This is a genomic window from Micromonospora sp. NPDC050980, assembly GCF_040653835.1.
GTDB lineage: Bacteria > Actinomycetota > Actinomycetes > Mycobacteriales > Micromonosporaceae > Micromonospora.
Genome location: NZ_JBFAGS010000001.1, coordinates 653,220 through 766,153, shown reverse-complemented (window position 1 = coordinate 766,153; position 112,934 = coordinate 653,220). Strand labels below are relative to the sequence as shown.

Annotated in this window: 105 protein-coding genes and 1 pseudogene (2 of these 106 cut by a window edge); 59 read left to right on the top strand and 47 right to left on the bottom strand. The window is 74.2% G+C overall.

What is annotated here, in order from left to right; all coding sequences use genetic code 11:
* A protein-coding gene (locus tag AB0H28_RS03740) for a metallophosphoesterase (RefSeq protein WP_358033637.1) crosses the window boundary here: on the bottom strand, positions 1–484 show its 5' portion. 410 nt of this gene lie to the left of the window's left edge; only the first 484 of its 894 coding nucleotides appear in the window; the start codon lies at positions 482–484; its stop codon lies off the left edge, out of view.
* A 25-nt stretch (positions 485–509) separates the two neighbouring features.
* On the opposite strand from AB0H28_RS03740, the gene AB0H28_RS03735 reads away from it, so the two are divergent.
* Positions 510–965 carry a GatB/YqeY domain-containing protein gene (locus AB0H28_RS03735; RefSeq protein WP_358033635.1) on the top strand — a complete coding sequence of 152 codons (456 nt, stop codon included), beginning with the start codon at positions 510–512 and terminating at the stop codon, positions 963–965.
* 67 nt (positions 966–1,032) lie between these two features.
* On the opposite strand, the gene AB0H28_RS03730 is transcribed toward AB0H28_RS03735, so the two are convergent.
* Positions 1,033–3,462, bottom strand: a complete 2,430-nt coding sequence (locus AB0H28_RS03730) for a transglycosylase domain-containing protein (protein WP_358033632.1) — start codon at positions 3,460–3,462, stop codon at positions 1,033–1,035.
* A 390-nt stretch (positions 3,463–3,852) separates the two neighbouring features.
* Here AB0H28_RS03730 and AB0H28_RS03725 point away from each other — a divergent pair, with 390 nt between their 5' ends.
* A complete protein-coding gene (locus AB0H28_RS03725) occupies positions 3,853–4,173 on the top strand; it encodes a WhiB family transcriptional regulator (RefSeq protein ID WP_043327856.1) in 321 nt (106 codons plus the stop codon).
* Between the two features lie 3 nt (positions 4,174–4,176).
* Here AB0H28_RS03725 and AB0H28_RS03720 read toward each other — a convergent pair whose 3' ends face one another.
* Genes AB0H28_RS03720 through AB0H28_RS03710 form a run of 3 tightly spaced genes read right to left on the bottom strand, consistent with a single transcriptional unit; the run spans position 4,177 to position 7,050 of the window.
* Positions 4,177–5,328, bottom strand: a complete 1,152-nt coding sequence (locus AB0H28_RS03720) for an ArsA-related P-loop ATPase (RefSeq protein WP_358033629.1) — start codon at positions 5,326–5,328, stop codon at positions 4,177–4,179.
* A gap of 53 nt (positions 5,329–5,381) precedes the next feature.
* Complete coding sequence (locus AB0H28_RS03715; RefSeq protein WP_358033626.1) at positions 5,382–6,356, bottom strand: ArsA-related P-loop ATPase; 975 nt, start codon at positions 6,354–6,356, stop codon at positions 5,382–5,384.
* Positions 6,357–6,405: 49 nt separating this feature from the next.
* Entirely contained in the window at positions 6,406–7,050 is a 645-nt protein-coding gene (locus AB0H28_RS03710) for a hypothetical protein (protein ID WP_358033623.1), read from the bottom strand.
* Positions 7,051–7,384: 334 nt separating this feature from the next.
* Here AB0H28_RS03710 and AB0H28_RS03705 point away from each other — a divergent pair, with 334 nt between their 5' ends.
* The 7 genes from AB0H28_RS03705 (at position 7,385) to AB0H28_RS03675 (ending at position 15,088) form a co-directional block, all read left to right on the top strand.
* A complete protein-coding gene (locus AB0H28_RS03705) occupies positions 7,385–7,831 on the top strand; it encodes a hypothetical protein (protein WP_358033621.1) in 447 nt (148 codons plus the stop codon).
* A gap of 61 nt (positions 7,832–7,892) precedes the next feature.
* Complete coding sequence (locus tag AB0H28_RS03700) at positions 7,893–8,048, top strand: DUF4177 domain-containing protein (protein ID WP_013289021.1); 156 nt, start codon at positions 7,893–7,895, stop codon at positions 8,046–8,048.
* Positions 8,049–8,052: 4 nt separating this feature from the next.
* Complete coding sequence (locus AB0H28_RS03695) at positions 8,053–8,514, top strand: RidA family protein (RefSeq protein WP_358033618.1); 462 nt, start codon at positions 8,053–8,055, stop codon at positions 8,512–8,514.
* A 120-nt stretch (positions 8,515–8,634) separates the two neighbouring features.
* Positions 8,635–9,429: an MBL fold metallo-hydrolase gene (locus tag AB0H28_RS03690; RefSeq protein ID WP_358033614.1), complete on the top strand. Its 795-nt coding sequence runs from the start codon at positions 8,635–8,637 to the stop codon at positions 9,427–9,429.
* Entirely contained in the window at positions 9,426–13,004 is a 3,579-nt protein-coding gene (locus AB0H28_RS03685) for an adenylate/guanylate cyclase domain-containing protein (RefSeq protein WP_358033612.1), read from the top strand. Before AB0H28_RS03690 ends, AB0H28_RS03685 begins: the two co-directional genes overlap by 4 nt.
* 110 nt (positions 13,005–13,114) lie before the next feature.
* Complete coding sequence (locus tag AB0H28_RS03680; protein WP_358033610.1) at positions 13,115–13,585, top strand: hypothetical protein; 471 nt, start codon at positions 13,115–13,117, stop codon at positions 13,583–13,585.
* Between the two features lie 30 nt (positions 13,586–13,615).
* Complete coding sequence (locus AB0H28_RS03675) at positions 13,616–15,088, top strand: serine/threonine-protein kinase (RefSeq protein ID WP_358033608.1); 1,473 nt, start codon at positions 13,616–13,618, stop codon at positions 15,086–15,088.
* Here AB0H28_RS03675 and AB0H28_RS03670 read toward each other — a convergent pair.
* The 9 genes and pseudogenes from AB0H28_RS03670 to AB0H28_RS03630 form a co-directional block, all read right to left on the bottom strand.
* Positions 15,075–15,473 (bottom strand): hypothetical protein, encoded by a 399-nt coding sequence (locus tag AB0H28_RS03670; protein WP_358033605.1) that lies wholly within the window; start codon positions 15,471–15,473, stop codon positions 15,075–15,077. The genes AB0H28_RS03675 and AB0H28_RS03670 overlap by 14 nt on opposite strands.
* A 61-nt stretch (positions 15,474–15,534) precedes the next feature.
* Positions 15,535–16,119 (bottom strand): hypothetical protein, encoded by a 585-nt coding sequence (locus AB0H28_RS03665; RefSeq protein ID WP_358033603.1) that lies wholly within the window; start codon positions 16,117–16,119, stop codon positions 15,535–15,537.
* Between the two features lie 32 nt (positions 16,120–16,151).
* Positions 16,152–17,315, bottom strand: coding sequence for an acyl-CoA dehydrogenase (locus AB0H28_RS03660; protein ID WP_358033601.1), 1,164 nt, complete (start codon positions 17,313–17,315; stop codon positions 16,152–16,154).
* Entirely contained in the window at positions 17,312–19,312 is a 2,001-nt protein-coding gene (locus tag AB0H28_RS03655; RefSeq protein WP_358033598.1) for a biotin carboxylase N-terminal domain-containing protein, read from the bottom strand. Before AB0H28_RS03655 ends, AB0H28_RS03660 begins: the two co-directional genes overlap by 4 nt.
* A gap of 68 nt (positions 19,313–19,380) precedes the next feature.
* Entirely contained in the window at positions 19,381–20,985 is a 1,605-nt protein-coding gene (locus AB0H28_RS03650; RefSeq protein WP_358033596.1) for a carboxyl transferase domain-containing protein, read from the bottom strand.
* Positions 20,982–22,151, bottom strand: a complete 1,170-nt coding sequence (locus tag AB0H28_RS03645; RefSeq protein WP_358033593.1) for an acyl-CoA dehydrogenase family protein — start codon at positions 22,149–22,151, stop codon at positions 20,982–20,984. The genes AB0H28_RS03650 and AB0H28_RS03645 overlap by 4 nt, the downstream gene beginning before the upstream one ends.
* The gene (locus AB0H28_RS03640; protein ID WP_358033590.1) at positions 22,148–23,827 is read right to left on the bottom strand and encodes an acyclic terpene utilization AtuA family protein; all 1,680 of its coding nucleotides are present in this window, start codon (positions 23,825–23,827) and stop codon (positions 22,148–22,150) included. Before AB0H28_RS03640 ends, AB0H28_RS03645 begins: the two co-directional genes overlap by 4 nt.
* Positions 23,824–24,618 (bottom strand): TIGR03084 family metal-binding protein, encoded by a 795-nt coding sequence (locus tag AB0H28_RS03635; RefSeq protein WP_358033587.1) that lies wholly within the window; start codon positions 24,616–24,618, stop codon positions 23,824–23,826. Before AB0H28_RS03635 ends, AB0H28_RS03640 begins: the two co-directional genes overlap by 4 nt.
* A 166-nt stretch (positions 24,619–24,784) precedes the next feature.
* Positions 24,785–25,348: pseudogene (locus tag AB0H28_RS03630) on the bottom strand (TetR/AcrR family transcriptional regulator); the annotation flags it as partial.
* Positions 25,349–25,467: 119 nt separating this feature from the next.
* Here AB0H28_RS03630 and AB0H28_RS03625 point away from each other — a divergent pair.
* A complete protein-coding gene (locus tag AB0H28_RS03625) occupies positions 25,468–27,507 on the top strand; it encodes a DegT/DnrJ/EryC1/StrS family aminotransferase (RefSeq protein WP_358033584.1) in 2,040 nt (679 codons plus the stop codon).
* Between the two features lie 13 nt (positions 27,508–27,520).
* Here AB0H28_RS03625 and AB0H28_RS03620 read toward each other — a convergent pair whose 3' ends face one another.
* The 7 genes from AB0H28_RS03620 to AB0H28_RS03590 form a co-directional block, all read right to left on the bottom strand.
* Positions 27,521–28,291 carry a class I SAM-dependent methyltransferase gene (locus tag AB0H28_RS03620; protein WP_358033581.1) on the bottom strand — a complete coding sequence of 257 codons (771 nt, stop codon included), beginning with the start codon at positions 28,289–28,291 and terminating at the stop codon, positions 27,521–27,523.
* Between the two features lie 4 nt (positions 28,292–28,295).
* Positions 28,296–29,363, bottom strand: a complete 1,068-nt coding sequence (locus AB0H28_RS03615) for a radical SAM protein (protein ID WP_358033866.1) — start codon at positions 29,361–29,363, stop codon at positions 28,296–28,298.
* 2 nt (positions 29,364–29,365) lie between these two features.
* Positions 29,366–30,151, bottom strand: a complete 786-nt coding sequence (locus AB0H28_RS03610) for a methyltransferase domain-containing protein (protein ID WP_358033579.1) — start codon at positions 30,149–30,151, stop codon at positions 29,366–29,368.
* Positions 30,148–30,642 carry a hypothetical protein gene (locus AB0H28_RS03605; RefSeq protein WP_358033577.1) on the bottom strand — a complete coding sequence of 165 codons (495 nt, stop codon included), beginning with the start codon at positions 30,640–30,642 and terminating at the stop codon, positions 30,148–30,150. The genes AB0H28_RS03610 and AB0H28_RS03605 overlap by 4 nt, the downstream gene beginning before the upstream one ends.
* Positions 30,643–30,644: 2 nt before the next feature.
* The gene (locus AB0H28_RS03600) at positions 30,645–31,106 is read right to left on the bottom strand and encodes a hypothetical protein (RefSeq protein ID WP_358033575.1); all 462 of its coding nucleotides are present in this window, start codon (positions 31,104–31,106) and stop codon (positions 30,645–30,647) included.
* Between the two features lie 70 nt (positions 31,107–31,176).
* A complete protein-coding gene (locus AB0H28_RS03595) occupies positions 31,177–31,917 on the bottom strand; it encodes a metallophosphoesterase family protein (protein WP_358033572.1) in 741 nt (246 codons plus the stop codon).
* Positions 31,918–32,184: 267 nt separating this feature from the next.
* Positions 32,185–32,862, bottom strand: coding sequence for a Crp/Fnr family transcriptional regulator (locus AB0H28_RS03590; protein ID WP_088976469.1), 678 nt, complete (start codon positions 32,860–32,862; stop codon positions 32,185–32,187).
* Between the two features lie 175 nt (positions 32,863–33,037).
* Here AB0H28_RS03590 and AB0H28_RS03585 point away from each other — a divergent pair, with 175 nt between their 5' ends.
* The 6 genes from AB0H28_RS03585 to AB0H28_RS03560 all read left to right on the top strand — a co-directional run bounded on the left by AB0H28_RS03585 (position 33,038) and on the right by AB0H28_RS03560 (position 38,416).
* Positions 33,038–33,700 carry an adenosylcobinamide amidohydrolase gene (locus AB0H28_RS03585; protein ID WP_358033569.1) on the top strand — a complete coding sequence of 221 codons (663 nt, stop codon included), beginning with the start codon at positions 33,038–33,040 and terminating at the stop codon, positions 33,698–33,700.
* 107 nt (positions 33,701–33,807) lie between these two features.
* Positions 33,808–35,034 (top strand): CapA family protein, encoded by a 1,227-nt coding sequence (locus AB0H28_RS03580; RefSeq protein WP_358033567.1) that lies wholly within the window; start codon positions 33,808–33,810, stop codon positions 35,032–35,034.
* A gap of 59 nt (positions 35,035–35,093) precedes the next feature.
* The gene (gene nth / locus AB0H28_RS03575) at positions 35,094–35,873 is read left to right on the top strand and encodes an endonuclease III (protein WP_358033564.1); all 780 of its coding nucleotides are present in this window, start codon (positions 35,094–35,096) and stop codon (positions 35,871–35,873) included.
* A complete protein-coding gene (locus tag AB0H28_RS03570; RefSeq protein WP_358033562.1) occupies positions 35,870–36,475 on the top strand; it encodes a TlpA disulfide reductase family protein in 606 nt (201 codons plus the stop codon). The genes nth and AB0H28_RS03570 overlap by 4 nt, the downstream gene beginning before the upstream one ends.
* Complete coding sequence (locus AB0H28_RS03565; RefSeq protein WP_358033560.1) at positions 36,472–37,161, top strand: CoA pyrophosphatase; 690 nt, start codon at positions 36,472–36,474, stop codon at positions 37,159–37,161. Before AB0H28_RS03570 ends, AB0H28_RS03565 begins: the two co-directional genes overlap by 4 nt.
* 76 nt (positions 37,162–37,237) lie before the next feature.
* Positions 37,238–38,416, top strand: coding sequence for a MarP family serine protease (locus AB0H28_RS03560; RefSeq protein ID WP_358033557.1), 1,179 nt, complete (start codon positions 37,238–37,240; stop codon positions 38,414–38,416).
* Positions 38,417–38,447: 31 nt separating this feature from the next.
* Here the strand turns inward: AB0H28_RS03560 and AB0H28_RS03555 are convergent, their stop codons facing one another.
* From AB0H28_RS03555 to eccCa, 4 genes are all read right to left on the bottom strand, one after another.
* The gene (locus AB0H28_RS03555) at positions 38,448–39,173 is read right to left on the bottom strand and encodes a phosphatase PAP2 family protein (RefSeq protein WP_358033554.1); all 726 of its coding nucleotides are present in this window, start codon (positions 39,171–39,173) and stop codon (positions 38,448–38,450) included.
* Positions 39,174–39,203: 30 nt separating this feature from the next.
* Positions 39,204–39,998, bottom strand: coding sequence for a phosphatase PAP2 family protein (locus AB0H28_RS03550; RefSeq protein WP_358033551.1), 795 nt, complete (start codon positions 39,996–39,998; stop codon positions 39,204–39,206).
* Between the two features lie 39 nt (positions 39,999–40,037).
* Complete coding sequence (gene mycP, locus AB0H28_RS03545) at positions 40,038–41,330, bottom strand: type VII secretion-associated serine protease mycosin (RefSeq protein WP_358033548.1); 1,293 nt, start codon at positions 41,328–41,330, stop codon at positions 40,038–40,040.
* A 118-nt stretch (positions 41,331–41,448) separates the two neighbouring features.
* Positions 41,449–45,405: a type VII secretion protein EccCa gene (eccCa, locus tag AB0H28_RS03540; protein ID WP_358033545.1), complete on the bottom strand. Its 3,957-nt coding sequence runs from the start codon at positions 45,403–45,405 to the stop codon at positions 41,449–41,451.
* Positions 45,406–45,505: 100 nt separating this feature from the next.
* Here eccCa and eccD point away from each other — a divergent pair, with 100 nt between their 5' ends.
* Complete coding sequence (eccD, locus tag AB0H28_RS03535; protein WP_358033543.1) at positions 45,506–46,888, top strand: type VII secretion integral membrane protein EccD; 1,383 nt, start codon at positions 45,506–45,508, stop codon at positions 46,886–46,888.
* A 51-nt stretch (positions 46,889–46,939) separates the two neighbouring features.
* On the opposite strand, the gene AB0H28_RS03530 is transcribed toward eccD, so the two are convergent.
* The gene (locus AB0H28_RS03530; protein ID WP_089157601.1) at positions 46,940–47,446 is read right to left on the bottom strand and encodes an inorganic diphosphatase; all 507 of its coding nucleotides are present in this window, start codon (positions 47,444–47,446) and stop codon (positions 46,940–46,942) included.
* 443 nt (positions 47,447–47,889) lie between these two features.
* Between AB0H28_RS03530 and dacB the strand changes: the two genes are divergently transcribed.
* From dacB to tilS, 3 genes are all read left to right on the top strand, one after another.
* The gene (gene dacB, locus AB0H28_RS03525) at positions 47,890–49,293 is read left to right on the top strand and encodes a D-alanyl-D-alanine carboxypeptidase/D-alanyl-D-alanine-endopeptidase (protein WP_358033863.1); all 1,404 of its coding nucleotides are present in this window, start codon (positions 47,890–47,892) and stop codon (positions 49,291–49,293) included.
* 66 nt (positions 49,294–49,359) lie between these two features.
* Positions 49,360–50,427, top strand: a complete 1,068-nt coding sequence (locus AB0H28_RS03520; RefSeq protein WP_358033540.1) for a zinc-dependent metalloprotease — start codon at positions 49,360–49,362, stop codon at positions 50,425–50,427.
* The gene (tilS, locus tag AB0H28_RS03515) at positions 50,405–51,439 is read left to right on the top strand and encodes a tRNA lysidine(34) synthetase TilS (RefSeq protein ID WP_358033538.1); all 1,035 of its coding nucleotides are present in this window, start codon (positions 50,405–50,407) and stop codon (positions 51,437–51,439) included. The genes AB0H28_RS03520 and tilS overlap by 23 nt, the downstream gene beginning before the upstream one ends.
* A gap of 50 nt (positions 51,440–51,489) precedes the next feature.
* On the opposite strand, the gene AB0H28_RS03510 is transcribed toward tilS, so the two are convergent.
* Positions 51,490–52,449 (bottom strand): helix-turn-helix domain-containing protein, encoded by a 960-nt coding sequence (locus tag AB0H28_RS03510; RefSeq protein ID WP_358033535.1) that lies wholly within the window; start codon positions 52,447–52,449, stop codon positions 51,490–51,492.
* A gap of 132 nt (positions 52,450–52,581) precedes the next feature.
* On the opposite strand from AB0H28_RS03510, the gene AB0H28_RS03505 reads away from it, so the two are divergent.
* From AB0H28_RS03505 to folE, 4 genes are all read left to right on the top strand, one after another.
* Positions 52,582–52,737 (top strand): hypothetical protein, encoded by a 156-nt coding sequence (locus tag AB0H28_RS03505; RefSeq protein ID WP_358033894.1) that lies wholly within the window; start codon positions 52,582–52,584, stop codon positions 52,735–52,737.
* A 99-nt stretch (positions 52,738–52,836) separates the two neighbouring features.
* The gene (gene hpt, locus AB0H28_RS03500; protein ID WP_358033532.1) at positions 52,837–53,412 is read left to right on the top strand and encodes a hypoxanthine phosphoribosyltransferase; all 576 of its coding nucleotides are present in this window, start codon (positions 52,837–52,839) and stop codon (positions 53,410–53,412) included.
* 433 nt (positions 53,413–53,845) lie between these two features.
* Positions 53,846–55,855: an ATP-dependent zinc metalloprotease FtsH gene (ftsH, locus tag AB0H28_RS03495; RefSeq protein ID WP_358033529.1), complete on the top strand. Its 2,010-nt coding sequence runs from the start codon at positions 53,846–53,848 to the stop codon at positions 55,853–55,855.
* Between the two features lie 83 nt (positions 55,856–55,938).
* A complete protein-coding gene (gene folE / locus AB0H28_RS03490) occupies positions 55,939–56,556 on the top strand; it encodes a GTP cyclohydrolase I FolE (protein WP_358033527.1) in 618 nt (205 codons plus the stop codon).
* Between the two features lie 89 nt (positions 56,557–56,645).
* Here the strand turns inward: folE and AB0H28_RS03485 are convergent, their stop codons facing one another.
* A complete protein-coding gene (locus tag AB0H28_RS03485; protein ID WP_358033525.1) occupies positions 56,646–57,347 on the bottom strand; it encodes a hypothetical protein in 702 nt (233 codons plus the stop codon).
* Entirely contained in the window at positions 57,347–59,872 is a 2,526-nt protein-coding gene (locus AB0H28_RS03480) for an FtsK/SpoIIIE domain-containing protein (protein ID WP_358033522.1), read from the bottom strand. The genes AB0H28_RS03485 and AB0H28_RS03480 overlap by 1 nt, the downstream gene beginning before the upstream one ends.
* A gap of 214 nt (positions 59,873–60,086) precedes the next feature.
* Between AB0H28_RS03480 and AB0H28_RS03475 the strand changes: the two genes are divergently transcribed.
* The gene (locus tag AB0H28_RS03475) at positions 60,087–60,644 is read left to right on the top strand and encodes a hypothetical protein (protein ID WP_358033861.1); all 558 of its coding nucleotides are present in this window, start codon (positions 60,087–60,089) and stop codon (positions 60,642–60,644) included.
* A 7-nt stretch (positions 60,645–60,651) separates the two neighbouring features.
* On the opposite strand, the gene AB0H28_RS03470 is transcribed toward AB0H28_RS03475, so the two are convergent.
* Genes AB0H28_RS03470 through AB0H28_RS03440 form a run of 7 tightly spaced genes read right to left on the bottom strand, consistent with a single transcriptional unit; the run spans position 60,652 to position 69,033 of the window.
* A complete protein-coding gene (locus AB0H28_RS03470; protein ID WP_358033519.1) occupies positions 60,652–61,251 on the bottom strand; it encodes a hypothetical protein in 600 nt (199 codons plus the stop codon).
* 10 nt (positions 61,252–61,261) lie between these two features.
* Positions 61,262–62,437 carry a M23 family metallopeptidase gene (locus AB0H28_RS03465; RefSeq protein ID WP_358033516.1) on the bottom strand — a complete coding sequence of 392 codons (1,176 nt, stop codon included), beginning with the start codon at positions 62,435–62,437 and terminating at the stop codon, positions 61,262–61,264.
* Positions 62,434–62,994, bottom strand: coding sequence for a hypothetical protein (locus AB0H28_RS03460; protein WP_358033513.1), 561 nt, complete (start codon positions 62,992–62,994; stop codon positions 62,434–62,436). The genes AB0H28_RS03465 and AB0H28_RS03460 overlap by 4 nt, the downstream gene beginning before the upstream one ends.
* Complete coding sequence (locus tag AB0H28_RS03455; RefSeq protein ID WP_358033510.1) at positions 62,991–64,931, bottom strand: MFS transporter; 1,941 nt, start codon at positions 64,929–64,931, stop codon at positions 62,991–62,993. Before AB0H28_RS03455 ends, AB0H28_RS03460 begins: the two co-directional genes overlap by 4 nt.
* Position 64,932: 1 nt before the next feature.
* Positions 64,933–68,292, bottom strand: a complete 3,360-nt coding sequence (locus AB0H28_RS03450; protein WP_358033508.1) for an ATP-binding protein — start codon at positions 68,290–68,292, stop codon at positions 64,933–64,935.
* A gap of 49 nt (positions 68,293–68,341) precedes the next feature.
* Positions 68,342–68,704 carry a hypothetical protein gene (locus AB0H28_RS03445; RefSeq protein WP_089157613.1) on the bottom strand — a complete coding sequence of 121 codons (363 nt, stop codon included), beginning with the start codon at positions 68,702–68,704 and terminating at the stop codon, positions 68,342–68,344.
* Between the two features lie 14 nt (positions 68,705–68,718).
* Positions 68,719–69,033 (bottom strand): hypothetical protein, encoded by a 315-nt coding sequence (locus AB0H28_RS03440; protein WP_181570737.1) that lies wholly within the window; start codon positions 69,031–69,033, stop codon positions 68,719–68,721.
* Positions 69,034–69,392: 359 nt separating this feature from the next.
* On the opposite strand from AB0H28_RS03440, the gene folP reads away from it, so the two are divergent.
* The 7 genes from folP (at position 69,393) to AB0H28_RS03405 (ending at position 73,984) form a co-directional block, all read left to right on the top strand.
* Positions 69,393–70,283, top strand: coding sequence for a dihydropteroate synthase (folP, locus tag AB0H28_RS03435; RefSeq protein WP_358033503.1), 891 nt, complete (start codon positions 69,393–69,395; stop codon positions 70,281–70,283).
* On the top strand, positions 70,280–70,639 hold the full coding sequence (gene folB, locus AB0H28_RS03430; RefSeq protein ID WP_358033500.1) for a dihydroneopterin aldolase: 360 nt from the start codon (positions 70,280–70,282) through the stop codon (positions 70,637–70,639). Before folP ends, folB begins: the two co-directional genes overlap by 4 nt.
* Positions 70,636–71,163: a 2-amino-4-hydroxy-6-hydroxymethyldihydropteridine diphosphokinase gene (gene folK, locus AB0H28_RS03425; RefSeq protein WP_358033498.1), complete on the top strand. Its 528-nt coding sequence runs from the start codon at positions 70,636–70,638 to the stop codon at positions 71,161–71,163. Before folB ends, folK begins: the two co-directional genes overlap by 4 nt.
* Positions 71,164–71,201: 38 nt before the next feature.
* The gene (locus AB0H28_RS03420) at positions 71,202–71,690 is read left to right on the top strand and encodes a DUF3180 domain-containing protein (protein WP_358033858.1); all 489 of its coding nucleotides are present in this window, start codon (positions 71,202–71,204) and stop codon (positions 71,688–71,690) included.
* A gap of 118 nt (positions 71,691–71,808) precedes the next feature.
* Positions 71,809–73,044, top strand: a complete 1,236-nt coding sequence (locus AB0H28_RS03415; RefSeq protein ID WP_358033496.1) for an ABC transporter permease — start codon at positions 71,809–71,811, stop codon at positions 73,042–73,044.
* A gap of 63 nt (positions 73,045–73,107) precedes the next feature.
* Complete coding sequence (locus AB0H28_RS03410; protein ID WP_358033493.1) at positions 73,108–73,410, top strand: hypothetical protein; 303 nt, start codon at positions 73,108–73,110, stop codon at positions 73,408–73,410.
* Between the two features lie 82 nt (positions 73,411–73,492).
* Positions 73,493–73,984, top strand: a complete 492-nt coding sequence (locus tag AB0H28_RS03405) for a hypothetical protein (protein WP_358033491.1) — start codon at positions 73,493–73,495, stop codon at positions 73,982–73,984.
* A gap of 30 nt (positions 73,985–74,014) precedes the next feature.
* Here the strand turns inward: AB0H28_RS03405 and AB0H28_RS03400 are convergent, their stop codons facing one another.
* Positions 74,015–75,007 (bottom strand): ABC transporter ATP-binding protein, encoded by a 993-nt coding sequence (locus AB0H28_RS03400; RefSeq protein ID WP_358033488.1) that lies wholly within the window; start codon positions 75,005–75,007, stop codon positions 74,015–74,017.
* Between the two features lie 2 nt (positions 75,008–75,009).
* On the opposite strand from AB0H28_RS03400, the gene AB0H28_RS03395 reads away from it, so the two are divergent.
* From AB0H28_RS03395 to AB0H28_RS03380, 4 genes are all read left to right on the top strand, one after another.
* Complete coding sequence (locus AB0H28_RS03395; RefSeq protein ID WP_358033485.1) at positions 75,010–75,696, top strand: ABC transporter permease; 687 nt, start codon at positions 75,010–75,012, stop codon at positions 75,694–75,696.
* Positions 75,693–76,415, top strand: a complete 723-nt coding sequence (locus tag AB0H28_RS03390) for an ABC transporter permease subunit (protein ID WP_358033482.1) — start codon at positions 75,693–75,695, stop codon at positions 76,413–76,415. Before AB0H28_RS03395 ends, AB0H28_RS03390 begins: the two co-directional genes overlap by 4 nt.
* A gap of 200 nt (positions 76,416–76,615) precedes the next feature.
* Complete coding sequence (locus AB0H28_RS03385) at positions 76,616–77,620, top strand: glycine betaine ABC transporter substrate-binding protein (protein WP_358033479.1); 1,005 nt, start codon at positions 76,616–76,618, stop codon at positions 77,618–77,620.
* A gap of 129 nt (positions 77,621–77,749) precedes the next feature.
* Positions 77,750–79,660 carry a hypothetical protein gene (locus AB0H28_RS03380; RefSeq protein ID WP_358033477.1) on the top strand — a complete coding sequence of 637 codons (1,911 nt, stop codon included), beginning with the start codon at positions 77,750–77,752 and terminating at the stop codon, positions 79,658–79,660.
* A 54-nt stretch (positions 79,661–79,714) separates the two neighbouring features.
* Here the strand turns inward: AB0H28_RS03380 and AB0H28_RS03375 are convergent, their stop codons facing one another.
* Both AB0H28_RS03375 and AB0H28_RS03370 read right to left on the bottom strand, forming a co-directional pair.
* Positions 79,715–80,884, bottom strand: coding sequence for an NADH-quinone oxidoreductase subunit D (locus AB0H28_RS03375; protein ID WP_358033474.1), 1,170 nt, complete (start codon positions 80,882–80,884; stop codon positions 79,715–79,717).
* Positions 80,881–81,939 (bottom strand): SAM-dependent methyltransferase, encoded by a 1,059-nt coding sequence (locus AB0H28_RS03370; RefSeq protein ID WP_358033855.1) that lies wholly within the window; start codon positions 81,937–81,939, stop codon positions 80,881–80,883. The genes AB0H28_RS03375 and AB0H28_RS03370 overlap by 4 nt, the downstream gene beginning before the upstream one ends.
* Before the next feature lie 188 nt (positions 81,940–82,127).
* Here AB0H28_RS03370 and AB0H28_RS03365 point away from each other — a divergent pair, with 188 nt between their 5' ends.
* The 7 genes from AB0H28_RS03365 (at position 82,128) to AB0H28_RS03335 (ending at position 88,793) form a co-directional block, all read left to right on the top strand.
* The gene (locus AB0H28_RS03365) at positions 82,128–83,063 is read left to right on the top strand and encodes a DUF2520 domain-containing protein (protein WP_358033472.1); all 936 of its coding nucleotides are present in this window, start codon (positions 82,128–82,130) and stop codon (positions 83,061–83,063) included.
* Complete coding sequence (gene panC, locus AB0H28_RS03360) at positions 83,057–83,899, top strand: pantoate--beta-alanine ligase (protein WP_358033470.1); 843 nt, start codon at positions 83,057–83,059, stop codon at positions 83,897–83,899. Before AB0H28_RS03365 ends, panC begins: the two co-directional genes overlap by 7 nt.
* Before the next feature lie 29 nt (positions 83,900–83,928).
* Complete coding sequence (gene panD, locus AB0H28_RS03355) at positions 83,929–84,357, top strand: aspartate 1-decarboxylase (protein ID WP_358033468.1); 429 nt, start codon at positions 83,929–83,931, stop codon at positions 84,355–84,357.
* Positions 84,358–84,480: 123 nt separating this feature from the next.
* Positions 84,481–85,374, top strand: coding sequence for a septum formation family protein (locus AB0H28_RS03350; protein ID WP_358033466.1), 894 nt, complete (start codon positions 84,481–84,483; stop codon positions 85,372–85,374).
* 61 nt (positions 85,375–85,435) lie between these two features.
* Positions 85,436–87,124, top strand: coding sequence for an L-aspartate oxidase (locus AB0H28_RS03345; RefSeq protein ID WP_358033463.1), 1,689 nt, complete (start codon positions 85,436–85,438; stop codon positions 87,122–87,124).
* Positions 87,121–88,017, top strand: coding sequence for a carboxylating nicotinate-nucleotide diphosphorylase (nadC, locus tag AB0H28_RS03340; protein ID WP_358033460.1), 897 nt, complete (start codon positions 87,121–87,123; stop codon positions 88,015–88,017). Before AB0H28_RS03345 ends, nadC begins: the two co-directional genes overlap by 4 nt.
* Positions 88,018–88,034: 17 nt before the next feature.
* Positions 88,035–88,793 (top strand): type III pantothenate kinase, encoded by a 759-nt coding sequence (locus AB0H28_RS03335; RefSeq protein ID WP_358033457.1) that lies wholly within the window; start codon positions 88,035–88,037, stop codon positions 88,791–88,793.
* A 65-nt stretch (positions 88,794–88,858) separates the two neighbouring features.
* On the opposite strand, the gene AB0H28_RS03330 is transcribed toward AB0H28_RS03335, so the two are convergent.
* On the bottom strand, positions 88,859–89,599 hold the full coding sequence (locus AB0H28_RS03330; protein ID WP_358033455.1) for a class I SAM-dependent methyltransferase: 741 nt from the start codon (positions 89,597–89,599) through the stop codon (positions 88,859–88,861).
* 93 nt (positions 89,600–89,692) lie between these two features.
* Between AB0H28_RS03330 and lysS the strand changes: the two genes are divergently transcribed.
* From lysS to AB0H28_RS03315, 3 genes are all read left to right on the top strand, one after another.
* Positions 89,693–91,201, top strand: coding sequence for a lysine--tRNA ligase (lysS, locus tag AB0H28_RS03325; protein WP_358033452.1), 1,509 nt, complete (start codon positions 89,693–89,695; stop codon positions 91,199–91,201).
* 116 nt (positions 91,202–91,317) lie between these two features.
* Positions 91,318–91,668 (top strand): Lsr2 family protein, encoded by a 351-nt coding sequence (locus AB0H28_RS03320; protein ID WP_358033450.1) that lies wholly within the window; start codon positions 91,318–91,320, stop codon positions 91,666–91,668.
* Between the two features lie 485 nt (positions 91,669–92,153).
* Entirely contained in the window at positions 92,154–94,688 is a 2,535-nt protein-coding gene (locus AB0H28_RS03315) for an ATP-dependent Clp protease ATP-binding subunit (protein ID WP_358033447.1), read from the top strand.
* A 121-nt stretch (positions 94,689–94,809) separates the two neighbouring features.
* Here the strand turns inward: AB0H28_RS03315 and AB0H28_RS03310 are convergent, their stop codons facing one another.
* Complete coding sequence (locus AB0H28_RS03310) at positions 94,810–95,709, bottom strand: A/G-specific adenine glycosylase (RefSeq protein WP_358033445.1); 900 nt, start codon at positions 95,707–95,709, stop codon at positions 94,810–94,812.
* A 96-nt stretch (positions 95,710–95,805) separates the two neighbouring features.
* On the opposite strand from AB0H28_RS03310, the gene AB0H28_RS03305 reads away from it, so the two are divergent.
* The 3 genes from AB0H28_RS03305 (at position 95,806) to AB0H28_RS03295 (ending at position 97,739) form a co-directional block, all read left to right on the top strand.
* The gene (locus tag AB0H28_RS03305) at positions 95,806–96,318 is read left to right on the top strand and encodes an ACT domain-containing protein (protein ID WP_358033443.1); all 513 of its coding nucleotides are present in this window, start codon (positions 95,806–95,808) and stop codon (positions 96,316–96,318) included.
* The gene (locus tag AB0H28_RS03300; RefSeq protein ID WP_358033441.1) at positions 96,315–96,878 is read left to right on the top strand and encodes a peptide deformylase; all 564 of its coding nucleotides are present in this window, start codon (positions 96,315–96,317) and stop codon (positions 96,876–96,878) included. The genes AB0H28_RS03305 and AB0H28_RS03300 overlap by 4 nt, the downstream gene beginning before the upstream one ends.
* 105 nt (positions 96,879–96,983) lie before the next feature.
* Positions 96,984–97,739 (top strand): hypothetical protein, encoded by a 756-nt coding sequence (locus tag AB0H28_RS03295; RefSeq protein WP_358033439.1) that lies wholly within the window; start codon positions 96,984–96,986, stop codon positions 97,737–97,739.
* Positions 97,740–97,746: 7 nt separating this feature from the next.
* Here the strand turns inward: AB0H28_RS03295 and disA are convergent, their stop codons facing one another.
* The 4 genes from disA to AB0H28_RS03275 all read right to left on the bottom strand — a co-directional run bounded on the left by disA (position 97,747) and on the right by AB0H28_RS03275 (position 102,375).
* Positions 97,747–98,934, bottom strand: a complete 1,188-nt coding sequence (gene disA / locus AB0H28_RS03290) for a DNA integrity scanning diadenylate cyclase DisA (protein WP_358033436.1) — start codon at positions 98,932–98,934, stop codon at positions 97,747–97,749.
* Positions 98,935–99,075: 141 nt separating this feature from the next.
* Positions 99,076–100,518 carry a DNA repair protein RadA gene (gene radA / locus AB0H28_RS03285; protein WP_358033433.1) on the bottom strand — a complete coding sequence of 481 codons (1,443 nt, stop codon included), beginning with the start codon at positions 100,516–100,518 and terminating at the stop codon, positions 99,076–99,078.
* Between the two features lie 105 nt (positions 100,519–100,623).
* Positions 100,624–101,394 carry a hypothetical protein gene (locus AB0H28_RS03280; protein ID WP_358033431.1) on the bottom strand — a complete coding sequence of 257 codons (771 nt, stop codon included), beginning with the start codon at positions 101,392–101,394 and terminating at the stop codon, positions 100,624–100,626.
* A 141-nt stretch (positions 101,395–101,535) separates the two neighbouring features.
* Positions 101,536–102,375: a UbiA family prenyltransferase gene (locus AB0H28_RS03275; RefSeq protein WP_358033428.1), complete on the bottom strand. Its 840-nt coding sequence runs from the start codon at positions 102,373–102,375 to the stop codon at positions 101,536–101,538.
* A 45-nt stretch (positions 102,376–102,420) separates the two neighbouring features.
* Here AB0H28_RS03275 and AB0H28_RS03270 point away from each other — a divergent pair, with 45 nt between their 5' ends.
* From AB0H28_RS03270 to AB0H28_RS03255, 4 genes are all read left to right on the top strand, one after another.
* Positions 102,421–103,176: a methyltransferase domain-containing protein gene (locus tag AB0H28_RS03270; RefSeq protein WP_358033425.1), complete on the top strand. Its 756-nt coding sequence runs from the start codon at positions 102,421–102,423 to the stop codon at positions 103,174–103,176.
* Positions 103,177–103,217: 41 nt separating this feature from the next.
* Positions 103,218–104,384, top strand: a complete 1,167-nt coding sequence (locus AB0H28_RS03265; RefSeq protein ID WP_358033422.1) for an acyl-CoA dehydrogenase family protein — start codon at positions 103,218–103,220, stop codon at positions 104,382–104,384.
* 82 nt (positions 104,385–104,466) lie between these two features.
* Entirely contained in the window at positions 104,467–105,486 is a 1,020-nt protein-coding gene (locus AB0H28_RS03260; protein WP_358033853.1) for a type III polyketide synthase, read from the top strand.
* Between the two features lie 25 nt (positions 105,487–105,511).
* Positions 105,512–106,102: a hypothetical protein gene (locus AB0H28_RS03255; RefSeq protein WP_358033419.1), complete on the top strand. Its 591-nt coding sequence runs from the start codon at positions 105,512–105,514 to the stop codon at positions 106,100–106,102.
* 7 nt (positions 106,103–106,109) lie between these two features.
* Here the strand turns inward: AB0H28_RS03255 and AB0H28_RS03250 are convergent, their stop codons facing one another.
* Positions 106,110–106,805, bottom strand: coding sequence for a hypothetical protein (locus AB0H28_RS03250; protein WP_358033417.1), 696 nt, complete (start codon positions 106,803–106,805; stop codon positions 106,110–106,112).
* A 327-nt stretch (positions 106,806–107,132) separates the two neighbouring features.
* Here AB0H28_RS03250 and AB0H28_RS03245 point away from each other — a divergent pair, with 327 nt between their 5' ends.
* The 5 genes from AB0H28_RS03245 to AB0H28_RS03225 all read left to right on the top strand — a co-directional run bounded on the left by AB0H28_RS03245 (position 107,133) and on the right by AB0H28_RS03225 (position 111,004).
* Positions 107,133–107,618, top strand: coding sequence for a CarD family transcriptional regulator (locus tag AB0H28_RS03245; RefSeq protein WP_013288937.1), 486 nt, complete (start codon positions 107,133–107,135; stop codon positions 107,616–107,618).
* 54 nt (positions 107,619–107,672) lie between these two features.
* Positions 107,673–108,368, top strand: coding sequence for a 2-C-methyl-D-erythritol 4-phosphate cytidylyltransferase (ispD, locus tag AB0H28_RS03240; RefSeq protein WP_358033415.1), 696 nt, complete (start codon positions 107,673–107,675; stop codon positions 108,366–108,368).
* A 26-nt stretch (positions 108,369–108,394) separates the two neighbouring features.
* A complete protein-coding gene (gene ispF, locus AB0H28_RS03235; protein ID WP_358033412.1) occupies positions 108,395–108,877 on the top strand; it encodes a 2-C-methyl-D-erythritol 2,4-cyclodiphosphate synthase in 483 nt (160 codons plus the stop codon).
* 78 nt (positions 108,878–108,955) lie between these two features.
* A complete protein-coding gene (locus tag AB0H28_RS03230; protein WP_358033409.1) occupies positions 108,956–109,954 on the top strand; it encodes a tetratricopeptide repeat protein in 999 nt (332 codons plus the stop codon).
* 9 nt (positions 109,955–109,963) lie between these two features.
* Positions 109,964–111,004 (top strand): NAD(P)-dependent alcohol dehydrogenase, encoded by a 1,041-nt coding sequence (locus AB0H28_RS03225; RefSeq protein WP_358033406.1) that lies wholly within the window; start codon positions 109,964–109,966, stop codon positions 111,002–111,004.
* 52 nt (positions 111,005–111,056) lie between these two features.
* Here AB0H28_RS03225 and AB0H28_RS03220 read toward each other — a convergent pair whose 3' ends face one another.
* A complete protein-coding gene (locus AB0H28_RS03220; protein ID WP_358033403.1) occupies positions 111,057–112,223 on the bottom strand; it encodes a homogentisate 1,2-dioxygenase domain-containing protein in 1,167 nt (388 codons plus the stop codon).
* Positions 112,224–112,316: 93 nt separating this feature from the next.
* Between AB0H28_RS03220 and AB0H28_RS03215 the strand changes: the two genes are divergently transcribed.
* On the top strand, positions 112,317–112,934 hold the 5' portion of the coding sequence (locus AB0H28_RS03215) for a hypothetical protein (protein ID WP_358033401.1). The gene runs 243 nt beyond the window's last position; 618 of the gene's 861 nt are visible here — the first part of the coding sequence; its start codon is at positions 112,317–112,319; its stop codon lies beyond the right edge, outside the window.

The following is a 112,934-nucleotide window of genomic DNA, read 5'->3' as shown; positions in this document are numbered from 1 at the left end:
CGTTGTTCAGGTCCGCCCAGCCCGCGCCGATGAGGATGCCGCGCAGCTCCTCGTACGGCAGCGGCACGCCCTCGGCGTACTCCCGCTTGGGCAGGAAGTAGGTGAACGGGTTCTTGATGACCGGGCCGGTGTAGTCGTTGGAGCCGAACACGAACGCGCCGGGCAGGTCGAGCAGCGGCTGGAGGGCCCGCAGCACGCCGGGCACCGCCTCCGGGTCGGCCATGTTGTCGCCGGTGACCACCACCAGGTCCGGGTCGAGCGCGGCCAGCGAGGCCACCCAGTCCTGCTTGCGGCGCTGGTTGGGCATCATGTGCAGGTCCGACAGGTGCAGCACCCGCAGCGGCTCGGCGTCGGTGGGGAGCACCGGAACGTCGTAGCGGCGGAGGGTGAACAGGTTGCGCTCGACGAGCGACGCGTAGGCCAGGGTCGCCGCGCCGGCGACGACGGTGCCGGCCGCGAGCCGGAATAGTGTGCGCTTTCGCATGGTGTTCAGGGTAGTTTCACCGTTCATGAGCACGCTGAAGGACCGTCTCACCACCGACATGCGCGCCGCCCTCAAGGCCCGCGACGAGTTGACCACCTCCACGCTGCGGATGGCCCTCGCGGCCGTCGGCAACGCGGAGGTCGCCGGTCGCGAGAAGCGCGAGCTGAGCGACGACGAGGTGCTCGCGGTGCTGACCAAGGAGGCGAAGAAGCGGCGCGAGGCGGCCACCGCGTTCGCCGACGCCGGGCGCGCCGAGCAGGCCGGCAAGGAGACCGCCGAGGGTGAGGTGCTGGAGCGCTACCTGCCTAAGCAGCTCCCCGACGACGAGCTGGCCGAGCTGGTCTCGGGGGCGCTCGCCGCGGGCGGCTTCACCGGCAAGGCGCAGATGGGCCTGGCCATGAAGGCGGCCCAGGCCGCGGTGGCCGGCCGGGCCGAGGGGGGCCGGGTCGCCGCCGAGGTACGCCGCCAGCTCGGCCTCTGATCGCCGGACGGGAACGGAACGGGCGGGCACCCGCTGGGGGTGCCCGCCCGTCGTCGTCGCTCTCCGGTCAGCCGCGGCGTCCCGGCCGGCCGTTGCCCGGGTTGGGCGGGTTGGCGGGTCCGGTGGCGTCGCCGGGTTTCGGCCCGCCCTGGCCGGAGCTGACCTCGATCAGGACCACGCCGCCCTTGATGGTGCGCCCGTCCGGGCTGGTGCCGGCCGCGGTGCCCGCCGGGCACTCCGACGGCACCTTGTTGCTGGACACCACCGGCTCGAAGCCGGCGCCCTTGATCCGCGACTTGGCGGTGTCCACGGACTGGCACTTCACGCCGGGGATCGAGCGCTGGTCGCCCATAACGATCTTGCCGGAGGGCGGGGTGAAGTCCTCCCGTTTCTTGCCCTTCATGGCGTCCCGCAGCGTCTCGTAGACCGCCGGGTTGATGCCGTTCTTGACGTCGTGGCCCATCTTCTGGTTGGTCTGGGCCCAGTCCGGGTCGGCCATGATGCCGGCCACCGCGTACTGCTTGGTCATGGCGACCAGGGCGGACGTCTTGTCGCTGTCGGTGGTGCCGGACTTGCCGGCGACGGGTGCCTTGACGATGCCGCGGACGTTGCCTGCGGTGGCGGAGGGGCCGCACTTCGACGTGTCGGAGTGGTCGCCGACCGGGCAGCGGGCCGCGTCCACTGCGGCGCGCGCCACCTCGGTGCTGACCCGCTGCTCGCAGTGCGGGTTGGCGATGTCGAGCTTGTTGCCGTCCGGTCCGCGGATCTCCTGCACCGGGATCGGCTCGCAGTATTTCCCGTCGGCGGCCAGCGTGGCGTACGCGTTGGCCAGCTCGAGCGGGGTGGTCTGCGAGACGCCGAGGCTGAACGCGCCCCACTGGTGCGGGTTGGCGGCGAGCTTGGCATCCTCCGACGAGCGGAAGTTGATGCCCAGCTTCTGCGCCGCCTTTACCGCGTTCTCCGCGCCGACCCGCTGCTGGAGGTCGATGAAGAACGTGTTTACCGAGAAGCTGAAGCCGCTCCACATGGTGTGCGTGCCGGCCATCGACTTGCTGGCGTTGGTCGGGCAGTACTTGTTGGTGCCCTTGCAGGCGGCCGGGGAGTTGAACTCGACCGGGTAGTCGGACTTGAACTGCTGCGGCGCGTTGATGGTGTAGCTGAGCGGGTAGCCCTTCTCCAGCGCGGCCACCAACGTGAAGATCTTGAAGGTCGAGCCGGCCTGGTAGCCGGAGATGCCGGGGCCGCCGGTGACCAGCGGGTTCACCGTGTTCGGGTAGTTGCCCCGGATCTTCTTCTTGGCCTTCTTCGGATCGCTGGAGATCTTGTTCTGCGGATTCTTCGGGTCGTCGATCTTGAACTTGCGGTTCACCGCGACGGCTCGGACCCGGCCGCTGCCGGGCTCGATCACGGCCACCATCCGGGCCGCCTTGCTGCTCTCGCTCAGATGGTTGCGGACGGCCTTGTCGGCGGCCTTCTGCGCCTGCACGTCCATGCTGGTGACGATGGTGTAGCCGCCGCTCTTCAGCCGCCGCTCCCGGTCGTACGAGGTGCCGCCGAACGTCTCCTGCTGGAGCCACCAGCGGTAGAAGTAGTCGCAGAAGAAGCCCCAGGAGTTGGTGTTGGCCTGGGTGCAGCCGTTCGGCGTGCGCTTGTCCTCGACCTCAAGCTTGATCTTCTTGGCGGCGTCCGCCTCGGCCTGGGTGATCGCGCCGATCTGCACCATGTTCTGGATGACGTAGTCGCGCCGCCCGACCGCCTCCGGGTAGCCGGCCTTGGTGGTCGGGTCGAACGCGGTAGGCGCCTTCACCATGCCGGCGAGCATCGCCGACTCCTGGATGTCGAGCTTGCTCGGCAGCTTGCCGAAGTAGACCTTGCTGGCGGCGAAGATGCCGTAGGCGCCGTTGCCGAACGCGGCGATGTTCAGGTAGCGCTCCAGGATCTCGTCCTTGGAGAGTTCCTTGTCGACCTGGAGCGCCAGGCTCATCTCGCGCAGCTTGCGGGCGCTGGTGTCCTCGGTGGCGGCGACCACGTCGGCCGGGTGGGTGGCCGAGTAGGAGATGGCCAGCCGGACGTACTGCATGGTGAGCGTCGACGCGCCCTGCCGCGACGAGCCGGCGGACTGGTTGTTGACGAACGCCCGGGCGATGCCGTTGAGGTCGACGCCGTTGTGCTTGTAGAAGTCGTGGTCCTCGGCCGCGATGATGGCCTTGCGCATGTACGGCGAGATGTCCTTGAACTTGACGTCCTTGCGGTTCTCGTCATACATGGTGGCCAGCGGCGTCTTGCCGTCGGAGGCGAGCACGTAGGTGATCTGCGGGGCCCGGGCCACCGTCAGTTCCTTGGGCAGCGCGCCGAATGTCTCGGCGCCCGCCTTGGCGGCAAGTCCGGACATCGCCACCGCGGGGAAGGCCGCCGCGGCGACCACCACGCCGGCCAACAGGCCACAGATCAGCAGCGATGCGGCGTTGGTCAAGACGTTGTGATCACGTTTCCGCATCCAGGTCACCTCGACAGGGTACGCGAGCAGGGAACGGCGGGCGCACGGGGAACTTTCCCCATTTCCATCACGCGCCGGCCTCGTTGTGCTAAACGCACGAGCCCGGGTGGCGGGTTGCGTGAGATCCACGGAAGTTCCTGCAAACGACCGCGTTTCTCCGTACCGGAGCGGGGTAGACGGCGGCGATGGCCCGGGAAGCCGGGAATGTCCGGAACGATGGATTTCGCCGACAACGTTGCGTAATCGGGTGACTACACAGCATGATGGGTGACGGCGATCGCAGTCACACGTCGTCCATGCCGCCCTGGGGAGGCCGGCCGGACGACCGGGGGGAAGTTCGGGGGCTGCTCGCGCGAAGTCGGTAGGTACTGCAAGGGGGGACGTGTACAGATGGGCATGATCACTGACTGGCCGTCGCTGGCGGCGTGTCAGAACGGGGACCCGGACGCGTTGTTCGTCCAAGGCGCCGAACAGAACGTGGCGAAGAGGATCTGCCGGAGCTGCCCAGTTCGGTACGAGTGCCTGGCCGACGCGCTCGACAACCGGATCGAGTTCGGCGTGTGGGGAGGCATGACCGAACGCGAACGCCGGGCGCTGCTGCGTCGCCACCCGCAGGTGACCAGCTGGCGCAAGATGTTTGAGGCGGCCATGAAGAAGAACGCCAAGGAGAAGGCCGGCAAGGACAAGGTGCTGGTCACCACCGCGACCTGACCGTCACCGCCGGCTGATCGCCTCGCCGATCGTCCGCAGCCCGTCGACGTCGTGCACGTCGGCGGGCTGCGCCGTCACCGACACGGCCGGCACCGCCGGGAACGCCTCGGTGAACCGGGCCGCCACCCGCTGCTCGCGGTCCGCCTGCTGGGCCAGCGCGGCATGCGCGCGCAGCACCTCGACGGTGCCCTCGTGCCCGCCGGACTCCGCCAGCCGCTCCGCCGCGGCCAGGCTCCGCTGCGCGGACAGCCCCGGCGCGCCCGGCCGGTGGACCCGGTTGAGCACCAGCCCGGCCAGCGGCATCCGCTCGTCACGCAGCCGGCCGGCGAAGTAGGCCGCCTCCCGGACCGCATCCGGCTCCGGCGCCGCGACCAGCAGGAACGCCGTCTCCCCGGCCTGCAGGATCCGGTATGTCTGCTCGGCCCGCTGCCGGAACCCGCCGAACATCGAGTCGAGCGCGGCGACGAAGCCGGACAGGTCGGTGAGCAGTTGCGCGCCGAGCACCTTCTGCACCACCTTGGAGAACATCCCGAAACTCGCCGTGACCAGACTGAACATGCTCCGTCCGCCGCTGCGCGCCGGGGCCAGCAGCAGCCGCAGCATCCGGCCGTCGAGGAACCGGGACAGCCGCGCCGGCGCGTCGAGGAAGTCGAGCGCGGAACGCGACGGCGGGGTGTCCACCACGATCAGGTCCCAGTCGCCCCGGGCGTGCAACTGGCCCAGCTTCTCCATCGCCATGTATTCCTGGGTGCCGGCGAAGGTGGAACTCATGGCCTGGTAGAACGGATTGGCGAAGATCTCCGCGGCCTTCGCCGGGTCGGTGTGCTGGAGCACCACGTCGTCGAACGTGCGCTTCATGTCGAGCATCATGGCGTGCAGCTCGCCGCCGCTGGCCTCCACGTCGATGCCCTTGACCTGGCGGGGCGTGTTGTCCAGCTCGGTCAGGCCGAGCGACTGGGCCAACCGGCGGGCCGGGTCGATGGTGAGCACCACCGTCCGCCGGCCGTGCCGCTCGGCTGCCCGCAGCGCCAGCGCCGCGGCGGTGGTCGTCTTGCCCACACCGCCCGCGCCGCAGCAGACCACGATCCGCACGCCCGGGTCGGCGAGGATCTGGTCGACGTCCAGCGGAGGCGCCGCGTCTTCGGAAGGCACCAATCGAGCGTATCGGTCCCGAGGGGCTCTCTGCTCCTGCCGGCCGCAGGTGTGAGTCAATCCGCCCGGACGAGCGCCTCGGCCAGCGTCGCCAACCCCGCCCGGTCGACCCCGTCGGGCAGCAGCGGCAGCTCGGTCAGGGGCCGCCCCAGCTCCACCAGGTCGCCGCGGAGCGAATCCTCAAGCTCACGGCGTACCCGCTGGTCGCGCGCCTCCTCGGCGAGGCCGGCCACGGTCCGGGCGTCGGTGGGCAGCCCGGCGGCGGCCAACCCCCGCTTCAGCTCGGCCGCGGTCACCGCGCGGCCGGCCGGCACCGGCGGGCGGACGCCGTTGACGATCACCCGGCCGACCGGAAAGCCCAACTGGGTGAGGTCGGCCACCGCGTCGAGCGTCTCCTGGACCGGCATCTCCTCCAGCAGCGTCACCACGTGCACGGAGGTCATCGGCGAGCGCAGCAGCGCGGAGACGCCCTCGCTCTGGGTCTTGATCGGGCCGACCTTCGCCAGCCGGGCGGTCTCCGCCGTGACGTTGAGGAAGCGGCCGATCCGCCCGGTCGGCGGGGCGTCCAGCACCACCGCGTCGTACGCCCGGCGGGCGCCGACGGTGCGGGTGGTGGCCTCCTTGACCTTGCCGGTGAGCAGCACGTCGCGCAGGCCCGGCGCGATCGTGGTGGCGAAGTCGATCGCGCCGAGCTTGCGCAGCGCCCGACCCGCGGCGCCGAGCTTGTAGAACATGTCCAGATATTCGAGGAGTGCCTCCTCGGCGTCGACCGCCAGGGCCCGCACCTCACCGCCGCCCGGGGCGTCCGTGAGGTGCCGCTCCTCGTAGGGCAGCGGGTCGGTGTCGAAGAGCTGGGCGATGCCCTGCCGCCCCTCGACCTCGACCAGCAGGGTGCGCCGCCCCCCGGCGGCCAGCCCGAGGGCCAGCGCGGCGGCCACGCTCGTCTTGCCCGTGCCGCCCTTGCCGGTCACCACGTGCAGGCGGCCTCGCCATCTGCCGGCGGAATCGGCCGGCTGCTCACTCGCTGCCACCCGTCGAGCCTAACCAGCCGTCGGGACCAGCCCGGTCCGGCCGGTGGGATCAGGCGACCTCGCAGACCCACCAACCCGTCTTCCGCACCACGGTGAAGCGCAGTTCCTGGTCGGCGACCTTCTCGTCGGCGGTGGTCATGGTGACCCGGGTGGAGACGGTGGCCCGGTCCCCGGTCTGGTTGTCGACCGTCGGGTTGGTCCAGCGGAACCGCGGGTTCTGGTACTGGCCGGCGTGCTTCTGCACCTCGGCGACCTTGGCGGCGATCTTTTCCTCGTCGCGTGCCGCGGAGCAGACGAACGTGGCCGCCTTCTCGGCGTCCCGGTCCTGGTAGACGGCCTTGACGAAGCCGTCCACCGCCACCTGCGGCTCCTTCGCGCCCTGGCCGTCCTCGCCGGCGCGCAGGGCGAGGACGGCGGCCGTGCCGCCACCGCCGCAGAGCAGCACCGCCGCGGCCAGCACGATCGAGGCGATCAGCAGCGACCGCCGCTTGCGGGTCGGCGGCGCCGGCGGGTATGCGGATTGGCCGTCGCCCGCCGATGGCATGGTGGCGGGCGGCGGATGGTCCGGCCCCGGCGCGGCGGAGCCGGGTGGTGGCTGGGTGGGCCCGAACGGCGGCGGGCCTCCCGGGGACGCCGGTTGCGGGATCGGGTCGCCCGGCGTGCCGGTGGCGTCGCCGGCGGGCGGTTGGGTCATCGGTCTCCCCCGGTTTGCGGTGCGCCAGTCGCCGCCCCAGGCGACGGGCGCGGGGTCGAGGTGGTGGGCGAGCGGCAGCGCCCGCCCAGTCCGGAAGGGTAGCGGTCGGCGGGCCGCTTGCCAGCCCCGCATGGTCGGCTCGCCGTGCGGACGAGCGCCATCGCGTTCCGGACCAGCAATGTGTCGCATATGTGACTCAACGTGACCAGACGTGCGCGTCCCGTTGTCGAATCGGTGGCCGCGTCCTACGTTCGTCGCGACACGGTGGCCGGACCGGGGGACTCCGGACCACAGGTGTGTTCCCGAACAGGTGATGAACGCCCGGAGGCAGTGGATGCGCGACGCGGAGAACATTTCCCGAGCCCAGTTTCCCCCCGGCGACCGGGCCGCGCGGCCCGGTGACGCTGACGGCCCGGGTGCGGGCACGCCGTTCAACGAGCGTTCCTACCGCCCCGGAGGCGAAGTGGTCCGCACGCTGGCCCGGCCGGCCAGCCGTGGTCGGGACGAGGAGGAGCCCGGCTACGTCATCCACCTGCCGGTGCGAGTGCCCGACCTGGCGGCGGCCACCGCGCTCGCCAGCATCGTCGCCACCTCGCTGGGCTTCCTGGTCGAGCTGGACGCCGGGGAGACCACCGTCTCCACCGCGGACGACCAGAACAACAGGCACCGGGTCTTCTGCGACCTGCTGCTGGCCGACCGCAGCCGCTGCCCGCAGCGCTACGAGCACCTGGGCCCCTGCGGCGAGCCGCCCGCGCCGGACCAGCGTCCCGCGACCGGCTGAGGTGGCCGGACCGTAGGCTGTGCCTGATTGAAGTCCGAGCCAGGCAAGGGAGCCTTCGTCGATGCAGAAGTGGGAATACGCCACGGTGCCGCTGCTGGTCCACGCGACCAAGCAGATCCTCGACAACTGGGGTGAGGACGGCTGGGAGCTGGTCTCCGTGGTGCCCGGGCCGAACCCGGAGCAGCTCGTCGCGTACCTGAAGCGCCCGAAGGGCTGACCAGATGAGCAACGGACCCCACGCGAAGCTCGCGGAACTCGGTCTCGAGCTGCCCGAGGTGGTGCCGCCGGTGGCCAGCTACGTGCCGGCCGTCCAGTCCGGGCAGCACGTCTACGTCTCGGGTCAGCTTCCGATGGCCGACGGCAAGCTGCTCGCCACCGGCAAGGTCGGCAACGGCGTCTCCGCCGAGCAGGCCAAGGACCTGGCGCAGCGGTGCGCGCTGAACGCGCTCGCCGCGGTCGACGCGCTGGTCGGTCTGGAGAACGTCGTCAAGATCGTGAAGCTGACCGGCTTCGTGGCCAGCGCGACCGGCTTCACCGGCCAGCCCGCCGTGATCAACGGCGCTTCCGACCTGCTCGGTGCCGTCTTCGGCGAGGCCGGGCGGCACGCCCGCAGCGCCGTCGGGGTGGCCGAGCTGCCCCTCGACGCCCCGGTCGAGGTCGAGCTGATCCTCGAGGTCGCCTGACGCACCGTCCCCGCGATCTTGCGGGTCGCACCCCGGCACAAACCCCGAACGAGGACAAACCCCGGGGGCCGGAACCGCAAGATCGCGGGGGATGGCGGGCGGGGTCGTACGATCGCTGCCATGGGTGGGCGTGTGACCGGGGCCGCAGGGGCGCTCGCGGAGGAGTTGCCGGGGTGGGTGACGCTGGTGCGGGCGCCCAACCCGGGGCCGATGACGCTCGACGGGACCAACACGTGGGTGCTGCGGGCCGCCCCGGACGCGCCGGCCGTGGTGGTCGACCCGGGGCCGGCCGACGAGACGCACCTGGCCGCGATCGCCGCGCACGGGCCGGTCGGTCTCGTGCTGATCACGCACGGGCACCCGGACCACACCGAGGGTGCTCCCCGGCTGCGTGAGCTGCTCGGCGGCGTGCCCGTGCTCGCCGCCGACCCCGCGCACACCGCCGGCGGACCGCCGCTGGCCGACGACACCCGGCTCGACGGGGCGCTGGGCATCCGGCTGCTGCGCACCCCCGGGCACACCGCCGACTCGGTCTGCCTCCTGGTCGAGCACGCCGGCGAGCGGGTGGTGCTGACCGGCGACACCATCCTCGGCCGGGGCACCACAGTGGTCGCCCACCCGGACGGGCACCTCGGCGACTATCTGTCGAGCCTGGCACTGCTGGCGACGTACCGCGGGGTCCCGGCCCTGCCGGGCCACGGCCCGGCGCTTGCCGACTGCGGCGCGGCGGCCGAGTTCTACCTGGCCCACCGGCGGGCCCGGCTCGACCAGGTGCGCGCCGCCGTGGCCGCCGGCGCCACCACCGCGCCCGAGGTGGTCGCCGTGGTCTACGCCGACGTCGACCGGTCGCTGTGGTGGGCGGCCGAGTGGTCGGTGCGCGCCCAGCTCGAACACCTCGGAGTGGAGCAGCCGTGACCTGCCCGGTCTGCGGGACCGTCGCCGTGCCCGGCGCGCGGTTCTGCCACAACTGCGGTGCGGCGCTGCCGGCCGCGGCCACCCTGCCGGCCGCCGAGCGCCGGGTGGTCACCGTGCTCTTCGGCGACCTCTCCGAATTCACCTCCTGGTCGGAGGATCTCGACCCGGAGCGGGTCGGCGCGGTCACCGACCGGGTGCTCGCCGCCCTGGCCGGCGCGGTCAAGACGTTCGGCGGGCACGTCGACAAGCTCACCGGCGACGGGATCATGGCGGTCTTCGGCGCGCCGGTGGCGCACGAGGACGACGCCGAGCGGGCGGTGCGGGCGGCGCTGTCCATGCAGCGGGCCGTCCGCCGGGTGCTCGACGACGAGCGGGGCGGCGGCGCGCCGCTGGGCCTGCGGGTCGGGCTGAACACCGGGGACGTCATCGCCGGCATCCAGGCCGCCATCGAATACACGGTCATCGGCGACACGGTGAACACCGCCGCGCGGCTCGCCGACGCCGCCGCCGTCGGCGCGATCTACGCCGGGGCGCGCACCTCCACCGCGACCCGGCGCGTCGCCTCCTGGCGGGCGCTGCGCCCGCTGCGGCTCAAGGGCAAGCGCGAGCCGGTCGAGGCGTACGAGCTGCTGGGCCTGCTGGACGCGCCCGGCACCCGGTCCGGTCTCGGCGACGAGGCGCCCTACGTGGGCCGGGAGACCGAAATCGGCCGGGTCGCCGGCCGGCTCGCCGAGGTGATCGACCGGGGGGTGCCCCGGGTGTTGCTGATGACCGCCGAGGCGGGCATCGGCAAGTCCCGCTTCGCCGCCGAGGTGGAACGCCTCGCCGCCGGCTACGACGTCGGCGCCGGCCGGTACGCGGCGCACACCGGGGCCCGGGTGCTGTCGGTCCGCTGCGCCGCCTTCGGCGAGCGCCGCCGGCTGGCGCCCCTGGCCGACCTGGTCCGCGCCGCCGTCGGCCTGCCCTCCGACGCGGCCACCGCGGTCACCCGGGCGGCCGTCGAGGAGCGGCTGCGCCGGCTCGGCCAGCGCCTCGCCCGGCTTCCCGGCGACCCGCCGCCGATCGCCGTGGACCAGCTCCTGGCCCTGCTCGGGTACGCCGAACTGCCGCCCGCCGTGGACAGCGTCGAGTGGAACGCCGCCGGCCCGGCACCGGACGCCGAGGCGGTGCCGAACGCGGTAGCGGACCTGCTCAGCGCGCTCGCTGGCGAGGCGCCGATGGTGATCGTGGTGGACGACCTGCACGACGCCACCGGCGAGACGGTCAAGGCGCTCGCGCTGACCCTCAACCGGCTCTCCGGGCCGGTGCTGGTGCTGTTGCTCGGTCGCCCCGAACTGGTGCGGACCGCCGGGGCGCTGACCCGGCTGGCGGACGCCGAGGTGTACGCGCTGCCGCCGTTGCGCGGCGCGGACGCGGCCCGGCTGCTCACCAGCTATCTGGCCGGCGGGCGGCTGCCCCAGGCCGACGCCGACCGGCTGCTCGCCACCGCCCAGGGCAACCCGTTCTACCTGGCCGAACTGGTCACATTGCTGATGGAGCGCGGGGCGCTGACCGCCGGCCCGGGGCGCGGCGCGGACGTGGCCTGGCGGCTGGCCCCCGGCTCGCTGGGCAGCCGGCTGCTCTCCCGGGACCTGGCCGCCGTCCTGGCGGCGCGGATCGACGCGCTGCCGCCGGACGCCCGTTCGGTGCTGCGCGACGCGGCCGTCGTCGGCGACACCGTGGGCGAGGGCGCGCTGGAGGCGCTGCGCGAGCAGCGGCTCGGGTGGGACGGGCGGCCTGCCGCGGTGGCCGCGGTCGAGCTGGACCGGGCCGTCGAGGAGCTGCTGCAACGCCGGATGCTGCATCGCACCCGCACCGGCTTCGCGTTCGCCACCCCGCTGATGCGGGAGGCCGCGTACGCCGGGGTGAGCAAGGCTGAGCTGGCCGAGCGGCACGCCGCGCTGGCCCGCTGGGCCGCGCCGGAGAGCGTGGCCGAGGCGGGCGCGCCGGCCGGCGGGTTCACCGAGGCGGCCCGGGACGACTTCGTCGCCGAGCACGTCGAGCGGGCGACCGCGCTTGCCGACGCGGTGAAGCTGCGCCCGGACGCGCCGGCCCGGGCGGTAGCCGGCCTGGGCGTGGCCGCGCTGGGCCGGGCCGCCCGTCGGTCGCTGCGGCTCGGCGAGTCGACGCTGGCCGTGGAGTACGCCGAGCGCGCGACCGAGCTGGCCCGGGGCGCGGTGCCGCCGGCCGACCGGGTGGTGCACGCGCGGGCGCTGCTCCAGATCGGGCGTCCGGCCGACGCGCTCGCGTCCGCCGAGAAGATCGCCGCGAACGCCGGCGAACCGGCCATCCGGGCCGCCGCGCTGCTGCTCGCCGGGCAGGCCCAGCAGACCCTGGGCGACGCCGAACGGGCCGAACACAGCTATCAGGAGGCGTTGCAGGTCGCCACCGACGCCGACCTGCCCACCGTGCGCGGCTCGGCGATGCGCCGGCTCGGCATGGCCGACTTCATCGCCGGCCGGCTGGGGCAGGCGAGCAGCCGGCTGGCCGCCTCCTATCAGGTCAGCCTCGCCGCGCGGGATCCGCGCGGGCAGGCGTGGTCGTTGCAGAACCTGGCCTGGGTGACCACCACCCGGGGTGACTTCGCCGGCACCGACGCGGTGCTCGGCCGGGCCGCCCGGCTCTTCGCCGAGCTGAAGGACCCGTACGGGCGGGCCTGGCTGCGCGGCACCACCGCGTTCGCCCGGCTGCTCGCCGGCCGGCTGCGGGAGGCGTGCCGGCTGGCACGGGTGTTCCTGCCGTTCGGGGAGCGGGTCGGCGAGGCGTGGGCGGTGGGCACGCTGCGCGCGGTCGAGGCGTACGCCACCGCCGAGCTGGGTGACCTGGCCGAGGCGGACCGGGCGGCGCGGCGCGCGTACCGAGACTTCGCGGAGGTGGGTGACGACTGGGGGCAGGGCTTCGCGCTCGTGGTGCGGGGCGTGGTGGCGCGCGGGCTGGGCGAGCCGGAGCACGCCGCCGACCTGTTCACCGACGCGCTGGAATACGCCGACCGCACCGACCATCCGCTGCTCACCGGGATGGCCGGCACGCTGCGCGGCTTCGTCGCGCTGGACATGGGCGACTGCGAGACCGCCGAGCGGGAGGCACGCGCGGTGCTGACCAGCGTGGAACCGCACAACCCGCAGGCGCCCGCCCAGGTCGCGCCGCGGGTCCTGCTGGCCATGGCCCGGGTCGCGGCCGGGGACCCGGGGACCGCGGTGGGGCTGCTCGCCCCGGTGGCGACCGGGGCGGCCAACGCGCCGTCGTTGCTGTTCTCCCGCCGCCAGACGATGGCCCGCTACGCCAGCGCGTTGCTCGCCCACGGCCAGCGCGAGCAGGCGCTGGACTGGGCGCAGCGGGCGATCTCCGCCCCGGCCGAGGACGTCCGCAGCCAGGTGGTGGCGCGGCTGGTGCTGGCCGAGGCGCTGGCCGCGTGCGGCCGTCCGGCGGAGGCGCTGGCCAGTGCCGAGGAGGCGGTGCGCCTGGCGTACGCCACCGAGCAGCGCAGCGAGCGGGCCGCCGCGGACGCGCTGCGGGCCCGCCTCGCCGCGGGCTGAGCGGTTCCGGTTCTGCCGGTTCCGGGGATGTGTGAGTCGGTGGGGCCGGTTAGCGTGGGGCGGCGGTGCGCGCGGGCGGGCACCGTGGCGGGCGTGCATGGGGAGGGACGATGAGGCTGCCGCGCTCCGGCGCCGGCTGGACGATCGCGGTCTTCGGGCTGTTGGCGCTGCTGCTCGGCGCGCTGGGCCTGATCTGGCCGGAGACGCAGCTGCGCCTGCTCGGCTTCGAGGTGCCGGCCGGCCGCGCGCCGGGCGACTACACCGGCACGTTCCTCACCGCCTCCTCGATGGCCTCGTTCAACATGGGCGTCTACTACCTGCTCGCGGTCGCCACCGAGTGGCGGCCGTTCTACCGCTTCACGGTCTGGTTCCGCCTGGTCACGTTCACCGTGTTCACCATCGCGGTGCTCTCTGACGTGGCGCCCGGGCGGTTCTTCGGGGTGGCCGCGTGGGAGGGGCTGGGCGCGCTGGCGACCGCCGCCGGCCTGTGGTGGGACGCGCGCCGGGCGACCGCCGGTCCGTCCGGCCCGGCCGGCTCGGGCGACTCCGTGCCGGTGCCGACCTCCGACGCGGCGCGCTGACCGACCGGGACCGTTGGGTATTTTCGAGCCGTGACCGAGACCCCGCCCGGCGCCCTGCGGCTGCCCATCGTGCCCGGTCTGACCGATCTGAAGGTCTTCGCCCGGGGCGGCTACGCCACCGTCTACCGGGCGACTCAGATCTCGGTGGGGCGGGAGGTGGCCGTCAAGGTCGAGAACCGGACGCTGGCCAGCGAGCGCGACCAGGCCCGGTTCCTGCGCGAGGCGCGGGCCGCCGGCCGGATGTCGTCGCACCCGCACGTGGTCGACCTCTTCGACGTCGGGGTCACCGTCGACCAGCACCCCTATCTGATCATGGAACTCTGCGACGGCTCCTACGCGGAGCGGATGCGCACCTCGCCGCTGGGGCCGCTGGAGACCCGCGACCTCGGCGTGAAGATCGCCGACGCGCTGGCCCACTCGCACGCGGCCGGCGTGCTGCACCGCGACGTCAAACCGGCAAACATCCTGCACTCCGAGTTCAACTCGGCGGTGCTTGCCGACTTCGGGCTGGCGGTGCTGGCCGAGGTGCGCGACGCCTCGGTCACGCTGGAGGTGCTCACCCCGGCGTACGCGCCGCCGGAGATGTTCAACCACAGCCCGCCCAGCCCGGCCGTCGACGTCTACGCGCTGTGCGCCACGCTCTACGCGGTGATGCACGGCCGGCCGCCGCGCTGGCAGGCCGAGCGCAACCCGAGCCTGGTCACCGTGCTGGAGATGTTCCAGCACCCGATCCCCGGCCTGCCCGGGGTGCCCGAGGAACTGATCGACGTGCTGCGCCTGGGCATGTCCAACGACCCGGGTGAGCGTCCCTCCGCGGTGGAGCTGCGCGGCCTGCTCGCCGCGCTCCCGCTCGACCCGGACGCCCCGGTGGGCGGCGGGTTCGGCGGCGGCCCGTACGGCCGCACCGGCGGTCCGACCCCCCGCCCGCCCGCGGAGGACGCGCACCCGGCCGGGCCGGCGCGGAGCCGGCGCTGGCCGAGGCGCTGGTTCCTCGGCGGGGCCGGCGTGCTCGCGCTGGCCGCCTCCGCCGCCGGCGGCGCCTGGCTGGCCGGCGCGTCGTCGCCCGAGGTGACGCCGACCGTGCTGGCCACCGGCGTGGCCGGGGCGACGCCGCTGCCCGGCTGCGCGTCCGAGGAGGTGCGGCTCCCGGCCGGCGCACGCTGTGGGTCCGAGTTGGAGTGCTACGGCCCGGTGCGGCTGCGGGGCGACCGGGCCGAGGCGAGCCGGGTGCCCTGCGACGGGCGGCACACCTGGGAGACCTACGCCGCGGGCGACCTGCCGGCCGCGCTCGCCGGGGCGGCACACGACGCGGTCGCCGCCGACCCGGCCGTCCGCAAGGTCTGCAACGTCGGCACGCTTCGGCTGGTCAGCGGTGTCGAGCCGGCGAACGGGTGGAACCTGGAGGTGCTGCCGCCGGCCGCGAGCGAGCCCGACCGCACCTACCGTTGCCTGGCCGGGCAGGGCGTGAACGCGCTCGCCGGGCCCACCCTCACCGGTCGCTGATCCCGTTCCCGGCCCGCTGCTGCTGCCGCACCGACCTCGGGTCGAGCGTCTCCAACGTGTCCGCGTCGACCGGATGCCCCGCCGGGGTGCGCAGGTTGCGCACCGCGCGCGGGTCGATCGCCTCGAGCGTGTCGGCGTCCACCCCGTATCCGGGGTCGACGGCGGGCCAGCCCTGGGCCCGCGGGGCCGCCTCGCCGCCACCGGCCTGCCGGGCGGAGGTGATCGTCACGCCGGCGACCATGCCGAGCACGACGCAGATCAGGGCCAGCACGACCGACAGGATGCCGGGTGGCCGCCAGACGACCAGCGTCACCAGCGCGGCCAGCGCCGCCACGGACGCGACGACGGCCTTCGTCCGCGCATTCGACCTCGGGAACGAACTCACCCGACAAGCATGGCCCAGCACGTCGGCGTGTCAACCGCCGGCCCGGGACGGCTTCCCGTCACTAGCCGCTCCACATCGGATGGCGAGAAGCATCGATCGAGAAGAAATCGTTACGTCGTCTGGCCTTGCCGCGGAGCAGGTCGGCCAGGTCCGCCGCCTCGACTAGCTCGTCCGGCACCGCCCATCGCACCACTTCCGCCAGGTGCCGGGTGGGCGCCTCTCCCGGCAGCGCGGCGAAGCCCGCCAGGTACGGGCCGAGGCTTAGCCCCAGTGCGGCCACCGCGTCCAGCACGTCCTCCGCCGGCTGCACGGACGGCCACGACGTCAACGTCCACCGCCACCAAGCGCGGAGGAAGTCCTCGACCGCGTCCCGCTCGGCGGGCGTCCAGCCCGCCCACTGCGCGCCGATCCGGCGGATGCCGTTCGACGGCCACCACCAGTCGGTCAGCTCGCCGGCGGCGTACGTGGTGAGCAGCCGGGGCGTCAGGTGCGACAGTTCGGTCCCGTCGCCCCAGGTGCCCGGGTTGGACAGGTAACTGCCGAGTTGGTCCGGGGTCAGCGCGCGCAGCGGTGTACGCCGGAACCGGTTGACGCGGGAGACGAGCGGGGGTGGAACGTCATGGGTGTCTCCAGCCCGTTTTGACACCCATGGCGTTCCACTCGCCGCGGGAACGGCGGTCAGTAGGACTTGTCCTGGGCGAGGACGTGCTGGGCGACGAAGTTGAGGATCATCTCCCGGCTGACCGGGGCGATCCGACCGGCGCGCACCGCACCGAGCAGCGTCGCCACGCCGTACTCGGTGGTCATGCCGGCCCCGCCGAGCGCCTGGACGGCGGTGTCCACGGCGAGCGCGGCGGCCTCGCCGGCAGCGTACTTGGCCATGTTGCCGGAGACGCCGGCCTCCAGGTCGCGGCCGGCGTCGTAGAGCGCCGCCGCCTTCTGGATCATCAGGCGGGCCAGCTCCACCTGCACGGCCGCGTGCGCGAGCGGGTGCGCCACGCCCTGGTGCGAGCCGATCGACCGGCCGCCCCAGACCTTGCGGGTGGCGGTGTAGTCGGACGCCTTCTCGATCGCGTACCGGCCGGTGCCGGCGCCCATCGCGGCGACCGTGATGCGCTCCGGGTTGAGACCGGCGAACAGCGCCGGCAGGCCGGCGTCCAGCGACTCGCCGACCAGCGCGTCGGCGGGCAGCCGGACGTCGTCGAGGTAGAGCAGGAACTGGTTCTCCGGGGACAGGATCTCCATGTCCAGCTTGGCCTTCTCCAGCCCGGGCGCGTCGGTCGGCACGATGAACAACGCCGGCTTCAGCTTGCCGGTGGAGGCGTCCTCGGTCCTGGCCACCACCAGCACGTGGTCGGCCTCGTCCACGCCGGAGATGTAGACCTTGCGGCCGGTGAGCAGCCAGTCGTCGCCGTCGCGGCGGGCCACCGTGCCGAGCCGGTGGAAGTTCGAGCCGGCGTCCGGCTCGGTGATCGCGAAGACGATCTTCCGGGAGCCGTCGGCGAGGCCGGGCAGGTGCCGCTTGCGCTGTTCCTCCGTGCCGTGCTTGTGGATGACCGTGGCGGCGATGGCGGGGGAGACGACGAGCAGCAGCAGCGGGCAGCCCGCCGCGGCGAGTTCCTCGCAGACCAGCGCCAGCTCGGTGATGCCGCCGCCCCCGCCGCCGTACTCGGTGGGGATGTTGACGCCGAGGTAGCCGAGCCGGCCGGCCTCGTGCCACAGCTCGGTGGTGTGCTCACCGGCCTTGGCCTTCGCCACGAAGTAGTCGTGGCCGTACCGGCGGCCCAGCGCCCGCACGGCGTCGCGGAGCTGGTCCTGCTCTTCGGTGAGGTCGAAGTTCACTGCGGGTCCTCCTCGGGGTCGACCACGGCCAGTACCGCGCCCGTCTCCACCTGGCCGCCGGGCGGCACCGGCAGCTCCGCCACCACGCCGTCGGCCGGGGCGAGCACGGGATGTTCGAGCTTCATCGCTTCCAGCGTCAACAGCAGGTCACCGGCGGCGACCCGCTGGCCGACCTCGACGTGCACCCGGGTCACCGCGCCGGGCAGCGGCGCGAGCAGCGACCCGGCGGCCAGCGCCGCGGTGGGCCGGGGCAGCCGGGGCAGCTCGGTGAGGCTCGCCGCCCCGTCGGGGCCGTCCACGAAGACCGACGACCCCACCCGGTGTACGCGGAACGCGCGCCGCACCCCGTCGACGTCGAGCACCACCCGCTCCGGCTCGGCCGTCACCAGCTCCACCGTTGGCGTGTCGGTGTTGAGCGGGGGCCCCTGCTCTACTCCAGGCGTTAAGAAGGGGCCTCTGCTTTCCCACTCGGCGAGGGTGTTGGTGCGGGTGAGGCGGTAGCTGATCTCGATGTCGGTGAAGCGGGTGACCTGCGGGACGGCGGGCACGTTGCGCCAGCCCGACGGCAGCCCGCCGAGCACCGGCGCGGCGGCCCGGCGCGCGGCGGCACCGGCCAACGCCGCCGCCAACGCGGCCAGTGGAAGCTGCCCGGGCGGCAGCAGCGGCTCGAAGACCTCCGGATGCCGGTCCAGGAAGCCGGTGTCCACATCGGCGGCGGCGAACTCGCCGCTGCGCAGCACCCGGACCAGCAGGTCCCGGTTGGTGGCGACGCCGTGCAGCTCGGCCCGGGCCAGCGCGCCGGCCAGGGCACGGGCCGCCTCGGCGCGGGTAGGCGCCCAGGCGACCACCTTGGCCAGCATCGAGTCGTAGTGCACGCTCACCGTCGAGCCGTCCACCACGCCCGAGTCCAGACGCAGCCCGCGCGCCAGCCCGAACTCGACCACCACCCCGGGGATCACGAACCGGTGCAGCGTGCCGGTGGCCGGACGGAAGCCCTGGGCCGGTTCCTCGGCGCAGAGCCGCACCTCGATGGCGTAGCCGTCCGGGGTCGGCGTGCCGGTGACCGGCAACGGCTCGCCCTCGGCCACCAGCAGTTGCAGCCGGACCAGATCCAGCCCGGTGGTCGCCTCGGTGACCGGGTGCTCCACCTGGAGACGGGTGTTCATCTCCAGGAAGTGCACCTGACCGTCCGGCGCGAGCAGGAACTCCACCGTGCCCGCGCCCACGTAGTCGACCGCCCGCCCGGCCGCCACCGCCGCGGAGTGCAGCCGCTCGCGCACCCCGTCGGGCAGCACCCCGGGCGCCTCCTCGACGATCTTCTGGTGCCGGCGCTGGATCGAACAGTCGCGCACGCCGAGCGCCACCACCGTGCCGTGGGTGTCACCGAAGATCTGCACCTCGACGTGCCGGCCGCGCTCGACGTACCGCTCGATGAAGACCGTGCCGTCGCCGAACGCCGCCGCCGCCTCGCGGCCCGCGCCCGCCACGGCCTCGGCCAGCCCGGCCGCGTCGCGGACCACCCGCATGCCCCGGCCACCGCCACCCGCGCTGGCCTTCACCAGCACCGGGAAGTCGGTGACCTGCCCGGGGTCGGTCCAGGTGGGCAGCATCGGCACGCCCGCGTCGGCGAGCAGTGCCTTGGCCGCCATCTTGTCGCCCATCGCGGCGATCGCCTTGGCCGGTGGTCCCACCCAGGTCAGGCCGGCGTCGGTCACCGCCGCCGCGAACTCGGCGTTCTCGGCGAGGAACCCGTAGCCGGGGTGGACCGCGTCCGCGCCGGCCCGCCGGGCCGCGTCCAGGAGCAGGTCGATGCGCAGGTACGTCTCGGCCGGCGTGTTCCCCGGCAGCCGGACCGCCTGGTCGGCCTCGGCGACGAACGGCGCGTCGGCGTCCGCGTCGGAGTGCACGGCCACCGTCGCCACGCCGAGCGCCCGGCAGGTGGCGAAGACCCGGCGGGCGATCTCCCCCCGGTTCGCCACGAGAAGCTTCGTGATCATTCGCGCTGAGCCTGCCTTTCGTTCGCGACTGCGGGACTCCGCTTCGCTGCGTTCCTCGCGCTCACTGGTCACATCCGGAAGACGCCGAAACCGTCGGCGCCCCTCACCGGTCCGTTGTGGATTGCCGACAGGCAGAGCCCGAGGACGGTACGGGTGTCGCGGGGGTCGATCACCCCGTCGTCATAGAGCCGGCCGGAGAGGAACAACGCCCCGGACTGCGACTCGATCTGCTGCTCGACCATCATCCGCATGGCCGCGTCGGAGTCCTCGTCGTAGTCGCGTCCCCGCGCGGCGGCGGCCTGCCGGGCCACGATCGACAGCACGCCCGCCAACTGCGCCGGCCCCATCACCGCCGACTTCGCGTTCGGCCAGGTGAACAGGAACCTCGGCTCGTACGCCCGACCGCACATGCCGTAGTTGCCGGCGCCGTAGGACGCGCCCAGGTTGACGGTCAGGTGCGGCACCGTCGAGTTCGACACCGCGTTGATCATCAGGGCGCCGTGCTTGATGATGCCGCGCTGCTCGTACTCGGTGCCGACCATGTAGCCGGTGGTGTTCTGCAGGAAGACGAGCGGGGTGTCGGCGGCGTTGGCGAGCTGGATGAACTGGGTCGCCTTCTGCGCCTCGGAGCTGAACAACACGCCCCGGGCGTTCGCCAGCACGCCGACCGGCCAGCCGTGCAGCTCGCCCCAGCCGGTCACCAGCGCGGTGCCGTAGCCGGGCTTGAACTCGTCGAACGCGCTGTCGTCGAGCACCCGGGCCAGGACCTCGCGCGGGTCGAACGGCACCTTCAGGTCGGCGCTGGCAATGCCGAGCAACTCCTCCGGGTCGTGCCGGGGTGGCAGTGGATGGAGGGTGCGCGGCGGCGGGCCGCCCTTGCGCCAGTTGAGCCGGCGTACGCACTGCCGGGCCAGCCGGATCCCGTCCCGTTCGTCCTCGGCGAGGAAGTCGGCCAGGCCGGACGTGGTGGCGTGCATCGCCGCGCCACCGAGTGACTCGTCGTCGGTGACCTCGCCGGTGGCCATCTTCACCAGCGGCGGCCCGGCCAGGTAGACCTGCGACCGGTCCCGGATCATGATGGTGAAGTCCGACATGCCGGGCACGTACGCGCCGCCGGCCGTGGCGTTGCCGAAGACCACGCTCACCGTGGGGATCTTCGCCTTGGAGAGCCGGGTCAGGTCGCGGAACACCCGCCCGCCGGGAATGAAGATCTCCGCCTGGGTGGGCAGGTCCGCCCCGGCCGACTCGACCAGGTTCACCATCGGCAGCCGGTTGGCCAGCGCGATCTCGCCCGCCCGCCGGGTCTTCGCCAGCGACCACGGGTTGATCGCGCCGCCGCGTACCGTCGGGTCGTTCGCCACGATCAGGCACTCCACGCCCTCGACCACGCCGATGCCGGTCACGGTGCTGGCGCCCACCGGGAAATCGGTGCCGTACGCGGCCACCGGTGACAGCTCCAGGAACGGGCTGTCCGGGTCGACCAGCAGCTCGATCCGCTCCCGGGGGAGCAGCTTGCCGCGCCCGTGGTGCCGGGTCACGTACTTCTCCCCGCCGCCGGCCCGCGCCTGGTCCAGCGCCGCGTCCAGCTCGGCGAGGCGCTCCAGCAGCGCCTCCCGGTTGGCCGCGAAGGCGGGGGAGGTGGTGTCGATGGCGGTGTCGAGTGTGCTGCTCAAAGGCCCATGCCCTTCGCGATGATCTCGTTCATGATCTCGGTGGTGCCGCCGCCGATGCCGAGGATGCGGGCGTCCCGGTAGTGCCGCTCCACCTCGGCGTCGCGCAGGTAGCCGAACCCGCCGTGCAGTTGCAGCGCGGCGTCCACCACGAAGTCGCAGGCGGCCACCGCCACGTTCTTCGCCATCGCCACCTCGGTCACCACCGGCTGCCCCCTGGCCACCCGCTCGGCCACCTCGTGCACGTACGCGCGGGCCGCCTCGGCGCGGGTGTGCATCTCCGCCAACCGGTGCCGGACGACCTGGCGGCCGACGAGCGGTCGGCCGAACGTGGACCGGTCCCGGCACCACCGCACCGTCAGGTCGACGCAGCGCTGCGCGGTCGCGTACGCCTGCGTCGCCAGTGACAGCCGCTCGGCGGCGAACTGCTGCATGATGGCCAGGAAGGCGGTGTCCTCCGGGCCGACCCGGTTCGCCACCGGCACCCGGACGTCGGCGAAGGACAGCTCCGCGGTGTCCGAGCAGTGCCAGCCCAGCTTCTCCAGCCGCCGGCCCACGGTGAACCCGGGGGAGCCCTTGTCGATCACCAGCAGGCTCAGCGAGCCCGAACCGGGGAAGTCGGCGCAGACCGCGGTGGTCACGAAGTCGGCCCGGACGCCGCTGGTGATGTAGGTCTTGGAACCGTTCACCACGTAGTGGTCGCCGTCGCGCACCGCGCAGGTGCGGATGCCGGCCACGTCCGAACCGCCGTCCGGCTCGGTGATCGCCAACGCGCCGATCATGGTCCCGGCCAGCGTGGGCCGCACGTACTTCTCGATGAGATGCTGCGGACCGCCGGCGCCTGAGCCGGCCGGGTCGCCGCAGGCGGCGACGATGTGCGGCAGCGCGATGCCGTGCGTGAACAGCGCGGCGATCAGCCCGGACGAGCCACCCGAGCGGATGATCTCCTCGGTGACCACGATCGAGTCGAGCAGGTCGCCCCCACTGCCGCCGACCGACTCACCGAATCCGACACCGAGCAGGCCGATCTTCGCGGCGGTCTCGTGCAGCGACCGGGGCACCTCGCCGGCCCGCTCCCAGTCCGCCAGGTGGGGCAGCACCTCCCGGGTGACGAAGGCGCGGGTCAGCTCGCGAAGCTGGCGGCGTTCGGGGCTGTCCACGATGGTCACGCCGACATCTCCGCCGGCAGGTCGACCACCCGGGCGCGGAGCAGCTCGCCGAGCGCCTTGGCCTGCGGATCGAACCGGGTGGACGCGGCCACGCCCGGCCCCAGCAGTCCCCGGATCACGAAGTTGACCGCGCGCAGGTTCGGCAGCTCGTATCGCTCCACGGTCAGCGGGGCGGTCTCCGGCAGCAACTCGGCCAACCGCTGCACGGTGAGCCAGCCGCGCAGCCAGGACCAGGTGGCGTCCGTGCGGGCCCAGACGCCGAGGTTGGCGTCACCGCCCTTGTCGCCGGAGCGCGCCCCGACCACCTCACCCAACGCTCCGCGCCGGCTGCGGTGTAAGGAGGGGCCCCCGGTTAACGCCTGGTGCATAACAGGGGGCCCCTGCAAACCACCACCACGCACGGGCGGCGGCGGGATCGGCACGCGCTCGCCGGCGGGGAGCACCGCGACCTGGGCCACCGCGTCCTGTGGGATCGTGTCGGCGGTGAACACCCCGTACGGGGTGGCGTCGCCGGGCAGCGTGGTCAGTGTGCAGCCCGGGTAGGAGGCCAGCGCCAACTCCACCGCGGCCGCCGAGAACGCCCGCCCGGCCCGCGCCCGGTCGCCGTCGCGCAGGTGTACGTGCAGCAGCGCGCTCGCCGCCTCGGTGTCGGCGGCGTCCGGGTGGTCGGTGCGGGCCAGCGTGAACTCCAGCCCCTCCGGGCCGACCGCCTCCTCCACCTGGCCCCGGACCAGGGCCGCCTTGGCCGGGATGTCCAGCCCGCACAGGACGAACGTCATCGAGTTGCGGAAGCCGCCCAGGTTGTTGACGCCCACCTTGAGCGTGTCCGGCGGCGGCGTGCCGCGCACCCCGGAGACCCGGACCCGGTCCGGGCCCTCCTGCCGCAACCGCACCGTGTCCAGCCGGGCCACCACGTCCGGCCCGAGATAGTCCGGCCCGCCCACCTCGTACAGGAGTTGGGCGGTGACCGTCTCGACGGTGACCGCGCCGCCGGTGCCCGGATGTTTGGTCAGCACCGACGACCCGTCCGGGCGCAGCTCGGCGATCGGGAAGCCGGGGCGGTGCCCGCCGTCGGGCAGCTCGGTGAAGAAGCTGAAGTTGCCGCCGGTGACCTGCGCCCCGCACTCGATCAGGTGCCCGGCCACTGTCGCGCCGGCCAGCGCGTCCAGGTCGTCGCGGGTCCAGCCGAAGCGGGCGATGGCCGGGCCGACCGTCAGCGACGCGTCGGTGACCCGCCCGGTTACCACCACGTCCGCGCCCGCGTCGAGGCAGGCCGCGATCCCGAACGCGCCCAGGTACGCGTTCGCGGTGAGCGCGTCCGGCCGCCGGAGCGCGTCGCCCTCCACGTGCCCGACGCGCACGTCCAGGCCGAGCCGCGCGGCGAGCGACCGGACCGCGTCGGCCAGGCCCGCCGGGTTGAGGCCGCCGGCGTTGGTGACCAGGGCGACCCGGCGCTCCAGAGCGGTGCCGAGCACGCCCTCCAGTTGCCGCAGGAACGTCTTGGCGTAGCCGAGCGACTCGTCGCGCATCCGGTCCCGGCCGAGGATGAGCATGGTCAGTTCGGCCAGGTAGTCGCCGGTCAACACGTCCAACTCGCCGCCGTCGAGCATCTCTCGCCAGGCGGCGAACCGGTCGCCGTAGAAGCCGGACGCGTTGCCCACCCGCAGCACACTCATGGGTGCACCTCGCGCGTCGGCTCGCGCTTGCCGCCGGGCGGGCCGGCGAACGCCTGGGCCACGTCCAGCCACTCGTCGGCGACCGGCCCGACCGCGACCAGGGCCAGGTCGGCGCGGTGCCGGCGCTGGGTGACCAGCAGGCAGAAGTCGAGCGCCGGGCCGGTCACCCGGTCGGTCGCGTCCGCCGGCCCGAACGCCCAGACCCCACCGCCGGCGGGCGCGGCCAGCTCGACCCGCACCGGCGCCGCGGGCGTGTCGCGGCCGTGCGCGGCGAAGCCGTGCCCGAGGGTACGGAAACCGAGGTGGGCGACGTGCCGCAGCCGTGCGGTCGGGGCGCGGGTGACGTCGAGCGCGTCGGCGACATCCGCACCGTGCGCCCAGGTTTCCATGATCCGGGCGGTGGTCATCGAGGCCGCCGACATCCGGGTGCCGTACCAGGGCAGCTTCTCACCGGCCGGGGTGGCGGCGAGGGCCGCCGCGAGCGCGACCCGGCCGTCCCGCCAGCGGGTCAGCAGCGCGGCCGGTGGGGCGAGGAAGGACTCCGCTCCGTCGTCGACCAGCCGGGTCAGGTCGGGCGCGGACAGCACCGTGGCGTAGAAGGCGTCCGCGTCGGTGGCGGCGAGCCCGGCCACGTGGTCGGTCCAGGCCAGGTGGGCGATCTGATGCGCGACGGTCCAGCCCGGTGCGGGTGTCGGGCGCTCCCATCCGTCCGCCGGCAGCTCCGCGACGAGCGCGTCGAGCTGTTCGGACTCGACGGCCAGGTCCGCGAGCAGTGCGGTCAGGTCGACCATGGTGCCTCCGGGCGAGTCGTGCCGGTCAGGAGCTTCGGGTCTCGCCGCCGGGCGGGCCGGCGGTGAGCGGACCGATGTCGGCCCGCCGGGGTTCGGCCGCGCGGGCGCCGAGCGGGCCGGCGGCGTCGGGGGTGAGCAGCGTGGCGAGCTGGCGTTTCCAGGTGCGCAGCAGGGCGGCGCGGCGGGTCGAGTCGTCGCTGAGCAGGTTGGCCACGCCCAACCCGCGCAGCAGGTCGAGGGTGGCCTGCACCGCCTCGCGGACGCCCGGTCGACGCTCGTCGACGCCGAGCAGCTCGACGGTGAGGCGGTGCATCTCCCGGCCCACGGTGGCCTCCAACGGCACCAGCGCGTCGCGCAGCTCCGCGTCGGTGCGGGCGGCGACCCAGAGTTCGAGGGCGGCGACGAAGAGCGGCCCGGTGAAGGCCGCGCCGAGCAGGTCGATCACCCGGTCCAGTCGGCGCGGCCCGGCCGGCAGCGCGTCCGCCTCGGTGCGCAGCTCCACCGCCCGACGTTCGGCGAGGTGGGCGACGGCGGCGGTGACCAGGGCGGCCTTGGTGGGGTAGTGGTGCAACTGCGCACCCCGGGAGACCCCGGCCCGAGCGGCCACCACGGTTGTCGTGGTGCCGGACCAGCCGTGTTCCACCAGGCATTCGACGGTCGCCTCCAGCAGCCGGGCCCGGGTGGCGCGGCTGCGTTCCTGCTGCGGGACGCGGGTCGGTGCGGTGGACACGGGGACAGCCTCCCGCCCCGGAAACAAACAGTCAAGACTGACTTTTTCTGCGGCCGACATCCGACACCTCCGGCGGCGCGATTCCGCGATACTGTGCTGCGTTCACGGGGAGACACGACATGGATGAATTCGTGCTGGTGGGCGGTTCGGGCTTCCTGGGCACCGTGACCGCCGGGGCGCTGCTGGCCGCCGGCGCGCGGGTGACCACGGTGGACCGCCATCCGCCGGCCGAGCCGCAGACCACCGCCGGCCTCGACTGGATCCGCGTCGACCTGCTCACCGACGACCCGCCCGAGCTACCACCCGGAACCGTGGTGGTGCTGCTCGGCGCGAGCGAACCGCGCCCCCGGCGCCCCTGGACGCTGCCGCTGGACAACGCCCTCAGCACCGCCCGGCTGCTGCCCCGGCTGGTCGGCCGTCGGGTGGTGCTCACCTCGTCCGTCGAGGTCTACGGCGCGGCGGCCGGCCCGCTCTGCGAGGACACCACTCCCGAGCTGCCGTGGACCGTCGAGGAGATCGACGACTGGTGCGCGCTCGCCCGCGAGCAGGCCCGCACGCCCTGCCCGCCCTGGCGGGTCGCCCCGCTGGCCCGCGCCATGGCCGAGGCCGACCCCACCGGCCGCTGGACGTACGCGATGGCGAAGCTCGCCCAGGAACGACTCGTCACCGGCACGGTCGACCCCGGCCGGCTGACCGTGCTCCGACTCGCGAACGTGCTCGGCGCGGGACAGCACCGGGTCGCCACCCGACTGATCCACCGGGCCCGCCACGGCCAGCCGCTGCCGGTCACCGCCGACGCCGTACGCAGCTTCCTGCCCGCCGACGCCCTCGCCCGGCTGCTGCTCCACCCGGTCGGCCCGGGCGTCTGGAACGTCGGCGGGGCGCCGGTGCCGCTGACCGACCTCGCCACCTGGATCCGGGAGCTGTGCGGCTCGTCGGCACCGCTGCTGACCGTGCCCCGCCCGACGCCGGACAGCTCCGGCCTGGTGGTCACCGACAGGCTGGCCGCCGCCGGCCACCGGATCGGCCCGCTGCGCCCGCACCTGGCCGCGCTGGTCGCCGAGGTGGACGACGACCGGACGCCCCTGTTCCGCCCGCCGCTGCCGGTCGTCGTGCCGCCCCCGCCGGCCCGTCCCGAGACGGTCGCCGCCCGCCAGCAGGAGGCGCTGGCCAGCGGCGAGGTCAAGCACGGCAACCGGTGGACGCGGGAGCTGACCGAGCGGCTGGGCAAGGAGCTGGAACTCGACGGCGACCATCGGGTGCTGGTCACCGCGTCCGGCACCGCCGCACTGCGGATCATGGTGGCCGCCACCGTCGGCCCGGCCCGCCCCGGCGACGTGGCGGTGCTGCCGTCCTACACGTTCCCGGCGACCGCGGAGATCCTGGTCCAACTCGGGTACGCGCTGCGCCTCGTCGACGTCGACGCCGCGACCTGGACGCTGGCCCCGGACGCCGTCGCCACCGCCGTCGGGCAGGGCGGGGTGCGGCTGGTGCTCTGCGTCGACACGTTCGGCAACCCCTGCGACTACCCGGCCCTGCGGGCGGTCTGCGACCCAGCCGGGGTGGCGCTGCTGGCCGACTCCGCCGCCGCACTGGGCAGCCTGCACCAGGGGCGTCCGGTGGCACAGCAGGCGCTGGCCCACTCGTACTCGATGAGCTTCGCCAAGGTGGTCTCGGCCGGCGGGGCCGGCGGCGCCCTGGTGCTGCCCGCCGACGCCGCCGCGGCGGTGCTGGCCTCACCGGCCGGCTGGACCCGCTCCGAGCTGATGAACGAGCTGCACGCCGTCGTCGCCGTCGACCAGCTCGCCGAGCTGGACACCCTGGTCCGCCGCCGGGCCGAGGTGGCGGAGGTGTACGCGGACGCCGCCCGCACCCTGCCCGTCGAGTTCCAGCAGGTCCGCCCCGGCGACCGGCACTGCTGGGTGCACTGGGTGGCCCGGATCGCCGGCCGGGACCGGGTGGCCGCCGACCTGGCCGCCCTCGGCGTGCAGACCAAGCCCTACTTCGCGGCCGTGCACCGCGGCCCGCTCGGCGGCGGCGAGCGGCTGCCAGTGACCGAACGGCTGGACGCCGAGGCGTTGGCCCTGCCGATGTCGTCGGAACTCACCGCGGAACAGGCCGAACGGGTCGTCGCCGCGCTGCGCCGCTGCCTGCGCTGAGCCGACGCGGCTCTCAGACCGGGGCGCGGCGGCCGGTCACCAGCAGTTGCTTGCCGGCGTCGGCGAGAAGCGGGTCGTCGCCCAGCCGGCGCTCCAACGCCAGCAGCGCGTCCCGGTCGGCGGCCAGCCGCTCGGCCAGCCCCGCCCGGCCCAGCGGCCCGGCGCTGACCAGCAGCCCGGCACTGCGGACCTCCACCAGGCCGGCGGCGTCGAACGCCGCCTCCAGCCGGGCGCGGTCCAGCAGGTGTAGGTCGGCGGCCTGCCCCTCGGCACGCCAGACGCCCCGACGCCGGGCCAGCCGGTCCACCGCCTCGTCGCCCCGGCCGGCACCGACCAGCTCCAGCACCAGACCGACGAGCGAGTCGACGAGCACGGCCAACACCCCGCCCGGGCGCAGCCAGCCGGCCAGGTGCCGGACCGCGTCCTCGGGCTCGGCGGTGTATTGCAGGGAACCCATCGCCAGCACCGCGCCGGCCGTGGCGGGCAGCGTCACCTCGGTCATCGAGCCCTCGACCAGGGTGAAGCCGGGGCCGGGCGGGCGGCGGCGCAACTCGGCGACCATCCCCGGGGCCTGCTCCACGCCGGTCACCGGATGGCCCAGGTCGAGCAGCCGCCGAGCCCACCGGCCCACGCCGCAGCCGGCGTCCACCACCGGCCCGTCCGGCGGCAGCAGCACCCGCACCCGCTCCCACGCCAGATCGTCGTAGGCCCGCCGGTGCGGCACCGCGAAGTGCGCGTCGTAGTCGGGGGCCAGCGCGTCGTACAGCGGTTGGCTCGGGCGCATCGGCTCAGACAAGGCTGCGCCGCCCGCGCCGCCACTGCCGGTCGGCCAGGTAGGTGCCCGGCCGCCAGCGCAGGTTGAGGCTGTAGTTGCTGCCGCAGCCGACGCACTCCTTACGGAACAGTCGCGCGTGCTCGGCGCGGTATTCCGGGGCGTCGACGATCTCGGCGATCGGCCGTTGCCGGACCGAGGCGGTCGGGTCGTGCGCCCAGCAGCCGCCGACCTCCCCCCGGGAGTGCACCATCAGCTTGAGCTGCGACTCGGCGCAGGGCAGGTCACGCTGCACCAGATCGTCGAAGTGCCCGCGCAGGTAGCGCAGCTCCGAATAGCGCGGCAGCCAGCGCCGGTCGGCCCGGGCCATCGCCTCCAACCCGGCCAACGCCGCGTCGAGCCGGTCGCCGGCCACGTCGGTCTGCCCGGTGACCGCGTCGGTGCGGAACAGGAACGTCCGGTCGGTGACCAGGTTGAGATAGAGCGCCACGCCCAACTCCTGGGCCAGCGCCGCGATGCCGGGCAGGCTGTCCACGTTGTCCCGCATCACGGTGAAGTTCATCCGCACCTTGAGCCCGAGCCGGTCACGCTCCGCGATCAGGTGCCGCAGGTGCCGGGTCGTCGTCTCGAACGCGCCGAGCCGGCCCCGGATCCGGTCGTGCACCAACGCGGTCGGGCCGTCGACCGAGACGTTGAAGCTGCGTACGCCGGCGGCGAGCACCTCCGCCAGGACAGGCGGGGTGAGCCGGATGCCGTTGGTGTTCACATGGAGGTGGCGCACCCCCACCTCACGCGCGTACGCCATCAGGGTCACCGCGTCCGGCCGGATCAGCGGCTCACCGCCGGTGAAGTTGACCTTGTGGATGCGCAGCGCGACGAGTTGACGCAGCACGTCCCGCCACTCCTCGGTGGACAATTCACCCTTGGTGTTGGTGGTCCAACAGCCGCAGCTCGTGCAGCGCAGGTTGCAGTTGTCGGTGAGGAACAGCTCGGCGACCAGCGGCCGGACGTGCAGTCGGGGCGCGACCCGCTCCTTGACCGCGAGCCGACCGAAGAACCAGGCCAGTCGGGCGGTGTCGGCCATGCTCACGGGTGCCTCCGGGCGACGACGAAGAGGTTGGCCGAGCGGAACAGCCGGCCGTCGAGGTGGATGCCGCGCTCCAGCAGCCGGCGTACCGGCCCGCCGGTGAGCAGCGCCGGGATCTGCAACCACCGCCAGAACAGGTTGGCGCCGGTCACCGTGGTCGGCGTGAAGCCCGCCGCGTGCAGCAGGCGGAGCAGTTCCGCCGTGCGGTAGTTGGTGTGCCGGTCCCGGCCTACCGACATGTCGCCGCGCAGGTCGTCGGAGAGGTCGGCGAACCGGCTGTGCCACACCTGCGACCCGAACCGCCACGAATAGACCAGGCGGTGCAGCCGGGGAAAGTCGAACTTGGCGTTGTCGGGGTCGAGGAAGCTGAACACGTGCCGGCGCGGCACGGTGAGCACCAGCAGCCCGCCGGGGACGAGCACCCGGTGCGTCTCGGCGAGCAACGCGGCCTCGTCGGGCACGTGCTCCAGCACGTCGAGCAGGCTGACCGAGTCGAAACGGCCGTCGGCGAACGGCAGCGGCGCGCCGACCCGGAGCCGGTGCAGCGGCAGGCCCGGACGGCGGGCGGCCAGCCCGGCCAGGTAGTCCGGGTGCGGATCGGCGCCCTCGCAGGTCACCGTGCCGTGCTCGTGCAGCACGCCGAGGAAGTCACCGGGGCCGCAGCCCAGGTCGAGGTGGCGACCGGCGCGGCCGGCCAGCGCCGCCCAGGCGAACGCGTACCGGCGCAGCGGGTGGGTGGCGAACGGCGCGCCCGGCCGGCGGGTCGCCTCGTCGGCCCGGCTCACCGGACCAGCCGGGTGCAGAGCGCGTCGAGCGTCTCGGCGAGCCGTTCGCCGTCGACCGCGCCGGGCAGCGGTCGCTCGGCGAGCAGCCGCCGCTGCCGTTCGGGGTGCGCGGCCACCACCGCCGGCAGGTCGGCCACGTCCCACACCGCGACCACCCGCCCCGAGCGTTCCTCGTCGCGCAGGTAGGCGACCTGGTGGTCGTTGCCCATCTCGCCCCGTGCCGCCTCCCGGGCCACCGCGACCGGCACCCGGCCGAGCCGCTGGACCAGCCGGACGGTGTTCCCCGCATGGGTGATCACCAGCTCGGCGGCGGCCAGCCGTGCCCGCAGGTCGTCCAGGGGCAGGAACGCCTCGTGCGGGCACGGCGGCGTCACTGTCGAGGTGCCGGTCTGGACGAACACGTCGTGCGCGGCGCAGAGCGGCGCGACGGCGTCGACCAGGCGGTCGAACGGCCAGGGACCCATGCCGACGGTGACCAGGATGCGGGCCATGGTCAGTAGAGCTCCCCGATGAACACCGCGCGGGGGCGGGACGCCAGCAGGGCGGGTCGCTGCACCAGCACCGCGGCGGCGAGCCGGCAGCAGAGCCGGGCGGCGGCCCCGGCGGGCCCGGTCATATTGAACGTCTCCAGCCACAGCGACGGCACTCGGAGCAGACGGGCGGCGAGGAAGACGCCGACGGCCACCCCGGTGCCGGCCGACACCACCACGTCGGGTCGCTCCCGACGCACCAGCCGCAGGGCCCGCCACGTCGCCGGCAGCACCCGCAGCCGGGTGCGCGTCGACAGCTCGGGTTGCCAGTGCACCCGCTGCCCGGCCAGCGCCACCTCGGTGTCGGGGGCGCGGACCGCCACCCAGACCGGGTCGTGCCGCTCCCACCACGGGCGCAGGGCGAGCAGGTCCAGCAGGACGCCGCCGCTGCTGGAGACGAGGAGAATCCGGTACCGCCGGCCCATCACACCACGCTATCGCAGAGTCGCGGCCCGAGACGGCCCCGTCCAGCGTGGACGGTCGGCGCGCACCGCGTCAGCTGCCGTCCCGGGGGCCGAAGGCGGTGAGGGCGTCGAGGTCGGAGTAGCGCCCGCGTAGGTACTCGTCGACCCACCGCGCCGCCGCCGGGTAGCCGGACCCGGCGACCACCCGGGCGGCGGCATCCACGTCGTAGCGGGTGCGGCGCAGTTGCACGCCGGGGCCGAGCAGCGCCCACCAGGCGCCCGCGCCCCCGTACGGCATGCCGACACTGCCCGGATTGACCACCAGGCGACGGTCGACCAGCCGCGCGAACGGCATGTGGGTGTGCCCGCAGACCACGGTCCCGACCTCGGCCGGCAGGCCGGCGAAGACGTCGGCCCAGCGTGCCGGCCGGGAGTCGACGAGCACGACCTCCTCGTCGTCGCGCGGCGTCGCGTGGCAGAACAACACCTCGCCGAGGCCGGTGACCGGCAGCGTGAGGCGCTTCGGCAGCGCGGCCAGCCGGGCCACCTGGTCGGCGCGGAGCTGCCCGGCCGCCCAGTTGGAGACCTCGATCACCGACGGCTTCCCGGCCCGCGCCTCGACCAGCTCCCGGTCGGCGTTCCCGCCCACCCAGCGGGCGCGCTCGCCGAGCGCGGTGAGCCGGTCCAGCACCTCGACCGGCTGCGGGCCGGCGGCCAGGTCACCGGTGAGCACGATCAGGTCGGCGGCGGCCACGTCCGGCTCGGCCAGGACGGCGTCCAGCGCCGGCAGCACACCGTGGATGTCGGAGAGGACGGCGACGTGATCGACCATCGCCCCAGCCTGCGCGGGCCGGGATCACCCGTCCAGCGATTCTGCCCCCGGCAGACGACTCCACCTGCACGGCCTGCCGGCCCGGCCGGGTCCGGGGCGGAACCGCTCCGCCGGGGGCCGGAACGGGCTCGGCCCGGGCCCGGTTCGGGCGGAACGGGCTCGGCCCGGACTCGGTTCGGGCGGAACGGGCTCGGCCGGAGCCGGCCCGGACCGCGTGGCGGCCGGGCCGGGACGAATCGGAGCCGGGACGATCCGGCTAGGAGGGCGTCAGACGCGCGCGCGGCGGGCCAGCCGCTCCGGGTCGAGGATGATGATGCTCTTGCCGTCCAGCCGCAGCCAGCCACGGGAGGCGAAGTCGGCAAGCGCCTTGTTGACGGTCTCCCGGGAGGCGCCGACGAGCTGGGCGATCTCCTCCTGGGTGAGGTCGTGGGTGACCCGCAGCACGCCACCGTCGCGGGTGCCGAACCGGCCGGCCATCTGGAGCAGGTTCTTGGCGACCCGGCCCGGCACGTCCGTGAAGATCAGGTCGGCGAGCGAGTCGTTCGTCCGGCGCAGCCGGCGGGCCAGCACCCGGAGCAGCTGCTCGGCGATCTCGGGCCGGTTGTTGAGCCACGGCCGCAGCGCCTGCTTGCGCAACCGGACCAGCCGGGTGTCGGTGACCGCGGTGGCGGTCGCCGTCCGCGGGCCGGGGTCGAACAGCGACAACTCGCCGACCATGTCCGAGGGGCCCATCACGGCGATCAGGTTCTGCCGGCCGTCCGCCGCGCGGCGACCCACCTTGATCTTGCCGGACAGGAGGATGTAGAGGCTGTCGCCGGGCTCGCCCTCGTTGAAGACGACCTCACCCTTGCGGACGTCGATCGTCTCCATCTCCTTGGCGAGCGCCTCGGCAGCCTCCGGGTCGACACCCTGGAAGATCCCGCTGCGGGCCAGTACCTCGTCCATCGCGCACCTCCGCCTGCGCGTGCCGTCCGTCGGCCCGGGTCCGCCGTCCGCTGATCCCTCGCGCGCCGCCAGTCTAGGCGCACATGAGCAGGAATCGGAGGTGCACCCCTGGATCCCCGCCCTCCGGGCCGGGCCGGCACCACCCGTTCCCACCTGTGCTCGTAGGGTGACCGGCGTGCTGAGCGAGCCGACCCTGACCAGCCGGTCCGAATCCGGGTGGGACATCCCGCTGCTGTGCTGGCGGGCCGAGGCGCCGCTGCTGGCGGTCGGCTCCGCCCCGCTCGGCGGGGGGATCGGCGTGCGCCGGTGGGTGGTCAACGCGACGGTGCCGATGTCGTACGACCGGGACGACCCCGCCGCCCACCTGGCTGAGCTGGCCCGTGGCCTCGACCTGGTCGGGCCCGGCGTGGGGCTGCTGACCGGGGTGGACGTGACCGAGGTGGTGCGCCGGGCGGACAGCGGCGTGCGGGCCTGGGCGACAGTCGGCCTGGGCACCCCGGTGTGGGCCGCCGCGCCCGCGTCCGCGTCGCCCGCCCAGCGCGTCGGCACGGTCAACATCGTCGTGCACGTGCCCGCCCGCCTCGGCGACGCGGCGCTGGTCAACGCGGTGGCCACGGCCACCGAGGCGAAGGCGCAGGCGATCTGGGAGCTGGGGCTGCCGGCCACCGGCACCGCCACCGACGCGGTCACCGTGCTCTGCCCGGCCGACGGCGAACCGGCCCCGTACGGCGGCCCCCGCTCGGTCTGGGGCGCCCCGCTGGCCCGCGCGGTGCGCGCCGCCGTCCGGACCGGCGGCGCCGGCACCGTCGTGCCCTGGTCCGACCGGCGGGCCGGTTGACGTGCCCGGTAGGCCGGCCGACGTGCCTTGCCGACGACCGGCGGGTCGGATGTTTCCGGCCATTCGGCCCTCGTCGCGGTGATCCCGGCACGGTAGCGTCGCCGACGATGTACGCTCCCGCCCGCCCTCTGTCCCGGTCCCGCCGCGCCGCCGACCCGCACCCGGCCGTCCCCGGCCGGCGCGCTGCCGTCCCCGGCCCCCGCCTCGCCGCGCTCGCCGCGCTCTTCGCCGTCCTGCTCACCGCCGGCTGCTCCGGCTCCGGTGGGGACGACCCGCTCTGGCAGGCCGGGCAGGGCGGCGGATCGACCGGCTCGGCCGAGCCGGTGACCGGCGACCAGCCGGCGGCGTCCGACGAGCCGACCGAAACGTCGATCTCGCTCACCGCCACCGGTGACGTGATCATGGGAAACGCGCCGAACCGGCTGCCCCCCAACGGGGGCAAGGGCTTCTTCGACGACGTGAAGTCCGCGCTCAAGGGCGACCTGGTGATGGGCAACCTGGAGGAGCCGCTCACCGAGGACACCGGCGCCGGCAAGTGCGGCCCGAACCCGCAGAACTGCTACCAGTTCCGCGCGCCGCCCGGCTATGCGGCGCACCTGCGCTCGGCCGGGTTCCAACTGCTCAATCAGGCCAACAACCACGGCAACGACTACGGCCAGCAGGGCTACGAGAACACCCAGTCGGCGCTGGAGGCGCACGGGCTCAAGCACACCGGGGCGCCCGGCGAGATCACCGTGGTCGACGTCAAGGGCGTCAAGGTGGCGGTGGTCGGCTTCTCGTCGTACCCCTGGTCGAACAGCCTGATCGACCTCGACGCCGCCAAGCAGGTGATCGAGATGGCCAAGGGGATGGCCAAGCTCGTGGTGGTGCAGGTGCACATGGGCGCCGAGGGCGCCGACAAGACCAGGGTGAAGCTCGGCACCGAGACGTACGTCGGCGAGAACCGGGGCGACCCGATGCGCTTCGCCCGCGCCGTGATCGACGCCGGCGCCGATCTGGTGGTCGGGCACGGCCCGCACGTGCTGCGCGGCCTGGAGTTCTACCAGGGGCGGCTGATCGCCTACAGCCTGGGCAACTTCGCCGGTGGCGGGAAGTCGCTGAACAGCTCCGGCCGGCTCGGCTGGGGCGGCGTGCTCAAGGTGTCGCTCACCGCCGAGGGCCGCTTCGTCGGCGGCACGTTCACCTCGACGGCGATGAACGGCGTCGGACGGCCGTCGGTCGACCGGCAGGACCGCGGCCTCGGGCTGGTGCGCGAGGTGACCAGGGCGGACTTCCCGGACACCGGCGCGAAGATCGACGCCGCCGGGAAGATCAGCGCGCCGACGGGTGGCTGAGCGCACGCCGCCCGCGTCGCCCCACCGCGGCGTCGGCCCTCCGACGTAGGCTGGCCGGCGTGACCACGCGCTCCCCCGAGACCGACCTCGGCCGTACGCGTCGCGCCCGTCGCATCGGCCGGGTGCTGACCGAGACCCACCCCGACGCGCACTGTGAACTCGACCACTCGAGCGCGTTGGAGCTGGCGGTCGCCACGATCCTGTCCGCCCAGTGCACCGACAAGAAGGTCAACGAGGTCACGCCGAAGCTGTTCGCCCGTTACCGCTGCGCCGCCGACTACGCCGCGGCGGACCGCGTTGAGCTGGAGGAACTGATCCGGCCCACCGGTTTCTACCGCAACAAGACCAGCTCGCTGATCAACCTGGGTCGGGCGCTCTGCGAACGCTACGACGGCGAGGTGCCCGGCAGGCTGGTCGACCTCGTCACCCTGCCCGGGATCGGGCGCAAGACCGCGAACGTCATCCTCGGCAACGCCTTCGACGTCCCGGGCATCACTGTCGACACCCACTTCCAGCGGCTGGTGCAGCGCTGGCGACTGACCGCCGAGACCGACCCGGTCAAGATCGAGCACGCGATCGGCGCGCTGTTCCCCAAGCGCGACTGGACGATGCTGTCGCACCGGATCATCTTCCACGGCCGCCGGGTCTGCCACGCCCGCAAGCCGGCCTGCGGCGCGTGCACGCTGGCGAAGCTCTGCCCCGCCTACGGCACCGGGCCGACCGAGCCGGCCGCCGCGGCGAAGCTGCTGAAAGGCCCCCGCGCGCGGGACCTCGCCGCCGCCGTCGGCCTCGACCCTGACCTGGTGCCGCAGCAGGCGACCGCGGCGGACGTGCCGTGACCCGCCGGCTCGCGTTCCTGCTCGTCCCGCTGCTGCTGGCGGGCGCGGGCTGCACCGCCACGGCCGAGGAGTCGGCCGGCCCGCCGCCGGCCCCCCGGGCGGAACGCCCGTCCCCGTTCGCCGACTGCGCCCCGCTGACCGTCGCGCCCGCCTCGGCCGCGCCGTCGCCGGCCGGCAGGTCCGGCGACCCACTGCCCGACCTGACGCTCAACTGCTTCACCGGCGGCGCACCTGTCGAGCTGCGCGAGATCAAGGGCCCGGCCGTGATCAACGTGTGGGCCTCCTGGTGCCCGCCGTGTCGCAAGGAGCTGCCCGCCTTCCAGCGGCTCAGCGAACGGGCCGACGGCCGGTTCCAGGTGATCGGCGTGAACAGCCGGGACAGTCGCGGTGGCGCGCAGTCCATCGGCGAGGACTACGGCGTCGCGTTCCCGATGCTCGTCGACCAGGGCGACGCGTTCGAGCGCGCGCTCGAACGCAGCGCGTTCCCGATGACCGTCCTGGTCGGGGCCGACGGCCGGATCCGGCACATCGAGGCGACCGGCGCGCTGGACGACGCCCGTCTCGCGACGCTCGTCCGGACCCACCTCGGGGTGCGGGTGTGACCCGACGGCCGCCGGGATGGTTCGACCCGCTGCTGGGCCGGCTCGGCACCGCGCGCGCGGAGGACTTCACCCGGCTCACCACGCCGGAGAGCGGCGGCCGGGAGAGCGCCGTGCTGGTGCTGCTCGGCGAGGAGCCCGGCGCCGGGCCGGACGTGCTGGTCCTGCAACGCGCCGCGACGCTGCGCAACCACGCGGGCCAGCCGGCCTTCCCCGGCGGCGCCGCCGACCCGGAGGACGCCGACGCCCGCGCCACCGCGCTGCGCGAGGCGAACGAGGAGGTCGGGCTCGACCCGGGCAGCGTCACCGTGCTGGCCGAGCTGCCCCGACTCTGGATCCCGGTCAGCGACTTCGTGGTCACCCCGGTGCTCGCCTGGTGGCACGACCCGCACCCGGTGCACCCGCGGGAGCCGGCCGAGGTCGCGCACGTCGCCCGGCTGCCGGTCGCCGAGCTGGTCGACCCGGACAACCGGATGCGGGTCCGCCACCCCAGCGGCTGGATCGGGCCGGCCTTCTCCGCCCGCGGCATGCTGGTCTGGGGTTTCACCGCCGGCGTCATCGACACCCTGCTGGAGATGGGCGGCTGGACCCGGCCCTGGCCGCGCTCGCGGGTGGTGGAGCTGCCGCCCGTCGCCGCCCCCGCGCCGTCGGCCGGCACGGACGCCGCCGACGAGAGCCCGGTGCGCTGATCACCCGTGCGCATCCTCAGGTCACGTTCAGCGAGCGCTGAGCCGCCCCCGGGCCCGGTGCCCGTACCCTTGGGTCGTGTCCGCCGTGGATCTCGTCCTGCTCCTGCTCATGCTCGTGTTCGCGATCAGCGGATACCGTCAGGGCTTCGTCATCGGTGCCCTGTCGTTCTCCGGGTTCTTCCTGGGCGCGCTGCTCGGCCTCCAGGTCGGCCCGCTGATCGCCCAGCAGTTCGCGGCCAGCGGCACCCGGGTGCTGGTCTCCCTGGTGGCGATCTTCGGGCTCGCCGTGCTGGGCCAGGCCCTGGCCGGATGGCTCGGCTCCAACCTGCGCGCGGCCATCACCGGGCCGGCCGGGAAAAAGGTCGACGACATCGGCGGCGCGTTCATCTCTGTCGTCGCGGTGATGCTGGTGGCGTGGCTGGTCGCGGTGCCGCTGGGGTCCTCCTCGGTGCCCTGGCTGGCCGCCTCGGTCAAGAACAGCGCGCTGCTCACCGTGGTGGATCGGGTGCTGCCGGACCGGGCCCAGGAACTCTCCACCGCGCTGCGGGACACCGTCGACACCAACGGCTTCCCCGACGTGTTCAACGGTCTGGGCAGCACCAACGCCCGGCAGGTCGCCCCGCCCGACCCGGCGCTGGCCAACTCCCAGGTGGTGCAGAACAGCAAGCGGTCCGTGGTGAAGGTGCTCGGCTCCGCGCCGAGCTGCTCCCGCCGGATCGAGGGTTCCGGCTTCGTCTACGCCGACGACCGGGTGATGACAAACGCGCACGTGGTGGCCGGCACCCGCTCGGTGGCGGTGGAGTTGCGCGGCGAGCGCTACGACGGCGAGGTGGTCGTCTACGACCCGGAGCGGGACCTGGCCGTGCTGCACGTGCCAGGCCTGCCCGGGCCGTCGCTGCGCTTCGCCGCCGGGGCGGCCGCCAGCGGCGCGGACGCGATAGTGCTCGGCTTCCCCCTCGACGGCCCGTACGACGCCCGGCCGGCCCGGGTGCGCGACGTCGACCGGATCACCGGGCCGGACATCTACTCCTCCGGCGACGTGACACGGGAGATCTACACGATCCGGGCACTGGTGCGCAGCGGCAACTCGGGCGGTCCGCTGGTCTCCGCGAACGGCCTCGTACTCGGGGTGATCTTCGCGGCTGCCGCGGACGACCCGAACACCGGCTTCGCGGTGACCGCGGCCGAGGCGCGCTCGGTGGCGCTGACCGGCGCGGAGCGTACCCGAGGTGTGGCCACCGGCGACTGCACCTGAACCGGCCGGCTCCGGGTGGCCGGCGCGGCGGTCAGCCGCCCGCCGCGGTCGCGGCCGGCGCCACGTCGTCACCCGACCGGCCCAGCGGCATCTTCGCCCGGCCCCAGGTGAGCGTCCGGTCCAGCGCGGCCCGCGCCATGATGACCACGCAGGTGACGCCGTTGAGGAACGAGGCCACCACGTCACTCGGGTGATGCATGCCCCGGTACATCCGGGTGAGCGCCACCCCGACCGGCACCAGCACCAGCAGCGACCACCAGGCGGCCTTGGCCGGGGTGCTACGGGCCCGCAGCGCCAGCAGCAACGCCAGGCCGACGTAGAGCGCGGTCGCCGCCGAGGTGTGCCCCGAGGGGAAGCTGGAGGTGGGCGGGGAGGCGTCCATGTGCTCCACCGCCGGGCGCTGCCGGTCGATCACCATGGTGGTGAACAGGAAGATCAGCGCCTGGGCGGTCACCGCCGCGCAGAGGAAGATCGGCTCCCGCCAGCGGTGCAGCACCAGCCGCAGCACCAGCGCGGCCAGCACCGTCACCACCACGATCATCTGGGTGCTGGCCAGCGTGCTGAAGACCAGCGAAACGTCGTTCCAGCCGGGCGTCCGGTCGCCCGCGAACTCGCGGTTCACCCCGTCCTCCACGGTGAACGGCCAGGTGTGCGTGAACACCCGGGTGACCAGCAGACCCAACCCCACCATGACGGCGAAGAGCAGGGACACCGGCAGTAGGACGCGCCGGGCGATCTGGACCGCGACATCGAACATGAGCGGCCCTTTACCCCGGCGTGCCCGGCGCTACGCCCGCCGGCCCGGCGGACCCGGATCGGCCAGCTCCGGCTCGACCCCCTCCCGCAACGGGCGCACCGAGCGGTGACCCATCCCGGTCCGCCAGGTGGCGAAACCGGCCGCGGTGGCCGCGACCACCGCCACCCCCAGCACCCAGCCGCCCAGCACGTCGCTGGTCCAGTGCACGCCCAGCGCGATCCGGCTGAGCCCGGTCACCACGGTGAGCAGCGTCGCCGCGAGCCACAACGCGGCCCGCCCGGCCGGGCGGTGCCGGGCGAACGGCAGGAAGACCAGCAGCAGCACCCCGGCGGCCAGTGCCGCGTTCAGCGCGTGCCCGGACGGGAACGAGTAGCCGGCGGCCCGGGCCACCGGCTCCAACAGGTCCGGGCGGTGCCGGCCGACCAGCAGCTTGAGCAACGCGCCGAGCAGCCCGCCGACCACCATCGTGGTGACCACCCAGGCGGCCAGCCGCGGAGCCCGGCGCCGCAGCAGCCAGACCACCACCACCGAGGCGGCCACCCGCAGCGGGCCCGGCCCGAACACGTGCGTCCACACGGTCATCACCCGCACCCAGGCCGGATGCGCCAGCGCGTAGCCGTGGAACCCGTCGGCGACCGCCGCGTCCAGCCGGAGCAACGGCGGCCACGCCCCCAGCACCAGCAGCCCGAGCAGGGCGAACGGCACCAGCACCAGGATCGCCGCGGCGGCGGCCAGGGTGAGCCGTAGACCCAGCGAGTGGTCGGGGTCCAGGCGGCGGCTCCGCCAGGACCGGTCGCGGGTGGACGTGGGGCCGATCGTGTTCATGCGCCGTTCACTACCCCGGGCGGGACCCGGCCAGACCGGTCAGCGACGGGCCCGCCGGAATCGGCGCACCATCAGGGCGGCGCCGGTGAGCAGGGCGACGAACACGGCCAGGCCGGTCCAGAGCCGCTCCGGCGCGGACACCTCGGCCTGCCCCGCCGCGCGGGCCGACCATCCGGTCTTCCCCGGGCCGGCGAACGGGTCACCGCCCTGCCCCGCCGCCGCGGCCCGGGTGTCCGGCCCCTCGCCCGGCGCGGGTCCGAAACCCACCACGCCGGGGGAGGCGTTGTCGTCCAGCGGGTTCTGCCCCACCGCCGGCACGTCGGCGGTGAGCGCGGCCACCGGGTCGACCATGCCGTAGCCGAACCGGTCGTCCCGGCCGGTCGCGCCGAGATCACGGGCGGTGCTGATCAGCCGGTTGACCACGTCACCGGCGGTCATCTTCGGATATCCGGCCCGGACCAGGGCGGCCGTGGCGGCGACCAGCGGCGCGGCGAAGCTCGTCCCCTGCACCCGCCAGTAGCCGCCCCGCGACCGCGCGCCGTAGAGGGCGGTGGCTGGGGCGCTGAGCACCGTCTCGTGACCGGTGATCGAACCGGACCAGAGGTTCTCGCTGTCGCGGTCCAGGCCGGTGACCGCGAGCACGCCCGGCTCCCGGGCCGGGTACCAGACCTTCGTGGTGGTCGAGGTGGCCAGGTTGCCGGTGCAGGCGACCACCACCACGTCCCGGGCGAAGGCGTAGTCGAGCGCCGCCGCCAGGGCCGGGCTGTCACCGCTGCCGCCGAGCGACAGGTTGATCACCCGGGCGCCCCTGTCGACCGCCCAGCGAACCGCCTTCGCGATCACCAGGGCGTCGTCGTACCGGTTCTCGGCGTCCAGCACCCGGATCGGCAGGATCTTGGCATCCGGCGCCAGCCCCACCACGCCCCGGTCGTCGTCGGCCCGCCCGGCGATCAGCCCGGCCACCGTGGTGCCGTGCCCGACCGGGTCCGGATCGTCCGTGCCGGCCGGTGCGACCAGGTCGAGGCCGGGCAGCACCTGGCCGGCCAGGTCGGGGTGCGAACCATCCACCCCCGAGTCGATCACCGCGACCACCACGCCGCGCCCGGTGGACGTCCGCCAGGCGGTCTTCGCCCGCAACTCCGCCAACTGCCACTGCTCGTCCCGGACCTGATCGGTGCGGAGCACCCGGTCCGCGGGAGACCAGGACGGCGCCCGGACGGCGACGGGAGCGGAGGGCGCGGCGTGCGCCGGTGACGCCGGCGGACCGGCCGTGACGGCCAGCGCCGCCGCGGCGGCGAGCACTGCCCGCCCGGCCAGACGCCGGGGCGGCACGTCGGGAAGTCCCTGCCGATCCCTGGTCACATTCCCCAGCCATTCCGTCGCTTCCGACACATGCTGCTCGGAGATTACCGGTTGTCCCGGCCGTCACGGGGCAACTCCGCGGACCCGCTCACCCGGGCGGGAGATGAGCCAACTGCACCAGACGCACGCCCTCGCGACGGGTGACCAGGCGGGCCCGGCCCGGGGGCAGCGGCCCGGCCTTCACCTGACCGACGAGCGGCCCCTCCTCCGGGCCGCCCGACATCACCAGACCGGCCGTGGACAACTCCCGCAACCGCTGGATGATCGGCTCGTACGCGGCCCGGCCGGCGCCGCCGGAGCGCCGCGCCAGCACCAGGTGCAGACCGACGTCCCGGGCGTGCGGCAGGTGCTCCTCCAGCGCGCGCAACGGGTTCGTCGGTCCGCCGGCCACCAGGTCGTAGTCGTCGACCAGCACGAACAGCTCCGGCCCGGTCCACCACGACCGGGCGCGCAACTCGGCCGGGGTCACCTGGGGGCCGGGCTGCCGCCCGTGCAGGTAGCCGGCCGCCGACTCGATCAGCTCGGCGGTGTGCGGCGCGGCCGTGCCGTAGCCGATCAGGTGCGGCGTCTCGATCGCGCCCATCAGGCTGCGCCGGTAGTCGACCAGGATGATCCGGGCCTGTTCCGGCGTGAACCGGCCGACGATCGAGGTGGCCAACGCGCGCAGGAACGACGACTTGCCGCACTCGGCGTCGCCGAAGACCACGAAGTTCGGCTCGGTGGCGAAGTCCAGCACCACCGGGGACAGGTCCGCCTCGGCCACCCCCACCGGGAACGCCAGCCCGCCGGTCGCGCTCTGGTCCAGCTCGGCGTACGGCAGCACCGGCGGGAGCAGCCGCACCCGGGGCGCCACCGGACCGGTCCACCCGCCGGCCACCGCCTTGACCAGGTCGCCGGTCTCGCCCTCCGGGCCGGCCGTCCGGGACTGCGCGGTGAGGAAGTGCAGCCCGCCCGCGGTGATCCCGCGCCCCGGCCGCTCCTCCGGCACGGTCGCCGCCAGCGCGCGCTTGGCCACCACCGAGTCGGACGGGTCACCGAGGCGCAGCTCCAGCCGGGAGCCGAACAGGTCGCGGATCGCCGGCCGGAAGTCCGACCAGCGCAGCGCGCTCGCCACCACGTGCACCCCGTACGCCAGCCCCCGGGTCGCCAACTCGGTGACCAGTGGCTCCAGGTCCTCGTACTCGCCGCGCAGCGTGTTCCAGCCGTCGACGACCAGGAACACGTCCCCGAACCGGTCGGCCCCGGCCGCCGCGCCCACGCCGGTCGCGGCCCGTCGCCGGCGCCAGGCCGCCATCGACTCCACCCCAAACTCGGCGAATCGCCGCTCCCGCTCGGCGAGCAGGCCGGCGACCTCACCGACGGTACGGCGGACCGCGGTGCCGTCGGTCCGCCCGGTGACGCCGCCGACGTGCGGCAGGTCGCGCAGCGCGCCGAGCGTCCCGCCGCCGAAGTCGAGGCAGTAGACCTGCACCTCGGCCGGGGTGTGGGTGAGCGCCAGCGCGCAGATCAGCGTGCGCAGCAGGCCGGACCGGCCGCTGCGGGTGGTGCCGACCACCGCGACGTGCCCGGCCGCGCCGTCCAGGGCCAGCCACAACAGGTCCCGCCGCTGCTCGAACGGCTTGTCCACCACGGCCACCGGCACCTGCAACGCGCCGTGCAGCTCGGGGTTGGCCACGGTGAGCCCGCGTAGCGGGTCGGCGCCGAGCGGGCCGAGCAGCTCGTCGAGCGTGGGGGAGGCGTCCAACGGGGGCAGCCACACCCGGTGTGCCGGCGGGCCCTGCCCGGCCAGCCGGTCGACCATGAGATCGAGCAGCGTCCCGCCGTTCTCCTCCTCGTCTCCGGGCACGGCCGGCGCGGCCGGTCGGGGCGCCGGCGCGAGGTGGGTCGAGAACGCGAACACCCGTGCCGCGCCCCCGCCGGCCGCGCCCGCCGGGCCGGGGCGGCGACGGACCGCACCGGAGACGTACGCGGCCTTGAAGCGGACCAGCGGGTCGGTGCCGGAGCGCAGGTAGCCGTGCCCCGGGCTGCGGGGCAGCTCGTGCGCGTCCGGCACGCCGAGCACCGTCCGGGACTCCAGCGCGGAGAACGTGCGCAACCCGATCCGGTACGACAGGTGGGTGTCCAGCCCGCGCAGCCGTCCCTCCTCCAACCGCTGGCTGGCCAGCAGCAGGTGCACCCCGAGCGACCGGCCCAGCCGGCCGATCTGCACGAACAGGTCGATGAAGTCGGGCTTGGCGGAGAGCAGCTCGGAGAACTCGTCGCAGATCAGCAGCAGCGACGGCAGCGGGGCGAGCGGGCTGCCGGCCGCCCGGGCCCGCTCGTAGTCGCGGAGGCTCGCGAAGTTGCCGGCCCGGCGCAGCAGCTCCTGCCGGCGCATCAGCTCGCCGTTGATGGCGTCGACCATCCGGTCGACCAGGGGCAGCGCGTCGGCCAGGTTGGTGATCACGGCGGCGGTGTGCGGCAGCCGCTCGAACGGCGCGAAGGTGGCGCCGCCCTTGAAGTCGACGAGCACGAAGTTGAGCTGCTCCGAGCTGTGCGTGGCGGCCAGCCCGAGCACCAGCGTGCGGAGCAGTTCCGACTTGCCCGAGCCGGTGGCGCCGATCAGCAGCCCGTGCGGGCCCATGCCGTCCAGCGCCGACTCCTTCAGGTCGAGCTCGATCGCCCCGCCGTCGGCGCCCACCCCGATCGGCACCCGCAGCCGGTCCCGGGCGGCGCGGGGCGTCCAGCCCTGCTCGGCGGTGAAGCTTTCCGGGTCGCCGAGGCCGAGCAGCTCCGGCAGGCCCGGCTCGGCGCCGGGCGGCGCGTCCGGCCCGCGCGCGGTGCCGGCCAGCCGCAGCGGCGCGAGCCGCCGGGCCACCGCCTCCGCGTCGGCCGGTGCCAGCGCGTCGGCGACGCCCACCTCGGCGGGCCCCTCCGCCGAGTGCGAGTGCAGCCGGCCGTCGACCAGGTCGAGCAGCAGGGCGTAGCGGTCGAGCAGCCGGGGCGGCGGGGTGTCCAGGTCGAGCACGGTGACCGCGTCGATGCCGCCGTCACCGGCTAGGTCGGCCGCCCCGGTCAGATCGCCCCCGTCGAGCACCACCACCACGTGCGGCCCGTCGGTCGCCGGGCCGTGCGGGCTGAACCGGGACCGGCTGCCGAGCACGTCGCCGAGGAGCCGTTCCAGGTCGGCGGCGGAGCTGGCGACCAGGCGCACCGGGCCGAGCGCGTCGGTGCGGGCCGGATGGTGGGCGTGCGGCAGCCACTTCACCCACTCCCACCCCTCCCGGCGCTCCGGCCCGGCGCAGACCGCGATCAGCAGCTCGTCCGGGGCGTGGAAGACGGCGAGCTGGGTGAGCACCGCCCGGGCCAGCGCCTGCGCCTGCGGCGAGCCGGACCCGCGCACCGCCCCGGCCGGGCCGCGCACGAACACCCGGGCGAAGCTGCGCAGCGACAGCGCCACCGGCAGGTCCGGCACCACCGAGTACGCGTCCAGGAAGCGCCGCAGCGCCCCCGCGGTCATCGGCTCCAACTCCTCCAGCGGCCGGGTGAACGGCGGGACCAGCGGGGTGGCCAGGGTCTGCGGGCCGACGCCGACGCGGACCACGGCGAAGTCCGGGTCGCCGGGGCGGCGTTCCCACACCCGGTGGCTGTCGACGGTGGACCAGAGCCGCCCGGGCTCCGGGTGGCGGTAGGCGAGGCCGGCCCGCTGGGCGCCGGCGGTCTCCCGGACCCGGCGGCGCAGTGCGGCCAGGTGGCGCAGGTATTCCCGGCGGGCGGCCATCAGCTCGGACTTCTTCGGGCCGGCGTTGCCCCAGGTGGTCACCAGCATCGCCAGCGACGAGAGCCCGAACATGCCGCCCACCGCGTACGAGTAGGCCCCGCCGCCCCGGCCGAACATCATCGCCATGGCCACCGTGCCGCCGAGCATCGGCAGCACCAGCAGCGCCTGCTGCCAGCGCCCGCCGGCCGTGGCGGGGATCTCCGGCGGCGCCTCGACGGGCAGCTCGCCGACCGGGATCTCCGGGGCCGGGCGGCGCGGTGGCCGCTTGATGACGACAGTGGACACGGAGCCTCCCATGGCTCTCGGTAACCCGAGCCTGGCTCATGGTAGGTAAAGTCCTCTCGTCCGTCAGCCACCGATCCGGCCACATGATGGAGATACGTCGATGACAAGCGGGCTCGCCCGGGTCACGATCAGCGCGCCCCGCCGCCGCGTCGACGTGGCCCTGCCGGAGCAGGTTCCCCTGGCCGAGCTGCTGCCGGAGGTGCTCCGGCACGCCGGGGAGGGGCTGGCCGACGACGGCGAACGACACGGCGGGTGGGTGCTGCGACGCACCGACGGCGCGGTGCTGGCCACCGCCCAGGCGCTGCTGCCGCAGGGGGTCCGCGACGGTGAGGTGCTGCATCTCGTGCCGGCCCGCGCCGAGTGGCCCGAGCTGGAGTACGACGACGTGGTCGAGGCGATCGTCGACGGGGCCCGTCGACGAGGCGCCGCCTGGTCGGCCGGGTCGACCCGGGCCGCCGCGCTGGCCGGCGCCGGCGTGCCGCTGGCCGTCGGGCTGGCCGCGGTGCTGTCGGGCGGGCCCGGGGGCGGTGGTTGGCCGGTCGCCGCGGCGGTCGCCCTGACGCTGGTGCTCGCCGCCACCGCGGCCTCACGCGCCTACGCCGACGGCCCGGTCGGCGTCACCCTCGGCGGATACGCGCTGCCCTGGGCGGCGACCGCCGGCGCGCTCGCGGTCGGTTCGGGTGACCCGGTCGGCCCGATTCCCGGCCTGCGCTGGGTGGGCGCCCCCGAACTGCTCGTCGGCTCGGTGGCGCTGCTGCTGGCGGCGGTGCTCGGCCTGCTCGGCGTGGCGCACCGGTCCCGGGTTCCGGTGGCCGGCGTGACGGTCGGCGTGGCCGGCGCGGCGACCGCGCTCGGCGCGTTGCCGCTCGGCCCGGCCGGCGCGGCGGCCGTGTTGCTCGGGGTGCTGGTCTTCGCGCTCGGCGGGCTGCCGCTGCTGGCCATCCGGGTGGGCCGGCTGCCGCTGCCGCCGCTCACCCTGCCCACCCCGGCCGGCACCCGCGACCTGCCCGACCGGGGTCGGGTGCACGCTGCGGTGGCCCGCGCCGAGGAGGCGTTGACCGGGATGCTGCTCGGGCACGCGGTGCTGGCCGTGGGCGCCGCCGCGGTGCTCGTCGCCACCGGCGGCACGGCCGGGCGGCTGCTGGTGGCCGTCGGCTGCGCGGTGCTGCTGCTGCGCTCCCGGCTGTTCGTGGCGGTTCGGCACCGGGTGCCGGCGGTCGCCGCCGGGCTGGGCGGTTTCGCCCTGCTCGGCGCGGTGCTCGCGGAACGGGCCGGACCGGGCGGCCGGCTCGCGCTGACCCTGGGCGGGGCGGCGCTGGCCCTGGTGGCGGTCACCGCCGGCGCCACGTACGCCCGCCGCCCGGTCTCGCCGTACCTCGGCCGGCTGGCCGACCTGACCGACACCGCGTTGGTGGTCGCGGTGGTCCCGGTGGCCTGCGCGGTGCTCGACCTCTACGACCGGGCCCGCGGCCTGCTCGCCTGAACGCGGCAGGGCCCGGGCCGCGTGTGCGACCCGGGCCCGGAAGTCTCGCCGTCAGTGCAGCGTCTCGCCGCGCTCCGCGGCCTCCTTGGCGCGCCGGTAGGAGGCGACGATCTCCGCCTCCGCCTCGACCCGGCCGACCCAGGTCGCGCCCTCGACCGACTTGCCCGGTTCCAGGTCCTTGTAGACCTCGAAGAAGTGCTGGATCTCCAGCCGGTCGAACTCGCCCAGGTGGTGGATGTCGCGCAGGTGCTCCTGGCGCGGGTCCTCGTAGGGCACGCAGAGGACCTTGTCGTCGCCGCCCTTCTCGTCGGTCATCCGGAACATGCCGATGGTGCGGCAGCGGATCAGGCAGCCCGGGAAGGTCGGTTCGGGCACCAGCACCAGCGCGTCCAGCGGGTCGCCGTCCTCGCCCAGGGTGCCCTCGATGAAGCCGTAGTCGGCCGGGTACTGGGTGGAGGTGAAGAGGGTGCGGTCCAGCCGGATCCGGCCGGTCGCGTGGTCCACCTCGTACTTGTTGCGGTGACCCTTCGGGATCTCAACCGTGACGTCGAAATCCATCTTCCACGCTCCCTCGTCTGCCCACGCTGGCCAACGGAAACCAGCGGTTAGCCGCCCGCACGCCGAGGAACGCCCCCGCCGGCTCCGGCCGCCGCATAGTGTTCGGACCGAAGTAGTGTCACCCAAGGTGATTTCGAGCGGAGGAGGAGGGGGCCGTGGGGAGGGAAGACTCACACTACCGCCCCGAGGGGGTTGACGCGCGGCGGTCCGCCGGATCCGGTTCCGGCCCCGGCGGCGTCACCGGCCGGGTGTCCGTCCCCGGCGCCAACCTGACCCACCGTGGGGCCCCCGCCACCGGGTCGGCCCCCGTCGGCCGCCCGGACGGCCGGGCGAACCCGGGCCACTGGCCGGCCCCGATCCCGGTGAGCCCGCCGGTCCCGCCGGCCGGGGCGGTCCCGCCACCGCTCTCCCCGCCACCCGCCGCGCCGCGCCGCCGGGGCCGGCTGGTCGTGGCGATCTGCGGGGTGCTGGTGCTGGTCCTCGCCGTGGCCGGGCTGGCCGTGCTCCGCCCCGGCCCGGTCGCCGGCTGGCTGGGCGGCACGGGCACCCCGTCCGGCCCGGCCGCCGTGCCGCCCGAGCCCGACCCGCCGGCCGTGCTCGCCGGCCCGGACGCGAACGCGCCGCTGCCCACCGGGGCCGGCCTCCGCGCCACCCTGAATCCGCTGGTACGCGCCGCCGCGCTCGGCGACCGGGTGCACGTGTCGGTGGCGGACGTGGCCACCGGCCAGGCGCTCTATGGCAGCGGACCGGACACGCCCACCGTGCCCGCCTCGGTGACCAAGCTGGCCACCGGTGTCGCGGTGCTCTCCGCGCGTGGCCCGGCCCACCGGATCCCGACCCGGGCGGTGGCCGGCGCGAACCCGGGCGAGGTGGTCCTGGTCGGCGGCGGCGACCCCACCCTCGCGGTGGACCGCAAGAACGCCTTCTACCCGGGCGCGGCCCGGCTGGACGACCTCGCCGCCCAGGTGCGCGCCGCGCTCGGCGGCACCGCCCCGACGAAGGTGATCGTGGACTCCTCGCTGTTCCGCGGCCCGGTCTTCGAGCCGGGGTGGGACGCGGACATCCCCACCGGCGGCTTCGGCGCGGCCATCACCGCGCTGATGACCGACGGCGCCCGGCAGGACCCGGTGCGGGCCCGGCGTACCGCCGAGGAGACCAACCACGCCGCGGACCGGGTCCCGGAGCCGGACCTGACCGCCGGCCGGCAGTTCGCGAAGTTGCTCGGGCTCGGCGGCGGCGCCGCCCAGGTGACGCGGGGGACCGCACCGGCGGGCGGGGCCGAGTTGGGCCAGGTCGAGTCGTTGCCGGTGATCCGGCTGGTCGACATCATGATCAGCGACAGTGACAACGTGATCGCCGAGGCGATGGCCCGCCAGGTGGCGCTGGCCAAGGGCAAGCCCGCGTCGTTCGTCGGGGGTGCGGCGGCCACCGACGAGGTGCTCGGCGAACTGGGGCTGCCGGCCGGCGAGATCAGCCTGGCCGACGGCAGCGGGCTGTCCCGCACCAACCGGATCAGCCCCTCGCTGCTCACCGACCTGATCACGCTCGCCGGCAACGGGAGCCACCCCGAGCTGGCCGCGATCTTCGGCGGCCTGCCGGTCGGCGGTTGGTCCGGCACGCTGGACGAGCGCTACCGGGTGGCGGCCACCCGGACCGGCGCCGGCGTGGTGCGCGCCAAGACCGGCACGCTGAGCGGGGTGAACGCCATCGCCGGGACGGTGACCACCGCCGACGGCCGGCTGCTCACGTTCGCCGTGCTCACCGACCGGACGCAGGGTTCGCTCGACGAGACCCGGCAGGCGCTCGACCGGATCACGTCCGCGCTGGCCGGCTGCGGCTGCCGCTGACCGACCGCCGTCGATCGGCCGCCGCGAGCCCGGGTGGGGGTGTCCCGGCGCGGGTACGGTGGGTTCATGGCGCAGTTCGTGGACTGGGATCTGGCCGCCGCCACCGCGGGGGCGCTGAGCAAGTCGGGCCCTCGGGTGTCGTACACCGAGGCCACCGACGTCGTCGGTGATCTGCGCCGACTGACCGAGGAGGCCGCCGGTCACGTGGCCGACCACACCGGCCTGCGGGCCCAGGTGGCCCACCCGCCGGTGCGCGTGGTCGACCGCCGGGACTGGGCGGCGGCCAACATCGCCGGGCTGCGTGAGGTGGTCACCCCGCTGGTCGAGCGACTCTCCGGCGACAAGCGGCCGGGCGCGTTCACCGAGGCGATCGGCTCCCGGCTGACCGGCGTGCAGGCCGGCACCGTGCTGGCCTACCTGTCCGGCCGGGTGCTCGGCCAGTACGAGGTCTTCGCCGGCGACCCCGGCCAACTGCTGCTTGTCGCTCCGAACATCGTCGAGGTCGAGCGGAAGCTCGGCGCCGACCCGCGTGACTTCCGGCTGTGGGTGTGCCTGCACGAGGTGACCCACCGGACCCAGTTCACCGCCGTGCCGTGGATGCGCGCCTACTTCCTCGGTGAGGTGCAGGCGTTCGTGGACGCCTCGCAGGGCGGCGAGCACCTGCTGGAGCGCCTGCGCCGCGGGGTGGCCACGCTCTCCGACGCGGTGAAGGACCCGGAGAGCCGGGCCAGCGTGCTCGACATCGTGCAGACCCCGGCGCAGCGCGCCGTGCTGGACCGGCTGACCGCGCTGATGACGCTGCTGGAGGGGCACGCCGAGTTCGTGATGGACGGCGTCGGCCCGACGGTGATCCCCAGCGTCGAGTCGATCCGGGCGGCGTTCAACCGCCGCCGGGAGTCCGGCAACCCGCTGGAGAAGGCGATCCGCCGGCTGCTCGGCGTCGAGGTCAAGATGCGCCAGTACGCCGAGGGGCGCAAGTTCGTGCACGGCGTGGTGGAGCGGGTCGGCATGGCCGGCTTCAACAAGATCTTCTCGTCCCCGCTCACCCTGCCCCGGCTCGACGAGCTGGGCGACCCGGAGGCGTGGGTGTCCCGGGTGCACGGGCCGGCCGGTGCCACCCCGACCGCCGGCTGAACCGGCCGCGCCGCCGGAGCGGTCGCCGGTCGCGCCGGCGGTCGCCGCCGTGCGCCTCGCCGTGCGCCGGCTGCTGACCGGGCTGCCCGGGGCCGGACCCGTGCTGGTGGCCTGCTCCGGCGGTCCCGACTCGCTGGCCCTGGCCGCGGCCACCGCGTTCGTGGCGCCGCGGCTCGGCCGTCCGGCCGGGCTGGTGACCGTCGACCACGGACTGCAACCGGGTTCGGCCGATCGGGCCGACGCGGTCGCCGGCTGGGCCCGTACCGCCGGTCTCGACCCGGTCGAGGTGGTCGCGGTGCGGGTGACCGGCCCCGGCGGCCCGGAGGCGGCGGCCCGGACGGCCCGTTACGAGGCGCTGGTCGCGGCGGCCCGGCGGCACGCCGCGGCCGGGGTGCTGCTCGGGCACACCCGGGACGACCAGGCGGAAACCGTGCTGCTCGCGCTGGCCCGGGGCGCCGGCCCACGAGGGTTGTCCGGGATGCCGGTGCGGCGGGAGTGGGACGGCGTGCCGCTGCTGCGCCCGCTGCTCGACGTGGCGCGCTGCGACACCCGGGCCGCCTGTGCCGCGCTCGGGCTGGTGACGTGGGCCGATCCGCACAACACCGACCCGGCGTACGCCCGGTCCCGGGTCCGGGCCGCGGCGTTGCCGGCGCTTGTCGACGCGCTCGGGCCGGGCGTGGTGGCGAACCTGGCCCGGACCGCCCGCCTGCTCGCGGCCGACGTGGCCGCGCTGGACGCGCTGGCCGCCGCCGCGCTCGCCGACGTCCGGACCGCCGGCGGCGGGCTCTCGGTGGACGGTCTCTCCGCGTTGCCGGCGGCGGTGCGCACCCGGGTGTTGCACGCCTGGGCGCGGGAGTTGGGCGCCGCGCCGGCCGACCTGTCCCACCGGCACGTGGCCGCGCTCGACGCCCTGGTCACCGACTGGCGCGGGCAGGGCCCGACGCACCTGCCCGGCGGCCTGCCGGTACGCCGCCACTCGGGCCGTCTGGTGCAAGGCGGGGGCCCCGCTTAACGCCTCCGGTATCGGCGGGGGCCCCGCTTAACGGCTTTCCCGGGTGCCGGTCAGGCGTCGACGCGCTCCCGGAAGGTGGTCCGGTAGGACTGCGGCGTGGTGCCGACCCGGCGGGTGAAGTGGTGCCGCAGCGCCGCCGCGTCCCCGAAGCCGGCCCGGTCGGCGACGCGCTCCACGCTGAGCCGGGTGTCCTCCAGCAACCGGCGGGCCAGCAGCACCCGCTGGTTGGTCAGCCAGTCGTGCGGGGTGGTGCCGGTCTCGGCGCGGAACCGGCGGGCGAAGGTGCGCGGAGCCATGCCGGCGCGGGCGGCCATCTCGTCCACGCTCACGCCGCGGTGCAGGTGGCCCATCAGCCACTCCAGCACCGGTTCGAGGGTGGCCGCCTCCGGTGCTCTCGGGATGGGCGCCTCCACGTATTGCGCCTGGCCGCCGTCGCGGTGCGGCGGGACCACCATCCGCCGGGCCAGCCGGGTGGCCACCGCCGAGCCGTGCTCCTGGCGGACCAGGTGCAGGCAGGCGTCGATCCCGGCGGCGGTGCCGGCGCTGGTGAGCAGCCGGCCGTCCGGCACGTAGAGCGAGTTGCACCGGACCCGAGCCGTCGGGAACTGCGCTTGGAGCTCGTCGACGTGCCGCCAGTGGGTGGTGCAGTCCCGCCCGTCGAGCAGCCCGGCCCGGCCCAGCACGAATGCGCCGGAGCAGACGCTGAGCAGCCAGGCGCCCCGGTCGGCGGCGCGGCGCAGCGCGGCCAGCACGGGCCCGGGCACGGGTGTGTCGCCCGGGTGCGCCGGCACCGCGACCAGATCGGCGTCGTCGACCGGGGTGAGGTCGGCGGTCGGGGTGAGCAGGAAACCGGACCGGCTACGCACCGGGCCGCCGTCGGCGGTGCAGACGTCGAACCGGTAGCCGGGGAAGCCGTCGGCGGTGCGGTCGGTGCCGAAGACCTCGGCGAGGACGCCGAGTTCGAACGCGGCGACGTCGTCGAGGGCGAGCACGGCGACGGTACGGAGCATGTGACGAGGGTAACCCGGTCGATGGCAGTAAATCGATGCTCTATGGCATTTCTGCCACTGTCCGGAGCGGACGGCGGGCCGCAGACTTGGTGGTGTCCGGTGCGCACCGGCGGCGAAAACAGCATCAACCACGTGAAAGTGAGCGCCGCCATGACCGTCCTGCTGCTCCTGCTCTTCCTGCTCCTGCTCGTCGGGGCCAGCGCCCTCGGGCTCACCGCCGACAGCCGCGACTCGGCCGACTGGAAGCCGACCGACGACGGCCGGCGCTGGCGCTCCCGTACCTGCTGAGGTGATTTGTTTTCTTCGCGCCGAAAATCCCCGGCGGGACCGCGCCGAAAGGGGCGGCCCCGCCGACGGAGGCCATCCGGCGTACGGCAGGCTAGGAGCATGGCTGACGGCTCCTGGTACGACGCCGACATCGACCACGTGATCATTTCCGAGGCGCAGATCCGCGAGAAGACGGCGGAGCTGGCCAAGCAGGTCTCGGCGGACTACGCGCACGTCGAGGACGGTCTCCTGCTCGTCTGCGTGCTCAAGGGCGCGGTCATGTTCATGGCCGACTTCGCCCGCGCGCTGGGCCGCCAGGGCCCACCCGCCGAGTTGGAGTTCATGGCCGTCTCGTCGTACGGCCAGGGCACCACCTCGTCCGGGGTGGTGCGCATCCTCAAGGACCTGGACCGCAACATCGCCGGGCGGCACGTGGTGGTCGTCGAGGACATCGTCGACTCCGGCCTGACGCTGTCCTGGCTGCTGCGCTACCTGGAGTCGCGTTCCGCGGCCAGCGTCGAGGTGGTCGCCCTGTTCCGTAAGCCGGACGCGGTCAAGGTGCAGGTCCCGGTGAAGTACGTCGGCTTCGACATCCCGACCGAGTTCGTCGTCGGCTACGGCCTCGACTTCGGTGAGCGCTACCGCGAGCTGCCCTACGTCGGGGTGCTCAAGCCCGAGGTCTACGCCCGCGCCTGAACGACCGCCGCGCTGCTCGTCAGCGGACGTTCAGCGGGCTCTCAGCCTTCCGGTCTACGGTAGGGGCCGGTGACGTGGAGGCACCCTCCACGCCCGACCCCGCAAGCCGCGTGACCGTGCGGCGTGGGCGGGTCGGGTGCGGAGCTCCCCGCCACGCCGGCTCGAACCCTGGTTCGCCCAACGCGTAAGTGCCGGGCCCACAAGCTCACAGCTCGCGCGCATCGAGTCATCAATGTGCGCGACTGCGGGGCTCGCAAGCTCACTCCTCGCGCGAACGGTGTACCGTCGAATGACCGTGGTGCGGCAGTTCGCGCGCCCCGGGGGTCGGGCCGGCCCGCACGGCGGCTCCGGCCGCCGCCCGAGGCGGCGACACCATTCAGACGGTCAGGACGTCGATCAGGAGGATGCGGGCGTCTCGGCGCCCGACGACAGCATGGAACGTACGCGTTTCTTCCGCCGACCGGTGGTCTGGATCATCCTGGTCATCCTCGGCGCCGTTGTGCTCAGTCAACTGTTCACCGCTGGTCCCAGCTACCACCGGGTGGACACATCCGTTGCGCTCGACCAGCTCAATTCCGGTGGCATCGAGAAGGTCGTCTTCCAGGACAAGGAGCAGACGCTCCAACTCGACCTGAAGGACAAGGCCAAGTTCGACGACACCACCACCGACAAGATCGAGGCGCAGTTCCCGTACGAGGTCGGCGGCCAGGTCTGGAACCAGGTCCGCGAGGCCGAGGCGGCGGACCGGATCACCGGCCCGGTCGACACCAAGGTGTCGTCGGACAGCATCTGGGTCAGCCTGCTGGTCAATCTCCTGCCCATCGCGCTGCTGGTGCTCCTGCTGCTGTTCTTCATGTCGCAGATGCAGGGCGGCGGCTCGCGGGTGCTCAACTTCGGCAAGTCCAAGGCGAAGATGATCACCAAGGACACGCCGAAGACCACCTTCGCGGACGTGGCCGGGGCGGAAGAGGCCGTCGAGGAACTGCACGAGATCAAGGACTTCCTGCAGAACCCGGCGAAATACCAGGCCCTCGGCGCCAAGATCCCGAAGGGTGTGCTGCTCTTCGGCCCGCCCGGCACCGGCAAGACCCTGCTGGCCCGCGCGGTGGCCGGCGAGGCCGGGGTGCCGTTCTACTCCATCTCCGGCTCCGACTTCGTCGAGATGTTCGTCGGAGTCGGCGCCAGCCGGGTCCGCGACCTCTTCGAGCAGGCCAAGTCGAACGCCCCGGCGATCGTCTTCGTCGACGAGATCGACGCCGTCGGCCGGCACCGTGGCGCTGGCATGGGCGGCGGCCACGACGAGCGGGAGCAGACGCTCAACCAGCTCCTGGTCGAGATGGACGGCTTCGACACCAAGGGCGGCGTCATCCTGATCGCCGCCACCAACCGGCCGGACATCCTCGACCCGGCGCTGCTGCGGCCGGGCCGGTTCGACAGGCAGATCCCGGTCGACGCCCCCGACATGGAAGGCCGCAAGGCCATCCTCCGGGTGCACGCCAAGGGCAAGCCGTTCACGCCCGACGTCGACCTCGACGCGGTCGCCCGGCGCACCCCGGGCTTCTCCGGGGCCGACCTGGCCAACGTGATCAACGAATCCGCGCTGCTCACCGCGCGCAAGGAGCAGCGGGCCATCACCAACGACTCGCTGGAGGAGTCGATCGACCGGGTGATCGCCGGTCCGCAGCGCCGGACCCGGGTGATGAGCGACCAGGAGAAGAAGATCACCGCCTACCACGAGGGTGGGCACGCGCTGGTCGCCTGGGCGCTGCCGCACGCCGCGCCGGTGCACAAGGTGACCATCCTGTCCCGGGGCCGGTCGTTGGGTCACACGCTGGTCCTCCCGACCGAGGACAAGTACACCCAGACCCGGGCCGAGATGATCGACACCCTGGCGTACGCGCTGGGCGGCCGGGCAGCCGAGGAACTGGTGTTCCACGAGCCGACCACCGGCGCCGGCAACGACATCGAGAAGGCCACCCAACTGGCCCGCGCGATGATCACCCAGTACGGCATGAGTTCCAAGCTCGGCGCGATCAAGTACGGCACCAGCGGTGACGAGCCGTTCCTCGGCCGCAACATGGGCCACGAACGGGACTACTCCGACTCGGTGGCCGCCGAGATCGACGGCGAGATGCGCGCGCTGATCGAACTGGCCCACGACGAGGCCTGGGAGATCCTGGTGGAATACCGGGACGTGCTGGACAACATGGTCCTGGAGTTGATGGAGCGGGAAACCCTCTCCACCGCCGACATGGCCCGGATCTGCGCCCGGGTGGTCAAGCGCCCGCCGATGGCCCCCTACCACGGCTTCGGCAAGCGCCAGCCCTCCACCGAGCCGCCCGTGCTCACCCCGGCCGAGAAGGACGCGCTGCAGAAGCAGGCCACGGCCGACGGCATCTCGGTCGGCGGCGGATCCAGCAACAACTCGGACGGTACGCACTGAGCAGCGACCCGACGGCCGGCTCCCCGCACCGGGAGCCGGCCGTTTCCGCGACCGAGCCCGACGGGGACGACGCGCTCGACTACGTGGCCGCGCGACTGATCAGCGGCAAGTTGACCGGCGGCCCGGTCGAGCAGAGCGTCGACCTCGGCCGGATCGAGAAGGCGGTCCGGGAGATCCTCATCGCCGTCGGTGAGGACCCCGACCGCGACGGCCTCCAACAGACGCCCGCCCGGGTGGCCCGCGCCTACGCCGAACTCTTCGCCGGCCTCCGCGTCGACCCGGCGCAGGTGCTCCGCACCACCTTCGAGGCCAACCACGAGGAGTTGGTGCTCGTCCGGGACATCGACGTGATGAGCCTGTGCGAGCACCACCTGCTGCCGTTCCGCGGCAGCGCGCACATCGGCTACATCCCCGGCCCGGACGGCCGGATCACCGGCCTGTCCAAGCTGGCCCGGCTGGTCGAAGTGTTCGCCCGCCGGCCGCAGGTGCAGGAACGGCTCACCTCACAGATCGCCGACCTGCTGATGTCCAGCCTCGCCCCCCGCGGCGTCATCGTGGTGCTCGAATGCGAGCACATGTGCATGGCCATGCGGGGCATCCAGAAGTCCGGCGCCAAGACCATCACCTCCGCGGTCCGGGGCGGCCTCCAGCACGACGCCAAGTCACGGGCCGAGGCGATGGCCCTGATCATGCACCGCTGACCGACGGCTCACCCGGCCGCCCGCTCCCACCTGCGGAAGGCGCGGCCGTCGCCGTGCCGGGCGGGCCCACGCCCCGCGGGACGTCGTCGTCAGCCCGGCAGCATGGCCAGCAGCAGGCCGGCCGCGGTGAGCACCGCCGGCACCAGGCAGACCAGGGCGCCGAACCGGGGCGTCCGATCCACCCGGTCGGCCGGACGCGGGCGGAAGACCCGACCCACCGCGAGCCAGCCCACCATGAACGCGACCGCCGGCAGCGGTAGCCCCACCAGCAGGGCCAGCACGGTCACCGGACCCGGGCCGGCGAACGAATAGAGGGCGAGCTGCAGCAGCGGCACCACGAGCGCCGCCGGCCCGTACACCAGCAGGTTGCGCGGGCGGGACGGCCAGCGGGCCAGCCGGGGCAGGCCGCGCGCGGACAGGGTGTCGTCCGCCGCGTCCGCCCAACCGCCGGCCGCGCGCAACGCCGCCAGCACGGCGGACGGCCCACCCGCCATCGACCGGGCCGCCTCGGTCACCTCCGGCGGCGTCGGGACCAGGGAGATCGCCGGCACGCCCAGCTCACGCAGCCGGGACTGCTGGGACGCCAGCCGCTCGCGTACCCCGGTCAGCTCCTCGCGGGCCGCCGCCACCGACCGGGCCTGCTCCCCGGCGGCGGTCGCCGCCGCCCGGCGTACGCCGTCGAGCTGCCGCGCGACCGCAACGTATTCCGCCCAGGCCGACTCGCCGGGGTCCACCGCCACGGTCGGCTCGGCGACCCGCGGCCCCGGCACCGCCGTGCCCGTCTCGCTCATCAGGCCGCCTCCCCGCCGCCGAACGGCACGAAGACCGTGCCCTGCTCCACCGGACCGTCCCAGAGCACCGCGCGACCCGGGCGGGGCTGCCACCACACCGGACGGTCGAAGAGTTGCTCCAACCGGCCCCCCGGCACGTCGGTGACCGCCACCGCGGTGAGCTTGTCCACCTCGCCCTCGGGGCCGAGCAGCCCGGCCAGCGGCGCCGGCGTACGCCACCAGCCGAGCAGGTGCCGGCCCGCCGGGGGCCCCTCCAACAGCAGCGACCGCAGCAGCTCCGGCGGCAGCTCGGCGGCGTCCGGCACGTCCGCCCCGAACACCACCAGGTAACCCGGCTCGCCCGACTCGACGGCCGCCCGCAGCCCGGCGGCGTCGACCGTCGCCACCCGGTGCCGCCCGGCCAGCTCGACGGCGAGCACACCGGCCGCCTCGGCCGACCCGTTGGCCAGCGGCGCCAGCACGAAGCGCCCCGGCTCCGGATGGGCCACCGCCGCGCTACGGACCGCGGTGACCAGCAGCCGCTCCGCCTCCTCGTCCCGGCCCAGCACGGCCAGGTTCCGCCCGGCGGCCGGCCCGAGCGGGACCGCCACGGTGCTGCGCCGGACGTCCACCGCGCGGCCCAGCAGCGCGGCCGGCGCGTGGACCCGGCCGGCAAGCGCGGCCCGGTGCCGAGGATCGTTGGCGAGCAGCGGGCGGGCGTAACCGGCGAACACCACAGGCGGCACGGACCCCTCCGGCCGGGCCGACCAGAGTCGCCGCCGCAGGTCGGCGAGGACCTCCGGATCCGCGTAGGGGTCCGGGAAACGGATCATCCGCTCGTGACCCCGGGTCGCGCCCCGCGGACCGCCCAGGCCGCCGGCCGTGTTGACCACCGCGCTGCCCACCGGCAGACCGGCCGCCGAGTCGTTCGCCGGCTCCAGCACCGCCGAGCCGCCGGGCAGCGCCACCCGCACCGGGAACTGCCCGAGCAGCGGGTCACGCGGACCGCCGATGCCCAGGTCACCCTCGCCGGCCAGGACCAGATGGATCCCGTACGAGCGGGCGGCGCGGGCCAACGTGTCGAGCCGGGCCAGCAGGTCGGCGGCGAGCCGGTCCCGCTCGTGCACCACAAGCGCAAAATTGTCGATCACACAGACGATCCGGGGCAGCGACTGGTGCTGGCGCAACTCGGCGAAGCGCTGCCCGCCGGCCCGCCGGGACGCCTCCTCGCGGCGGCGCACCTCGGCCGCCAACTCGCCCAACAGGTCCGCGACGTATTCCCGGTCGGCGGCCATCCCGGCGGCGCGGACCTGCGGCACCCAGGACCGGTCCCGCTCGGTCTGGAGGAACTCCACGAAGGACTCACCGTCGCCCAGATCGGCCAGGTAGAGCGCCAACTCGTCCGGGCCGTACCGGGCGGCCAGCCCGAACAGCGCGGCGGTGAGGAACGCCGACCGGCCAGCCTGCGACCGGCCGCTCACCAGCCAGTGCGGGGTCAGCTCGGTGAAACCGAGACTCACCGGGCGACCGGCCGCGTCACCCACAGTGGTGCTCAGCCCGTCGACCGAGCCGGCCGTCCACAGCCCGTCCGGCGGCAGCAGGTCGGGCAGGGCGAGCCGGGAACCGTCCTCGATCTGCCGGGCCAGCCGCCGGCACACCTCGGTGACCAGGGCGGCCGGCGGGTCGTCGTCCACGAACACCGGCGAGTTCAACCCGCCCGGCGACTCGGCGCCCGGACTGCTGAACCCGGCCGCGGGCGGGTCACCGACAAGCGCGTACGCGGTGCGTACCGCGATCGGGGTGGCCCGGGGCAACACCCGGCCGGCGGGCCAGCCGGCGACCACCAGGTGCAGGCCGGCGCGTGGCCCCCGATCGGCGAGGTCGGCGAGCCGCTCCAGGTCGGCCGTGGTCGCGCCGTCCGGCAGGGACGCCACCACGAGCAGCAGCGTACGATCGTGGCCGCGCTGCCGGGCGGTCCCCGCGGCCACCCACTGCTCCGCCTCGGTCAGCACCGCGTGCAACCCGGCGAGGTCGGTGGCCGGCGGCGGCAGCAGGCCCGCGTCGGCGAGCGCGGCGAACCCGGCGAACGTGTCACCGTGCACACCGTCGACGACCCGCGCCAGCAGCGCACCGGCCGGCGTCGCCGCGAACAGGCGCAGCAGCACCGCCCGGAGCGGCCCGGCCACCCGCGGATCCGCCGCGTCGACGTCGATGCTCAGGTGGCCGCTGCCGAACAGCGGCACCAGCGCGGGGAAACGGGCGTCGTCCAGCGGCGCGGCGGTGCCGACCCGGACCCAGGCCGGCGGGCCGTCGCCCGGCGGCGTGACCGGCGTCAACGCCTCCAGCGGCGCACCGGCCCAACCGGGCGCCACCTGCTCGGCCGCCGTCCGCAGGCGCTCGGCCAACTCGTACTGCCGGTGGTGGTCGGCGGGCGCCGGTCGGATCTCGTCGAGGATGCCGGCCGCCGCGGTCGCCGCGGCCTCGGCCCGGCGGTGCAGCGCGGCGGCCCGGCCGGCGCGCGCGTTCGGAGTCGCCACCGCGTCCACCTCTCTTCCCGAGGCCGACATCTTCCCCCCGAGCTGTGACGGTAACCCAGCTGGCAGCCGTCGACCGGGATGTCCGTCGGCGCGGTGAGCTGCGCGGCGGTGAACAGCCTCACCCGGGAGCCGGCCGGCGTCCGCCCGGCGGTTCGCCACGATCCACCAGTTCTGAGGCATTGGGTACGCGGCGCGCAGCCGATAGCCTCAGGAGGTGGAATCAGTGCAGCCCCCCGCCGGTTCCCAGGTCTCCCGCGTACCGGCGCAGCGGACCCCGCCGGAGCAGTCGGCGCCCCCCGCGCCCGCTCCGGCCCCGGTGCGGCCGAAGCGCCCGCTGCGCACCGTGCTCGCGATCGTCGCGGGGGTGGTGGCGTTGCTCTGCACGGGCGGCGCGGTGGTCGGTTTCGTGCTGTACGACCGGGCGACCGCCCCGGACCGCAGCGCCCCGGACGTGGTCGTGGCCAACTACATCCAGGCGCTCCTGGAGGACCGCAACGACACGAAGGCCCAGGAGTTCACCTGTAGTCGGCGGGCGGACCTGGACAGTCTGCGGGCACTGCGGGACGACCTGGTCGCCCGGGAGCAGCGGTTCGCCACGACGATCTCGGTGAGTTGGGGTCCGCTGACCGCCCGAGAGTCCGGCGACATGGCGGTGGTCGACGTCGAACTCATCATCTCCGCCTCTGTCGACGGCGTCTCGCAGACCGACCGGCAAGCCTGGCGATTCGAGACGAGGCGTGAGGACGGCTGGGGCGTGTGCAGGGCTCAGCGCGCCGGCTGACGCCGGTCTACTCCAGCCAGAGCAGGTGGACCGGCACCTCAAGGGTGCTGGGCGTCTGGCCGCGCCAGGCCCAGCGGTACCACTCCAGTTCCGGTGCCACCCGGACGCAGATGTCGCCGTCGGCGCCGGAGTAGGTCTCGGTGACCGCCCGCAGGTCGCGCCGCTCCTCCCCACCGTCCACGTGCACCACCCGGCGCCCGGTCACGGCGTCGGCCTCGAACACCGGCGTGGGCGGCGGGCGGGTCGGCGCGTCGAGCGAGACCAGCCGGATGCCCGATCCGGTGGAAGCTCGGGGTGTCCGTCGTCCACCGACCGTCTCGACCCAGACGCGCTCCACCGGCACCAGCGGCGCGAACACCTCGACCTGCTCGGACTCGGCCCGGTACCACTCGTGTTCCGGGATGACCGGCACGTAGGTGCGGCTGCCCTGCACCACCCGCTCGTCGGCCCGCAGGTCGCCGCGCCAGCCGAGGCCGGGCAGGCCGACCAGCACGCGGCGACCGCGCAGTTCGGCCCCGCCGACGGCGGGCACGATGTCGATGGGGCGCGGCGGCAGCGGAGCCCAGTCGGGCCGGTCCGCGAAGGGATCGGGGAGCGGGTCGCTCATCGGCGGCACCTCACTCGGTCCCGCCCAGCGGTGCGCCCCGTTGCCGCATGAAGGGCACCGGGTTCTCGGCACCGCGGCTGGATCGTTCGCTGTCGTGGTGCACCTCGAAGTGCAGGTGCGGACCGGAGGAGTTGCCGCTGGTGCCGGAGAGCCCGATGACCTCACCGGCCGCGACCTGCTGACCCGGGCGTACCCGGGGGCGTTCGATCATGTGGCAGTAGCGGGTGATGAAACCGCCGGCGTGCAGGATGTCGACGAACCACCCGCAGCCGCCCTTGTCCGGCCAGCCGTCCCGGTCGCAGTCCCGTCGGCCGGAGTGGTCGGGGTCGCACCTGGCGACCAGCACCCGGCCGGCCGAGGCAGCGTGGATCTCGGTGCGCTTGCCCGCCCTCAGGTCCACGCCGTCGTGACTCGGGCGGGCAGGGGTCCGGAAGCCGGAAACCACGCCGCCGGGCAGCGGCGCGGTCCAGCCGGACGCGGCGATGCGGGCCCCGGCCGCCGCGTCGCAGACGGCCTTGCCGGCGATCTCGACGGTCCGGGCCGCCCCGCCGGCGAGCGCGTCGACGATCCGCCCGGCCAACTCCTCATGCTTGGCGTACGCGTCGGGGAACGCGCTCACCTGCACCCGCTGCGCCACCACGGTGAGCGGTCGCTGCTGCCAGTTCGGGACCTGCACCATCTTCTGATAGAACTTGCGGGCCGCGTACGAGGGCGTCATCCGCTGTTGGACGCTGCCCCAGCCCGGCCGCTGCTGGAACAGGCCCAGCGAGTCGTGGTCGGCGCCGACCCCCTCGTGCGGCAGGGCCAGCGACGCCGGCACCGTGCTGTTGGCCAGGTTGCGCAGCGCGGACTCCTGCATCGCGGTGGCCAGCGCGATCACCCAGCCGCGGGCGGGCAGCTTCATCTCCTGCCCGACCTTGATGATGGCGGCGGCGTTGCGCAGTTGACCGTCGCCGTACTCGGCGAAGCGTGGCATGTCCCCGGTCAGGTTCACCTGGTAGTCGGGATCGCAGCTCAAGCCGGCGAGCGTCGGGTCCTCCGGGTCGCCGCCCAGCTCGGTGAGGAGGAACGCGCCGGCGCCGCCGGCGCAGCAGAGCAGCGCGAGCACTGCGGTGACCGCGGTGGCCAGCACGCCGACGCGCAGCTTGCGCCGGGCCTGCGCGGCGAAGGCCGGCCCGGCGCTCACGACCGCTCCCAGTCGACCGCGTCCACCAGCCACGGCCCGTCCGGGGCGACCAGCTCGAGCCGGAGCGTGCCGCTGTCCAGTGGGATCGACGCCTCCACGAAGGACTCGGTGCGGGGGCGCAGCGTCGGCGGGCCGGTGGCCCGCCGCGCGGGCACCGTCTCCGGGTCGGCGCCGGTCATCTTCTCCCGCAGCGCCGCTGTGGAGAGCGGGCGCAGCCGGACCTGCCAGGCGTCGCCGGTGCTGCCGGGGCCGGTCAGCCACGCGGTGGTGAACCGCTCGGCGACCTGCTGCGGGGTGGGCTCGCCCGGTCGCGTCCGCGGGGCGACGGCGGCCGGCGGGCTGGACAGCACCCCGTCCTCACCGGCCTCCGGGTCAACCGTGCTGATCGGCTGGGTGGGACGGACCACCACGCCGGTGCCCGGCCCGGCGGGGCCGGAGACGAGCCGGGCGGCGCCGATCACCCCGAAGACCAGGACGGCGAGCACCAGCGCGACGCCGAGCCGGGACCGCAGCACCCGGGTGAAGAGGAACTCCACCGCCCGCCGCACCGGGCTCACCGGGCCTCGGAGCGGATCCGCGCCGCCGGCCGGGCGGTCGGAGTGCCGCGGTCCGCCGAGTCCGGCCGGTAGACCGCATAGGAGGGCACCTCCTCGGGCACGTCCGGCTCGGTCCAGGTGGACGGCGCGCGGCGCGGCCGGGGCGCGGTGGTGGCACGTCCGGCCCGGCGCTCCGGCGCGGGCGCCTCGTCCGGCCGTTCCCGGCCGTCCGGCCGCTCCCGCTCGACGGTAGTGACGGCGTGCGCCGGATCCTCGTGCCGGGCCTCCGGCCGGAGGCTGCGCTGGTCGGCCGGGACACCGCGCCGCCGGCCGAGCGCCGGCTCGTTCGTGCCGCCGGGCTCGGCCACGTCCAGCCGGGCGGCGACCCGCATGTCCCGGAAGAACCGGCGGTGCCAGGAGCCGGCCGAGCTGACCGCCTCGCTGCTGTCCTTGCCGCCGAGCTGGGTGATCCGCCGGTACGGTCGCAGCAGCAACCACCCCACCACTCCGCAGAGCCAGACCAGGACCACCTGGAGCCAGCCGGGCAGCGTGGCCGTGTTCATGATCAGGTCGACCGCGAAGAGGTAGATGGCCGCGCCGGTGCCGAAGATGGCGATGTTGAACACGGCGGCCACCACGGCATTCGCCAGCCGGCGGAGCCCGGCGCTGGCCGGGCGCATCAGGCCGACCGTGCCGAGGATCGGCGCGGCGATCACCGCCCACCGGAAGATCAGGAAGCCGAGCAGCACCAGCACCGACGCGGTCAGGTCGAACATGGCGAACAGCAGCGAGGCGAGGACCGCGATGAAGCCGGCCCCGATCCGGTCCATGTCCTTGGTGCCCTGGAGATACTCGTACGCCTCCGGGTCCTCCGACTTGATCTGCTCCGCGACCCGGGCCCACTGTTGCTGCTTCGCCTTGATCACCACATCGCGCGTGGCCGGGTTGCTGCGGATCGACGCCGCCTCGTCCCAGGTCAGGGACTTGGCGTCGTAGAGCGCCGGGCCGTACTTCCGGGCCGTCTCGCTGTCCGCCGAGCCGAGCACACCGCGCAGCCAGTTGCGGTAGAGCATGGTCTCGGTGGCGGTGTCGCTCGCCCGCACGGCCGGCGGACGCTTGTCCACGCAGGCGCTCGGGTTGGGCAGGACGCACTTGTCCGGTGGGATGTCCTTGGTCGCGGGACCGACCGCGTCGTGCACCACGCCCAACGTGGTGATCAGTGTGCTGTCGGCGATGTTCGCGGACTTCACCGGCCAGGCGGCCAACGCGGTCACCGCCACCATCACCAGGATCGCCCAGCCGGCCGTGGTCATCGCGTTGCTCATGTCCGACTGGCGGGAACGCCAGAGCAGGTAGAGGCCCACCACGCAGATCGTGATGATGCCGAAGACGCTGAACACCTTCTGGTAGACGGCCTTGGTGGCCTGTTCCACAAGTGGGTCGGCCCAGCGCCACATGCTCCTGGGGTCCCACGCGCGCTCACGCAGCGCGTTCGACGCGCCGATGACCGCGTTGGCGAACATGAACTCCCCGTTCGCCACCATTGTGGTGAAGCGGTAGTCCGGATGGAGCACCGACGAGGCGCAGCCGCCGTCCACGTCGTACGTGGTGTAGCTGTAGCCGGCGTACCCGTAGTCGCTGTAGAGACCCTTCGGGCCGGGCTGCTTGGCCGAGTCGGGCCGGGACGCGAACCAGCCGGCCAGGCCGGAGTCCGGCGCGCCGGGGACCGGCGCGTTACGGCACTCGACCTGGTCCTGGCTGACCGCCTGAAGCCGGCCGACGCAGGCCCGGAAGTCGGTCTGCCACTCCTTGGTGCTGCACAGTTCCGCCCGCGCCTGGGTGGCCGGGCCGGTGGCGTACGCGGGTGTGGCGCCGATCAGCGGCCAGGAGATCGTGGCTCCGGCGAGCACGCCGAGAGCGATGAGGAGCGCCGTGATCCGTGCCCGGGCCCTCGCCATGTCACGCCTCCAGATCAGCCAGCACGGTCGGCAGTTGCCCGGCGGCCCGGGCGACCGCGGCGGGGGTGGTGTCCAGGTGTTCCAGCAGCCCGTCGACGTACGACACGTCGACCCGGACCTTCTGCACGCGCCCGTCGACGTCGCGCATGACGAACTCGCGGAACCCGAGCCGGTTCGCCGAGCCGCTGTCGGCCTGGGAGAGCGAGGCGAGGGTCGCCTCGTAGCCGTCGTCGACCGGCACCCGTAGCAGCCGCAGGGCCTCGGAGGCGATCTCGCTGTCCTCGGCGATGCGGCCGACGAAGACGGTGGAGACGAGGTTCTGCACGTCGAGGCCGAGAATGTCTTTCGGGTTCTGCGAGGCGACGAGCGCGGCCAGGTTCCACTTGCGGGAGTCCCGGGCGAGCCGGACCAGGAACGACCGCCCGGAGCGCCAGCCTTCCATGAAGTGCGCCTCGTCCAGGCCGACGAGCTTGCGGGAGGACATGGAGCCGCCGTAGCAGCGGCGGACCGCGAGCCGGTGCGCGGTGTGCAGCATCGGCAGGGCCAGGGCCTCCTCGGCCGACCAGTATTCCCGCTCGATCTTGAGGTCGGGCAGCCGGAGGCCGGCCATGGTGATCACGGTGAGCGCGGCGTCGGCACCGAGCAGGCCCTCCGGGGGCCGTCCGAAGAAGAGCATGGCCAGCGGCATCTCGGCGGTGTCGAGCAGCAGGTTCGCCAGTTCGCGGCCGGCGTGGTCGTCGAGCCCCTGCAGGCAGGTGACCACGTCGTCCAGGGTGGACGTCTCCTCGGCCGGCACCTGGCGGACCGCGTGCCGGAACAGCGTGGCGGTGGACGCCTCCCGGGCCACCTGCGGCGGCACCAGCATCATGCAGATGTCCTGCACCAGCATCCGGCGTTCGGCCCGGGCGTTGGAGACGGCGATCTCGAACTCCCGGTCACCGGCCGGCCCGGTGGTGAACTCGCTGCGCAGCGGCGTGGGGATCAGCGCGTAGGGCGCCAGGGTGCCCTGCTCGGAGCCGGTCAGGTTGAGCACCCGCGAGTAGGGCGCCAGCTCGGGCATGGCGCAGAGCCGGGCCAGCGGGCCGGACGGGTCGAGCAGCGTCACCTGCGCGCCGCGCCGTGCGGCCAGGTAGCCGAGCGCGCCGAGCAGGGTGGACTTGCCGCCGCCCGGCTCGGCGACGAAGACGGCGAGGCCGGAGCGTTCCCGGACCTCCATCGGGAAGTGCAGGTCGAGGAAGACCGGGCGGCGGCAGGTGCCGGCGGTGCGGCCGATCAGGTCGCCACGCCGGTCACCGACCGTGCTCGCGGCCTGGGGTAGCGCGGCGGCGAGCAGGTTGACCGGCATCCGCCGGACGTAGCCGGTGTTGGCGATCGGCTCACCGGGGATGAACTCGCGGGCCAGCCAGTCCTGGTTCTTCGGGTGCTGGAGCGAGATCCGCAGCTCGCGGGAGTAGAGCTGGATGAGCCGGCGGGCCCGCTCCAGGCACTCCTCGCGGGTGCGACCACCGACCGCGATCCGGTGCCAGCCGTGCGCGCGGGCCGAGTCGACCGGCAGCCCGGTGGTCATCTCGTCGCCGATGACCAGTGCCCGCTTGGCCAGCCGTTCCAGCTCGGGCGGTGCGTCGATGCCGTGCTCGGCGTAGTCGAGCTGCTGGGAGCGGATCATCCGGAGCCGGTGTTCGAGGTTCCGGAAGGAGTCGTTGGGGCCGAGGATGTCGACCCGGGTGGACAGCTCCATCGGCCACGGCAGCCGCTCGTGGAAGTGCAGCCAGGGTTCGTGCCGTTCGGGGATCTCCAGCGGCTCCATCCGGCCGACCGCGAGCACGGCCACGTGCCGTTCCTCGCCGGTCACCCGGTTGACCAGTTTGACGGTGGAGCCGTAGGGGGTGCGGTAGCGCTCCACCTGCTCGGTGAGGGCGAGCAGGTCGCCGCGTTCCCACCGGCCGTTGGTGATCGGGGAGAGCACGCCGGGCGGCGCCATGCAGAGCGCCACCGAGCGGTAGAGCAGCCACTCCAGCTCGGGCGCGCTGACCCGGCGCCCGCGCATGCCGAACGCGCCGAGCACCTCGTCGAACTGCTCGACGGTGCGGCCCAGGCGGCGTCGCTCCCCGTCGGCGGTGCCCCGCCCGAACGTGCGCAGCAGACGCTCGGTGAGCGAGTCGCCGAGCGACCGGCGGGCGAAGGTGACGCCGAGGTAGGTCTGACCCTCGGCGTGGTTGACCGACATCAGGTGCCGCTGGGCGGCGACCAGGTGGTCGGCCCAGCCGGTGGTGCCGGGCACGTCGGGCAGCGGACTGGTGGTGAGCCCGTCGATGGTGCGGGCCCACTCGTCGGCGGGGAAGGGCCGGGTGGTGCGGCGCAGGTGCAGCCGGAAGCCGGCCAGGCCGGCGTACTGCTCGGAGATGGCCGAGAGCAGCGCCTCGCGTTCGGCGTCCGGGCGGAACGCCCAGCGCACCTCGGGCAGCCAGTACCACGCGGTGACCGTGTTGGGGGTGAAGGTGAGGTGGCCGGCGATCTCGGTGATGGCCAGCTCGACCGACGGGTCCCGGTCCCCGAACTTGATCTTCGGGGCGCGGACCCGGACCGGCTTGGCCGGTTTGTCGCGGCGTTCGGCGGAGCGCTGCCGGGGCGGGGTCACCTCCCGGTGGGCCGGTCGGCCGACCTCCCGCGACGGCGCGGCCGGCATCGGGTGGGCGTCCACCGGGACGGGCTCGGGCTCCCGCCGCCCGGTGCGGTGGGCGGGGTCGTGTGCCTCGACGGGCTCGGCGGCCGGCTCCGGCTCGGCGGTGGGCCGCAGCGCGGGCAGCCGGTCGCCCACCTGGAGCGGCACCCGGCTGCGGGTGGCGGGCGGCGGTTCGAGCGCGGGCGGCGCGGCGGGCGCGACGATCGCGGGGCCCCCCACCGCGCGGACACCGGCATCGTGCTCACGGGCCGGCGGCTCGGGATCGGCCGGCGCCGGCGCCTCGGCCGGCGCGACGGGCTGGTGCGGGATCGGCAGGGCGTCGCGGCCCACCCCGCGCCGCGGCGGCGCCACCACCGGCTCCACCTGGGCGGCCGGTGGGGTGATCGGTGCGGCGGGGCGGCGCACGCGGGGTGACGCGCCGCCGAAGAGGTCGAGGAAGGGCGAGTCGATGTCGCCGTCGGGGCGTACCGGCTCGCGCGGTTCCGCGCCGCGCGGGGGGAGTGGTCGCGGTGGCTGGAAGACGCCGACCCGGCCGTGCCCGGGGCTGGTGACGAGCGCCGGGTCCAGGACGACCTCGTCCACTTCCTCGTCGGCCGGGTAGTCGAACGATCGCGCACGGTGACCAGGTGAGCCGGCTGGACGCCCGGCCGGGGAACCCGGCGTGGAAGAGCGACTCATGCGACCGCCTCACCCGCGTCGTTCGTCTGCACCGTCGGTGTACGCCCGGTCATGCCAGTTCCTCCCGGATCCTGATCCGGCTCGCCACGAGGCGCGGGTCCCGCAGCTCGGCGGCCGGCTCCCGGGTGCGTCGCCAGTCGGTCAGCGCGGTCCGGATGACCATGCGCGCGGGCCGGTCCGGGTCGACGTACCGGAAGATGAACGAGGTCGTCACGATGGCGAGCGAGATCTCCCAGGCGGGAAAGAGCTCGACCTGGAGCGTGAACAACCAGTGGATGAACACGTAGAGGGGTACGAGCAGCATGAACAGGCCGTACTGGGCGTACGGCAGGTGGACGGGCAGGGTGTAACCGGGCGGCCCCAAATAGACCAGGCGTGCCCGGTAGATGTCGTCGTCGGTGCGCAGCCGCATCGTCGCCCCGCGCCCTACTCGAAGATCAGGTTGATCAGGTAGTCGCCGACGAAGAAGAGTGTGGCCGCGCCGGCGATGAAGGCGAGCCCGATGATGGCGATGGCCGAGCTGGTCAGCACCTTGGAGATCTCACCGCGGCTGGCGCGGCCGATGAAGATAACGCCGAGCACGGCGAGCAGGATCGGCGCGACCTTGCTGGCGAAGAACGTGACGACGTTGTCGGTGTCGATGCCCTTCGGGGCCGGCTCGGCGAGTGGAGTCGACGCCAGGGTGTGGAGCGCGTGGTCGACGGCGGTCGTCGCCGTTGCCATGAGCTCGATGGCGATCACTGGAAACCTCCCCAAAGGTCGCGGCCGGCGGTGCCGCGGTGGTGCAGTTAGGCAAGCCTGGCGGGATGGTGCTCGTCAAACCCGGCGCGGTGGACGCTGAGTTCGTCACCCGCCACGCAGGGTGGCGAGTTTTGGGAGGATTCTTCCCGCTTCGGCCCTCCCTCCAGGCTTCGCCATCTCGATGCTGGGCAATTCCAAAGCGTACGGGCCGGCCACCTTTGCGACAAGCCGCGAAGAGTGGACCCGGATCGGCCCGGACGACCGATCGTACACGTGTTCCAATGCGCACGTCAGGGCTGCCGCATCCGGGCCCCGCCCGGTGGCCGGAAGCCCTGCCGCCGAACGGTACTGTCGGGTCCGTGACCGATCTGGTACGAGCGGACGCCCCGGTGGTGATGGGCGTCCTCAACGTCACCCCCGACTCCTTCTCCGACGGTGGCAGATACGCCGATCTGGCCGCCGCCGTCGCACACGGGGTGCGACTTCGCGCGGCCGGCGCGGACCTCGTCGACGTCGGCGGCGAGTCCACCCGGCCCGGCGCCGACCGGATCGACGCGGACACCGAGATCGCCCGGGTGCTGCCGGTGGTCCGCGAGCTGAGCGCCGCCGGCGTCCCGGTCAGCATCGACACCAGCCGGGCGCGGGTCGCCGAGGCGGTGCTCGCCGCCGGCGCGGACGTGGTGAACGACGTGTCCGGCGGGCTCGCCGACCCGGACATGGCCCGGGTGGTCCGCGACGCCGGCTGCCCCTGGGTGCTCATGCACTGGCGGGGGCACTCCCGCCGGATGCGTGACCTGGCCACCTACACCGACGTGGTGGCCGACGTCCGGGCCGAGCTGGGCCAGCGGGTCGACGCGGCGCTCGCCGCCGGGGTCGCCGCCGACCGGATCATCGTCGACCCGGGGCTCGGCTTCGCCAAGACCGCCGCGCACAACTGGGAGCTGAGCGCCCGCCTGCCCGAGCTGGTCGACCTCGGCTTCCCGCTGCTGTTCGGCGCCAGCCGCAAGTCCTACCTGGGCCGGCTGCTCGCCGACCCGGCCGGCGAGCCCCGCCCCACCGCCGGGCGGGAGGCCGCGACGGTCGCGACGAGCGTGCTGGCCGTGGCGGCCGGCGCCTGGGGGGTACGCGTGCACGACGTGCGCGGCACCGCCGACGCGCTCGCCGTCTGGCGGGCCACCGGCCGCCCGCGGCTGGCGACCGTCACGCGGTCCGGCGCCACCACCGGTGCCGGGAGCGGAGGGGACCGATGACCGACCGGATCGAGCTGACCGGCCTGCGCGCGCACGGCCGGCACGGCGTCTACGACTTCGAACGGGCCCAGGGGCAGGAGTTCGTGGTCGACGCGGTGCTCGAACTCGACCTGGGCCCGGCGGCGCGCTCGGACGACGTGACCGACACCGTGCACTACGGCGAGTTGGCCGAGCGGCTGGTCGCGGTGGTCACCGGCGAGCCGGTGAACCTGATCGAGACGTTGGCCGGCCGGCTGCTCGCGGTCTGCCTGGCCGAGCCGCGGGTCGCCGCCGCGACGGTGACCGTGCACAAGCCGGAGGCCCCGATCCCGCACGCCTTCCGGGACGTGGCCGTCACCATGCGGCGTACCCGGTGACCCGGGCCGTGCTGTCGATCGGCAGCAACCTCGGCGACCGCCTCGGCCACCTGCGCGGCGCGGTGGCCGCGCTCGGCGACGACGTGCTGCTGGTCTCCGGCGTCTACGAGACTCCACCGTGGGGGGACGCGGAGCAGCCCGCGTACCTGAACGCCGCGGTGATGGTCGCGGACCCGGCGGCGGCGCCGGGCGACTGGCTGGCGCGGGCCCGGGCCGCGGAGGCGACGGCCGGGCGGACCCGCGACCCGGCCCGGCGGTACGGTCCGCGCACGCTGGACGTGGACGTGATCGCGGTGTGGGACCCGGCCGGGCAGCCGGTGCTCGCCGACGACCCCGAGCTGACCCTGCCGCACCCGCGCGCCCACCTGCGCGCCTTCGTGCTGCGGCCGTGGATCGACATCGAGCCGCACGGCCGGCTGCCCGGGCACGGTTGGCTGACCGACCTGCTCAACGCCGAGCCGCTGGCCGCCGAAGCACTGGAACTGAGCCCACGACCCGATCTGACGCTAGAGTCGGACGCATGAGTACGGCCCGGACCCCACAGGACCCTGACCGCTTCCGGATGGGTCCGACCCGGGTCTCCACGCTCGTGGTGGCCGGTCTGGCCGCCGCCGCGGTGGCCTGGCTGCTGATCAGCGGCTTCTACTACGACTTCGCCCCCGATCTGCCCTGGCTGCCGGTGATCACGCTGGCCGGGCTGGCCGTGCTGGAGGGCTACGCGGCGGCCAACACCCGCAGCCGGATCGAGCGGCGGCCCGGCCGGGAGCCGGTGAACCCGCTGCTGGTCGCCCGGTTCGTGGTGCTCGCCAAGGCGTCCGCGCTGGCCGGGGCCATCTTCGCCGGCTTCTATGTCGGGCTCACCGGCTGGCTGTTCGTGGAGCGGACCGCCGCCGCGGTCGGCGACCGTCCCGCCGCGGTGGCCGGGCTGGTCGCCTCGCTGGCCCTGGTCGTGGCCGCGCTCTGGCTGGAGCGGTCGTGCCGGGTCCCGGAGCAGGAGGACGACGAGGACCGGGAGCCGGGCGACCGGGAGACGCCGCGCGGGCGCCGCTGATCCGAGGGTTCCCCCACCCCCCGCCCGCAGGTACCGTCCCTGGCGACCGGAGAGCGACGGCCGCCACCGGTCCGCCCGCTGCGTGGGCCGGACGCGGCCACCTGGGAGGTGCGGGCCAATGGGGTACGACGAGTCGGGCCGGACCGTCCCGTCGGAGACGTCGTCCGGCGTGCCCGCCGCGGTGCTGGAGAACGTCTTCGACGACCCGTCCCACGGCGAGCCCGGCCGGGACCGGATCGCGGTGCACGTGGTCTGGGAGGTCGTGCTGCTCGCCGGGCTGGCGGCGGTGACCTGGCTGCTCTGGCGGGAGAACTCGGACGCCCTGCGCGGCACCGCGTTGAAGACGCTGCTGGTCGACGTGGCGGGCCTCGGCCTGCTCACCCTGGCCGCCGGGTTGAGCCTGCGGGCGGCGGCGGCGAACCTGGCGATCGGCCCGGTCGCGCTGGCCGCCGCGCTGCACTACGCGGAGCAGGGCGACCGGGGTGCCCGGGAGGCGTTGCTCCTGCCGCTCGCGGTGGCGGCGGTCGGCGGGTTGGCGCTCGGCCTGGTCGTGGTGGTGCTGCACGTGCCCGGCTGGGCGGCGAGCCTGGCCGGTGCCGCCGGCGTGATCGTCTGGCTGGAGCGGCGGACCGCCCCGGTCACGGTCCAGGGCGACTACGACCCCCGGCGCACCGCGCTCTACCTGTTCGTCGGCTTCGCCGCGGTGGCCGTCCTCGGTGGCCTCTTCGCCGCGATCAAACCGGTGCGCCGGTTGATCGGCCGGTTCCGTCCGGTCGCCGACCCGGCCCGGCGGCGGGGCGCGGTGGCCGCCACGGTGACCGCGCTGGCGCTCGTCGGCTCCACCGTGCTGGCCATGTTCGGCGGGATGCTGATCGCCGCGAACGGCGACGGCACGGTGACGCCGGGCACCGGCCTGGACTGGTCGGTGCTGGCGGTCGGCACGGTGCTGCTCGGCGGCACCAGCGCGTACGGCCGGCGTGGTGGCGTCTTCGGCGCCCTGTTCGCGGTCTGCCTGGTGGTGGTGTTCCTGGCCCTGGCCGTGGCGCACGACTGGACGGTCAGCCGGTGGGCGGTGGGCGGCGCGGTCCTCGGCGCCGGGCTGCTCGTCACCCGCATGGTGGAGACGTTCGGCCGACCCCGTCCGGCGCCGCCCGGCGCGGGCGTGCCCGGCCCGCTCCGGCCGGCCGGCGACGGCGCGCTCAGCAGCGGCTGGGCGATGACGCCGGCGCCCGAGCCGGCCGACACCTGGCCGTCGGTGCTGCCGGCACGCGGCAGCACGGACACCCCGGTGGAGGCGTGGGAGGCGCCGCGCTGGGAGAACGAGCCGCGCCGGTGGGACGCCGACGGCCGCTGACGCCCGGCCGGCGGCGTCGCGTCCGGCGGGCCGGAGCTGATCTCGCCGGTTAGGCTCGGCGGCATGACGGAGACTCCTGCCCCCGGCGGCCGCACCTTCGACGAGCTCGACAAGCTCTCCACCGAGGAGTTGCGCGAGCAGGCGTTCTACCTGGCCCGGGAGCGTCGCGACGTGGGGTTCTTCTGGTCGGTGCTGCGGCACCTGCCGAACGCCGACGAGGCCGCCGCGCTGGACGGGGCGCCCAACTCGGTCGGGCCGACCCTCGACGAGGCCAACGCGCTGTGGCGCGAGTTGACCGGGCACGGCTACGAGGAGTCCGCGCCGCTGCTGCGCGCCGCCTTCATCGACTACCTGATGAAGCACTGACCCGGTGGCCGTCCGCCGGCCGGCGGCGACCCCGCGGTGGGGCAGGTTTGCCCGGCGCGGCGGCTCGGGAACTGACCGGGCCATGGCGCTGACCAACCGCCCCCGCACCGTCTCCCGGTACGGCACGGCCGCCGGCACCGGCACGCTCGCCGCGTTCCTGCTCGTCGCGGTCGGCGGCAGCCCGACATACGTGGGCTGGGCGCAGGACCACACCGACCCGACCGGCGCCGGCGGTTGGTTCCTGCGGCTGCTGGCCTGGCCGGCCTGGCGGTGGCACGCGGACGAGGGGCTGCTCACCGCCAACCTGCGGCCGATCCTGCTGATCGTGGCCGCCGCGGCGCTGCTCTACCTGCTGCCCGGCCCGCAGGTGGGCCGGGTGGCCGCCTCGGGCAGCCAGTTCCTCTCCGGTTGGGGCGCGTACGCCCTGGCCGCCGGCGTCGCCGGGCTGCTCGCCACGCTCCTCGGGCCGGGCGGCACGCTCTACGCCGCCTTCCAGGTCGCGAGCGCCGGTGTCACGTACGGCTTCTTCGCCGGCTGGATCGTCGGTCTGGCCAGCCTGGGCGGCCGGGCCTGACCCGCCTCGGCCCGCCGGTCCGGGTCGGTCTCAGTCCACCGCGCCCATGGCCAACACGCGGGTGCGGGTGAGCAACCCCACCGGGCGGTCGTCCTCGGTCACCACCGCCCGCTCGGCGCCGGAGGTGAGCAGCGCGCCCAGCGCGTCGTAGGCCGAGCTGCCCAGCGCCACGCTGGGCAGGCCGCCCCCGTCGTCGGCCGGGAGCGGGTCGAGCACCGCGTGGGTGACCGGGGTGACCGCCAGCCGGCGGATGCCCCGGTCGGCGCCGACGAACTCGCGGACGAACGCGGAGGCGGGCGAGCCGAGCAGCGCGGCGGGCGGGTCGTACTGCTCCAGCACACCGCCCTCGGACAGCACCGCGATCCGGTCGCCCAGCCGCACCGCCTCGTCGAGGTCGTGGGTGACCAGCACGATGGTCTTGCGGACCTCGGCCTGCAACCGGAGGAACTCCTCCTGCAACCGGGTCCGGACGATCGGGTCGACGGCCGAGAACGGCTCGTCCATCAGCAGCACCACCGGGTCGGCGGCGAGCGCCCGGGCGACGCCCACCCGCTGCCGCTGGCCGCCGGACAACTCGTGCGGGTAGCGCCGGCCGAACTGCGCCGGGTCGAGGCCGACCAGCTCCAGCAGCTCCTCGACCCGGGCCCGGGTCCGGTCCCGGGACCAGCCCAGCAGCTCCGGCACGGTCGCCACGTTGGCGGCCACGGTCTGGTGCGGGAACAGGCCGACGTTCTGGATCACATAGCCGATCCGGCGGCGCAGCGTCACCGGGTCGACCCGGGTCACGTCGTCGTCGCCGAGCAGGATCCGCCCGTCGGTCGGCTCGATCAGCCGGTTGATCATCCGCAGCACGGTGGACTTGCCGCAGCCGGAGGGGCCGATCAACACCACCAACTCGCCGGCCTTGACCTCCAGGCTCAGCTCGCGGACCGCCTCGGTGCCGTCCGGGTAGCGCTTGCGGATGCGCTCCAGGGTGATCGAGGCGGCGCCGTGACCGGCGGGGGTCCCCGGGGTAACGTCCACGTGTGTTCCTCCACCTGAGCTACCGGGCCGCCCCGGGTAATCCGTGGTTCTCCTGGCAGTACGTGCGGGACAACTCTGACAGCATCCTCGCCGCGTTGCGCGAGCACACCTGGCTGACCGCCCGGGCGGTGGTGATCGCCGCGCTGGTGGCGCTGCCGCTCGCGGTGGCAGCGTACTGGTTCCGGTCGCTGGCCGCGTCCATCCTGGCGCTGACCGGGGTGCTCTACACGATCCCGTCGCTGGCGCTGTTCGCCTTCCTCGCGCCCTATCTCGGCATCGGCGCGGCGACCGTGTTGACCGTGGTGGCGCTGTACGCGCTGCTGGTCATCGTGCGCAACACGCTCGCCGGCCTGAACCAGGTGCCGCCCGAGGTGCGGGAGGCGGCCGAGGGCATGGGCTACGGCCGCTGGGGCCGGCTGTTCCGGATCGAGCTGCCGCTGGCGCTGCCCGGCATCCTCACCGGCGTGCGGCTGGCGACCGTGTCCACGGTGGCGCTGGTCACGGTGGGGGTGGTGGTCGGTCGCGGCGGCCTCGGGCAGCTCATCTTCGCCGGCTTCCAGAACAACTTCTACCGGGCGCAGATCATGACCGGCACCGTGCTCTGCGTGCTGTTGGCGCTGGTGCTCGATCTGGTCCTGGCCGGGGTGGGCCGGCTGCTCACCCCGTGGCTGCGCGGGAGAGCCTCATGAACCCGGTGCAGGCGGCGGTGACCTGGTTGAACGACCCGTTGAACTGGACCAATCCCGGCGGTGTGCTGGATCGCCTCGGCGAGCACCTGAGCATGTCCGCGCTGGCGGTGCTGCTCGGCTGCCTGGTGGCCTGGCCGATCGGGCTCTGGCTCGGGCACAGCGGCCGGGGCGGCGGAATGGTGCTGCTGGTCTCCAACGTCACCCTGGCGATCCCGACCCTGGCCCTGCTGACCATCCTGCCGCTGACCTTCCTCGGGTTCGGCCGCGCGTCGGTGGTGGTGGCGCTGGCGGTCTTCGCGGTGCCGCCGCTGCTGGCGAACGCGTACACCGGGGTCCGGCAGGCCGATCCGGAGGCCCGGGACGCGGCGCGCGGGATGGGGCTCTCCGGCGGGCAGGTGCTGCGCCGGGTGGAGCTGCCGCTCGCGGTGCCCTACCTGGCGGCCGGTTTCCGGACCGCGGCCGTGCAGGTGGTGGCCACCGCCGCGTTGGCCTCGTTCGTCAACGGCGGCGGGCTGGGCCAGATCATCCGGGCCGGCTTCGGCCTCGACATCGCGGCCGGCGGCGGCCAGATCATCGCTGGGGGCGTCCTGGTGGCCGGCCTGGCGATGCTGGTCGAGGCCGTGCTCGCGGTGGTGGAGCGGATGGTGACGCCGCGTCCGCTTCGCCGGGGTCGGCGGCGGGCGGACCGGCGCGCCGCAGCGGCCACGGCCGGCGGCTGATCCTTCGTCCGCCGCGTCGGGAGACCTCGGTCACCCCGCGCGTGGCCGGCCGGTGACGATCGGATGACGAATTCCGCTCCGAATTTGTCGGTCGGGTCGGTGAGGATGTTGGGTGAAGTCGCGGGCGGCGTTCGGATCGCCCGTCGGACACGCGGCCGGCCCGGAACGGGCCGCGCCGGGACACGGAAGGCGGGCATCTGATGCGCGCACGTTCACGGCTGGCCGCGGGGGCCTTCGGCGCCCTCGTCGCGGCGGGCCTTCTCACCGGCTGCGGCGACGCCGGCTCATCCGGCACCGACGCCCCCGAGGCGGGCGCGTCGGGCGCCGGTTGCGCCCCGGTGGCGGGTGACCAGCTGGTCGTCCTCACCGATGACAAGAACCTCCAGAACACCGACAACGTCCTTCCGGCGATCAACGCGAAGGCGGCCACCCCGCCGCTGGTCGCCGCGCTGGACAAGGTCTCCGCGAAGCTCGACACGCCCAAGCTGATCCAGCTCAACCGGGCCGTCGACGTCGAGCGCAAGACGCCCCAGGTGGCGGCGCAGGAGTTCGCCGACGCCAACGGCGTGACCGAGGGCATCGAGAAGGGTCCGGGCGGCCAGGTGACGGTCGGCGCGGGCAACTTCAGCGAGAGCCAGACCGTCGCCGAGCTATACAAGATCGCGCTGACCGCGGCCGGCTACCAGGTCAAGGTGCAGACCATCGGCAACCGCGAGCTCTATGAGCCGGCGCTGGAGAAGGGCCAGATCCAGGTCGTCCCGGAATATGCCGCCACCATGGCCGAATTCCTCAACACCAAGGCCAACGGCAAGGATGCGCAGCCGGTCTCCTCGCCCGAGCTGGAGAAGACGATGGCGGCGCTCAAGGCCGAGGGCGACAAGGTAGGCCTGGTGTTCGGCCAGCCGTCCCAGGCGCAGGACCAGAACGCCTTCGCGGTCACCAAGGCCTTCGCCGACAAGTACGGCGTGTCCACGCTCTCCGACCTGGCCGCGAAGTGCTCCGGCCAGGCGACTGTGCTGGCCGGTCCGCCGGAGTGCCCGCAGCGGCCGAAGTGCCAGGCCGGTCTCGTGGAGGTCTACGACTTCAAGGCCGGCTCGTTCAGCTCGCTGGACGCGGGTGGCCCGCAGACCAAGAACGCCCTGAAGACCGGTTCGGCAAGCGTCGGCCTGGTGTTCTCCTCCGACGCGGCGCTCGCCGCGAGCTGACCCGTCGCCGCCGGCCGGTCGCACCGGCCGGCCGGCGGCTTTCCCGGGGTGCCGCCCGCTCAGCGTGCCGCGCATCCGGCCGTGCCGACCCGTTCCCCTGCGGTGGAACTCTCGGTAGTCTGCACACCCATGTCCGCCTCGGTCGCCTCCGCCGACAAGCGCACCTCGACGCCGCTTACCGTCCTGTTCTGGATCGGTGTGGGGCTGGCGCCCCTGGCGGCGCTGATCCTGCTGGTCGCCGACGGCAACGGCACGCTCCGGTTCGGTGCCGTGCTCGCGATCCTCGCCGTGGTGCTGATCGGACTCTCCATCGCGCTGCGCGCCGAGCACGGCGGCGCCGGTGCGGAGGAACTGCGCGAGGAGTTGGAGCAGCTCCGCCGGGAGTTGCGGGCCGAGATCGTGGCCGCCGCGCAGCGCGGCAACCAGGCCCTCGACCAGGCACGCCGGGCGGAGGAGGCGGCCGGAGCGGTACGCCACCGGCTCGACGCGGCGGCAGCGGGTCTGGCCGCGGCGCCGGCCGAGGACCGGCCGGGTGGCCGGGCCCGGGTGGCGGTCGCGGGCGCGCAGGCGCGTACCCCGGATCGTTCGCACGGGGCGGGCCGCCCTGGTCGCGACGAGGACGAGCCCGGCGCCCGCCACGGCGGCGACGAGCGTCCCGAGCCGTCGCGGGTGGGTCGCCACGACGTCGAGCGGAGCGGGTCCGACGGGTTCGCCGCCGACGGCCGGGCGCGGCCCGAGCCGGCCGGCGCCGGGCGGGACCGGCCGACCGGCCACGACGCGGAGCGCGCCGGGTTCGGTGGTCATCGTGCCGAACCACCCCGCCCCGGCCCCCGGCGGGAGTTCGACGGCTACCGGGCGGAGCCGACCCCCGCCGGCGGACGCGCCTCGGCCGGTGTCTACGGCGCAGCGCGGGTGCCCGAGGCGGGCAGCCGGCCGGAGTCCCGTCCGGTCGGCGTGGTCCACCACACCGAGACCGTGCACGTCACCACGCGGCACACCATCGTGGGCGGCGGCGGCGACCCGTCCGACTCCCGGTACGGCGGGTTCGCGGGCCGCTGGTCGCCGCCGGAAGAGGATCGGCCGCGGGGGGCGGATCCGGGCGAGTACCGAGGCGCGGGCCGGGACGACCAGCCCCGCTCCGGCGCCGACCCGGACGGTTGGCCGGGCAGCCTGCGGGCCGGCCACCGCGCGGAGCCCTGGCCCGGCGACGACGCGCGGGACGACGGCTTCGGGCCGGATCCGTCGGACGACGGGTGGGCCGGTGACGGTCCCGGGTGGCAGGGCTCCGGGCGGCACGGTGGGGAGCATCCCTGGGCCGGCGTCGGCGGGGAGCGGGGCTGGTCGTCGCGGGCGGCGGACGACGGCTGGTCCGGCGGCGGCGACGACCGGGCGCGGGCGGTGCCGGAGTCACCGCCGCCGGCCTGGCCGGCACCCGGACGGTACGGCCCGGCGGCGGCACCCGAGCAGCACGGCCGGGAGGCGACGCCCGGACGGTACGGCCGGGTGGAACCGGTCGAGCGTGCCGGCGGCGCGGTGCCCGCCGAACCGGACGGGGAGGACTGGTCCGAGCTGCGTGCCGGGAACCGCTGGGCGGCGGTCCGCGACGACGGTCAGGGTCTCCAGTTCCGGGTCGGTGAGCGGCGGGCGGCGGTGCACGCCGACGGCGGTGGCACCGAGTACCGGATCGAGGACCGCTGGGCCGCGGTGCGCGGCGGGCCCGCCGAGTACGGCAGCGCAGCGCGGCACGACCCGGGGCCGGCGTACGGCGGTCCACCCGCCCGGTGGCACGATCCGGAGCCGTCCCACGGCGACCCGGGTTGGTCGGCGGGGAGCCCGCCGGCGTTGCCGGCCGGCGGGGTGCCGGTGCCGGACGAGTGGCGGCCACCGATCCAGCGCAGCGGCCAGCCGGAGTGGCGGCAACCCGAGCCGGAGTGGCAGCCGCCGGAACCGCAGTGGCGGCAACCCGAGCCGGAGTGGCGCAGGCCGGAGCCCGGCGGCTACGGGCAGCCGTCCCGGGACGCCGCCGATCGCTGGCGTTGACGGTTCCGGGAGCCGACGCGCGGCCCGGACGGGGAACCGGCACCGCCGGGAACGTCACTTGTCGATGTCACCGACCACGAAGAACATCGAGCCGAGGATGGCGATCAGGTCGGGCACCAGGCACCCGGGCAGCAGCGTGGACAGCGCCTGCACGTTCGCGTAGGAGGCGGTGCGAAGCTTGAGCCGCCACGGCGTCTTCTCGCCCCGGGAGACCAGGTAGTAGCCGTTGATGCCGAGCGGGTTCTCGGTCCAGGCGTAGGTGTGCCCCTCGGGCGCCTTGACCACCTTGGGCAGCCGGGTGTTCACCGGCCCGCCGATCCGGTCCACCCGGTCCAGGCACTGCTCGGCGAGGTCGAGCGAGGCGTACACCTGGTCGAGCAGCACCTCGAACCGGGCGTGGCAGTCCCCGGCGGTCTTCGTCACCACCGGCACGTCGAGCTGGTCGTACGCCAGGTAGGGCTCGTCGCGGCGCAGGTCGAGGTCGAGGCCGGAGGCCCGGCCGACCGGCCCGGACGCGCCGAACGCGGCGGCGTCGGCGGCGGAGAGCACGCCGACGCCGACGGTGCGGGCCAGGAAGATCTCGTTGCGCCGGATCAGGTGGTCCAGGTCGGGCAGCCGCCGGCGGACCTCGCCGATGGCGGCGCGGGCCCGGCCGGTCCACCCGGCCGGCACCTCCTCCTTGAGGCCGCCGACCCGGTTGAACATGTAGTGGATCCGGCCGCCGGAGACCTCCTCCATCACCGCCTGGATGGTCTCCCGTTCCCGGAACGCGTAGAACATCGGCGTGATCGCGCCGATCTCCAGCGGGTAGGAGCCGAGGAACATCAGGTGGTTGAGCACCCGGTTCAGCTCGGCCAGCGCCATCCGCAGCCAGGTGGCGCGCTCCGGCACCTCCATGCCCATCAGTCGTTCGACCGCGAGCACCACGCCCAGCTCGTTGGAGAACGCCGACAGCCAGTCGTGCCGGTTGGCCAGCACGATGATCTGCCGGTAGTCGCGTACCTCGAAGAGCTTCTCGGCCCCCCGGTGCATGTAGCCGACGATCGGCTCGGCGGCGACGACGCGCTCCCCGTCGAGCACCAGGCGCAGCCGGAGCACGCCGTGCGTCGACGGGTGCTGCGGCCCGATGTTGAGCACCATGTCGGTGCCGAGCTGCTCGCCGCCGGCCCCGGTGCCGACGGTCAGCTCGCGGAGGTCACCGGCGTCCGTGGTCATGCCCGTCATCGTGCCATGAGCGGATCGAGGTCGACGCCGACCGGCTGCCACAGCCACAGGTGCCCGCCGAGGCCGGCCGGGTCGGTCAGCTCGGCCACCGCCGACGCCGCGGCCAGCGCCCGCAGGTAGCCGGCCGGGTCCCGGGCGGCCAGGGCCAGCGGCGGTCGACCGCCGTCGGCCCCGAGCGCCCGCAGTGCCTTCCGCTGCGACACCAGGGTGTACGCGCACCGCGCGACCCGCTCACCGGCGGCGGCGACCGAGTCCATGGCGACGTGCGCGGTGACGTCGCACGACCCGTCCGGGACCGGTGGCACCTGCCGCCCGTCCCGGTAGCCGGTCAGCGTCCCGTCCATCGGCCGGGCGTCCCGCAGGTGCCCGTAGTCGACGGCCAGCGCGGCCCCCCGCTCGATCCGTCCCACCGCGTCCGCCCACGCCTCGTCCCGCTCCCGCCCGATTTCCACCCGCCACCCGCCCGGCCCTCCGTGCCCGGCGCCGGTGACCGGGGGGTCGGCGGCGTGGTCCGGACCCGTCGCGAACTCGCCGAACGTCCGGGCGGGGGGAGACGGGACGGGCCACCAGCGGGTCAGCCAGGCGGTGTCGGCGGGGGAAGGCGGGGGGCCGGGGAACTCGTGGCCGGTGGCCGGGTCGACCAGGAGGAGACGCCAGCCGTCGGGGGTGTCGGTGGCGACGTCCAGGGGGACGTTGTCCAGCCACTCGGTGGCGAGCAGCAGACCGGTGATCCGCGCCGGGATCTCGGGCCGCCAGTCGATCTCCGGCGGCAGGTCCGGTGGGCGGGCGGCCCGTTCCACGGCGACCGGGCGGATCCGGTCGGCCACCGCCGGTGGGGCCTGGGCCAGCAGCGCCCGGAGCAGTTCGCCCCGGCCCGCGCCCACGTCCACCACGTCCAGCCGGGCCGGCCGACCCAGCGCCTCGTCCAGCGCGGTGAGCTGCCGCGCCAGGGCGGCGGCGAAGACGCCAGAGGCGTGCACGCTGGTGCGGAAGTGGGCGGCGGGACCGGCGCCGGCGACGAAGAAGCCGCCCGGCCCGTAGAGCGCCACCGTCATCGCGTCGCGCCAGCGCGGACAGGGGTTCCCGGATGTCACGTGCCGACCCTAAGCTGCCCGTACGCGCCACCCGGGGCGGGCGCTTCGGGCGGTCGGTGAAGGTTTTCACACCTTCTTGTTTCCGGTCTGTCACCCGGGCGCATACTTGCCATCGACCGGTACCCCCTTTCGAGGACTGGATCGTTGACATGAGCGCACCGCTGCGCACGAGGGCCGTCCGCGCCCCGCTCGCCTTCCCCCGCACCCTCACCGTCGGTGTGCTCGGCGCCGGCCGGGTCGGCGCCGTGCTCGGCGCGACGCTCGCCGCCGCCGGTCACCGGGTGGTCGCCGCGTCCGGTTCGTCCGGTGCCTCGCGGGCCCGACTGGCGCTGCTGCTGCCGCAGACCCCGCACCGCGACGCGCCCGCCGTGGCGCGTGCCGCCACCGACCTGCTGATCGTCGCGGTTCCCGACGACGCCCTGGCCGGGGTGGTGGCCGAGCTGGCCGCGACCGGCGCGCTGCGCCCCGGCCAGGTGATCGCGCACACCTCCGGCGCGCACGGTCTGGCCGTGCTGGCCCCGGCCGCCGACGCCGGTGGCCGGCCGCTCGCGCTGCACCCGGCGATGACCTTCACCGGTACGCCGGACGACCTGTCCCGTATGGCCGGCAGCTCCTACGGGGTGACCGCCCCGGCCGAGCTGCGCCCGTTCGCGGCCCGGCTGGTGGCCGACCTGGGCGGGGTGCCGGAATGGGTGGGCGAGGACGACCGGCCGCTCTACCATGCGGCCCTCGCCCACGGCGCAAACCACCTGGTGACCCTGGTCAACGACGCGGCGGACCGGCTGCGCGACGCCGGGGTGGACCGGCCGGAGAAAGTGCTCGCCCCGCTGCTGCGGGCTGCCCTGGAGAACGCGCTGCGGCTCGGCGACGACGCGCTTACCGGCCCCGTCTCGCGCGGCGACGCGGGGACCGTACGCCGGCACCTGGACCGACTGGCGCGGACCGCGCCGGAATCCGTACCGGCCTACCTGGCGTTGGCCAGACGGACGGCGGACCGCGCGGTCGCGGCGGGCCGGCTGCGCCCGGCGGACGTGGCGCAGGTGCTCGACGTGCTGGACGGGATGGAGGTGGCCTCCTCGTGGTGAGCGTGGTGCACACCCGCAAGGAGTTGGCGGCGGCCCGGGAGGGGCTGACCGGCACGGTGGGCGTGGTGATGACGATGGGCGCGCTGCACCCGGGGCACGAGACGTTGCTGCGGGCCGCCCGGGAGCGGGCCGACCACGTGCTGGTGACCGTCTTCGTCAACCCGCTCCAGTTCGGCCCGAACGAGGACTTCGACCGGTACCCGCGCACGCTCGACGCCGACCTGGAGATCTGCCGCCGGGCCGGGGTGGATCTGGTCTTCGCGCCGCCGGTGAGCGAGATGTACCCGCAGGGGCAGCCGACGGTCCGGTTGGACCCGGGCCCGCTCGGCGCGGACCTGGAGGGCCTGAGCCGCCCCGGCTTCTTCCACGGGGTGCTCACCGTGGTCCTGAAGCTGCTCCAGCTCACCCGCCCGGATCTGGCCTTCTTCGGCGAGAAGGACTACCAGCAGCTCACCCTGGTCCGCCGGATGGTCCGTGACCTCGACGTGCCGACCGAGATCGTCGGCGTGCCGACCGTACGCGAGCCGGACGGGCTGGCGCTGTCCAGCCGCAACCGCTACCTCTCCGCGTCGGAGCGGCGGGCCGCGTTGAGCCTCTCCGCCGCGTTGCGGGCCGGTGCGGCGGCGGCCGAGCGGGGCGACGACGCGGGCGCGGTGCTGGCCGCCGCGCACCTGGCGTTCGACGCGCCGGAGGCCCGCCTCGACTACCTGGTGCTGACCGACACCGAGTTGGAGCCCGGACCGGTCTCCGGCGCGGCGCGGCTGCTGATCGCGGCCTGGGTCGGCGCCACCCGCCTGATCGACAACACGGCGATCCACCTCGCGCCGCGTCCCTGACCCCACCACGAATGCGGAAAGGCACCCCGATGCTCCGGACCATGCTCAAGTCGAAGATCCACCGGGCCACGGTGACCCAGGCCGACCTGCACTACGTCGGCTCGGTGACGGTGGACGAGGATCTGCTCGACGCGGCGGACCTGCTCCCCGGTGAGCAGGTCGCGATCGTGGACATCACCAACGGCGCCCGCCTGGAGACGTACGTGATCCCGGGCCGGCGGGGCAGCGGCGTGATCGGCATCAACGGGGCCGCCGCGCATCTGGTGCACCCGGGTGACCTGGTCATCCTCATCTCGTACGGGCAGATGGACGACGCCGAGGCGCGTTCCTGGCAGCCCCGGGTGGTGCACGTCGATGCCGACAACCGCATCGTCGACCTGACCGCCGACCCGAGCACGGCCGCCCCCGGCACCGCCGGCGACCCCACCCCCAACCCGCTCGCCGCCGCCCTGTCCTGACGTGGAACCGCGGATCTGCGGCGCCGGAAGGTAGGGGCGAGCGCGGTCTGTCACCGGAAGGTCATTTTCGGCTACCCTGGGCGCACCGTCGGAATCGACGGTCGTCGGGCTGGGGGAGGCGCGATGGGCCGTGCGCTGCGAAGCCTCGTCGCCACCGTGGTCGCGGGGGTGCTGCTGGCCGGGTGTGCCGCGTCGGGCGGGCTGGACGGTGATCTCGGCGACGACTGGGCGGCGATGCCGCCGGCCGGGCCGTTCACCCCGGCGGCCGGCGTCTGCCAGGTCGCCGACTTCACCCCGACCGTGGGCCTGCCGGCGTACGCGCCGGTCGGCTGCGACGTGCCGCACCGGGTGGAGACGGCGCACGTGGGCGCATTCACCGTCGACCGGGCCGCCCCACCCGCGGCCGGCTCGCCGGAGCTGCGTACCGCGTTCTCCGAGTGCGACGCCCGGGCCCGGGGCTACCTGGGCGACGACTGGCGTGCCGGGCGGCTGCGGCTGGCCGTGGCGGTGCCCACCGGCACCGGCTGGACGGCCGGCGCGCGCTGGTACCGGTGCGACCTGACCGAGCTGAACACGGTCGAGGCGGCGGCCGTCGTGGTGACCCGGACGGGCAGTCTGCGCGACGCGCTCAAGGCGCCGTCCCCGTTGCGCCTGGGCTGCCAGCGCACCGGGCAGGACCGTGGCCGGGTGCAGACGCTCACCCCGGTCGGCTGCCCTGTGGCGCACGATGCCGAGTTCGCCGGCGTCTGGGTGGCACCGGACCGCCCGTACCCGAAGAAGCCGGCGGACTGGGCGCCGCTCTACGCCGGCTGCTTCGGCGTCATCGCCCGCTTCGCCGGGGTGCCCGCCGACTCGGCCCTGCGCTACCGCAGCGACGTGGTGGTCCGGCCGCCCGGCGCCGGCCGCTGGGGGGTCGGCGACCGGGGGGTCCGCTGCTACCTGTGGCTCAGCGACCGCACGGTGACCGGTTCGTTGAAGGGCGCCGGCCCGGCCCGCCTGCCGGTTCGGACGAGGTAGCCGGAACCACTCGTCCCGCCCCCGCCGCCCGGGACGAGGATGCTTCGGGTTGACTGTGCTCATGGACCTACCCACCGTCGACCTGCCCACGCTGCCCCGGCTGCTCGCCGCGCCCGCGCCGGGCTGGGTGGAGACCACCGACGTGATCGTCGTCGGCTCCGGGGTCGCCGGGCTGACCGCCGCGCTGCACCTGCGCGAGGCCGGCCTGCACGTCACCGTCGTCACCAAGGTCGACATGGACGAGGGCTCCACCCGCTGGGCGCAGGGCGGCATCGCCGCGGTGCTCGACCCGGCGGACAGTCCGGCCGCGCACGCGTACGACACCGAGGTGGCCGGCGTCGGCCTCTGCGACCCGGTGGCGGTGCGGGTGCTGGTCGAGGAGGGTCCGGCCCGGCTACGCGAGCTGATGCGGGTCGGCGCCGAGTTCGACCGCAACCCGGACGGCTCGCTGATGCTGGGCCGGGAGGGCGGTCACCGGGCCGACCGGATCGTGCACGCCGGCGGCGACGCCACCGGCGCCGAGGTGCAGCGGGCGTTGCACGCGGCGGTGCGCCGCGACCCGTGGATCCGGCTCGTCGAGCACGCCCTGGTGCTGGACCTGCTGCGGGCGTCGGGCGACGGTCCGGGTGGGTTCGGTCCGGCCTGCGGGATCACGCTGCACGTGCTCGGCGAGGGCAGCGAGGACGGTGTCGGCGCGATCCTCGGCCGCGCGGTGGTGCTGGCCACCGGCGGGATGGGGCAGGTCTTCGCGGCCACCACCAACCCGGCGGTCTCCACCGGCGACGGGGTCGCCCTGGCGTTGCGCGCGGGCGCGGCCGTCACCGACCTGGAGTTCGTCCAGTTCCACCCGACCGCGTTGCTGGTGCCGGCCGGTGGCCCGGGCGCCGGCCTGGCGCAGCAGCCGCTGGTCTCCGAGGCGCTGCGGGGCGAGGGCGCCCACCTGGTCGACGGCGACGGCAAGCGGTTCATGGTGGGCCAGCACGAGCTGGCCGAGCTGGCGCCCCGGGACGTGGTGGCCAAGGGGATCCACCGGGTGCTGCTCGCCACCGGCGCTGACCACGTCTTCCTGGACGCGCGGCACCTGGGTGGTGACTTCCTGGCGCGGCGGTTCCCCACGATCGTGTCGTCCTGTCTGGCCATCGGCGTCGATCCGGCGACCAACCTGATCCCGGTCGCGCCGGCGGCGCACTACGCCTCCGGCGGCGTGCGGACCGACGCGCACGGCCGCACCTCGATCCCCGGCCTGTACGCGTGCGGCGAGGTGGCCTGCACCGGGGTGCACGGCGCCAACCGGCTGGCCAGCAACTCGCTGCTGGAGGGGTTGGTCTTCTCCCGCCGCATCGCCGAGGACATCGCCGCCGGGCTGCCCGAGCAGGCCCGACCGGCGGAGACCGGCGCCTGGGTCGGCGGGGAGGGCCGGCTGGTGCCGGCGGCGGGCACGCCGGAGCTGCAACGGGCGATGACCCGGGGCGCGGGCGTGCTCCGCTCGGCGCAGACGCTGGCCGCCACCGCCGCCACCCTGAGCGGGCTGGGCGAGGGGCGTGGTGTGCCGCGCACCGCCGACTGGGAGGCGACGAACTTGATCACCGTGGCGTCGACGCTCGTCGCCGCCGCGTACGCCCGCGAGGAGACGCGGGGCTGTCACTGGCGGGAGGACTTCCCGACGGCCGACGACAGGTGGTTGGGCCACCTGGTGGCCGAGGTGGGCCCGGACGGCCGGCTGGCTGAGCTTTGGGAGGCAACATCGTGATCGAGTCGACGGTGCGGGCGCTGCGGGACGGCGGCCTGGACCCGGACCGGGTCCGGCGCGTCGTGGTCGACGCGCTCGCCGAGGACCTGGGCCCGGACTTCCGCGACGTGACGAGCGTCGCCACCGTGCCGGACGAGCAGCGGGACACCGCCGACCTGGTGGCGCGCGAGGACGGGGTGGTCGCCGGGCTGCCCGTGGCCGCCGCGGTGTTCGAGCTGGTGGGCGAGGTGACCGGCGCCGGTCGCACGGTCGCGGTGTCGCTGGTGGCGCGCGACGGGCAGCGGGTGGCGCGCGGTGACGTGCTGGCCACGGTGACCGGCCCCACCCGGCTGCTGCTCACTGCCGAGCGCACCGCGTTGAACCTGCTGTCCCGGATGTCCGGGGTGGCGACCCACACCCGGGCCTGGGCCGACGCGCTGGCCGGCACGAAGGCAGTGGTGCTGGACACCCGGAAGACCACGCCGGGGCTGCGCGCGTTGGAGAAGTACGCGGTCCGGGCCGGTGGCGGCACCAACAAGCGGATGGGCCTGCACGATGTCGCCATGATCAAGGACAACCACAAGCTGGCCGCCGGCGGGATCGCGCCGGCGTTCCGGCGGGTCCGGGCGGCGTTTCCGGACGTGCCGGTGCAGGTGGAGGTGGACACGCTGGCCGAGGCGGTGGAGGCGGTCGAGGCCGGGGCGGGATTCCTGCTGCTGGACAACATGACCCCGGCGCAGCTACGCGAGGTGGTGGCCGTGGTGGGCGACCGGGCGGAGTTGGAGGCGACCGGCGGGCTGACCCTGCCGGTGGCCGCCGAGTACGGGGCGACCGGCGTCGACTTCCTCTCCGTGGGCGCGCTCACCCACTCGTCGCCGATCCTCGACATCGCCCTCGACCTGCGCGAGGAATGACCGTCTAGGCTGCCGCTGTGCTGCTCTGCATCGACATCGGAAACACCAACACCGTGCTGGCGACCTTCGACGGCGACAAGCTGGTGCACTCCTGGCGGATCAAGACCGACGCCCGTTCCACCGCGGACGAGCTGGGCCTGATGTTCCGCGGGTTGCTGGCCGGTGACGCCGTGGAGATCACCGGGGTGGCGGCCTGCTCGACCGTGCCGGCCGCGCTGCGCTCGCTGCGCACCATGCTGGGTCGCTACTACGCCGACCTGCCGAGTGTGATCGTCGAGCCGGGCGTCCGCACCGGCGTGCAGCTCGCCATCGACAACCCGAAGGAGGTGGGCGCGGACCGGGTGGTGAACACGCTGGCCGCGTACACGCTCTACGGCGGGCCGTCGATCGTGGTGGACTTCGGCACCACCACCAACTTCGACGTGATCAGCGACCGGGGCGAGTTCCTCGGCGGGGCGTTCGCGCCGGGCATCGAGATCTCGTTCGACGCGCTGGCCGCCCGCGCCGCCCAGTTGCGCAAGGTGGAGGCCACCCGTCCGCGTTCGGTGATCGGCAAGAACACCGTCGAGTGCCTCCAGTCCGGCCTCTATTTCGGCTTCGCCGGCCAGGTGGACCGGATCGTCGAGCGGATGTCTGACGAGTTGGGCGAGGTGCAGGCGGTCATCGCCACCGGCGGACTGGCCTCGCTGGTGCTGGGGGAGTGCCGAACCATCACCCACCACGAGCCGATGATCACCCTGATCGGCCTGCGGATGGTCTACGAGCGCAACACCTGAGGTGCAAGGAGGGGCCCCCGGTTAACGCTTCCGGTATAGGAAGGGGCCCCTGTTAACGCCGGCGCTCACCGCTTGCGGGCCGTGAACACCAGCGTCCGGTACGGCAGCTCGACGGACTCCCGGCCGACCAGGTCGGGGTGGGTGGCGAAGAGGTCGCGGAGTTCCCGGTCGACCCTCGCCTGCTCGTCGGCGGTGGCGGTCAGCCAGAACGAGCGGGTGCGCAGCATGCCGATCACCTCGTCCGGGGTGAGCGCGGTCCGGTGCGCGAACTCGGTCAGCTCCACCGGGCCGAACGCCGGTCCGAAGCCGGTGACCTTCTCGACCAGGTTGCCGGCGTGGTCGCGCAGGTCGGCGATCCGCTCCAGCTCGGCCACCCACTCGACGTCGCTGTCCCGGGTGTTCCAGATCGGCGCGAAGGTGCCACCGGGGCGCAGCACGCGGGCGATCTCGGCGTGCGCCGGCTCCTTGTCGAACCAGTGGTAGGCCTGCCCGACCAGCACCGCGTCCGCCGAACCGTCCGGCAGCGGCACCGACTCCGCGCTGCCGGCGAGCGCCGTCGTGCCTCCGGTGGCGAGCGCCAGTTGCGCCCGCATCCCCGGATCCGGCTCGACGGGTACGACGTGGTGCCCGAGCGCCGTCACGCCACGGGTGAGGATGCCGGTGCCGGCGCCGAGGTCCACCACCCGGGCCGGGGCGGCCAGCCCGGCCAGCGCCCGGCGCAGCGCCGCCTCGGGATAGCGGGGCCGGAACCGGTCGTACGCGGCGGCGGCAGCGCCGAACGAGAGCGCCGCAACGGGGTCGGTCATGGCGGGCAGGTTATCCGGTAACAGCCGCCGCGGCGCTTGAGTACGCTCATGGGCTGACCCCGCCGATGTCCCCGAGGCCTGAGGAAGCGTGCCGTGACCGAGCAGAACGCCCTGCCCACCGACCCCGCCGACGACCTTCCCGAGCAGATGAAGGTCCGCCGGGAGAAGCGGGACCGGATGCTCGCCGAGGGCGTCGAGCCGTACCCGGTCGGGTTCGAGCGGACCACCACTCTCGCCAAGCTCCGCGAGCGTTACGCCGACCTGCCGACCGACACCGCCACCGGCGACCGGGCCGCGGTCACCGGTCGGGTGATCTTCATCCGCAACACCGGCAAGCTCTGCTTCGCTACCCTGCGTGACGGTGACGGCACCGAACTTCAGGCGATGCTCTCGTTGGACCGGGTCGGCCCGGAGCGGTTGGCGGACTGGAAGCGCCTGGTGGACCTCGGAGACCACGTCGGGGTGACCGGCGAGGTGATCACCAGCCGGCGGGGTGAGCTGTCGGTGCTGGCCGACGAGTGGGCGGTCACCGCCAAGGCGCTGCGCCCGCTGCCGGTGGCGCACAAGCCGCTGAGCGAGGAGTCCCGGGTCCGCCAGCGGTACGTGGATCTGGTGGTCCGCCCGCAGGCCCGGCAGATGGTGCGGACCCGGGCCGCCGCCGTGCGCAGCCTGCGCGACACCCTGCACGGGCGGGACTTCATCGAGGTCGAGACGCCGATGTTGCAGTTGCTGCACGGTGGCGCGACGGCCCGCCCATTCGTGACCCACAGCAATGCACTCGACACCGATCTGTATCTGCGAATCGCACCGGAACTGTTTCTCAAGCGGGCGGTCGTCGGTGGCGTCGACCGGGTCTTCGAGATCAACCGCAACTTCCGTAATGAGGGCATCGACTCTTCGCACTCGCCGGAGTTCGCGATGCTGGAGACCTACGAGGCGTACGGCGACTACGACACGATGGCCGAGCTGACCCGGAATCTGGTGCAGCAGGCCGCCATCGCGGTCGCCGGCTCGACGACCGTGACGCACGCGGACGGCCGTGAGTTCGACCTGGGCGGCGAGTGGCGCGCGGTGACGCTGTTCGGTGTTCTTTCGGAAGCGCTCGGTGAGAAGGTCACCGTCCGCACCGAAAGGTCACGCCTGGTCGAGTACGCGGACAAGGTCGGCCTCGCGGTCGACCCGAAGTGGGGGCCGGGCAAGCTGGCCGAGGAGTTGTTCGAGGAACTGGTGGTGCCGTCGTTGCAGGCGCCCACGTTCGTCCGTGACTATCCGGAGGAGACCAGTCCGTTGACCCGGGCGCACCGCAGCGAGCCGGGCCTGGCCGAGAAGTGGGACCTCTACGTGCTGGGATTCGAGCTGGGCACGGCGTACTCCGAGCTGGTCGACCCGGTCGTGCAGCGGGAGCGGCTGGTGGCCCAGGCGCAGCTCGCGGCGCGCGGCGACGACGAGGCCATGCGTCTCGACGAGGACTTTCTCCGGGCGATGGAGTACGGAATGCCGCCGGCGGGTGGTATGGGAATGGGAATCGACCGGCTCCTGATGGCGTTGACCGGCCTGGGAATTCGGGAAACCATCCTCTTCCCGTTGGTCCGGCCCGAGTAGGGCCGGGCAGAGCTTCTCCGCCTTGTTACGCCATCCTATTGACGCGGCAAGCGGCGGGCAGGTTATCGTGCTCGTGTATTGCAGGAGCGCAACCCTGCTCGAAAGGAATGTGGGACGTGGCCAAGCAGATCATTCACAAGCTGGTCGATGACCTGGACGGCGGGGACGCTGACGAGACTGTCAAGTTCGCGCTCGACGGCGTGCAGTACGAGATCGACCTCTCCGCCGCCAACGCCGACAAATTGCGCGGCGAATTCGCGCAGTACATCGCGCACGGCACGAAGGTCGGTCGGGGTGGTGTGGTCGTGGGCGGCCGGGCCGCGCGCGGTCGGGGCGGCGCGACCGCCGACCGCGAGCAGAACCGAGCCATCCGCGAGTGGGCCAAGAAGGCCGGCAAGGACATCTCCGACCGGGGCCGGATCCCGCAGGAGATCGTGGACGAGTACCACGCGAAGGCGGGGCACTGACCGCGACGCGCGTGTGACCGGTGGGCCGACGCCGGTCCGGAGGACGACTCCGGGCCGGCGTCCGGCGTTTCGGCCCGTCCGCGCCGGGTGTCCGGTTCGATGCCCGGGGCGGCGGGTGGGTGCCCCCGGGCGGGAAGAAACCGGCGTCGGGTGGCGTTGTCCACAGGCGGTGGAAATTCCGTCCACAGGCTGTGGACGACGCGGTGGGACGCGCATGGGTCCCCGCTCGGAGCCCCTCGACCGGGCCTTCCGCCGGTGGTCGAATTTCGCTCTGCGCGTACAGGCGGGGGTCCCGGAACACCTCCTGAGCGTGGACGGTTGGCAGAAACGACGTCGGAACGGTCATCCGCAGGGTCACACGACCTCAGCGGAGGCGGTCCGCGGCGATAGAGTAAGGAGGCACGGACGCCCGTCCCGGACGTCCGCGCACCGGCCCCGCCGAGATCTGACCATCAAGGCGCACGGCATGTGAGGAGCACGAGGGCATGTTCGAGCGGTTCACCGACCGAGCGCGACGGGTTGTCGTCCTGGCCCAAGAAGAGGCCCGGATGCTCAACCACAACTACATCGGCACGGAGCACATCCTGCTGGGCCTGATCCACGAGGGTGAGGGCGTGGCGGCGAAGGCCCTGGAGAGCCTCGGCATCTCGCTGGAGGGTGTGCGTCAGCAGGTCGAGGAGATCATCGGCCAGGGCCAGCAGGCGCCGAGTGGGCACATCCCGTTCACGCCGCGGGCCAAGAAGGTGCTGGAGCTGTCGCTGCGCGAGGCACTGCAGCTCGGCCACAACTACATCGGCACGGAGCACATCCTGCTCGGTCTGATCCGTGAGGGTGAGGGCGTCGCGGCCCAGGTGCTGGTCAAGCTGGGCGCTGACCTCAACCGGGTCCGCCAGCAGGTGATCCAGTTGCTCTCCGGCTACCAGGGCAAGGAGCCGGCCGCCGCCGGTGCCGCGCCGGGTGAGGCCGCGCCGTCGACCAGCCTGGTGCTGGACCAGTTCGGCCGGAACCTGACCCAGGCCGCCCGGGAGGGCAAGCTCGACCCGGTGATCGGGCGCGAGAAGGAGATCGAGCGGGTCATGCAGGTGCTGTCCCGCCGTACCAAGAACAACCCGGTGCTGATCGGTGAGCCCGGCGTCGGCAAGACCGCCGTGGTGGAGGGGCTGTCCCAGAAGATCATCAAGGGCGAGGTGCCCGAGACGCTGAAGGACAAGCAGCTCTACACGCTCGACCTCGGCGCCCTGGTCGCCGGTTCCCGCTATCGCGGTGACTTCGAGGAGCGCCTGAAGAAGGTGCTCAAGGAGATCCGCACCCGCGGCGACATCATCCTGTTCATCGACGAGATCCACACCCTGGTGGGTGCGGGTGCCGCGGAGGGCGCGATCGACGCGGCGAGCATCCTCAAGCCGATGCTGGCCCGGGGCGAGCTGCAGACCATCGGCGCCACCACGCTCGACGAATACCGCAAGCACCTGGAGAAGGACGCCGCTCTGGAGCGCCGCTTCCAGCCGATCCAGGTGGGTGAGCCGTCGCTGGCCCACACCATCGAGATCCTCAAGGGCCTGCGGGACCGCTACGAGGCGCACCACCGCGTCAGCATCACCGACGCCGCCCTCGTCGCCGCCGCCACCCTGGCCGACCGGTACATCTCCGACCGCTTCCTGCCGGACAAGGCGATCGACCTGATCGACGAGGCCGGCGCGCGGATGCGGATCCGTCGGATGACCGCGCCGCCGGACCTGCGCGACTTCGACGAGCGGATCGCCCAGGTGCGCCGGGACAAGGAGTCCGCGATCGACGCGCAGGACTTCGAGCGGGCCGCGCAGCTGCGTGACAAGGAGAAGCAGCTGCTGGGCCAGAAGGCGCAGCGGGAGAAGGAGTGGAAGGCCGGTGACCTGGACGTCGTCAGCGAGGTCGACGACGAGCAGATCGCCGAGGTGCTCGGCAACTGGACCGGCATCCCGGTCTACAAGCTGACCGAGGAGGAGACCTCGCGCCTGCTGCGCATGGAGGACGAGCTGCACAAGCGCGTCATCGGCCAGGAGGACGCGGTCAAGGCGGTGTCGAAGGCGATCCGGCGGACCCGGGCCGGTCTGAAGGACCCGAAGCGCCCGTCCGGCTCGTTCATCTTCGCCGGTCCGTCCGGTGTGGGTAAGACCGAGCTGTCCAAGGCGCTCGCGGAGTTCCTCTTCGGCAGCGAGGACGCCCTCATCCAGCTGGATATGTCGGAGTTCCACGACCGCTACACGGTGTCGCGGCTGGTGGGTGCCCCTCCCGGCTACGTCGGCTACGACGAGGGCGGGCAGCTGACCGAGAAGGTGCGTCGCCGGCCGTTCTCGGTGGTCCTGTTCGACGAGATCGAGAAGGCCCACCCGGACGTGTTCAACACGCTCCTGCAGATCCTGGAGGACGGTCGTCTCACCGACGGCCAGGGCCGGATCGTGGACTTCAAGAACACGGTCATCATCCTGACCACCAACCTGGGCACGCGCGACGTGGCCAAGGCGGTGTCGCTGGGCTTCCAGCAGTCGGAGGACTCCGAGTCCAACTACGACCGGATGAAGCAGAAGGTCAACGACGAGCTCAAGCAGCACTTCCGGCCCGAGTTCCTGAACCGGATCGACGACACCATCGTCTTCCACCAGCTGCGTGAGAACGAGATCCTCTCGATCGTGGACATCATGATCCAGCGGATCGAGGGCCAGCTGCGCAACAAGGACATGGGTCTGGAGCTGACCGACAACGCCAAGAAGTACCTGGCGAAGAAGGGCTTCGACCCGGTGCTCGGGGCGCGTCCGCTGCGTCGCACGATCCAGCGCGACATCGAGGACAACCTGTCCGAGCGGATCCTGTTCAACGAGCTGACCCCGGGTCAGATCGTGGTGGTCGACTGCGAGGGCGACCCCGAGAACATCGACAAGTCCAAGCTCGTCTTCCGGGGCGCGGACCGGCCGGACGCCGTGCCGGACGCGGTCCCGGCGGATCTCGGCGCTGCCACCGGCGCGGACGACAGCGCCGCGTAAGGTCGGGCGAGACTGTTCCCAGGGCGACGGCCCCGGTCGGCGAAAGCCACCGGGGCCGTCGCCTTTCCCGTGCCCGCGACGCCCCGGCCCGGTGACCGATCGGTGCGGATGCGGGTGCGGGTCAGGGCACCGGGACCGGTGGGCCGTCACCGGCCAGCCGGAAGGAGTCCGGGCCCACCGGTTCCACCAGCCCGTCGGTGACCAGCCCGGCCAACGCCCGGGCCCGCTGCACGTCGTCGTGCCACACCTGGTCCAGGCGTTGGTGCGGCACCGGTCCGGTGGCGTCCCGGAGCACGGCGAGCAGCAGGCCGCGTACCTGCCGGTCGGTGCCGGCGTAGCGCTGCGGACGGCGGGTCGGTCCGGCCGGCGCCGCCTGCCCGGAGGCCCGCCACGCGCAGACGGACTCGACCGGGCACACCGCGCAGCGTGGCGCGCGCGCGGTGCACACGACCGCGCCGAGTTCCATGAACGCCGCGCTGGCCAGGGCCGCCGCCGCCGGGTCGACCGGCAGCAACTCCTCGGTGGCGACCAGGTCGGCGGGCCGGGTGGTCGGCCCGGCGTCGGGCTCGCCGGCGACGGCGCGGCACACCACCCGCCGCACGTTCGTGTCGACCACCGGATGCCGCTGCCCGTACGCGAACGCCGCCACCGCCCGGGCCGTGTACGTGCCGACCCCGGGCAGCGCCAGCAACTGGTCCAGTCGGTCGGGCACCACCCCGCCGTGCCGCTCCACGATGGCCACTGCGCACTCGCGCAGGCGTACCGCCCGGCGGGGGTAGCCGAGCCGGCCCCACATCCGGATCGCCTCGGCGGGGGTGTCCTCGGCCAGCGCGCGCGGCTCCGGCCAGCGGGCCAGCCACGCCTCCCACGCCGGCACCACGCGGACCACCGGGGTCTGCTGGAGCATGACCTCACTGACCAGGATCGCCCAGGCGCCGACGTCGGGCTTGCGCCACGGCAGGTCTCGGGCATTGCGCTCGTACCACCGGCTGACCTGGGTGGCGAAGGTGGCTTCAGTCATGGCGGTGCCGATGATGTCACGGGCGGCCTTCCCGCAGGTTGGGCGGGCCGGGCGGGCCGCTGCGGGGCTTCTTAGGCGGCGGGGCAGAATGTCCGAATGAACGAGCTCGCGATCACCGTCATCGGCCGGGACCGGCCGGGCATCGTGGCCGACGTCGCGGAGGTTCTCGCCGGGCTCGGCGCGAACCTCACCGACTCGACGATGACCCGGCTGCGGGGGCACTTCGCCATGACCCTGATCTGCGTGGGTCCGGCCGCCGCCGACGTCGAGGCAGCCTTCGCCCCGCTCGCCGCCGACGGGCACCTGCTGGCCACCGTACGCGCGGTCACCCCGGACGGCGCCAACGAGCCGGCCGGCGAGCCGTACGTGCTGGCGGTGCACGGCGCCGACCGGATGGGCATCGTGGCGGCGATGACCCGGGTGCTCGCCGACGCGGGCGGCAACGTGACCGACCTGAGCACCCGGCTGACCGGCTCGCTCTACGTGGTGGTCGCCGAGGTGGAGTTGCCGCCGGGCAGCTCGGACGAGGTGGCCGGCCGGCTCACCCGCGCCGCGGCGGAGCTGGGCGTCGGGGTCAGCCTCCGGCCGGCGGACACGGACCTGCTGTGACCGGCCAGGACTACGCCGGTCTGGGCGGTTGGACGCCGGAGAAGCTGGGCGTCCCGGGCGAGGTGCGTGCGGTCGTCGCCGCCCCGGAGCCGGTGTTGAGCCGGCCCGGTCCCGAGGTCGACCCGACCTCGGTCGAGGTGGTGCGGCTGGCCGCCGACCTGGTGGCCACGATGCGGGTCTCGCCGGGCTGCGTGGGCCTGGCGGCGCCGCAGGTCGGGGTGAGCGCGCAGGTGTTCGCGGTGGACGTGACCGGGCATCCGAAGGCGGTGACGGTGCACGGCACGTTCGTGCTGTGCAACGCCCGGGTGGTCGAGGCGAGCCGGTGGAAGGCCGGTCGGGAGGGCTGCATGTCGGTGCCGGACCTGACCGGTGACGTGAAGCGGGCCAGCCGCCTGGTGGTGGAGGGGATGTTGCCGGGCAGCGGGGAGCCGGTACGGCTGGTCACCGACGGTTTCGAGGCACGTGCGCTCCAGCACGAGATCGACCATTGCGCCGGCTTGCTCTTCCTCGATCAGGTTGCCGGCGCGCACGCCGTCTACCGGCGCAAGGTCTATCTCTGACCGGGTCCCGGTGCATCCACTGTGGACGCGCGGGTGGCCGTCGCGCGTGGTTACCGGCGCGTCGGACCGGCGCGCCGGGCACCACGCGGCTACGGTAGGCGAATCATGCGTCTGACGGTCGGCCCCCTGCCCCCCGCTGTCTACTGGCGGCGTCGTGTCGTCGTGCTCGGTGCGGGGCTGCTCTTCCTGATTGTCCTGCTCTATTCCTGCACCGGCCCGGACCGCGACGCCGGCGCGCCGGGCGGCGAGCCGTCACCGGGTGGCTCCGCCGGCGCGGCCCCGGATCCGTCCGGCTCGGTGCTGACGCCCCAGTCGGGCGGCCCGGAGCCCACGCCGGGCGCCTCGGGCGACACCGGCGGTGGCGCGAGCACCGGCGGTGGCACGGGCACGGACGGCGGCACGAGCACCGGCGGTGGGTCGGGCACGGGTGACGGCGGCGCGTCGGGGGAGCCGGTCTCCGCGGACGGCACCTGCACCGACGCGGAGATCAAGGTGACGCCGGTGGCGGTCCCGGCCAACGCCCAGCGGGGCACCGTGGTCACGCTGCGCCTCAAGATCCAGAACGTCTCGGACCGCACGTGCAGCCGCGACGTCGGCGCCGACCTGCAGGAGCTCTACGTCAAGGCCGGCGCGGAGAAGGTCTGGTCGTCGGACACGTGCGGCACCAACCGGGGCTCGAACGTCCAGTCGTTCGCGCCGAACTTCGAGCGCGCCTACGAACTGGGCTGGAACGGGCGGGACACCAGCCGCTGCGACGGCGGGCTGGCCGCCGGCCCGTACGCCCCGATCGGCACCTATCAGGTCTTCGCCCGGGTCGGCACCAAGATCAGCGAGCCGGTGAAGCTGACCGTCACCGGCTGAGGTGCGGTCAGACGTACCGCTCCAGGATGGACGCCTCGGCGAGCCGCGACAGGCCCTCGCGGACGCCACGGGCGCGGGCGTCGCCGACGCCCTCGACCGCCTGGAGGTCCTCCACCGTCGCGCCGAGCAGTCGCTGGAGGCTGCCGAAGTGCACCACCAGCCGGTCGACCACGGCCGTCGGCAGCCGGGGCACCTTGGCCAGCAGGCGGAACCCGCGCGGGCTGACCGCCGCGTCGAGCGCGTCGGAGGCGGACGGGTAGCCGATGGCCTTGGCCACCGACACCAGGTCGATCAGTTCGGTGGCGCTGAGCAGGTCCAGCTCGACGAGCGCCTCGTCGAGCGTGCGCGATTTGCGGCCCACCGGCAGGTAGTCGCGAATGACCAGGGTGCGGTCGGCGTCCACGCCGGCCATCAGCTCGTCGAGCTGAAGGGCCAGCAGGCGGCCGTCGGTGCCCAGCTCCACCACGTAGCCGGCGATCTCGTCGGCGATCCGGCGGACCATCTCCAGCCGCTGCACCACCGCCACCGCGTCGCGGACGGTCACCAGGTCTTCGATCTCCAGCGCGGAGAGCGTGCCGGAGACCTCGTCCAGCCGCAGCTTGTAACGCTCCAGCGTCGCCAGGGCCTGGTTGGCCCGGGACAGGATGGCCGCCGAGTCGTCGAGCACGTGCCGCTGGCCGTTGACGTAGAGGCTGATGATCCGCATCGACTGGCTGACCGAGATGACCGGGTAGCCGGTCTGCCGGGCCACCCGCTCGGCGGTGCGGTGCCGGGTGCCGGACTCCTCGGTGGGAATGGACGGGTCGGGCATCAGGTGCACGCCGGCCTGGACGATGCGGGTGCCGTCGCTGGAGAGCACCACCGCGCCGTCCATCTTGCACAGCTCGCGAACCCGGGTGGCGGAGAACTCCACGTCCATCGGGAAGCCGCCGGTGCAGATCTGCTCGACCACCTTGTCGTAGCCGAGCACGATCAGCGCGCCGGTGCGACCGCGCAGGATCCGTTCCAGGCCGTCGCGCAGCGCGGTGCCCGGCGCCATGAGGGCGAGATTGGCGCGCAGCGGGTCCGCACCGGCCCCGCCGACGCTCCCGGCCACACTGACGCTGATGGCGCGGGCGGGGCTGCCGCCGACAGCGCCGGTGCGGGCGTGCGGCGTCGCCGTTGCGGGCTTTGTGGCATCGCGGTCGATCGGCACGGGCACAGTCTACGGACTGCGGTGCGGTGGGTGCTCTCGTGGTTACTGTGATGTGTCACGATGCCGGGCTGCCCGGCCCTCGGTGGACCGCGCGGCCTGTCCGGAATCGTCCGCTCGCGCCCCGGGCGGGCACACGCACGGTCACTCCGCGGACGCGCGGGCGGCGGCCTGGAGGGCGGCGCGCACGTCCGTGACCTCGATCACGCGCATGGTTTCCGGGCCGGCGCCGCTGCTGCCGGGGCCGCAACCCGGTGGCACCAGGGCCAGCCGGAAGCCCAGCCGGGCGGCCTCGGCCAGCCGGCGCGGCACCGCGCCGACCCGCCGCACCTCGCCGGTGAGCCCGACCTCGCCGATGGCGACCAGGTGTGGGTCGAGCGCCAGGTTGAGCCCGCCCGAGGCCACCGCGAGCGCCACGGCGAGGTCGGCCGCCGGCTCGACCACCCGGATGCCGCCGACGGTGGCGGCGAAGACCTCCCGGTCGTGCAGCGTCAGCCGCTCGGTGCGCCGCTGCAACACCGCGAGGACCATGGCGAGGCGGGCGCTGTCGAGGCCGGAGACGGTGCGCCGGGGCGAGCCCGCGACCGTCGCCCCGATCAGCGCCTGCACCTCGGTGACCAGCGCCCGCCGGCCCTCCATGGCCACCGTCACGCAGGTGCCCGGCACCGGCTCCGAGTAGCGGGTCAGGAACAGGCCGGACGGGTCGGCGAGGCTGCTGATGCCGCCCTCGTGCATCTCGAAGCAGCCCACCTCGTCGGCCGCGCCGAACCGGTTCTTCACGCCCCGCACCATGCGCAGCGAGGAGTGCTTGTCGCCCTCGAAGTGCAGCACCACGTCGACCAGGTGCTCCAGCACCCGGGGGCCGGCCACCTGACCGTCCTTGGTGACGTGCCCGACCAGCACGGTGGCGATGCCACGCTCCTTGGCGACCGCGACCAGGGCGGCGGTGACCGCGCGCACCTGGGTCACGCCGCCCGGCACGCCCTCGGTGCCGGTGGTGGAGATGGTCTGCACCGAATCGAGCACCAGCAGCCCCGGCTTCACCGCGTCGAGGTGACCGAGCACCGCCGCCAGGTCGCTCTCGGCGGCCAGGTAGAGCTGGTCGTGCAGGGCGCCCATCCGCTCGGCGCGCAGCCGGACCTGACTGACCGACTCCTCGCCGCTGACCACCAACGACGGGCTCCCCGCGCCGGCGGCCCACTGCTGGGCCACGTCGAGCAGCAGGGTGGACTTGCCGACGCCGGGCTCGCCGGCCAGCAGCACCACCGCGCCGGGGACCAGACCGCCGCCGAGCACCCGGTCGAGCTCGCTCACGCCGGTCGGCCGGGCCCGGGCCGGCGCGGCGCTGATGGTGGCGATCGGCCGGGCCGGCTCGGCCGGCAACCGGGAGCTGACCACCCGGCCGGAGACCAGCGGACCGGTGACCGTCGACTCGACCACCGAGCCCCACTCGCCGCACTCGGGACACCGGCCCACCCACTTCGGTGGCTGGTGACCGCAGGCGTCGCACTCGTAGGCCGGGCGGGGCTCGCGGGCGGTGGCACGGCCACGGCCGGCGCGGGCGGAGGTCGATCGGGGCGTGGTCACCACCGGACGCTAACCGGGCGGTACGACGAAAGCCCACCGCGGAAACGACGACACCGCCGGTGTGGCGCAGGCCACGGCGGCGGTGTCGATCGGATCGGTGCGGCGTCAGCCGTGGCTGCCGCCCTCGACGCCGCCCTCTTCGGCGGTGTGCTCGCGCGGGTCGACGATCGGCGACGGCGGCGCCAGCGGGGTGAGCGGGACGCCGATCGGCGCCGGCGTGGAGATCACCTTGCCGTTGCCGAAGTCGAAGGTCAGCTTGACCTGCTGGCCGGCCAGCAGATCCTGGTTCAGGCCGACGAGCTGGAGGAACTGCGGGCCGCCGCTGATCAACTGGGTGTAGCCGAGCGCCGGGATCTCGATGCGGGCGGGCTGGCCGGCGGGCGCGGCCTCGCTCTCCGACGGCGACGGGCTGGCCGAGGCGGAGTCGCTCGGCGACGGCGAACCGGTCACCTCCAGCGACTGGCTGGGCGAGGCGCTCGGGTCGGCGGCGGTGGGCGAGGCCGAGGCCGGCTCGGTCGGCGAGCCGGTCGGGGTGGCCCCGCCGCTGGACCCGGCGCCGCCGGTGAGCACGATCTCGCGCGCGCTGTCCGTGGTGACGGTCACCGTCACCGGCGTCCTGCTGTCGTTGTAGATCACGGCGTTGAGCGGCGCGTCCGCGCCCGCCTGGTAACCCGCCGGCCCGGGAAACTGCACGTAGAGGCCCCGCACCAGGTAGAGGTTGTCCGAGGTCGCGACGTTGACGCCCTGAACCGACGGGATCTTGTTGGCGGTCTCGGCCACCTGCCCGGCACCGCACCCGGCCAGCAGCAGGCTCGCCGCCGCCGCGCCGGCCAGCAGCAGGGCCGGCCCCCGGGAACCCCTGATCGAGCGCGTCACGTCGGTCCTCCTCGTCACGATCCCCGCCCGGTCGACCGCCGGGCACGGGGTGGCCATACCCGCGCAGACCGCGCTCCAGGGTAGTTGGAGCTGATCGAGGCCCGCACGCGGACCCGGCAATGCCACCTCGGCGGGGACTTCTCAGACCACCCGGCCGTTCGCCACCAGCAGCGCCACGTCGATGAGCGCCACCACCAGCACCGCCCGGAACGCGGTCGTCGGACGGCCACCGGCCCGGGCGGTGGCGCGTCCGGCGTACCAACCGAGGGCCGGCACCGCGACGGCGGCGCCGACCGCCGACAGGCCGGTCCACGACGGCGGCCCGGGCGGACCGAAGACCAGGGCGACGGTGGCCGCGAGCAGCAACCCGGCGGCGGCCAGCCGGCTGCCGGCCGGACCCAGCCGGTGCGGCAGTCCGCGTACCCCGGTGCGGGCGTCGTCGGCCAGGTCCGGCAGGACGTTGGCGAAGTGTGCCCCGGCGCCGAGCAGCGCGGCGGCGGCCACCAGCCAGACCGGCGGAACGGGCGAGCCGGGCCGGGCCAGCACCACGAAGGCGGGCAGCGCGCCGAACGAGACCGCGTACGGCAGCACCGACACCGGCGTCGACTTCAGCGGCTTGTTGTAGAGCAGCGCGGAGACCAGCCCCAGGGTGGCGCAGGCCGCCGCGGCTGCACCGGCGGCCAGCGCCAGCAGCGGGGTGGCCAGGGCGGCGACCGCGGTGGCCCGGGCGAGCGTCCGCCGGTCGACCGCGCCGGTGGTCACCGGCTTGTCGGTACGCCCCACCGCGGCGTCCCGGTCCGCGTCGATCAGGTCGTTGCTCCAGCCGACGGCGAGTTGGCTGGCGAGCACCGTCAGCGCCACCGTCACGACGCCGCCGGCGGTGTGCCCGACGCCGGCCGCGAGCAGGGCGGCGACCACGACGACCGCCGCGGCCGGCTCCGGATGGCTCGCCCTGACCAGCCCTAACACCCGCGTCGACATAAGGGAAGTCTGGTCGTTACCGCCCAGTCGTGCCACGCTCGGTCCATGCCAGAAGCGTCCCCGGTGGCCGGTCCGCGCCGGGTGCTGCCCCCGAACGACCCCCGGCAGTACGACGAACTGGCCGGGGAGTGGTGGCGGCCGGACGGTGCCTTCGCGATGCTGCACTGGCTGGCCCGGGCCCGGGCGGCCCTGGTGCCGCCGGCGTCCACCCGGGACGACCTGCTGGTCGACCTCGGCTGCGGCGCCGGGCTGTTGGCGCCGCACCTGGCCGGCAAGGGCTACCGGCACGTCGGGGTGGACCTGACCCGGTCCGCCCTGGACCAGGCCGCCGCGCACGGCGTGACGGTGCTCCAGGGTGACGCGACGGCGGTGCCGCTGGCCGACGGCTGTGCCGCGGTGGTCTCCGCCGGCGAGCTGCTGGAGCACGTGCCGGACTGGCGCCGGGCGGTGGCGGAGGCGTGCCGGTTGCTGCGGCCGGGCGGCCTGCTGGTGCTGGACACCCTCAACGACACGCTGCTGGCCCGGCTGATCGCGGTGGAGCTGGGCGAACGGCTGCCCACGGTGCCGCGCGGCATCCACGACCACCGGCTGTTCGTGGACGCCCGGGCGTTGGTGGCCGAGTGCGCCCGGCACGGCGTGGCGTTGCGCCTGAGTGGGGTCCGGCCGGAGCTGGGCGGCACGCTGGCCTGGTTGCTGCGCCGGTGGCGCGGTGGCGACCGTCCGGCCCGGACGGAGCCGCGCATCGTGCCGACCCGGTCGACCGCGGTCCTCTATCAGGGCAGTGGACTTCGGGGCGGGTAGCCGGGACCACCCGGGGTAAGGGACGTCGAGAAGGGGGCGACATGACTGTGCACGCGCTGGAGGCGGCCCGCCGGTTGGCGCCGCGACTGGCCGCCCGCGCGGCCGGGCACGACCGCGACGGCTCGTTCCCCGTCGACGACTTCGCCGACCTGCGTGCGGCCGGCCTGTTCGGGCTGATGGTCCCGCGCGAGCTGGGCGGGTCGGGCGCGACGTTCGCCGAGTACGCCGCCGTGGCGACCGAACTGGCCCGGGGCAACGGCGCGACCGCGCTGGTGTTCAACATGCACGCCTCGGTGACCGGGGCGTTGGGCGCGGTCACCGAGGAACTCGCCGAGGCGCTCGGCGTGCCGGAGGAGGCGCTGGCCGCCCGGGACCGACTGCTGCGCGCCGCGGCCGACGGCGCGTGGTACGCGGTGGCGATGAGCGAGCGCGGCGCCGGCGCCCGGCTGTCCCAGCTCAGCACCGTCTACCAGCCGGTCGACGGCGGCTGGCACATCAAGGGCAGCAAGACGTTCTGCTCCGGCGCCGGCCACCCGGACGGCTACCTGGTGGCCGCGCGCAGCGCCGCCGACCAGTCAGTGGTCTCCCAGTTCCTGGTCCCGGCCGGGGCGGGGATCACGGTCGAGCCGACCTGGGATTCGCTCGGCATGCGTGCCACCTCCTCGCACGACCTGCACCTGGACGTGACCGTCCCGGCCGACCGGCTGCTCGGTGGCGTGGAGGGGCTGGCGTTGGTGGTGGCCCAGCTCATGCCGCACTGGCTGGTCGCCAGCTACGCCGCCGTCTACGTCGGGGTGGCCCGGGCCGCGATCGACGCGGCGGCCGAGCACCTGAACGCCCGGAACCTGGCCGGGTTGCCGGCGGTGCGGGCCCGGCTGGGGCGGGCCGACGCGGCCACCGCCGCGGCCGAGCTGGTGGTCGCGGAGGCGGCCCGCCGGGTCGACGAGGAGCCCGGTTCCGCCGAGACGAACCGCTGGGTGTGGCGGGCCAAGCTGCTCGCCGGCACCACGGCCGCGGAGGTGGCGGCGTCCATGTTGGAGGCCGCCGGCACCTCGGCCACCCGCCGGGGTCATCCGCTGGAGCGGCTCTACCGGGACGCCCGGTGCGGCTCGTTGCATCCGGCCACCTCCGACGTGTGCGCCGACTGGCTGGGCATCGCCGCGCTCGGCGGCGACCCGGACCGGGACGGCACGGTCCCTCGTTGGTGAGTGAGCCGGTTCCGCGGGGCCGGAAGAAGTGACCGACGGGAGAGGTGGGCACGTGGCTATACCGGTGATCGCGGGTCTGGGCATGGCGCAACCGCCGGGCGCCGCGCAGGACGAGCTGTGGACGGGTTTCTTCGAGAAGCACTTCTCGGGCACCACCCGGGCGCTGGCCGAGAAGATCTTCGCCAACTCCGGGGTGACCCGCCGGCAGGCGGCGGTGAATCCGTTGCTGGAGGACGTCTCGGAGTGGCCGACCGAGCGCCGGATGCGCCGCTACCAGGTGGAGGCGCTGCCCCTGGGCAAGGAGGCGGTGGGTCGCGCGCTCACCGCCGCCGGCCTGGACGCCTCCGACATCGGCCTGTTCGTGGTCTGTTCCTGCACCGGCTACGCGACTCCGGGCCTGGACATCCTGCTCGCCCGGGATCTCGGCATGGCCCCGGACACCCAGCGCATGTTCGTCGGCCACATGGGCTGCTATGCGGCTCTGCCCGGGCTGGGCGCGGCGAGCGACTTCGTCACCGCCCGGGGGCGGCCGGCCCTGCTGCTCTGCGCGGAGCTGACCAGCCTGCACATCCAGCCGGCGGGCGCCCGGGTGGACACCCAGCAGATCGTCTCGCACGCGCTCTTCTCGGACGCCGCGGTCGCCGCCGTGGTCGTGCCCGGCGGTCGGGGGTACGCGGTGCGCGAGGTCGTCTCCGTCACCGACACCTCCACGGCCGACCACATGACCTGGGACGTCACCGACACCGGCTTCCGGATGGGACTGTCGCCGAAGGTGCCGAAGGTGCTCTCCCGGTTCGTCGGTGACCTGGCGGACGGTCTGCTGGCCCGGCACGGGTGCGACCGGTCCGGGGTGGACGGCTGGGCGGTGCATCCGGGCGGCCCGCGCATCCTGAACGTGGTGGAGCGTGAGCTGGCCCTGCCGCCGACGGCGTTGGCGGCGTCCCGGGAGACGCTGGCGGAGCACGGCAACTGCTCGTCGCCGACGGTGCTGCTGATCCTGGACCGGTTGGCCCGTACGCCGTCGCCGCCGGGTCGGGTGGTGATGCTCGGGTTCGGGCCGGGCTTGACGCTCTACGCGGCGCTGCTGGAGCGCGCGGGTTGACCGACCTGCCGATACCCTGACGGGCATGGCCTCCGAGGAGCGGATCCGGTCGGCGACGCTGGTCGGCCTCACCGTGTTGGCGTTGACGCTCGGCGGGTGGTGGTGGCGGTCGAGCGAGCCCTGGCTCGGCTCCACCGCGGGGCCGACGACCGACGATCTCGTCCGGTCCCGGGTGACGGTCGAGGGGCCGGTCGGGCAGGCCCCACCGACCGACCTGGCTCCGCTCGTGGTCGACCCCGGCACCGGCGAGGTGATCTCCCGACCGGACAGCTCGATGGTGGTCCGCGTCGGTCCGGACGGGTCGACGCGGCAACTCGAGGTGTCGCACGTGGTGTGGCGGGAGACGTCCCGGCTGACGCCGGGCGAACGGCCGGTGGTCCGGCAGGCCAACCCCTCGTCGGGTGACACGTATCGGCTGTCGGCGCGCTGCTCCGGTGACGGCGCGGTCGTGGTGCGGGTGACCGGGACCGGCGGCGACGACGTGGAGCGGGTGCTGAACTGCGGCGGACTGCTGGACGTCCCGTTGCTGGAGGGCACCGGCGCGCCGGTGTGGGTGCGGTTCGCCCCACTGCGGGGCGAGGCCGAGCTGGATGCCCGTCTGGTGGCTCTCTATTGAGCCCGGGTCAGCCGGGCAGGCGGGCCAGGTCGTCCCGGTAATCGGCGGCGGGGCCGAGTTCCGGCACCACCCGCACCAGCGTGCCCTGCCGGTCGACCAGCAGCGCGACGGCGGTGTCCGGTCGGGCCGCGAGGTGCAGATAGGAGCGCAGCCCGCCGGCCGGGTCGCCGAGCGGGCGTACGCCGGCGGCGGTGGTCGGCCCGGCGTGGCGGCCCTCGGTCACGGTGACCACTGTGACTCCGGCGGGGGCGGTGGCCGCCGCGGTGCCGACCTCGTCGACGCAGGCGCAGGCGTCGACCAGGATGATCATGGCGGGCAGCAGGCTGCGCAGCGGCACCGGGGTGTCGTCGGCGCCGACCAGGTCCAGCGCGGGCAGCGGACCGAGCGCCGACGGCGCGGCCGTGGTGACCCGGGGCAGCACGGTCGGCGCGCCGCCGGAGCGGTTGGGCCGGGGCCAGGTGACGGCGGCCAGCCCGGCGAGCGTGACCAGCACCGACACCAGCAGCACCAGCAGGGCGAGGCCGAGCCGGAGCCGGATCGGCCGGTGCGTGTGCCGGGGGGCTTGGCGCAGCTCCCGGCGCACCTGCCGGGCCTCCTCGGCGAGCGCCGAGGCGTCGTCCGGGACGACCACCCGGCCCCATTCCGGGGGCAGCCCGGGAAGCCCGTCCGGCGGCCCCTGGCCGTCAGCGTCAGGCACGCCCATCGGACCCCCAGAACGTCTCGGTGAGCGGACGTCGCGTCCACCACCAGCGTCCCGCACCGGGAGCCGTACCGCCACACCTGGGCGCGGATGGAGTTGCGGAGCTACCATGGAAGGAGCGCATTGCCCTAGATCTTCAACGCTCCGACCGGCCGCACCCGGTTGTCATGTGACAGTCACGGAGCGTGTCGGAAACATCGACTTGGCCTCCTGTCAAGCCGAAGAAATACCTCTCACAGGGCCCCTGAGCTGCGCCAACGGTCAGGACAGCGGTGAGACATCGGTGCCTGAGCGTGTTACCCTAGACACAGCGAAAGGGGTTTCGAACCTATGGTTTTCAGTGTCGGCGAGACCGTTGTTTACCCCCACCACGGGGCCGCACTCATCGAGGCAATCGAGACTCGGGTCATCAAGGGCGAGCCCAGGGAATACCTCGTCCTGAGGGTCGCGCAGGGTGACCTGACGGTCCGGGTGCCCGCCGAGAACGCCGAGATCGTGGGTGTGCGCGAGGTGGTCGGCGAAGAGGGCCTCGGCAAGGTCTTCGACGTGCTCCGTGCACCGCACACCGAGGAGCCGACCAACTGGTCGCGGCGTTACAAGGCGAATCTGGAGAAGCTGGCCTCCGGTAATCCGCTGAAGGTGGCCGAGGTCGTCCGCGACCTGTGGCGCCGGGAGCGGGAGCGGGGCCTGTCGGCGGGTGAGAAGCGCATGCTCGCCAAGGCCCGCGACATCCTCGTGGGCGAGGTTGCGCTGGCCGAGAAGAGCACCAAGGACGAGGCGGAGACGCTGCTCGACAAGGTGCTGACCGAGGCCTGATCCGCACTCCTGCCTCTACCCGCACCACAGCGAACGAAAACCGAGGACCGCGACGTGACCGCGCAGCTCAATCCGCGCGGTGACGTCGCGGTCCTCGTTCCCGCGGCCGGTGCCGGCGTACGCCTCGGGCCGGGCGCCCCCAAGGCGCTGCGACCGCTGGCCGGCGAGCCACTGCTGGTGCACGCCGTCCGGCGGATCGCTGCCGCGCCCTCGGTGCACACGATCGTGGTGGCCGCGCCGGCCGCCGACGTCGAATCGGTGCGGGCGCTGCTCGCGCCGGTGGCGCCGGTGACAGTGGTGCCGGGCGGTGCCGAACGCCAGGCGTCCGTGGCGGCGGCCCTCGCGGCGGTGCCCGCCGGGCCGGACATCGTCCTGGTGCACGACGCCGCCCGGGCGCTCACCCCGCCCGACCTGGTCGAGTCGGTGGCCGCAGCGGTGCGCAGCGGGCACGACGCGGTGATCCCGGTGCTGCCGGTGGTCGACACGATCAAGGAGGTCGACGCGGCCGAGCGGGTGCTCGGCACTGTCGACCGGGCCGTGTTGCGGGCGGTGCAGACGCCCCAGGGCTTCCGCCGGCCGGTGCTGACCGCCGCGCACCGGGCGGCCGGGAACCCGCTCACCGACGATGCCGGCCTGGTGGAGAAGCAGGGCGTCGCGGTGTTCTGCGTACCCGGCTCCGAGCTGGCCTTGAAGATCACCCGCCCGTTCGACCTGGCCCTGGCCGAACACCTCCTGACCACCGGCGCCTGACGGTCCGTCGCGCGTACCCTCTGGTCATGATCGTTCCTCGGGTGGCTGTCGGCACCGACGTGCACGCGTTCGCGGCCGGCCGGCCCTGCTGGGTCGCCGGGCTGCACTGGCCCGACCAGGACGGCCTGGCCGGGCACTCGGACGCCGACGTGGTGGCGCACGCCGCCTGCAACGCGCTGCTCTCCGCCGCCGGCCTCGGTGACCTGGGCGCGAACTTCGGGGTGGGCGAGCCCGAGTGGGCCGGTGCCGCCGGGGTGGCGCTGTTGACCGAATCGGCCCGCCGGGTGCGAGCGGCCGGCTTCGCGATCGGCAACGTGTCCGTGCAGGTGGTGGGCAACCGGCCCAAGATCGGGCCGCGCCGGGACGAGGCGCAGCGAGTGCTCTCCGAGGCGGTCGGCGCCCCGGTCACCGTGTCCGCGGCAACCACCGACGGCCTCGGCTTCACCGGGCGCGGCGAAGGGCTGGCCGGGATCGCGGTGGCGCTCGTCTACGAGGCTCCGGCGCACTGACGCGGCGGCCGGGCCGGGGCGTCCTGCCGCGGCACCTGACCGTGGGCGCGGGTGAGTCGGGCGGCTACGCTCGCCGGGATGCCGAGTGACGCCGCCGAAGACCAGTCCGCCGCCGACGGTTTCCTCCAGCGGGCCCACCTGCTCGCCGAGTTGGGCCGCTACGACGAGGGGATCGGTGAGCTGGCCGCGTTGATCGCCGTGGAGCCCGCGCACGTCGAGGCGCTGACGATGCTGGCCCGGATGCAGCTCGCCGCCGGTCGTCCCGCCGAGGCGCTCACCGCGGCCGAGGCGGCCGTCGCCGCCGCTCCGGGCACCGTGCCGGCACTCGTGGTGCGCGGGCTCGCGCTGCTCGACCTGGAACGTTGGGGGGCCGCCGCCGGCACCGCCGAGGAGATCCTGGCGCTCGGCCCCGCCGACGCGTACGCGCAGCGCAGCGCCGCCGGGATCCTCTCCGCCGCGCGCAACGGGCAGCCGGCGCTGGACGCGGCCTGGCGGGGGGTCGAGCTGGCCCCGGACGAGCCGGAGGCGCATCTCGTGCTCGGCCTGGTCTCGGTGCGGCTGGAGCTGTTCGACCTGGCGGAGCGGGCCTACCGCGAGGCGTTGCGGCTGGACCCGGAGTTGGCCGGGGCGGGGCGGGACCCGGGCGTGGCGCGGCTGGAGCGACGCCGCTACGCGGTGACGCTGGAGCACCTGACCGAGGCGGCGGACATCGCCCCGACCGGGCCCGATCCGGTGCGGAGCGCCGACGCCGGCCTGCGCCGGCTGGTGCTGTCCGCCGCCGGCTGGTCGCTGGTGCTCACCGTGCTGGTCGCCGCGCTGGCCCCGGCCGCGCCGGGCGCGTCCCGGCTGCTCGCCGTGCTGGCGGCGGCCGGGGTCGGGCTGCTGGCGGGCCGGCCCGCGTCCCGGTTGCCCGGGGTGCGGGACGCGATGTCGCGCGGCCTGTCCCCGGCCGTCTACGCGGTGGCCGCGGCGCCGCTGCTGCTGGCCGTGTACGCCCTGGTGGGCGGCCCGTGGCCGCTGGTGGGTGCGATCACCGCCACCGGGGTCGCCGGGTTCACCGTGTTCCGCCGGGGGTAGGACATTCGGATGCTCACCGTCAACGCCTACGCGGCCACGTCCGCGACCGACCCGCTCACGCCGACCACCGTCGAGCGGCGTGACCTCCTGCCGGACGACGTTCTCATCGACATCAAGTTCGCCGGCATCTGCCACTCCGACATCCACACCGCGCGCAGCGAGTGGGGCCCGACCGACTACCCGATCGTCGTCGGTCACGAGATCGCCGGCGTGGTGCGGGAGGTCGGCTCCGCGGTGACGAAGTTCGCCGTCGGCGACCGGGTCGGCGTCGGCTGCATGGTCGACTCCTGCCGGGAGTGCGACAACTGCCGCAAGGGTCTGGAGCAGTACTGCCTCAAGGGCAACATCGGCACGTACGGGGCGGTCGGCCGGGACGGCAAGCCGACCCAGGGCGGCTACTCGCAGGCGATCGTGGTGACCGAGGGCTTCGTGCTGCGGATCCCGGACGGCATCGAGCTGGACGCCGCCGCGCCGCTGCTCTGCGCCGGCATCACCACCTATTCGCCATTGCGGCACTGGAACGCCGGCCCGGGCCGGAAGGTGGCGGTGGTCGGGATGGGCGGCCTCGGCCACATGGCCGTGAAGCTGGCCCACGCCATGGGCGCCGAGGTGACAGTGCTGTCCCAGTCGCTGAAGAAGCGCGAGGACGGGCTGCGGCTGGGCGCCGACCACTACTTCGCCACCTCGGACGAGGCGACGTTCACCGACCTGGCGGGTTCGTTCGACCTGATCGTCAACACGGTCAGCGCGTCCGTCGACCTGGACGCCTACCTGGGGCTGCTGGCCGTGGACGGCACGCTGGTGAACGTGGGCGCGCCGGAGGACCCGCTGTCGCTGCGCGCGTTCTCGCTGATCCCGGCCCGGCGGTCGGTCGCCGGCTCGATGATCGGCGGCATCGCCGAGACGCAGGAGATGCTCGACTTCTGCGCCGAGCACGGGCTGGGCGCGGAGATCGAGGTCATTCCGGCCGACAAGATCAACGAGGCGTACGAGCGGGTGCTCGCCTCGGACGTGCGCTACCGGTTCGTCATCGACGCCTCGACGTTCTGACCACCGACATCCCGCCGGGGGCCGCGTCCGCGCGGCCCCCGTTCGGCGTACGTCAGGGCTTGCGCGCCCAGGTCCAGGCGTAGCCGTCGTCCTCGCAGGCGGTGCCCGCGTCGCAGAGGTCCAGCGGGCGGAACGTGTCCACCATGACCGCCAGTTCGTCGAAGAAGTCCGCCCCGATCGACCGCTCGGCGGCGCCCGGCTGGGGGCCGTGGGTGAAGCCGGACGGGTGCAGCGAGATCGAGCCCTGCTCGATGCCGGAGCCGCGCCGGGCCTCGTAGTTGCCGCCGGTGTAGAACAGCATCTCGTCGGAGTCGACGTTGTGGTGGTTGTACGGCACCGGGATGGCGGCCGGGTGGTAGTCCACCTTGCGCGGCACGAACGAGCAGATCACGAAGTTCGGGCCCTGGAACGTCTGGTGCACCGGCGGCGGCTGGTGGATCCGCCCGGTGATCGGCTCGAAGTCGTGGATGGAGAACGCCCACGGGTACATGTGCCCGTCCCAGCCGACCACGTCGAACGGGTGGTGCGCGTAGACGTACCTCGTCCACCCGCGCCGGTGCCGGACCAGCACCTCCACTTCCTCGCCGTCGACGAGCAGCGGCGTGTCCGGCCCCCGGACGTCGCGCTCGCAGTAGGGCGAGTGCTCCAGGAACTGCCCGCGTACCGACAGGTAGCGCTTGGGCGGGCCGATGTGGCCGGTCGCCTCGACGGCGAGCAGTCGGGTCGGTTCGTCGCCGGTCGGCACCAGGCGGTGGATGGTCGAGGTGGGGATGACGACGTAGTCGCCGGCCACCGCGTCGAGCACGCCGAACGGCGACTCCACCCGCATCGAGCCGGATTCCAGGTAGAGGCAGTGGTCGCCGGTGGCGTCGCGGAACAGCGGCGAGGGCCGGTCGGCCAGCACGTACGCGATCCGGACGTCGTCGTTGGCGAGCAGGTAGCGCCGGCCGAGCACCGGGTCCGCGCCGCTGCCGTCGAGCTTGTGGGTGCGCAGGTGGCGCGGCTTGAGCGGCAGGTTCGGCACCCGGGTGACGGCGGGCGGGGCGAACTCCTCGGCGGCGAGGATCGCGGTCGGCGCGTGGCGGTGGTAGAGCAGCGACGAGTCGGAGGAGAAGCCCTCCTGGCCGACCAGCTCCTCGGCGTAGAGCGTGCCGTCGGGCTGCCGGAACTGGGTGTGGCGCTTGCGGGGCACCTCGCCCACGCTGCGGTAGTAGGGCATTTCGCCTCCCGTTATGTCCCGTCTCCGGCCGGTGGCGTCCGATAATCGGACGCAGTTGTCCGTTCCTCGTAGCGTCCCGTACATTCTTGTCTCGTGTCAACGCAGGTGCCCCGCCTCCTCGCCGGCCTGGTGGACGACGCCGCGGTCTTCCCCCCGGGCAACGCCGCGCTGCCCGACGCCGTGACGGCGCACCGCACGCACCGCGCCGCCTGGTACGCCGGCCTGGTCGGCCCGCTGCTGCTACCCGCCTCGGAGATCGTCCAGGGCGCGCTGCACGGCCTGGCGGACCCGGGCCTCGTCATCGGGCTGATCGGCGACACCGGCCTGGACCAGCTCCCCGCCGCGCTGGCCGCGCTCACCCCCGACGGGGTGACCGCCCGGCAGGTGGAGGCGCCGGTCGCCAAGCGGGGCGAGGACCCGCAGCCGGGCCTGACCGAGCTGGTGGCGCTCGCCGGCCGGCTCGACGGCATCGCCGTCTACGCGGAGGTCCCGCTGACCTTCGGGCTGATGGGCGCACTGGACACGCTCGCGCGCTCGCGCGCCGACGGGCTGCCGGTGGCGGCCAAGTTCCGCACCGGCGGGCTGGCCGCCGAGCTGTTCCCGACCCCGGCCGAACTGGCCGCGGTGATCTGCGCCTGCCGCGACCGGGACCTGCCGTTCAAGCTCACCGCCGGGCTGCACCACGCGATCCGGCACCGCGACCCGGAGACC

What these genes read in the sequence shown, in the direction of transcription:
- AB0H28_RS03415 (WP_358033496.1), top strand. Translation starts at nt 71,809, where the DNA reads ATGGGGTACGACGAGTCGGGCCGGACCGTCCCGTCGGAGACGTCGTCC.
- AB0H28_RS03450 (WP_358033508.1), bottom strand. Translation starts at nt 68,292, where the DNA reads ATGAGTCGCTCTTCCACGCCGGGTTCCCCGGCCGGGCGTCCAGCCGGC.
- AB0H28_RS03615 (WP_358033866.1), bottom strand. Translation starts at nt 29,363, where the DNA reads ATGGCCGACACCGCCCGACTGGCCTGGTTCTTCGGTCGGCTCGCGGTC.
- AB0H28_RS03580 (WP_358033567.1), top strand. Translation starts at nt 33,808, where the DNA reads ATGTACGCTCCCGCCCGCCCTCTGTCCCGGTCCCGCCGCGCCGCCGAC.
- AB0H28_RS03310 (WP_358033445.1), bottom strand. Translation starts at nt 95,709, where the DNA reads ATGACTGAAGCCACCTTCGCCACCCAGGTCAGCCGGTGGTACGAGCGC.
- AB0H28_RS03405 (WP_358033491.1), top strand. Translation starts at nt 73,493, where the DNA reads ATGGCGCTGACCAACCGCCCCCGCACCGTCTCCCGGTACGGCACGGCC.
- AB0H28_RS03520 (WP_358033540.1), top strand. Translation starts at nt 49,360, where the DNA reads ATGGCGCAGTTCGTGGACTGGGATCTGGCCGCCGCCACCGCGGGGGCG.
- AB0H28_RS03470 (WP_358033519.1), bottom strand. Translation starts at nt 61,251, where the DNA reads ATGAGCGACCCGCTCCCCGATCCCTTCGCGGACCGGCCCGACTGGGCT.
- AB0H28_RS03605 (WP_358033577.1), bottom strand. Translation starts at nt 30,642, where the DNA reads ATGGCCCGCATCCTGGTCACCGTCGGCATGGGTCCCTGGCCGTTCGAC.
- AB0H28_RS03485 (WP_358033525.1), bottom strand. Translation starts at nt 57,347, where the DNA reads ATGAGCGAGACGGGCACGGCGGTGCCGGGGCCGCGGGTCGCCGAGCCG.
- AB0H28_RS03595 (WP_358033572.1), bottom strand. Translation starts at nt 31,917, where the DNA reads ATGGTCGATCACGTCGCCGTCCTCTCCGACATCCACGGTGTGCTGCCG.
- AB0H28_RS03445 (WP_089157613.1), bottom strand. Translation starts at nt 68,704, where the DNA reads ATGCGGCTGCGCACCGACGACGACATCTACCGGGCACGCCTGGTCTAT.
- AB0H28_RS03265 (WP_358033422.1), top strand. Translation starts at nt 103,218, where the DNA reads ATGACTGTGCACGCGCTGGAGGCGGCCCGCCGGTTGGCGCCGCGACTG.
- AB0H28_RS03365 (WP_358033472.1), top strand. Translation starts at nt 82,128, where the DNA reads ATGAGCGCACCGCTGCGCACGAGGGCCGTCCGCGCCCCGCTCGCCTTC.
- AB0H28_RS03220 (WP_358033403.1), bottom strand. Translation starts at nt 112,223, where the DNA reads ATGCCCTACTACCGCAGCGTGGGCGAGGTGCCCCGCAAGCGCCACACC.
- AB0H28_RS03270 (WP_358033425.1), top strand. Translation starts at nt 102,421, where the DNA reads ATGCCAGAAGCGTCCCCGGTGGCCGGTCCGCGCCGGGTGCTGCCCCCG.
- AB0H28_RS03680 (WP_358033610.1), top strand. Translation starts at nt 13,115, where the DNA reads ATGAGGCTGCCGCGCTCCGGCGCCGGCTGGACGATCGCGGTCTTCGGG.
- AB0H28_RS03350 (WP_358033466.1), top strand. Translation starts at nt 84,481, where the DNA reads ATGGGCCGTGCGCTGCGAAGCCTCGTCGCCACCGTGGTCGCGGGGGTG.
- AB0H28_RS03625 (WP_358033584.1), top strand. Translation starts at nt 25,468, where the DNA reads ATGGATGAATTCGTGCTGGTGGGCGGTTCGGGCTTCCTGGGCACCGTG.
- AB0H28_RS03245 (WP_013288937.1), top strand. Translation starts at nt 107,133, where the DNA reads ATGGTTTTCAGTGTCGGCGAGACCGTTGTTTACCCCCACCACGGGGCC.
- AB0H28_RS03550 (WP_358033551.1), bottom strand. Translation starts at nt 39,998, where the DNA reads ATGAACACGATCGGCCCCACGTCCACCCGCGACCGGTCCTGGCGGAGC.
- AB0H28_RS03275 (WP_358033428.1), bottom strand. Translation starts at nt 102,375, where the DNA reads ATGTCGACGCGGGTGTTAGGGCTGGTCAGGGCGAGCCATCCGGAGCCG.
- AB0H28_RS03590 (WP_088976469.1), bottom strand. Translation starts at nt 32,862, where the DNA reads ATGGACGAGGTACTGGCCCGCAGCGGGATCTTCCAGGGTGTCGACCCG.
- AB0H28_RS03640 (WP_358033590.1), bottom strand. Translation starts at nt 23,827, where the DNA reads ATGAGTGTGCTGCGGGTGGGCAACGCGTCCGGCTTCTACGGCGACCGG.
- AB0H28_RS03255 (WP_358033419.1), top strand. Translation starts at nt 105,512, where the DNA reads ATGGCCTCCGAGGAGCGGATCCGGTCGGCGACGCTGGTCGGCCTCACC.
- AB0H28_RS03620 (WP_358033581.1), bottom strand. Translation starts at nt 28,291, where the DNA reads ATGCGCCCGAGCCAACCGCTGTACGACGCGCTGGCCCCCGACTACGAC.
- AB0H28_RS03420 (WP_358033858.1), top strand. Translation starts at nt 71,202, where the DNA reads ATGGGTCCGACCCGGGTCTCCACGCTCGTGGTGGCCGGTCTGGCCGCC.
- eccD (WP_358033543.1), top strand. Translation starts at nt 45,506, where the DNA reads ATGACAAGCGGGCTCGCCCGGGTCACGATCAGCGCGCCCCGCCGCCGC.
- AB0H28_RS03370 (WP_358033855.1), bottom strand. Translation starts at nt 81,939, where the DNA reads ATGACGGTGGCGCTCTACGGGCCGGGCGGCTTCTTCGTCGCCGGCGCC.
- AB0H28_RS03250 (WP_358033417.1), bottom strand. Translation starts at nt 106,805, where the DNA reads ATGGGCGTGCCTGACGCTGACGGCCAGGGGCCGCCGGACGGGCTTCCC.
- AB0H28_RS03295 (WP_358033439.1), top strand. Translation starts at nt 96,984, where the DNA reads ATGCGTCTGACGGTCGGCCCCCTGCCCCCCGCTGTCTACTGGCGGCGT.
- hpt (WP_358033532.1), top strand. Translation starts at nt 52,837, where the DNA reads ATGGCTGACGGCTCCTGGTACGACGCCGACATCGACCACGTGATCATT.
- AB0H28_RS03655 (WP_358033598.1), bottom strand. Translation starts at nt 19,312, where the DNA reads ATGATCACGAAGCTTCTCGTGGCGAACCGGGGGGAGATCGCCCGCCGG.
- ftsH (WP_358033529.1), top strand. Translation starts at nt 53,846, where the DNA reads ATGGAACGTACGCGTTTCTTCCGCCGACCGGTGGTCTGGATCATCCTG.
- AB0H28_RS03330 (WP_358033455.1), bottom strand. Translation starts at nt 89,599, where the DNA reads ATGACCGACCCCGTTGCGGCGCTCTCGTTCGGCGCTGCCGCCGCCGCG.
- AB0H28_RS03530 (WP_089157601.1), bottom strand. Translation starts at nt 47,446, where the DNA reads ATGGATTTCGACGTCACGGTTGAGATCCCGAAGGGTCACCGCAACAAG.
- AB0H28_RS03380 (WP_358033477.1), top strand. Translation starts at nt 77,750, where the DNA reads ATGTCCGCCTCGGTCGCCTCCGCCGACAAGCGCACCTCGACGCCGCTT.
- AB0H28_RS03705 (WP_358033621.1), top strand. Translation starts at nt 7,385, where the DNA reads ATGCGCGACGCGGAGAACATTTCCCGAGCCCAGTTTCCCCCCGGCGAC.
- AB0H28_RS03390 (WP_358033482.1), top strand. Translation starts at nt 75,693, where the DNA reads ATGAACCCGGTGCAGGCGGCGGTGACCTGGTTGAACGACCCGTTGAAC.
- AB0H28_RS03710 (WP_358033623.1), bottom strand. Translation starts at nt 7,050, where the DNA reads ATGACCCAACCGCCCGCCGGCGACGCCACCGGCACGCCGGGCGACCCG.
- AB0H28_RS03510 (WP_358033535.1), bottom strand. Translation starts at nt 52,449, where the DNA reads ATGCTCCGTACCGTCGCCGTGCTCGCCCTCGACGACGTCGCCGCGTTC.
- AB0H28_RS03600 (WP_358033575.1), bottom strand. Translation starts at nt 31,106, where the DNA reads ATGGGCCGGCGGTACCGGATTCTCCTCGTCTCCAGCAGCGGCGGCGTC.
- AB0H28_RS03305 (WP_358033443.1), top strand. Translation starts at nt 95,806, where the DNA reads ATGAACGAGCTCGCGATCACCGTCATCGGCCGGGACCGGCCGGGCATC.
- AB0H28_RS03230 (WP_358033409.1), top strand. Translation starts at nt 108,956, where the DNA reads ATGCCGAGTGACGCCGCCGAAGACCAGTCCGCCGCCGACGGTTTCCTC.
- AB0H28_RS03345 (WP_358033463.1), top strand. Translation starts at nt 85,436, where the DNA reads ATGGACCTACCCACCGTCGACCTGCCCACGCTGCCCCGGCTGCTCGCC.
- AB0H28_RS03635 (WP_358033587.1), bottom strand. Translation starts at nt 24,618, where the DNA reads ATGGTCGACCTGACCGCACTGCTCGCGGACCTGGCCGTCGAGTCCGAA.
- AB0H28_RS03410 (WP_358033493.1), top strand. Translation starts at nt 73,108, where the DNA reads ATGACGGAGACTCCTGCCCCCGGCGGCCGCACCTTCGACGAGCTCGAC.
- AB0H28_RS03555 (WP_358033554.1), bottom strand. Translation starts at nt 39,173, where the DNA reads ATGTTCGATGTCGCGGTCCAGATCGCCCGGCGCGTCCTACTGCCGGTG.
- AB0H28_RS03700 (WP_013289021.1), top strand. Translation starts at nt 7,893, where the DNA reads ATGCAGAAGTGGGAATACGCCACGGTGCCGCTGCTGGTCCACGCGACC.
- ispF (WP_358033412.1), top strand. Translation starts at nt 108,395, where the DNA reads ATGATCGTTCCTCGGGTGGCTGTCGGCACCGACGTGCACGCGTTCGCG.
- AB0H28_RS03690 (WP_358033614.1), top strand. Translation starts at nt 8,635, where the DNA reads ATGGGTGGGCGTGTGACCGGGGCCGCAGGGGCGCTCGCGGAGGAGTTG.
- AB0H28_RS03725 (WP_043327856.1), top strand. Translation starts at nt 3,853, where the DNA reads ATGGGCATGATCACTGACTGGCCGTCGCTGGCGGCGTGTCAGAACGGG.
- AB0H28_RS03260 (WP_358033853.1), top strand. Translation starts at nt 104,467, where the DNA reads ATGGCGCAACCGCCGGGCGCCGCGCAGGACGAGCTGTGGACGGGTTTC.
- AB0H28_RS03225 (WP_358033406.1), top strand. Translation starts at nt 109,964, where the DNA reads ATGCTCACCGTCAACGCCTACGCGGCCACGTCCGCGACCGACCCGCTC.
- AB0H28_RS03385 (WP_358033479.1), top strand. Translation starts at nt 76,616, where the DNA reads ATGCGCGCACGTTCACGGCTGGCCGCGGGGGCCTTCGGCGCCCTCGTC.
- panD (WP_358033468.1), top strand. Translation starts at nt 83,929, where the DNA reads ATGCTCCGGACCATGCTCAAGTCGAAGATCCACCGGGCCACGGTGACC.
- AB0H28_RS03455 (WP_358033510.1), bottom strand. Translation starts at nt 64,931, where the DNA reads ATGGCGAGGGCCCGGGCACGGATCACGGCGCTCCTCATCGCTCTCGGC.
- AB0H28_RS03735 (WP_358033635.1), top strand. Translation starts at nt 510, where the DNA reads ATGAGCACGCTGAAGGACCGTCTCACCACCGACATGCGCGCCGCCCTC.
- AB0H28_RS03730 (WP_358033632.1), bottom strand. Translation starts at nt 3,462, where the DNA reads ATGCGGAAACGTGATCACAACGTCTTGACCAACGCCGCATCGCTGCTG.
- AB0H28_RS03695 (WP_358033618.1), top strand. Translation starts at nt 8,053, where the DNA reads ATGAGCAACGGACCCCACGCGAAGCTCGCGGAACTCGGTCTCGAGCTG.
- folB (WP_358033500.1), top strand. Translation starts at nt 70,280, where the DNA reads ATGACCGACCGGATCGAGCTGACCGGCCTGCGCGCGCACGGCCGGCAC.
- AB0H28_RS03315 (WP_358033447.1), top strand. Translation starts at nt 92,154, where the DNA reads ATGTTCGAGCGGTTCACCGACCGAGCGCGACGGGTTGTCGTCCTGGCC.
- AB0H28_RS03375 (WP_358033474.1), bottom strand. Translation starts at nt 80,884, where the DNA reads ATGACGGGCATGACCACGGACGCCGGTGACCTCCGCGAGCTGACCGTC.